Here is a 115,343-nt window from a genome sequence, read left to right as displayed (position 1 = left end):
CCGTCAACACCGAGCGGACCTTTCAGGCGCGCAACGCCGGGGCCTATGAGGTCGAGATACTGGTCGCGCCTTCGCGCCTCGCGAGCATGGCGCCCACCGATCGCCCCCGCCCGGTCGCGCTGCCCGAGCAGGAATGGTTGCTGATGGGAAGGCCGATCGACCAGGTCCTGATCTGTCGCGACGGCAGCCCGGTGCGCATCGTCGCGCCCGATCCGCGCTGGTTCGCGCTGCAGAAACTGTGGATGGCCGAGCAGGCGAAGCGCAATCCGCTGAAGCGTGCCAAGGATCGCAAACAGGGCATGCTGCTGCTCGACGCGGTCGATGAGGCGATGCCGCATTATCCGCTCGATGCGGCGTTCGCCGCGACGCTTCCGGGTGAACTTACCGCGCATTATCTGCTGTGGTCCGAACAGCGCGGCGCGCCTGCGCCGGTCGCGTGGTAACGAGGCGACGTGAGGGTGCGCCTCAACGCAATCTTCCGCCGCGAAATGCTGGCAGCGATCGAGAAACATCGCGGCGCGTAAATCGCCATCGATTGGGACGACAAGCAATCATCGGTGGTGCGACGAAACCACCTCGCCCTGCGCAAGTGACGGCGCGACCGTCATGCCCCTTCTCATCGATTGGCCGCTCGCGCTAGCACCGCCGATAGATCAATGAAGGATCGACGACGCAGGCGGCAAACTAAATCCGAAATGGATATAACTTACACTCGCGTCATTTATTACAAAAGCCGCCACCAGATTGACTCATATACTTAACTATGGCCACTTGCCGGCATCAGGAAAGCGCCGGAGAAGACGATGCCCGACCCCGCCAGCGACGACACGCCGATCGCCAACCCGACCTGGTACGGCAACATCAGCGGCTTTTTCGACGATGGCGAAATCCAGTGCATGGCGGCGCAGGGCATCGACCTCGCCAGCTATGACGGGGTGCGCAAGCACGCCACCGACATTTACGAACAGACCCGCGTCGGCAACATGCCGATGGGGGGCACGGCGTGGACGGCAGGGCGGGTGCGAACCTTCCTCAACTGGATCGCCACCGGCTTTCCGATCGGCGTTGCGCCGCCCCCGCCACCGACGCCGGTCCCCACCCCGACGCCCGCGCCCGACCCGATCGTCGCGCACCCGACCTACAGCGCCGACATCAGCCATTTCTTCCGCCCGCAGGATATCGCCTGCATGAGCGGCTTCGGCGTCGATCTCGCTTCCTATGCCGGGGTCAAGGCAATGGCCGCGCAGATCTACGCCCGCACCAAAAGCGGCAACATGCCGCAGGGCGGGCCGCCGTGGAGCGCCAACCGCGTGCAGACCTTCGCCAACTGGATGACCGATGGTTACCCGCTCGGTGCGGCGGCGCCGCAGGCGATGACGGAGGAGATGCTCACCGCCGCCGCCGCACCCGGCGTCCGCCTGCGCAAGAACGTCAACGCGCTCAGCCCGGCCGAGATCGCGCTGCTCAAGACGGCGTTTCGCGGCATCATGGCGCTCGACCCGACCAGCCCGCAAAGCCCGCTCGACCCCAACAGCTATTTCGTGCTGGCGGCGCTGCACGGCGTGCCCAATGCCTACTGCATGCACCATGTCGACGGTTATAATCCGTGGCACCGCGTCTATATGAAGGCGTTCGAGGACGCGCTGCGCTCGGTCGATGGCTGCGCCGAGGTGACGCTGCCCTATTGGGACATCACCGAGCCCGTCCCGGCGTTGCTCTATGAGGCGCCGTTCGACAGCTACACCCTACCGATCGAGATCGCCGCCGCGAGCAACAGCTATCCGCAAGGCTATCAGACGCAGCGTTTCGACGCGGCGACGATCCGCACCAACCTGCTGAAGCTGCCGAGCGTCCCGTCGGACATCGCCGATGCCCTGCCCGCCGAGAAATGGGGCGCGTACAAGAATGGCGGGGGTTTCCAGCAATATATCATCGAGGGCCATGACGACGGCCACAATTCGTGCGGCCCGACCATGGCCAATCAGGATGTCGCCGCCTACGACCCGATCTTCTGGTTCTTCCACTGCAACTGGGACCGGCTGTGGCAAAGCTGGCAGGTGCTCGCCGGCGCGACCACGCTGCCCGGCTTCGTCGCCACGCTCGACGGCAATACCGACTGGCTGCCGCTCGCGCTCGATCCCTATCCGACGCCGGGCAGCGATACGATCGTGTGGCCCGACATCGCCTATGACAAGCTCGCCGGCGGCGAGGTCGTCGCGATGGAGCGCAAGGCCGGCAGCACCGACGCCGCCATGGCGTTCACCGTCGAGCCATCGCGTGTGTCGCTGCGCGTCAAGGATATCGACCGGATGAACATTCCCGGCACCTTCGTGGTGAACCTGCTCGCCGATGGCGAACCGATCGCACGCCGCGCCTTCTTCCAGCCGACCGTGCCGCGCGGGTGCGCCACGTGCCGTAAACAGGCGCTGATCAGCCTCGACTTCCGGCTCGATCAATCGCTGATCGTCGGCCGCAAGCTGTCGATCGCGATCGAGGTGCCGTCGCTGGGCGAGGGCGCGGCGAGCAATTTCCCGCTCGCCGAAGCGGGCAACCCGACGATCAACGTGCGGATGCTGCTGTCGCCCGAATAGCGGACCGGGGCGCGGGAGCGCAGCTTGTCAGCCTCCCCCCACGGCGATCGCGTCCCTTGCAATTTATCCCGCATTTTCGAAAAATGTGTCCGTCGCGGGATAAGGGCGGGGCGCGCGCCCCTCAAATCCACCCGGGCGCGTACACCAGTTCCAGCTTCATCCCGTCCGGGTCCTCGAAGAACACCGCATAATAATCGCCCGAATATTGCGGATAATGCGCCGGGGCGTCGAGCACCGTGATGCCCTGCGCGACCAGCAACGCATGCAGCGCGTCGACATCCGCCCGGCTTTCCGCGCGCCACGCCAGATGATGCAGGCCGGGCGCGTAACGTTCGTGCCGCTGGCCGGCATGCGCCGCGTCGCATTGCCGCAGGCCTAGCGAGGCACCGTGCCCGTCCGGCCCGAGATCCCATTCGCACCCGCGCGCATCCTCGCGCACCTGGCGATAGCCGAGGAACGCCAGCACCGGGCCATAGACAGCCCTGGCCGCCGCCAGATCGCTGACGTTCAGGTCGATATGATGAAATCCGCCCCGCATCGCGACCTCGCCTGTTGCCGCCACGATAGTGGCGAGCGCGACGCGCTGATTCAATTGCCCGCGCATTGGCGCCATCACGCGTTACGGCGCGCGGCGCACCGCCCGCCTGTTTCGCATCGTCGATCGCTTCGCCCCGGTTGCGAGGCTCCCATGGCACCGCCCGCAAGGCGTGGCGGCAAGCGCGGCCCGCCGCCCGCTCAGCGGCAGAGCAGACGCCGCAACTTGTCCGCCGACTTGCCCGGCAGGATCGGCGCATCGCGCCACAGTGCCGCGGGCGGCAATTCGGTGCGGCGCCCTTGCGCGTCGGTCGAGACGGTCTTGGTCTCGGTGAAGGTCACCGTCCGGCAATTCAGCTCGATCGACGACAGCGTCACGCTCTTCGCCGGCTTGCCGAGAATACGGATCGTCACCGCCACCTTCTCGTCCGACGAGATCACGCCCGGCTTGTCGTAATAATAATCGTATGTCTGCCCGCCCGAACTGACGGTCTGGAACAATTGCCAGCGCGCGGCGGCGGCGGGTGGCTGGGGTGGCGCCGCCACGAGCAGCAGGGCGATGAGAGCGGGGATCATCGGCCCATGCTTGCAGAAAAGCCGGAGATCGGCAACGCGGCCTTTCCCCTACCATCGGTCATCGGGCCGGCGCCCGCCAACCCATTCCTGCGGCGCACGATGTCATCGGCCAGCCTGCCGGCACAGCGACATCGGGGGGCGTCGCGCGAGACCAGGCGGCGACATCGATATTCATCGTTTCATGGGGCTCGAAGGGCGCGAATGCCGATGTCCGACCCAGCCGGTGAGCGGCACTGTCGACGCTTGCGACAAGGACGTTGTTCACGACATCCATTGGTCATAGGTCAGGTTCGATCGGTATGACTTCTCGCGGATTGCCCATGGCCCTGAAGATCTCTGTCTTTATCGCCTGCCTGGCGATCGCCGCCTTCGGGGTTAGCACGATGCTGACCTCGCGGGCGAACGCCGCACGCCCCGCGCAAGCCGCGTCGCCGCAAACCTTCGAGGAGCGCTATCCCGATCTGCCACCCGATTCCGTCGCGCGGCGTGCCCGCTCCAACGCCGTCATGCGTGCGCAACATGTGCCGGTGAATGCGTGGCTGCCGGTCATCGAGTCCGAACGCGCGGTGAAACTGCCGTCGACCGAGGAGGTCGCGGTGCGCGCCGCCGCGACGCTGGTGGTGGCGCTCAAGGGCGAGGGCCTCGAACAGGTTCATGTCGACGCCATCGTCCGCGACTACCAATTGGCGCCGTGGCTTTCGCCGAAAGAGGCGGCATTCATCGCCGACCCCGCGCCGAGTCAGGCCGATCGCGACGTGAACGTCTGGCGATATGAGGCCGCCAACACGTTGCTCTGGGCGCTTGGTCTGGTCGATCGGCTCGACGCCCCGAAGACGCCCTGCGACCCGGCAGCGCTCGCCGCCCTGCTGAAGCACAATTCGCGCGCGCAGTTTCTCGCCAGGGCGAAGCTGCGACCATTGCCCGACATCCTCGATCAGGCCGACCTGATCTTTCGTTACCGCTGGGCACTGGTCGATGCGCGGATCAACAATCGCCCCGCGCCGGCGGGGCTGAGTGACGATGTCGCGATGGAGCGGCATCAGGCATTGAACTGGCTGGTGCAGCATGCGGACACCGGATGGGATGACATCTCGCTGGACACCTGAGCCCACCATACGACACGCAGCGGCGATCCACGGCCGGAGCCAGTAGTGATACAACAGAAGACGCGCTTTATGGTTCGTTCGGCGCGCGCTCTTCGCCTTGACCCGCCTCGAGCTCGCGCACTGACTCCAGCAACCTTTTCGCATTCGCCGGTGAGCGCAACAGATAGAGCGTTTCCTCGATCGACGCCCATTCGCGCGCCGCGATCAACACCACCCCTTCTTTGCGCGGGCGCGTAATTGCAACCGGCGCCCGGTCGGCGACGACCCGCTCCATAACTGCCTTGAGATTGGCGCGCGCGGCGCTGAGGCTGAGCGATTCCATCGCGCGATCTGTCCTCAGATCCTCGTCATGATCAAGCTGCTCCGCGCCGCCTTGATTCACCCCGCACGCAACCGCGCGCACGATGCTCCGGCCACCGCGCCGCACCGCCATGATGTTGGATCCGAGCGCGCGGTGGCGAACGGAGATCGCAGATGTCGCACAGTAATTCTCCAGGCTATTCGCATAATGCGCACCGAACAGCGCCTGTCATCGCGCCGGCGCCCTGCCCGGGTCCGCCCGAACAGTGGCCGCAGCGGGATAGACATGAAGTTGGAGTCGCGCCCCTGTTCGCTGCGCCATCTTCGCGCGGGCGGTGCCAACGCCCCACGCAAACCGACCCCCATCCCCTCGCAAAATACCCCTTTTACTTGCGGGCCTGCGACTCGACGACTTGCGCGATACTGGCCACGCCCGCCCTTCCCGCTCCGGCTTTACTGCGCCAGCAAGCGGAAGCTCCACGGCGCCAGTGTCATTGTCGCGCCCTCGGCCAGCGTCACGCCGCCGCCATCGCGTTCGTCATGCCAGATGCCGGTGATCGGGCCGTCGCTGAAGCTCACCTTCTGCGCCTCGCCCGAGAAGTTGAACACCGCGAACACCCGGTCGCCCCCCTTGACCCGCACGAACGACAACACCTTTTCCGGATGGTCGTTGACGACGCGGATCATCGGCGCGCCCCATGGCGCATTGTCGAGCGCGGGGTGGCTTTTGCGGAACGCGATCAGCCGGCGGTACAAGGCGGCATTGGGGTGGTCGCGCCACGCGATCGGGTCGCGCTCGAAGAACTCCAGCCGCTTGGGGTTGCCCGCTTCCTGGCCGTTATAGATCAACGGCAGGCCGTCGCCGACGAAACTCAACGCGGTCGCCGCGGCGAAGCTCTTGCCGAACAGCTCCTCGTCGCTGCCGTCCCAGCTGTTCTTGTCGTGGTTGGTGGTGAACAGCATGCGCATCGCGCCGCGCGGCCAGGCGCCGTCGTTCCAGCTGTAATAGCCGAACAGCCCGGAGGCATCGCCCTTGCCCGTGCCGATCGCATGCATCGCGTCCCACCAGTCCCAGGCATAGGTCGCGTCGAAGGCGCGCGCGTGATAATCGGGCCAGTTCCACTCGGCGAGCATGAAAACCGGTTTGATCGCCGACAGTTCGGCCCGCGCATTGTTCCAGAAATCCATCGGCACCATCCCGGCGACGTCGCAGCGAAAGCCGTCGAAGCCGACATCGCGCACCCAATATTTCATCGCGGCCGTCATATATTGGCGCAGGCCCGGCTTGTCGTAGTTGAGGTCGATGATGTCCGACCAGTCGAACCACGGCGTCGGGCGGAAGCGCCCCTTCCAGTCATGCTCGTACCAGTCGGGATGTTCGGTTACGAGCCTGTTGTCCCATGCGGTATGGTTGGCGACCCAGTCGAGAATGACGTGCAGGCCGAGCCCATGCGCGGTGGCGATGAACGCCTTGAGATCGGCCACGCTGCCGAATTCGGGGTTCACGCCATAATAGTCGCGCACCGCATAGGGGCTACCCAGCGTCCCCTTGCGGTTCTTCACCCCGATCGGGTTGACCGGCATCAGCCAGATGACGTCGACGCCCAGCGCCTTCAACCGCGGCAACTGCGTCTCGGCGGCGCGGAAAGTGCCCTCTGGCGTGAACTGGCGCGTGTTGAGCTGGTAGAGCACCGCCTGCCGGCTCCATGCCGGGTGCTGGACCTTCACATAGGGCTGCGGCGTGTAGCGCGCCGGAATCGGTGCGGCGGCAGCCGGCAGCGCGAATGCGGTGAGCAACAGGGCAATGATGCAGCGCATCGGCGGGTCCTTCAGGTCAGCTCGGCCAGCACGGCCTTGTGGTCGCGGAAATTGAGCGCGGCGCGGCGCAGCAGCTCGTCGATCGCGCCCATGTCGTGGCGCAGCGCGGCGGGTTCGGGCGCATGAAGCCGCGCATCGTCGGGGAACTGGCCATAGCCCGCCAGCAGGCACTGCCACGAGGTTGCCGGATAATAGCCGGCGATGCCCTGCTCGGCGATCTCGCGCTCGATATCCTGCCCGGTGAACCAGCAGGTGATGATCGCCTTGAGCGAATCCGACAGCCGGTCGTTCGCCGCATTGTCGCGCCAATAGGCCGTGTCGCTGCGCCGGTTCATGCGGTAATGGCACACGATATAGTCGCGGATGCCGTCATAGCGCGCGGCGATGCGCTGGTTGAACGCGTCGCGGTTGGCCGGGGTGTAGCCGCCCGCTTCCCACGCCGCGATGAACCCCTCGACCGTCGCCTGGACGATGTGCAGCGCGGTCGCCTCGAGCGGCTCGATAAAACCCTGTGCCAGCCCGATCGCCAGGCTGTTGCCCGACCATGTCGCCTCGACCCGCCCGACCTTCATGCTGAGATGCCGCGCCGCGACCTCCTCGCCCAGCCCCAGATGCGCGCGCAGCTCCCCCTCGGCCTCCTCGGGCGTGGTGTAGCGCGAGGCATAGACATAGCCGTTGCCAGTGCGGCTGGTCAGCGGAATGTCCCATGCCCAGCCATGTTTCAGCGCGGTGGACCGGGTCGCGCTGGCGGTGCCGGTCGGATCGGCCGGCGTCGGCATCACCACGGCACGGTCGTTGAACAGATTGTCGGCGAAGGAGCGGAACGGCACGCCGAGCGCGGCCTGGTGGATCACCGAACGGAAGCCGCTCGAATCGACGAACAGGTCGGCGGCGATCGTCTCGCCATCCTCGCCGACGAGCTGCGCAACCGCGCCATTGTCGACCGCCACCTCGACGATGCGGCGCTGGAGATGCGTGACGCCGCGCGCCACCGCATGCTGACGCAGGAACGCGCCGACGAGATGCGCGTCGAAATGATAGCCATAGCTCGGTTCGAGCGGGAAACTCTCCGCGGCGATCGGGGCGAGCCGTGCGGCGGCGAGGCGCGGCGGGAGGAAGAAGCGGTCGGGGTGCGCCCACACGTCGTTGCCGAAGCGCCGCGCCTGGCCGTTGAAGAAAAAGGTCGGCGCGGTGTGCAGGTCGAGCGGGCTCGGGAATGGGTGGAAATAGCTTTCATGGCCGGGCCGATCCGACCAGCCATGGAAGGAGATGCCGTTCTTGTAGGTCGCGTTGCACGCCGGCATCCATTCGGCTTCGGTTATGCCGAGCGTGTCGAAGAACGCCTTCAGCTGCGGAGTCGACCCCTCGCCGACGCCGATGATGCTGATCTCGGGGCTTTCGATCACCGTCACCTGCGCGGTGCCGGGCCAGCGCTGCGCGAAGAGATTGGCCGCCATCCAGCCGGCGGTGCCGCCGCCGAGGATGACGATGCGGCCCGGCGCGCTCACCGCAGCAGCCAGCCGAAGATAGCGTCGAGCCGCGCCGCCCAGGCATTTTCCTCATGCGCCGCGCCGGCATAGCTGTGGCTGGCGAAGTCGCGGCCCCGGCGCCAGCCGAGTCCGCTGAGGTCGGCGTCGATCGCGCGCTGATAAGGTTCGTACGCCGCGTCGAGCGTTGCGGTGCCATGGTCCATCCACAGCCGCCGCCCGCCCGGCTTGCCGAGCCGGTGCGCCAGATAGTCGTGCCACAGCGCGGTAACCTCGGCATTGAACGGCCCGACATCCGACGGATCGGCCAGCGGCCAGTGCGTCGAGACGCACGCCGCACGGCCGAAGACGCGCGGATATTGCACAAAGGCATAGCAGGAGATCAGCCCGCCCATGCTCGACCCGATGATCGTCGTGTGCGCCGGGTCGCGCCGCGTGCGATAGTCGCGGTCGATCATCGGCTTGAGATCGGTCACGATGAAGCGGAGATAGGCGTCGCCGGTGATCGGCCCTTTGGCGAGCCGGTCGAACCCGGCGCGCAATGTCGGCGAGGCCGGTCCGTAGAGGAATTGCGGGAAATATTGCCGGTAGCGCGCGGCGCCGGGCTGATCGATCCCGACGATGATGAACGGCGCGACCTTGCCGGCGCGGATCAGCCGCAGCGCCGCCTTGTCCGCCGCCCACACCTTGTTGAAGTTGGAGCGCGCCGGGAAGAACAGATTCTGCCCGTCATGCATATAGACGACGCCGTAACGCCGCCGCGACGCGTCGTAACCGGGCGGCAACCACACCACAACATGCGGCGCGGCGATTTCAGGCTGGGTCGAGGGCGCGGCCGCGATCTCGACGAAGCGGCCCGCGTCCCGGGCCTGGGCTTTATTTGGCAGGAAAAAGGTCGCCAAAACCAAAACCACCCCGGCGAAGGCCGGGGCCCAGTTGCGAGCCGCCCGTAACTGGGCCCCGGCCTTCGCCGGGGTGGGGAGTTGGAAGGAGTTCACCGCCCCGCCACGAAGCGGATCGCCTCGCCGCCGCCCGGCGCGAGCGGCAGGCTGAGCTTGTCGCCCTTGCGCACCCTGATCTTCTCGATGGTAATCGCGTGACGCGCGGCGGTGCGATAGTCGGCGCCCGGTCCGTCGCGGTAGATCTCGGCGCGATAGGTCTTGCCGGCGTCGAGAAAGTCGAACGTCACGTCGAGCGTGCGGGCATTCTCGTCGGTCACCGCGCCGAGATACCAGTCGTTCGAGCGCCGGTCCTTGCGTGCGATCGTGACATAGTCGCCGACCGCGCCATTTAGCACGCGCGTGTCGGACCAGTCGGTCGGCACGTCCTTGATGAACTGGAAGGCGCCGGGATATTTCGCGTAATTTTCCGGCAGATCGGCGGCCATCTGGATCGGCGAATAGATCACGACGTACAGCGCGAGCTGCTTGGCGATGGTCGAGAGGATGTCGCTGTCGCCGCGCCCCTTCAGGCTGAGCACGCCGGGCGTGAAGTCCATCGGCCCGCCGAGCATGCGCGTGAAGACGAGATTGGCCTCATGCTCGGGCGGGTTCTTGGGCACCCCCCAGGCATTATACTCCATGCCGCGCTGCCCCTCGCGCGACACCCAGTTGGGATAGGTGCGGCGCAGGCCGGTGTCCTTGATCGGCTCGTGCGTGTCGATCGCGACATGGCGCTTCGCCGCTTCGGTGACGACGAGCAGATGGTGGACCGAGGCGGCCTGCCCCTCATGCCATTCGTAACGGATCGCGCCGTCCGGCCCGGTCTTCGCCTTGAAGCCGCCGGCGTCGGAGACATAGCCGGTCTTGACCGCATCCACGCCGAGCCGCTGGTCGAGGTCGAACGCGGCGCGCATTTGCTCCTCATAATGCGCGGCATTGGCCGAGGTCTCGTGATGGCCGATCAACACCACGCTTTTGCTCTTGCCATAGGCGGCGAGCCCGGGAAGGTCGAAATCGGCATAGGGCTGGGTGAAGCTGAAATCCTCGCCATTGGCGAACCAGTCGCCGTCCCAACCCTTGTTCCAGCCTTCGACCAGCACGCCGCCGAAACCGTTCTTCGCCGCGAAGTCGATCATCGCGCGGGTGTTTGCCGTCGTCGCGCCATGCTTCGGCCCCGACGCCCAGCTCTGCGTGTCGAGGTGCATGCCCCACCAGATGCCGACATATTTGCGCGGGTGCACCCACGACACGTCGCCCAGCTTGTTGGGCTCGTTGAGGTCGAGAATCAGCGGGTTGGCCATATAGAGGCCGGCTGCGTCGGGCGCGATCAGCATCACGCGCCACGGCGTCGGGAAGGGCGCCGCGCGGCTGACCTTGGCGGCGGTCGCCGCCGGGGTCAGCACCGCCTTGAGGTCGCCGCCGACCACCTTGACGATGTTCATGCCGGCATAATCGACCAGCGCCGCTTCGTGAAAGGCGATGTGCGTGCCGTCGGCGAGCTTCACCGTCAGCGGCGTCTGCGCGGTGCCGATCTCCGCCACCGGCGTGTGGTGGTAGAGATATTCCTCGCGGTTGGATTCGAACGCCTCGCACCACCATGCCTCGGCCGGTTGCGCGAGGTTGAACTGGGTCAGCTCCTCGGCGATGTTGGCCTGGTGGAGGTTCGGCTGGTCGGGAAATTCGTAGCGGAAGCCGACGCCGTTATCGAACACGCGGAACACGACATCGAGCGCGCGGTGCAGCGCGCTCGTCTCGCGCAGGCGGATGCGCAGCTCGCGATAATGGTCGCGGACTTTGCTCCATTCGCCCCAGGGCTGGGTCCAGCTCTCGTCATGCTCGCTGCTCGTCCGGCTTTCGAGCGCGAAGTTGCGCAGCAGCTGCGGCGCGTCGGTGAACAGGAAGCCGAGATGCGATTCGGCGATGATCGGCTTGCCGAGCCGGCTGACCTGATAACCGGCGCGCCCCTCGCCGTTGAGCGTCACCTCGACCTTGAGGCTGTTGTCGGGCGAGGCGACGCTGGCGACGACTTGCGCGGTGGCGGGCGTCGCGCCGAGCGCCAGCAAGGCGAGCAGCGCGGAGAGGATACGCATCAACAGGCTCCTTTAGACGCGACGTTCGGCAACCAGCGCGGCGAACGGCCCGAACTGCCAGTCGGCGACGTCGCCGACCTGTTCGACCACCTGCCACTGATCGGGTTGCTCGGGCCCCCACTCGCGGGGCGGGGCGCCGATGTTGAAGACGCACAGCAGCCGCTGCCCGGGCGCGCCGCGCTCGAAGGCGAGCAAGGTGTCGGACGCCTCGACGATCGTGATGTCGCCGGTCAGCAGCGCGGCGCTGGCGTTGCGCAAGGCGAGCAGCCGCCGCGTCAGCGCGAGGAGCGAATGCGGGTCGGCCTCCTGCCGGTCGACCGCCAGCGCGTCATGGTCGGCGCCGGTCGGCAGCCACGGCTCGACGACAGAAAAGCCGAGATGCGGCGCGTCGGCGTGCCACGGCATCGGCGTGCGCGCGCCGTCGCGGCTCAGCGTCAGCGGCCAGTTGGCGATCGCCTCGGGGTCCTGCAGCCGGTCGAACGGGATATCGACCTGAGTCAGGCCGAGCTCCTCGCCCTGATAGAGGAAGATATTGCCGCGCAGGCACACCAGCAGCAGCATCTTGAGCGCGGCGAAGGCATCGCGGTGTTCGGCTGTCGCCCAGCGCGAGAGCGCGCGCGGCGCGTCATGATTCTCGAACGCCCAGCTCGGCCAGCCCATGCCCGGCGCATCGGGCCATTGCTCGACCGCCTCACGCACCAGCGCCGGGGAAAGGCGATCGGCATAGAGGAAGTTGAAACCATAGGCCGAGTTGAGCCGTCGCCCGTCGGCGGTGAAGGCGTGCATCTCGCGCTCGGGCGACGGGCCGCCGACCTCGGCGACGGTAAAGCGCGCGCCATAGGCGTCGGTCAGCGCGCGCAGCCGCTCGAGGAAGCCCGGAATGTCGGGATGGCTCTGATTGTGGATATGCTGCTGGAAGTCGAACGGCCGGGTACGCACGCCATTGGTCTCGGGCGCGGGCGGATTGTCGCGCAGCGCCGGATCATGCATCGCGAAGTTGATCGCATCGACGCGGAAGCCGTCGACGCCGCGATCGAGCCAGAAACGCGCTACGTCGAGCAGGGCCTCCTGCACCTCGGGCAAATGCACATGCAGCTGTGGCTGGGCGCTGAGGAAATTGTGCATGTAATATTGCCGGCGCCGCGCATCCCAGGTCCAGGCCGGGCCGCCGAACACCGACTGCCAGTTATTGGGCGGGCTGCCATCGGCCCTGGCATCGGCCCAGACATACCAGTCGGTCCGGGCGTTGCCGCGATCGGCGCGGCTCTCGCGAAACCAGTCATGCTGGTCGGAGGTGTGCGAATAGACCTGGTCGATGATCACGCGCAGCCCCAGCGCATGGGCGCGCGCGACCAGCGCATCGAAATCGGCGAGCGTGCCGAAGATAGGATCGACGCCGCAATAATCCGCCACGTCATAGCCGAAATCGGCCATCGGCGAGGTGAAGAAGGGCGACAGCCAGATGCCGTCGACGCCAAGCGAGGCGACATGGTCGAGATGCGCGGTGATCCCGGCCAGGTCGCCGATGCCGTCGTCGTTCGAATCGGCAAAGCTGCGCGGATAGATCTGGTAGATCGCCGCGCCGCGCCACCAGGGGCGTTCGCATGATGCGCCCGCCGCGATGGCGGTCGGGCGCAGGGCCGGGTCGTTCATTTGTGCGCCTCGCAGATCGCATAACCAAAGGCCGGCAGCGTGACCGTCACGCTGCCCGGCGCGCTCGCCGTCGCGGCGCAGCTGCCGGCAAGGGTGGTGAAGGCGGTCGAAGCGACCTCGACCTGCACTTGCCGCGTCACCGCGTCGCCCGATGTGTTGAAGGCAAGCAACATCTCCGCGCCGGTAGTCGGGTCGAAGCGCGATACCGCTACCAGACCGGGCTTGTCATCACGCGCGCGCAACAACAGGCGCCCCCGTGTCAGTGCCGGATGCGACAGCCGCAGCCGCGCGAGTTGGGCGATCTGCCTGAACAGCGGATGGTCCTCGCCGAAACGCGCCGTGGCGGTGGTCGTGTTGCTGCCGATCAGCTTGTTGTCGTTGTAGGTCGCGACGCGGCTGGCGAACATGTCCTCGCGCGCATCCTGGTCGCCGCCGTCGCCGGCAAAGCCCTGTTCGTCGCCGGCGTAGATGGTCGGCACCCCGCGCCAGGTCAGCAGCATCGCATTGGCGAGCATCTCGCGCTTGAGCTGCTCGTCGTCCGAGGCGTTGGGCTGCTCCTTGCGGATATAGAAGCCGAGCCGGCCGGCATCATGGTTGGAAACGAAGGTCGGCAAGATGCTCGCGGTGTCGAAGCCATGCGCATAGAGCGCGTCGCCGAGCACGAGCTTATCCCATGCGCCGGGCTCCGGCTTGCCCGTTACCGCCTCGAGCACCGCCTGGCGGAAGGCGAAATCGAGCGCGGCGGGCAGCTTGTCGGCGACGGTGTGGCGCGCGAGCAGCCCGACATCGAGCGTCTCATAGGCGACCTCGCCGAAGATGTGGAAGTTCGGGATGCCCCTGGCCCTGGCCCGATCGAGCATCGCGGGGACGAACTGCGCCCAGAATTCCGGATTAACGTGGCGCGCGGTGTCGATGCGGAAACCGTCCACGCCGTAGCGGTCGATCCAGTCGCCGAAAATGTCGATCATGCCCTGCACGACGCGCGGATTCTCGGTGTCGAGATCGTCGAGGCCAGAGAAATCGCCGAGCGTGGCGCTCTCATTGTAATAGGTCGTGTTGCCGCGATTGTGATACCAGCGCACGTCGTTGAGCCACGCCGGCACCTTCACCGTCGCCTCCGCCGCCGGGACATAGGGCGTATAGGCAAAGGTCGGGTCGGTCAGCTTCGCGAAATTGTCCGCCGTCTGCACGCCCTCACCGAGAAACCCCGGATTGATCGCCGGGCCTGCCGCGCCGCCGCGGCGCTGGAACGGATAGTCGGCAATCGAGCGATAGGGACATTCGCTGCCCGTGCCGCATTCGCGATACTGGATCACATCGGCGGTGTGGTTGGCGATGATGTCCATATAGACCTTCATGCCGCGCGCATGCGCCGCGTCGACCAGCGCCTTGAAATCGGCGTTACTGCCGAGATGCGGGTCGACCCGGGTGAAGTCGGTGATCCAATAGCCGTGGTAACCGGCGGATTCCTGTCCCGCCGGCCCCTGTACCGGCTTGTTCTTGAAGATCGGCCCGACCCAGATCGCGGTCGCGCCGAGATCCTGGATATAACCGAGCCGCCTGATCAGCCCCTTGAGGTCGCCGCCATGGTAGAACCCCTTGGCGGTCGGGTCATAGCCGGTGGTGAGCCGGTCGCCGCTGAGCCCGGCGCGATCGTTCGACGGATCGCCATTGTCGAAACGGTCGGGCAGCAGGAAATAGATCACCTCGTCCTGGGGCAGGCGGTCGCGGAAGCTGGCCGGTGCGGGCGCGGTCTGCGCGGCGAGCGGGGCGGGCAGCGCGACCGCCGCCAGCGCGACGAGAGCGCCAAGGCGCAACCTTCTGCTCATCCCACCCACTCCCGGCGCGCGTGACATGGCGCAGACATCACGTGCTCTTCCGTCTCTTGCGGGCCGCACGGGTTGAAGCCAACCCCCCGGCATACGTATTCAGCCGCGGCGGTCATCGCGGCGCAGCGCAATGCCGGGCGATGAAGTCGGCATGGCTCGGCATGCGGCTCGCCTCACGGGCGTAGAGCAGCTCGATCGTCTCCATATATTCGCCGAGCTCGGCCGGCGCGATCTGGTCGGCGAGCGGGTGATAGCCGTGCGGGATGATGCCCTGGCCGACCAGCACCTGCAGCCAGCCGACCTCGGTGAACAACTCCTCATGCTCGCGCACGATGTTGCCGTTGGCCGCGAACAGCGCGATCTTGCGCTCCAGCGTTTCCGGCAGCGCCATCGCGCGGCGCGCTTGCCAGAACGGCTCGTCGCGCTGGTTGGCGGCATAATGCAGGATCAGGAAATCGCGGATCCGCTCGATCTCGAAATCGGTCTGGCGGTTATATTCGTCGCGGTCGGCGGCAGCGACATGGCGACCCGGGAGCAGCTTGAGCAGCCGCGAGATCGCCGACTGAATCATATGGATGCGGGTCGATTCGAGCGGTTCGAGAAAGCCGCTCGACAGGCCGATCGCGATGACGTTGCGCTCCCAGGCGCGCTTGCGCTTGCCGGCGGTGAAGCGCAGCGGGCGGGGGTCGGCGAGCGGCGCGCCGTCGAGATTGGCGAGCAGCAGCGCGGTCGCTTCGTCGTCGCTGAGATAGTCGCTGCAATAGACATGGCCGTTGCCGACGCGGTGCTGCAGCGGGATGCGCCATTGCCACCCGGCCGTAAGCGCGCGGGCGCGGGTATAGGGCGTAAGCGCGCCTTCGCTGGCGCTGGGCACGGCAAGTGCGCGGTCGCACGGCAGCCAGTGCGACCAGTCCTCGAACCCGCTCGCCAGCGTCTGCTCGATCAACAGACCGCGAAAGCCGGTGCAGTCGATGAAGATGTCGCCGGCGACGCGCTCGCCCGATTGAAGCAGCAGCGCGGCGACGTCGCCGCTTTCGCCGTCGCGGATCACCTCGACGACCTTGCCCTCGGTGCGCTGGACGCCGCGCAATTCGGCGAAGCGGCGCAACCACGCCGCGTACAGCCCGGCATCGAACTGGAAGGCATAGGGCATGTCGGGAATCGCCGCGCCGCCGAGCGGCTGGCCGCGATGCATCCTGTGGCCGCGCGCGGCGAGCTCGTTGAGCGCATAGGCGTCGAGTCCCTTGGCGATGCCGAGCTGACGCGCACGCAGCCAGTAATGCTGGAAGGCGATCAGCCCGACGTCGCGGCCGACGGCGCCGAAGGCGTGCATGTAGCGTTCGCCGGGGCGCGACCAGCCATCGAACTCGATGCCGAGCTTGAAGGTCGCCTGCGTCGCACGGACGAACGCGTCCTCGTCGAGACCCAGCGCCTCGTTGAACAGGCGGATTTGCGGGATGGTCGATTCACCGACCCCGACCGTGCCGATCTCCTCGGACTCGATCAGGCGGATGCGGTAGCCGGTCTCGAGGAATCGGCCGAGCGCGGCGGCGGTCATCCAGCCGGCACTGCCGCCGCCGGCGATCACGATGGTGACCGGATCAGGCTGTTCGGTCACGAAACGCTCCCTGTAGCATGCCGGATGCTATCGCTTCCGGTTTGTCGGGAAAAGAACGGGGCCGCCGGGCGCTTGCGTGCACCGGCGACCCCGAGTCCAACGGGGAGGGGGCCGTCAGAACTTGTAGGTCAGGCCGAGATAATAATCGCGGCCATAGCGCTGATAGTCGATGACCTGGCGGCGATCGTCGTTCTGATAGGTGATGAACGGGCGATCGGTCAGGTTCTTTGCCTGGGCGAGGATGGCGAGGCCCTTGAGCGGACCGGCCTGGAACTCATAGCCGATCTGCGCATCGAGAATGCCTTCCGACACGACCTGGCGATAGGTCGGGGCTGCCGACAGGCCGGCGACTTCGCCGAGGAAGGACGAGCGGTAGCGGTAGCTGGCCCGCACCTGGATGCCGTGCTTCTCGTAATAGAGTTCACCGCTGGCGACATATTTCGACAGGCCCGGCAGCGTGATCGCCTGCGCCGGATTGCTCTTCAGCTTGATCGAGCTCTCGCTGTAGCTGCCGCTGCCGAAGAAACCGAAGCCGTCGAGCGCCGAGGAGATGGTCTTGAACGGCAGCGACAGCGTCGCTTCCATGCCGACCAGGTAACCGCGGCCGGTATTGTCCGGCGAGGTCGAGATGCCCGTCGTCCAACCATTGGCGACGACGATCGCACGTTGCGCCGGGCTCAGCTGACCGAGCGCGGCCGTGAAGTCGAACGGCAGGCCGTTGCTGGGATCGACGAATTTGGTCAGATGCTTGAAATAACCCGCCAGCGCGATGTAGCCGCCACCCGTGAAATATTTCTCGAACGATGCGTCGATATTCGTCGACTGATAGGGCCGCAGATTGATGTTGCCGCCGCTCGAACTGAACGGGCTGTTGAGGTTGGCGGGGTTGCCGATATTGCCCGGCGACACGCTGAATTCCTGGTTGATCCGCTCCTGGTCGAGACGCGGGCGAACCATCGTCTGCGACGCACCGAGCTTGACGTAACCGGCCGGGATCAGCTCGACCGACATCGACGCGCTGGGCAGGAAGTTGGTGTAGGTCGACGAACCGCTCGCCGGCAGGACCGTGACGGTGAAGGTCGCGGGGTCGAAGTTGGAAATCGTACCGGTCGATGCCTGGCGCGTGCGAATGACCTGCAGGCCGAGCGAGCCCTTGAGCTTCTTGCCACCCAGCTCGCCGTCGATGATCAGCTTGGCATAACCGGTATAGACGTCTTCGGTGACATTGTTGTCGCGCACCAGCGAACCGGGGCGGTTGTCGTACACCGCGTTATAGGCGTTGTTGTAGAGGTACATCGGATCGAGCGCGAGCACCGCCGGCACGCCGAGATAACCAAGCGGGATGTTGCGGCCGAGGATCGCCGCGGCCGGAATCGCCGCCGAGGTCGGCGTGCCGCTCGCCACGGTGCAGTTGGTGCCGGCGCCCTTGGGGCACAGAAAGTAGGAGGTGTAGGCGCTGTCCTTGGAACGGCGGCTGTAATTGGCGCCGATTTCCCAGCCCTTGAGCACACCCGCATCGAGTTCGCCGTTGAGCGTCGCGCGCAGCGACTTGAGGTCGTCCTTGAAGCTCGGGCGGTTGAGGAAGCCGGCCTGCACCACCGGGGTGGTGCCGTTATAGCCCCAGCCCTGCGGATCGGTCAGTTTGAAGATCGAGGTGTCGGTGTAATTGAGCGTCGGCACGATCTTGTAGATGCCGTTGGGCTGCTGCGTCACCGTCACCGTGTCGCCCGGGCCGCTGCCGCCATAACCGACGCCGGTATAGGTCTCGAGCAGGAAGTCGGTGCGCGTCGCGCGCGACCAGCTGGCATCGACGTTGAGCTTGATCCGGTCGTTCAGACGAATGTCGTTGTTCCAGCCGAACGAGAAATTCTCGGCCTTGCGATCGTTGAGATCGTTGCGCTGGATCGCATGGACGTTGCTGAACGTCGTCGTGGTGGCAAAACCGTTCGAGACGCTGATGCCGCTCTGCGCCGGGCCGGAGAAGCCGAGCGGGAACTCGATGCCGCGCAGATGCTGCGTTTCACGGAAATGCGAATAGAGCGCGTCGAAGGTCGAGTGGAAATTGTCGCTCGGCTGCCATTCGATCGTTGCCACCGCGCCATAGCGCTTGAGCAGGTTCGACTGGACATAGGGCTTGGCGCCGCCGAGCACGAAAGGGCTCGCGGCGGTGCCGCCTCCGGCATAACCCCAGGCGTTATAGCGCTCGTCCTGCGACGGATTTTGCGACGCCGACACGCCGATCGCGATGCCGAGCGTGTCGTTGGCGAACTTGTCGACATAGGTCGCCGAGGCGCGATAGCCGTAGCGCGACGAATCCGGGTTCAACGCCTTGATGCCGTTCATCTCGCCGCGCGCCGCGACGGACAACACGCGGTGCGCCTGATCGAGCGGGCGCAGCATGCGCAGGTCGACGGTGCCCGAAACGCCCGAGGCGATCAGCGAGGCGTCGGCGGTCTTGTAGACGTTGACGTTCTTGAAGAATTCCGAGGGATACTGGTCATATTCGACGCCGCGATTGTCGCCGACGGTGACCTGCTCGCGGCCGTTGAGCAGCGTGGTACCGAAGTCGGGGCCGAGGCCGCGGATCGACAGGCGCTGGTCGCGGCCCTCGAGGCGCTGCGCGGTCACGCCGGGCAGGCGGGCGAGCGAATCCGCGATCGAGACGTCGGGCAGCTTGCCGATATCCTCGGCCGACACCGAGTCGACGATCAGCGTCGATTCGCGCTTGATCCGCGCCGACGAGGCGAGCGACGCGCGGATGCCGCTGACGACGATGTCCTGCTGTTCGGGCACATCGGCGGCCGGAGCGGCTGGCGGCGGCGACGCGGCATCCTGGGCCAGGGCGGCGTCGGCGCCGATCAGCGATACCACGCCGCCGAGCGCGATCGCACTGGCGCGCAGTGCCAGCCGGGTGCGCGTCGAAAACCGACGATTGCTCTGAGAAACGTTCATTCAGGACCTCCCCTTGCGCCCTTGCGCAGCCGCCGCTCGCTTGTCGCGATCGATCTGTCGCTCGATTAGGCGCCGGGGCGGCAAGGTGGGAAGCAACGCACATACGTATTCACATGGCGCTCAGGCGACGCCCCCGGCGCCGTGACAATTATGCGACAGTCGTCAGCAGGCGCCGAGAAAGGTGTTCACCGTCAGTCGTCCGATCGCCGGATCACTGCTCAGCGTCATGTCCTCGGGAATGTCGGCGCAGTGCAGCGTATTGCTGCGATAAAGCACGGCACGATTGAAGTGACCATCGAAGCGCGCGACTTGTTCGAACAGCGCGGTGTCGCCGGCGATATAAGCTGGATCGGGCAGCCCCGTGCGTCGCAGATCGGCGTCGAGCGCGGCGCGATACGCGCCGAGCCGCGCCGCATCGACGCTTTCGAAGCCGGTCGTACGGTGGCGGTAGAACGCCGTGCCGCTGCGTGTGTCAGTCGAAAGATAGTGGAGCAGCGCGAGCCGCCCGTCCTCGACCCCGTCGAAATGCGGCAGACGCTGGATCGGTGCCAGCGCCGCCGACGGTGTGGTCACCAGCGAGTAGAAGGCGTCGATCACCGCGACGGCGGCGATGTCGAAAATCTCGGTGACGACCGGCGCGAGCGCATCGAGCAGGTCGCGCAGCATCACGGGCGCGACGGTGGCGCGCACGCCGGGATAATGTTCGCCGATCGGCCGGAACGACAGGAACGCCGCGTCGTCGGTGAAGCGTCGCGGATCGGGCGCGAAATGGTCGATGACGACGACCGGCTGGCGCTCTGCGCCGATATGCTCGACGCGCAACTGCCAGTTCGTCATTACCAGCCCGGTCATCGTAGCGGCTTCCCTTCGTCCGATCGCTGCGGGTCTAGCGCGGCGCAGACATCGCGCAATGCCGCTGCCCAAAGGGGCAGCAACCACGCCATGCTTCCCCCGACGATGCAACAGGTCTAGGCAGGCAAGAGATGGGCCGCCAAGGCTCGACCGTCTCAGGAGGGTGATCGCCCGGCATGTCGGTGCAGGACAAACCGACCAGTTTCGACATCGCGGCGCTGGCGGGCGTGTCGCAGCCGACGGTCAGCCGTGCGTTGCGCGGCGACCGGACGGTGAGCGAAGCGACGCGGCTCCGGATCGAGGCGATCGCGCGGCAGCTCAACTACACCGTCGACAAGAACGCCTCGTCGCTGCGGCGCGGGCAATCGAAAACGCTGGCGTTGCTGTTCTTCGAGGATCCGACGCCCGACGATTCGCTGATCAATCCCTTCTTCCTGTCGATGCTCGGGTCGATCACGCGCACCTGCGGCCTGCGCGGTTACGACCTGCTGACCTCGTTCCAGCAGCTCTCCAACGACTGGCATGTCGATTACGAGGACAGCCGCAAGGCCGACGGCATCATCCTGCTCGGTTATGGCGATTACGAAAATTACCGCGCGCGGCTCGACCATCTGGCCAAGCAGGGGACGCATTTCGTGCGCTGGGGCTCTGTGCGCGCCGGCCAGTCCGACTCGACGATCGGCTGCGACAATCTGCGCGGCGGCCAGGATGCCGGGGAGCATCTGCTCGGCCTGGGCCGGCGCAGCATCGCCTTTCTCGGCGAGGCATCGAGCCATTATCCCGAATTCGAGGATCGCTATCGTGGCCTCACCGCGGCGTTGAAGGCGGCGGGGCTCCGCCCCGATCCGGGGCTGCAGGTCGATGCGATCACCACCGAGGCGGCGGGATACGATGCGGCGATCCGGCTGATCGGGCGCGGCATCGCGTTCGACGCGATTTTTGCGGCGAGCGACCTGATCGCGATCGGCGCGATGCGCGCGCTGGAGGAGCGCGGGTTGAACGTGCCGCGCGACGTGGCGGTGGTCGGTTTCGACGACCTGCCGGCGGCGAGCCTCGCGCATCCGCCGCTGACGACGGTGGCGCAGGATTATCGCCGTGCCGGCGAAGTGCTGGTCGATACATTGCTCGCCCGCATCCGCGGCGAAGACACCCAAACGGCGTTGCTGCCGCCGCGGCTGGTGGTGCGCGGAACGACGTGATCGGACGGGTTGCGGGACCCGAAATGCGCTGCCACCCTCGCGCGTGAGAACAAAACCCAGAGGGGATCGATGAACGAACGGCCGCGCCAGTCCTTTGCCGGATTGTGGAATATCTCGTTCGGATTCTTCGGAATCCAGGTCGGCTTCGCGCTGCAGAACGCCAATATGAGCCGCATCTTCCAGACGCTCGGCAGCAGCCTCGACGACCTGCCCGCTTTGTGGGTCGCGGCGCCGCTGACCGGCCTGCTGGTGCAGCCGATCATCGGGCATCTTTCGGACCGCACCTGGTTCGGCCGGCTCGGGCGGCGGCGACCCTATTTCCTGACCGGTGCGATCCTCGCAACGCTCGCGCTGCTGGTCATGCCGCTGGCGCCGCAGCTGCTGTTTGCGGCGGTGATGCTGTGGCTGCTCGACGCCTCGCTCAACATCTCGATGGAGCCGTTCCGCGCGTTTGTCGGCGACATGCTGCGCAAGGACCAGCACAGCGTGGGTTATGCCGTGCAGACCGCCTTTATCGGCGCCGGCGCGGTGGTCGGGTCGATCTTTCCCAAGCTGCTCGATCATATGGGCGTGGCCAATACCGCGCCGCCGGGCGTGGTGCCCGACACGGTTCGTTTCGCCTTCTGGTTCGGCGGCGCGGCGCTGTTGCTGTCGGTGCTGTGGACCGTGCTGACGACGCGCGAATATTCGCCGGCGCAGATGGCCGGCTTCGACGGCGTCGACAATGACGGCGACCATGACGAAACGCTGCGCCTGCTCGCCGAACGCAACGTGATGAGCAGTCTCGCCTGGATCGGCGCAGGCGCACTCGTCCTGCTCGCGGTCGAGGCGCTGGGACTCAAGCAGGAAGTCTATCTGCTTGGCGCGCTGCTGATCGCCTATGGCGGGGCTAGTATCGTCGCGATCACCGCAGCCAAGCGCGGCGGCAAGGCATCGATCCTAGGGCACATCGTGGGCGACTTCTCGGGGATGCCGACGCTGATGAAGCGGCTGGCGCTGGTGCAGTTCTTCAGCTGGTCGGCGCTGTTCATCATGTGGATCAACACCACGCCGGTGGTCGCGCAATATGCCTATGGCACGACCGACGCGGCGAGCGCGACCTATCAGGCGGCGGGCAACCATGTCGACGAGCTGTTCGCGATCTACAATGGCGTCGCGGCGATCGCCGCGCTGACGCTGCTACCCTGGCTGTCGGCGCGGATCGGCAAGGGCCGTACGCATATCGTCGGGCTGCTGTGCGGCGCCGCCGGCTTTGCCAGTTTCTTCATGATCCGCGACCCCGCGCTGCTACGCTTCAGCGAGATCGGCATCGGCATCGCCTGGGCGTCGATCCTCGCCATGCCCTATGCCATCCTCGCCTCGAGCCTGCCCCAGCGCAAGCTCGGTATCTATATGGGACTGTTCAATGTTTTCGTCGTCGTCCCGCAGCTGCTCGTGGCGACGGTGATGGGATCGATCATGAAGGCATGGTTCCCGCATGAGCCGATCTGGACGATGGCGTTTGCCGCCGCGGTGATGGTGCTGGCCGCGCTGGCGATGATGCGCGTGAAGGCGGTCGACTGACGCGCTTTCGGTGCCGACGGGTCGCCGGAAAAGGATGCAACACATACAAAAATGGGCGCTCGACCCTGTGCAGCGGCGTGAAGTGTCGGTAGAGGCGCCACAAGCATCGTCGGCGCGCCTGAAACCCGGCACGTCGCGCGCAGCGGGGAAGAGGGAACGACATGGCCATCGCGACATTGCCGGGCGCGGCGGCGCGGCTGCTCGCCGACCGGCCGATGCACCCGGCGCAGATCTTCGCGGTCGCGCTGTCGGTCGCGCTCAACGCGCTCGACGGGTTCGATGTGCTGGCAGTGACGTTCGCCGCGCCCGGCATCGCCAAGGCGTGGCATATCGGCCCGGCGCAACTCGGCGCCGCCTTGTCTTCCGGGCTGGTTGGCATGGTGCTGGGTTCGCTGTTTCTCGCGCCGCTCGGCGACCGCTTCGGCCGCAGGCCGCTGATCCTCGGCTGCCTCATCCTGATGGCGGCCGGCATGGCGTTGACCGCAACCGCGCCCGACCTCGTCTGGCTGTGCGCCTGGCGGGTCTTCACCGGCCTCGGCATCGGCGCGATGGTCGCGGCGATCAACGCGGTCGCTGCCGAATTCGCCAATGAACGGCGCCGCGATTTCTGCGTCGCGGCGATGACGGTCGGTTACCCGATCGGCGGGCTGGTCGGCGGTTTCGCCGTCGCTGAAGTAATCGGCACCCATGGCTGGCAATCGGTGTTCGTCATCGGTGGCGTCGTCACCGCTGTCTTCGTGCCGCTGGTATGGGTCGGTCTCCCCGAATCGATCGACTTCCTCGCCCGGCAGGACACGCCGGCGTCACGCGCGCGGATCGTGACGATGCTGGCACGCTTTGGTCACCCGCCCGCAACGATTGCGCCCGATCCCGTGCCGGAGCGTGTGCCCGTGGTGGCGTCAGGCAGCTACGCGGCGTTGCTCGGGCCGCTGTATCGCCGGATGACGGTGATCCTGGTGATCGTCTATTTCCTGCACATCCTGACCTTCTATTTCTTCTCCGGCTGGCTGCCCAAGCTGATGAGCGATCTCGGCTACACCACGCCCGATGCGATCCGCACCTCGTCGCTGATGAGCCTCGGCGGGATCCTCGGCGGCGCCGCGCTGGGCTGGGCCGCGCCGCGCGTCGGGCTGGTGCGCATGCTGATCATCGCCATGATCGGGACATCGATCACCTTCATATTGTTCGGGCTGGCCGTCGGTCTGGTCGCGATGCAGGTCGCGGCGTTCGTCGCCGGCATCTGCATCTTCGGCGGCATTGTCGGGCTTTACGCGCTGCTCGCGCGCTCCTTTCCGCCCGAATTGCGCGTCACCGGTACCGGGCTGACGATCGGAGTCGGACGCGGTGGCGCGGTGCTCGGGCCGCTGCTCGGCGGCTTTCTGATCGCGGCGGGCATGAATATTCCCGTTGCGATTGCGATCGTCGGTGCCGGCGCGCTGGTCGCGGCGATCATCCTGATGATCTGGGGAAGGTATCTTTCACCGACCGCTGCCGGGTAGCGCGAGGGGACTCGACGGACGATGCGCGCGGTGTATCTGCGGAAGGATCGGCCGGAGGGGGCCGCCGCAGGGTTGATCGTTGAAGTGATTCTGGGGGGAACAAACAAATGACCACGGTGCGCGAGGCCGCCTTCGCCGTCTTCCGCCATTTCCGCGTCGACGCGCTGTTCGGCAATCCGGGATCGACGGAATTGCCGATGTTGCGCGGCCTGCCCGACGATATGCCCTATCTGCTCGGGCTGAACGAGGCGATCGTGCTCGGCATGGCCGATGGCTATGCTCAGGCGACGCGCCGCCCCGCGCTGGTCAATTTGCATTCCTCGGCCGGCACCGGGCATGCGCTGGGCAATCTGTTCACCGCCTTTCGCAACGGCACGCCGCTGGTCGTGACCGCCGGCCAGCAGGCGCGCTCGATCCTGCCGTTCGACCCCTTTCTCGGCGCCGAGCGCGCGACCGAATTCCCGCGCCCGTTCGTCAAATGGGCGGTCGAGCCGGCGCGCGCCGAAGACGTGCCCGCGGCGCTGGCGCGCGCCTTCCACATCGCGCTGACGCCACCGATGGGGCCATGCTTCGTCTCGATTCCGGTCGATGACTGGGACCGTGATTGCGCCATGCCGGTGCTGCCCGAACTGGCGCTGACGACGTTGCCCGACCCCGCCGCCATCGCCCGGCTCGCCGCGCTGCTCGACCGGGCGGAACGGCCCGCGCTGATCCTCGGCACCGGCGTTGCGCGGTGCGGCGGCTGGGACGCGGTGACGTCGCTGGTCGACGCATGCGGCGCCGATGTCTGGGCCGCGCCCTTCGCCGCGCGCGAAACCATCGCCGAGGATCATCCGCGCTTCACCGGCTTTCTTCCCGCCTTTCGCGAGGAGATCGTGCGGCTGCTGGCGCCCTATGACGTGATCCTCGTCGCGGGCGCGCCGGCGTTCACCTACCATGCCGAAGGACTGGGGCCGCACTGGCCCGACCACGCCGCGCTCGCCGTGCTGAGCGAGGACCCGCAGCATCTCGCGGCGCTTCCCGGAGGCTTTGGCGTGCTGGGCGACGTCGCGGCGGGGCTGGCCGCGCTTTCAACGCAGGTGCGTGGCCGCGCTGCCACGGCACCGGCTCCGCGCGCCGCCACCCCAATGCCGGCGATGGACGCACGCCATGTCCTGTCGCGTATCGCCGCGCTGCGTCCCGCCGAGGCAGTTGTGGTCGAGGAAGCACCGACGGCACGCGGACCGATGCACGATCACTTGCCGATCATCAGCGAGCGCGGCTTCTTCACCTGCGCCAGCGGCGGGCTCGGTTACGGCCTTCCGGCGGCGATCGGCGTGGCGCGTGGGTCGCCCGGCCGCAAGGTCATCGCGCTGCTCGGCGATGGCGCCGCCATGTATGCGATCCAGGGCCTGTGGAGCGCGGCGGACCAGCAAGCCGATGTGAGTTTCGTCATCCTCAACAACCAGCGCTACGCCGCGCTCGAACATTTCGCGAAAATCTTCGGCATGAACGGCGTGCCGGGGACCACGCTCACGGGCATCGACTTTGTCGGCATGGCGACGGCGATGGGCATTGCGGCGCGACGCGTCGATGATCACGCGTTGCTCGACGATGCGCTGCGCTGGTCCTTTGCCGCGACCGGGCCGACCTTGCTCGATCTCGCGATAACGTGACAGCGGGACGCTGCCCACCCCATCGCCAAGTGCGTCATAGGTTGCTATACGCAACCTAACACAGCCCATCAGGGGGGAGCAGGATGCCGATCGAAGCGACCATCAACGGCAGGCCGGTGTCGATCACCGCCGAGCCCGATACGCCGCTGCTGTGGGTGATCCGCGAAGAGCTGGGCATGACCGGGACCAAGTTCGGCTGCGGCATCGCGGCGTGCGGCGCGTGCAGCGTGCACATCGATGGCGCCGTGACGCGTTCGTGCAGCGTGCCGGTCAGCGACATCGCCGGCAAGGCGATCACCACGATCGAGGGCCTCGCACCACACGGCACACTGCACGCGCTGCAGGCGGCATGGATCGCGCACCAGGTGCCGCAATGCGGCTATTGCCAGTCGGGCCAGTTGATGGCCGCCGCCGCACTGCTCGCCACCTCGCCCAGGCCGACCGATGAGCAGATCGACGCGGCGATGACCAATATCTGTCGCTGCGGCACCTATCCGCGGATCCGCGCGGCGATCCACGCCGCCGCCGGCCAGGCTTGAGGAGCAGCACGATGGGCATCAAGCGCAGGGCGTTCCTGATCGGCAGCGCGGCGATTGTCGGCGGTGGTGTTTTCGCGATCGGCTGGGCCGACCATGCCGCCAACCGCAACGCGGCGGCGCTGACCGAGGGCAAAGGCGGGCACAATTTCGCGACCTGGCTGCGCATCGGCGAGGACGACCGCATTACGCTGTTTTCGCCGCATGCCGATATCGGCCAGGGCTCGAACACCGGCCTCGCGCAGATGCTCGCCGACGAACTCGATGCCGACTGGTCGCATATCGAGGTCGTGTCGGCCCCGGCCGAATCCGCCTTCGCCAATGTCCCGCTCGGGCGCGGCTTCCTCGCCGACATGTCGGGCTATCCGGGCCTCGTCTCCGCGCTGCCGCAATCGCTGCTGTCGCTTGTGGCACGCTCGATGAACCTCCAGATCACCGGCGGCTCGTCCGCACTCCGTTTCACCGGGCAAAAGGGCATGCGCGTTGTCGGTGCGGCCACGCGGCTCGCGCTGATCGAGACCGCGGCGAAACGCCTCGGCGTCCCCGCGACCGAGCTGACCACCGCCGACAGCAAGGTGATCCACGCTGCATCGCGCCGCACGCTGCGCTATGGCGAGCTCGCCGCCGAAGCCGCCGGGCGCTCGCTCGACAGCGCGCCGAAGCTCAAGGACCCCAAGGCGTTCCGTTATATCGGCCAATCGGTGCCACGGCTCGACATTCCCGCCAAGGTCGACGGCTCGGCGCATTACGGCATGGACGTCGCCATGCCGGGCATGCGCGTCGCCACAGTGATGGCGGCACCGGTACGCGGCGGCACCTTGCTGTCGGTCGATCCCGCGCCGGCGATGTCGGTGACGGGCGTCGAAAAGGTGATCAAGCTCGACAATGCCGTTATCGTCGTTGCCAAAGGCTATTGGCAGGCGCTCAAGGGGCTGCGCGCGCTGTCGCCCAAATTCAGCCACGCTGGCCATGGCGGCCTATCGACCGCGAGCATCTTCGCCGATCAGGACAGACTCCGCCAAGCCAACAAGCCCGACGGCACCGCCGGCAGCGGCGATATGGATGCCGCGTTCAACGCGGCGGGCGCAAAGATCGTCACGGCCGATTACCGCCTGCCCTTCCTCCACCATGCGATGATGGAACCGTTCGCGCTCACCGCGCAGCACAAGGACGGCCGGCTGGAGCTGTGGGGCGGCATGCAGGACCCGCTCGCCACCAAGATGGCGGCAGCCAAGGCATCCGGCCTCGCCCCCGACAAGGTGACCTTTCACCCGATGCTGATCGGGGGCAGCTTCGGCCGGCGCCTGCCGATGTACATGGAAATCGTCGACCAGGTGACGAAGGTCGCGATGCAGCTGCCCTATCCGGTCAAGCTGATCTGGGCGCGCGAGGAAGAAGTAACGCAGGGCGCCTATCGACCGCAAAGCTCGGCGCTGCTCAAGGCGGCGCTCGGCAGCGACGGCAGGATCACGGCGTGGCAAAGCGACTATGCCCAGCCCGAGGACGCTTCAAAGGAAGTGCCCTTCTTCTACGATCTGCCGGCGGTGGCGCGACGCCATTTCAAGCAGGTATCGAACCAGACCGTCGGCGCGTGGCGCTCGGTCAATGCGACGCAGCACGGCTTCTACACCGAAAGCTTCATCGACGAGCTGGCGCATGCCGCCGGCGTAGATCCGTTCGAATTCCGCCGCCGCCATCTGAAAGCGGGCTCGCGCCACCGCGCGGTGCTCGAACAAGCGGCGAAGCTCGGCGGCTGGGGATCGCCGCTGCCCGCCGGGACCGGACGCGGTATCGCCATCGTCGAATCGTTCAACACCATCGCGGCGCACGTCACCGAGGCGACGCTCAAGGCCGACGGCACGCCCAAGGTGCTGAAGGTCACCGCGGTGGTCGATTGCGGCAGCGTGGTGAACCCACGCAACGCCGAGGCGCAGGTGATGGGCGGCATCGTGATGGGCCTGTCGACCGCGATCGGCGAGGCGATCACGCTCGACAAGGGCGCGGTGATGCAGAGCAATTTCAGCGACTATGAGGTGCTCAAGCTGGCCGATGCGCCGGTGATCGCGGTGCATTTTCTCGCCAGCGGTGCCGAGATGGGCGGGCTGGGCGAACCCGGCCTGCCGCCTGCCGCGCCGGCGCTCGCCAATGCTCTGTTCGCGGCGACCGGCAAGCGCGTCCGCCAGCTCCCGATCCGCGATCAGGCCAAGGCGTGACGCGCCGACACCGCGATCAGCGGGGGCTGACCACCCGATAGATGGCATCGTCGCCATCGGACCAGACAACGACGAGATCCGGCGCGCGGGCGCGGCCGGGCGGGAAGCCGATCGTCCAGACATAGCCGAAGGTGCCGCGATCGAAGCGGGCGATCGCGGTATCGAAATCGGTGCCATCCTTCAAGCTCGCCGGATAGACCAGTTGCGACGGGTCGCGGTCATAGGGCGCCGCAGCGGGATGTAGCGGTACGACCAGCTGTTGCCCGGCCAGCGCCCATTGCTCGTTGGTAAACACCCGCCGCCGCGCGGTGGCCAGGCCGGCGATATGGCTGAGGCGCGGGTTGGGCCAGGCGTCGGCGGCGGGTTCGTCGACCAGCACCAGCACGGCGGCGCCCTGCGGCAGCGTGTCGATGCCGGCCAGCGCCGCGCGCTGCCCTTGTGCGAACAACAGGAAGGCGAGGGTCGAGCCCGCGAGGCGAAGGACGAAGAACGACGCCCCGATCGCTGCGAGATGCCCGGCGAACCGCTCCTGTCCCGGCGCGACGCGGATTGCGAGCAGGCCGAGCATCAGCGTCGCCGGCAGGACGCGCATGTCGACATAGGACGCACCGGCATAAAAGGCCGGCAGCAGCAGGAAGGCGACCGCGCCGAACAAGGCGGGCACCGCCAGCAGTGGCGCAAACGACAGGCGCGGCGAACGCCACGCGACGATGACGAGCAGGAACAGGCCGAGCGCCGACAAGACGTCATAGAGCTGCCAGCGCTCGCGCAGCAGCGAGGTCGCCCAGTAGAGCTTGAGCGGGAAGTCGAACCAGCGCCCGGTCGCCCCGACCGCCGCGCCGCCGCCACTGGCCATGATCGCCAGCACCGGCAGCGCCATCGGCGCACACATCGCGGCCGCCCCAAGGGCGGCGCGCCACCAGCCCTGCCCTCGCTCGCGCCGCAGCGCGACCTCGACACCCGCCACGAACAAACCAAGCAACGCCCAGCCAAAGGCATGGCACAGCCAGATCACCCCGGCGATCGGCACGAACGCCGCGACCCGCACCCAGGCCGGCGACCGCCGCGCCAGCCGCAACCACAAGGCGAGCGCCGCGATGACCAGCGCGACCGCAAGCGAGAAGTTGACGAAACCGAACTGAAACGGCGCGGCATAAGCGAGCGGCAAGGCGAAGAGTGTGGTCGGTGGGATCCTGCCATGCACCGCGCGCGCCAACCACAGCATCGCGGCAACGCCGAACATCGGGATCGCCAGCACGATCAACTTGGTCGCCGGCTCGAGCCCGACCAGCGGCGCGAGCAGCAACACCAGCCCATCGACGCCGAGATTGCCGATCAGTTTCCAAGCGACATGATAATGCTGCGCCAGCGGCCCCTGCCCGGCCTCGGCCATGATCCTGAAACGCCCGACATGGCCGGGCAGATCGGTCAGCGGCGGATTTGCCGGCCACAGCAAGGGCACCGCGGCGAGCGCCACCAACAGCAGCGCTACCGAGCGGCGCTGCCACCATCGCGGCCGAACGCCGTCACCGGCGCGCGAGGCCTCAAGCATCTGTCGTGGCTTGCGCCGGCATGATTCCCCCGGGCCCGGCATCATCGCGCGATCGCAACCGGGGCACGATGCGCGACATGCCCGGCGACAACGGCACTGGCAACCGTCGTGCGGCCCCGCGCGACGGTTGCCGCCCGCCGTTATCGGACGACGATGACGTCCGGCAACGGCGACGCCTCAGTCCCGGTCGGGTGCGCCGAGCGGGAAGTAGGCGCGATAGGGGCGCGCCTGGTCGACCGCGCGGGCGACCGACGGGCGGGCGAGCAGCCGCGCGCGATAAGCCCGGAGCGTGGCGAAGCGCGGGTCGATCGGATAGACCCAGTCGGCGTAGAAGAGCGACGGTGCCGCCGCGCAATCAGCCATGGTGAAGTCGCTGCCGATCGCCCATTCGCGCCCGACCAGCTTCTTGTCGAGCCAGGCATAGATCCGGTCGAGACCGGCGCGCGCCTGGGCCATGCCATAAGGATCGCTGTTGCCGGGCGGGCGAAGCGCGTCGGCCACCGCGACGGTCATGGCGTTCATGACATAATTGTCGAACACCCGGTCGAGCATCCGTACCTCGACCGCCGCGATCGGATCGGCGGGGATCAAGGCGACCGGCCCCGGATGAAAGGCGGCGAGATATTCGATGATGCTGCTCGCCTCGAACACGCGGGTCTCGCCATCGATCAACAAAGGGAACTTGCCCATCGGCGAAGATGCGGCAAGCTCAGCGCCATTTTCGGGGTGGTCGCCATCGATCATCCGGAAGGTGAACGGCGTGGCGTTCTCGTACAACGGGATCAGCGCCTTCCACGTATAGGACGAGAAGGGATGACCGAACAGCTGCAGACTCACGCGACCGGCTCCCCGGCAAAGGCGGCTTCGAGCGTGGCGATGTCGATCTTCTTCATCTGCATCATCGCCCCCATGGCGCGCTGGCTCGCCGCAGCGTCGCTGCTGGTCATCATCTCCATCAGCCGACGCGGCGTGATCTGCCATGACAGGCCGAACTTGTCCTTGCACCAGCCGCACATCGATTCCGCGCCGCCATCCGCGGTGATCGCGTTCCACAGCCGGTCGGTCTCGGCCTGGTCGTCGGTATAGACCTGGAACGAGACCGCTTCGCTGAACTGGTACATCGGGCCGCCGTTCAGGCCGAGAAAATCCTGACCGAGCACGGTGAATGTCACCGTGATGACGTCGCCGGCCTTGCCGCTGGGATAATCGAGCGGCGAGCGGTTGATCGTCCCGACGGACGAATCGGGGAAGGTCGCGGCATAGAAATTTGCCGCTTCCTCGGCCCTGCCATCGAACCACAGGCAGGTGGCAATGCGCTTGCCCGACATCTTCACTCTCCTCTTGTTGTTGTTATTTTCCCGGGCCGACGACCCCGAACATCACACCATGCGGGTCGCTGGCGATGATGATGCGGTCGCCCCCGGGCACCTCGGTCGGGCCGTGATGAACGGTGCCGCCCGCCTCGCCCACCTTCGCGGCGGCGACTTCGATATCGGGCGCGCGGAAATAGAATTGCCATGAGGGTGGCGGGCCGCCCGGCGGACGCGTCATGTTTGCGCCGATCGTCGAATCGCCGACCGCGACGAAGATATAATCGCCCATTTCGCCCATCGACAGCTTGTCGGGATAGGACCAGCCGAACACGCTGGCGTAGAAGGCGTTGGCCGCAGCCTGGTCGGTCGTCGCAAGCTCGTTCCAGTTGCACTTGCCCATGCCGGTCCGGTCGTAGGCGGTGCTGCTCTCGTTGCTCGCGCCGCGCATCACATAGAAGGGCGCGCCTTGCGGATCGGCGACGAACGCCAGGCGCCCGATATCAGGGATGTCGAACGCGGGCATCAGCACCGATCCACCCGCCGCGGTGATCTTGCCGACCGTCGCGTCGACATCAACGACGCCGATATAGAACAGCCAGGTCGGCTTCGCGCCGCCGGCCTGCATTTCGGCTGTCAGCCGCATCACGCCGCCGACGCGATCATTGCCCGCCGTGCCGATCATGCGATAGTCCATCGGACCCGATGGCTGGGCCTCGATCGTCCAGCCGATGACATGGTCGTAAAATGCCTTCGACGCGTCAGGGTCAGCCGTCAGCAGCTCGTACCAGATCGGCATGCCTTCTCTATTGGTCATCACATCCTCTCCTTCTCGAACCCCAGGTCAGGCGTCGACGATGACAGCGAAACCACCGAAGATCATGCGCTTGCCGTCGAACGGCATCGGATCGGCCAGAGGTTGCATGCGCGGATCCTCCATCACCTTTTTCATGCCCGCGTCGCGCGTCGCCTTGTCGGGCCATTCGATCCACGAGAACACCACCGTCTCGCCTTCGGTCGCCAGCACCGCCCGGCGAAAATCGGTCAGCGTGCCGTCCGGAACGTCGTCGCCCCAGCCCTCCACCACGCGCGTGGCACCATGCTCGCGGAAGATGGGCGCCGCCTTTTCGGCATAGACGCCATAGGCCTCACGCGTCGTGTCGGCGCGAACGGGCGCCAGGAATCCATCGATATAGGTCATCGGTCTTCTCCCGCCTTTTCTCGCTCAGGCCATCGCCGCGACGCGATAGACCGCCAGATGATCGGCCATCGCCTTGACATGCGCCGGTCGCGCCTCGCCGCGTGCGACATAGGCGGCGAGATTGGGATAGCCCGCCAGCAGGTCGGTGTTGCGCAGCCCGCCCAGCACCGACACCATCATCAGATCGCCGACGGTGAAGTCGTCGCCGTCGAGCCAGCTCTTGTCGCCAAGCGCAGCGGCAAGATCGCCGAGACGGCCCTGGAGATCCTCGATCACCTTCGGCCGCCGCGCCGCCGACCATGGCCGATCAGCCTCGAAGACGTCGACCACCGCAACCTGCATCACCCAGGGTTCGACCGAGTTGAGCGCCGCGATCAGCCACTGGACCGCGCGGATGCGCGCCGCTGGATCGTCTGGCAGCAAACCCTTGCCCTGCTCGGCGATCCGCAGCGCGATCGCGCCGGATTCGAAAATCTCCACTTCGCCGTCGCTATAGGTCGGCACCTGGCCGAATGGCTGGAAGTGGCGGTGGGCCGGGCTTTTGGCATAGGGGCCATCGATAAGGTCGACGGCATAGGCCTGTCCGGTTTCCTCGAACGCCCAGCGCGCGCGGATATCGCGGACGAAACCCCGGGCGAATTCGGGTACCCAGCTGAATGTGGTGATCCTCGCCATCGTCATGTCGTTTCTCCTCCTTGCTTGTCGGTTACGCCGCGACCGTCTCGCCCTGCCCGCTCATCGCGGCGACGGCCGCATCGACGTCCATCCACATCGGCTCGAAGGTGTGGCCGTCGAGATCCTCGAAGGCGCGGCCATACATGAAGCCCATGTCCTGCGCCGCGCGCGGCTCGGTGCCGCCGGCGGCAAGTGCGGCCGCCATGATCGCATCGACGTCCGCGCGGCTGTCGCGCGACAGGGCCAGCAGCACGCCGCTGGTCGTCCTGGCGTCGACGATCTGCTTGGTCGTGAAGGTCTGATAGAAAGCGCGATCGAGGATCATGAAGCTGATCGTGTCCGACCACACCATCATTGCCGCCTCGGGGCCCTTGCAGATGGTGGTGTCCTTCACGCAGCCGATCGCCTCGTAAAAGGCGGTCGAGGCCGCGACGTCGGCGACGGGCAGGTTGACGAAGATCATCTTGGGCATGGCGCAACGATCCTTTGCGACTCGGTGTTTGCGTTCGATGCCCTTCCGAGTTACAAAACACAACGATGAAGTTAGTAAAAATAACCAACGGCCCCGAAAGCGCGACGAAGCGTTGGTATGACGATGCCTGCGGCACGGCGCTCGGCATGGAGCTGGTGGGCGAGCGCTGGTCGCTGCTGATCGTGCGCGAGCTCTTGCTCGGGCCGCGACGCTTCGGCGCGCTGCGCGCCGGCTTGCCGGGAATCAGCGCCAACGTGCTGACCCAGCGGCTCGAGGGGCTGGAGGCAAGCGGCATCATCGAGCGCCGCACCCTGCCGCCGCCCGCCAATGTGCAGGTCTATGCGCTCACGCCCTGGGGCGAAGAATGCGAGCCCGTGGTGCTCGGCCTGGCGCGCTGGGCGCTGCGCTCGCCCATGCACGACCCGCGCCTGTCCTTCTCGCCGACCGCGCTGATGCTGTCGCTGAAGATGCTGTTGGTGCCCGAGCGGCTCGGCGATATGCAAACCGTGATCGGCCTGCGCCTCGATGGTGAGGATTATGTCGCGCGGGTCGGCGATGGTGCAATCACCGTGGCGCGCGGCGCGGCCATCGACGCCGACGCCATGCTGGCCGGCGCGCCGGGAGCGATGCTGCCGCTGTTTTTCGGCGGGAAATCGCTGGCCGAAGCGGAGGCCGCGGGCTTGGTGTCGATATCCGGCGACCGCAGCCGCGCGGCTTTGTTCGCAACGCTCTTTTCTCTGCCGCAAAAAGCTCGTTGACCGCGACACGGCGAGGTTGCGCTTGACGAAGCGCCATTCCGTTCGCACTGAGCTTGTCGAAGTGCCGCTCTTCCTATGCAGCCGATGGGAACAGGATCAGGGCTTCGATTAGCGCAGCCCGACCGGCCTTTTTGGATGGCATGATGACCGACATCCCCAATACCCAGCCCGACAGTCGCGAGACGACGATCCTCGACGCGCCCGACCAGATGAAGAAGGTGCGCGACCTGTTCGGCATCGATTCCGACATGCAGGTGCCCGCCTTCAGCGAGGCCGACGAACGCGTCCCCGATCTCGACCCCGCTTATGTGTTCGATCCCGACACCACGCTCGCGATCTGCGCCGGCTTTGCCTATAATCGCCGCGTGATGGTCCAGGGCTATCACGGCACCGGCAAGTCGACGCATATCGAGCAGGTCGCGGCGCGGCTCAACTGGCCATGCATCCGCATCAATCTCGACGCGCATATCAGCCGTATCGACCTGGTCGGGCGCGACGCGATCGTGCTGCGCGACGGCCAGCAGGTCACCGAGTTTCGCGAGGGGCTGTTGCCCTGGGCGCTGCAGACGCCGACCGCTTTGGTGTTCGACGAATATGACGCCGGCCGCCCCGACGTGATGTTCGTCATCCAGCGCGTGCTGGAGACCGAGGGCAAGCTGACGCTGCTCGACCAGAACCGCGTGATCCGCCCGAACAAGTTCTTTCGGCTGTTCGCTACCGCCAATACCGTCGGCCTCGGCGACACGAGCGGGCTCTATCACGGCACGCAGCAGATCAACCAGGGCCAGATGGACCGCTGGAACATCGTCATCACGCTTAACTACCTGCCCGCCGCGGTCGAGGCGCAGATCGTGCTCGCCAAGTCGGGTGAATATGACAAGCCCGAGGGCAAGAAGACGGTCGACAACATGGTACGCGTCGCCGACCTGACGCGCCGCGGCTTCATCAACGGCGACATCTCGACCGTGATGAGCCCGCGCACCGTGATCACCTGGGCACAGAATGCGCTGATCTTCGGCGATATCGGCTTCGCCTTCCGCCTGTCGTTCCTCAACAAGTGCGACGAGGCCGAGCGCCCGCTGGTCGCGGAATATTATCAGCGCGTGTTCGGGCAGGACCTGCCGGAGAGCGTCGTCGGCAAGTCTTGAGGCGCACGCCAAAGTGGACTAAGCGGACTTAGTCCATAGGAGACTGCCGATGGCCGAGGCCGATCCCGGAAAGATGGTCAACGTCCATGAGGCGAAGACGCATTTCTCCAAGCTGCTCGAACGCGCCCATGCCGGCGAGGAGATCATCCTCGCCAAGGCCGGACGACCCTATGCCAAGCTCGTGCCGATCGACGCGCCGCTCAGGGCGCGGCGCATCCCGGGCGGCTTGACCGTGACCGGGGAAATTCCGGATTCGCTATGGTTCGACCCCATGCCCGAAGATGAGCTTCCCTTATGGGAGGGCAAGGGACTCGAGAAATTCGGGCTGTGACCGGCTATCTGCTCGATACCCACGCATTGCTCTGGTGGTTCACCGATGCGCCCAGACTCGGCGCGCGGGCGCGCGCCGCGATCGAAGAGGGTGACAAGCCGGTGCATGTCAGTGCCGCCGTAGTCTGGGAAATCGCGATCAAGTCGGCGCTCGGCAAACTGCCGATGATCGTTGATTTCAAGGGTCAATATCCGCATCTGATGGATAACAATGGCTTCAACCGTCTCGACATCACCGACGGACATGCATTGCGCGCCGCCTATCTGTCGGGCGCGCACCGCGACCCGTTCGATCGGTTGATCGCCGCCCAGGCGCTGGCCGAAGAGCTGGTGGTGATTACACGTGATCCTGAAATTGCCGGTTTCGGCTGCGAGGTACTGTGGTGAAAACCCCCCTGCGTCTCGCCATCGCCCTCGGTGCCGTGCTGCTGATTGCTGCCAAGGACGGCGGCCAGGTCGGCGCGCCGCCGCTGCGGCTGATCGAGACGATTTCGCCGCAGGGGCCGCAAAAGGTGATGCCCGGTGCGATCATCTCGCGCGCGCTGATCGGCCGCCCCGATTCGGCGGTGCTCGGCGACGACATCACGCTCGACTGGAAGGGCGAGAAGCGCAGTTTCGCGCATGGCGATATCCTTCACGCCGAAAGCGTCAGCGGGGTTACCGGCATTCCCGATGCGGTGTTCTGCGAGGAAGAGCAGAAGGCCTCGATGGGCAAGGTCATGACCGGCCAGATGTTGTTCGGCCTGGTCGGCGCACTGCGCGGCACGCATCTCAACACCCGCTACTGCGTGTTCGACGCAGATGGCGACAAGAGCTTCGACCACGCCTTTCTGATCGGCGCCAAGGGTGACCAAGGTCGCGCCCCGTTCGTTATCCCGCCCGCGCGCTACGGGCTGATCGAGGGCATAGAGCTGGGCGGGGAGAGCGTCGCCCGGCTGCGCTATGTCGGCCCCGCCGGCAACAGCAACAGCATCTCGATCGACCTCGAAGTATCGGGCTTCGGCATGATGCGCGACCTCGCCGAACCACGCACCGTCATCCCGATCACCCGGCTGCCCGCCTACAAGGTGATCAACGGCGCGGTCGTCACCGTGCTTGCATACGATGCCAAAACCATGGAAGCGACGATCCGCATGGATCATGATCTGGCACCGGGCCATATCGTGCTGCCGGAATTGAGCCATGGCTACTGACACACCCCTCGATCGTTTCAAGAATGTGCTCGGCGGCACGGCACGCGCCATTGCCGGCGAGCCCGAGATCGAGCTCGCCTTCACCGCCGACGCGCCCGCGCAATCGGGCAAGCATATCAAGGTGCCGATGCCGGCGCGCACCCTGCCCGCGGACCAGGTCGCCGAGGCGCGCGGCTTTGCCGACGGCTTCGCGCTGCGGCTGAAATATCACGACACTGGGCTGCACAATCGCGGTGCGCCGGCCGAGGCGGTGGCCCGATCGGTGTTCGATGCGGTCGAGACCGCACGCGTCGAGGCGCTCGGCGCGCGCGGCTATGCCGGGATCACCGCCAATCTCGCCACCGCGCTCGACGTCAGGCTGCGCGCCGACCCGATCACGCGCGCGCGCAACCGGGATGAGGTGCCGCTGTCGACCGCACTGGGGCTGATGGTGCGCGAGCGGCTGACCGGGCAGGAATCGCCCGCGCTTGCCGCACCGGGTCTCGCGCTGGTGCGCGACTGGATCGAGGACAACGCCGGCGGCGATCTCGACGCGCTCGGCCTCGCCATCGACGATCAGCGGACCTTTGCCGGCCTCGTCAACCGCCTGCTCGAGGATCTCGAACTGATCGAGGGTGACCTGCTCCCCGACGAATCGGACGAGGGCGGCGCCGAGGACGAGGGCACCGACGAGCAGCAGGACGACAGCGAGGAGGGCGACGAGCCCGGCGAGCAGGGCCAGGGCGAGATGGAGGCGCGCGGAGAACCGCGCGATGCCGAGGGCGAGGAAGGCGAGAATAGCGAGCAGGGCGAGGACGATCTCGACAACCAGGACGGCGAACCCGGTGACGAAGGCGACGAGGGCATGTTGCCGGTCCGCCCCAACCGCCCCTTCTCCGACCTGTCGCCGCATTTCGACTACAAGCCATGGACGACGCAGTTCGACGAGGTCATCGCCGCGACCGAATTGTGCGATGCCGAGGAACTGACGCGGCTGCGCTCTTATCTCGACCAGCAGCTCGTCCATCTGCAGGGCGCGGTGACCAAGCTCGCCGACCGGCTGCAGCGCCGGCTGATGGCGCAGCAGAACCGCAGCTGGGATTTCGACCAGGAGGAAGGACTGCTCGACGCCGCGCGGCTCGCCCGCGTCGTCGTCAACCCGACCCAGTCGCTGAGCTACAAGATCGAGCGCGAGACCGAATTCCGCGACACCGTCGTCACGCTGCTGATCGACAATTCGGGCTCGATGCGCGGCCGCCCGATCTCGATCGCCGCGATCAGCGCCGATATCCTCGCGCGCACGCTGGAGCGCTGCGGCGTCAAGACCGAGATTCTCGGCTTTACCACCCGCGCGTGGAAGGGCGGCCAGTCGCGCGAGACCTGGCTCGCCGCCGGGCGCCCGCCCCAGCCGGGCCGGCTCAACGACGTCCGCCACATCGTCTACAAGAAAGCCGACGAGCCGTGGCGCCGCGCCAAGACCTCGCTCGGCCTGATGATGCGCGAGGGGCTGCTCAAGGAGAATATCGACGGCGAGGCGCTGCTCTGGGCACACAGCCGGCTGATCGCGCGGCCCGAGGAACGCAAGATCATGATGGTCATTTCCGACGGCGCGCCGGTCGACGACTCGACGCTCAGCGTCAATTCGGGCAGCTATCTCGAACGCCATCTGCGCCAGGTGATCGGCTGGATCGAAGGGCGCTCGCCGGTCGAGCTCGTCGCGATCGGCATCGGCCATGACGTGACGCGCTATTATGCTCGCGCGGTGACGATCATGGACGCCGAGCAACTCGGCGGCACGATCATCGAACAACTCGCCGCGCTGTTCGATACGCCGTGATCGCCGCCCCGCCGGGCGGTTTTCGCGGGCCGGTGAAGCGATCGGTCACCATTGCCGGGCACCAGACCTCGATCAGCCTCGAACCGCTGTTCTGGCAGGCGCTCGAAACAGCGGCGGCCGCACGCGCGCTCCCGCTAAACGCGCTGATCGCCGAGATCGACGCGATCCGCATCACCGAAGCCGCGCCCCCCAACCTCGCCAGCGCGCTGCGCAGCTGGCTGCTGGCGGATAATCTCGACCGCAGCGACGCCTGAAGAAGATATTTGTTCGCGCGGAGGCGCGGAGGCGCGGAGGAGTAGCGTCCGTGGCCCCTACCGCGCGTGAGCAAGATTTGTCTGACACTGGTCTGACGGGAGCTGCGGGGTTGCGCGCACGGTAGTCCGGCGCGCGACTTCTCCGCGCCTCCGCGCGAAAAATCATCTTACTGAATCCGAAGCGTTTGCGGTGAACAGGCGCGTCACGCCGATCCGTACTTTTCGTGCAGTGCGCTTCTTCCGTCTCAGGCAAAGGTGATTTTGATGCGAATTATTCGCAATAGCGTTGACACTGCGACTGACTCGCAATAGCCGAAATCCATCAAAGGGAGACCGATCTTGCGAACCGCCGTTCAACGCCATCCGATTGCCCGACCTGCCTTTCTCGCACTGTCGTGCGTCGGCGCCTTCGCGACCGCGCCGGCCTTTGCGGAGGGCTGGAATGACGTGGTGCCGGCGAACGACGAGGATCCCGATCAGCGCAACGACGTGATCGTCACCGGCGCGCGCGAGCAGAAGCCGGCCGACCCCAAGCAGGTCGCGCCGCTGGTCGACACGCCCAAGTCGATCGTCGTGCTGTCGCGCGACGTGATCGACCAGACCGGCTCGGCCAGCCTGCAGGATGCGCTGCGCACCGTGCCGGGCATCACCTTCGGCGCGGCCGAGGGTGGCAATCCGATCGGCGACCGCCCGTTCATCCGCGGCTTCGACAGCCAGGGCAGCATCTATGTCGACGGCGTGCGCGACCTCGCCTCGCAGACGCGCGAGGTGTTCGCGATCGACTCGGTGCAGATCGTGCGCGGCTCGGATTCGACGCTCGGCGGACGCGGCAGCGCCGGCGGCACGATCAACATCCTGTCGCGGGTACCGCAACGTTCGAACTTCGCGGCGGCCAGCGCCAGCTACGGCAATGGCGACTACAAGCGCGTCACCGGCGACCTCAATCTCAAGATCAGCGACACCGTTGCCTTCCGCGTCGCGGGGCTATGGCACGACCAGAATGTCGTCGATCGCGACGCCATCTATGCCCGCCGCTGGGGCTTCGCGCCGAGCGTCACGATCGGCCTCGGCACCGCCACCCGGCTGACCGCAAGCTATTATTATCTCGAAAGCCACGAACTGCCCGACAGCGGCATCCCCTATCTCTATGCCTGCAGCGCGACGCTGTGCAACGCGCCCGCCGGCGACGTCTTCACCACCCCGGCGGTCGGCACGATCACGACCAAGACCGGCCAGACCGGCTATGTCGCGCGCTCGACCTTTTACGGCCTGACCGACCGAGACTTCCGCGATTCGACGACCAACCAGGCGACGCTGCGGATCGAGCATGATTTCGGCCGCGGCATCACGCTGCGCAACACCGCGCGCTACAATCAGAGCGACCAGTCTTATATCTACCTGCTGCCCGACGACAGTACCGGCAATGTCTACAACAGCGGCAATGTCTGGCGCCGCGCCAACACGCGCTACGGCTATACCAAGAGCATCGTCGACCAGCTCGATCTCAGCGGCAAGTTCGATACCGGCGGGATCGCGCACAGCTTTGCGATCGGCGCGGAGGTATCGTGGGAAAAGACCCGCCGCGGCAGTTTCGTACTGGCGACCGGCTCGACGATCAGCCCGCGCTGCAACAGCACGACGATCGCGCGCTATTATTGCACCAGCCTGTTCACGGCCAATGCCAATGATCCGTGGGTCAACTACACCAGCGACACGTCGAGCGCGGCCACCGCGATCGTGAAGGGCGCGGCCAACACCGAAACGCAGAACGACGCGCAGACCCAGGCGATCTACGCCTTCGATTCGATCACGATCGTGCCGTCGCTGATCCTCAACCTCGGCGCGCGCTACGATCGCTTCGCCTCGACCGTCACCCTGCCCTTCGCCGCCGGCAGCACAGCGGTACGGCTGTCGCGCACCGACAATCTGTTCAACTGGCAGGCAGGTCTCGTCTTCAAGCCGACCCCCGAGACCAGCATCTACGCCAGCTACGCCACCGCCGCGACGCCGCCCAACAGCCTGCTCGGCGAGGGACGCGAGGACAATGCGCTGCCCACCACCAACAGTGCGACCAACCTGTCGATCCTCGACCAGCTCAAGGTGCAGAAGACCAAATCCTATGAAGTCGGCGCCAAGGCCAGCCTGTTCCACGAGAAGCTCGCGCTCGGCCTTGCGCTGTTCCAGACCGACATCAGCAACGCCCGCGTCCAGATCGACGCCAACACCGTCGGATTTCTCGGGCGGACGCGGATCCGCGGCGTCGAGCTGACCGCCAATGGCACGATCCTGCCGGGCTGGACGGTGTTCGGCGGCTATACGCATCTCGACCCGAAGATCCTCGACGCCGGCTACACCGCGCTGACCGCAGCGGCGGTCGGCAGCCAGGCCGCGCAGGTCGTTTATGTGCCGTCGGTCAACACCGGCAAGCAGACCCCGCAGACCGCCACCGACAGCTTCACGCTGTCCACCAATATCGAGGCGACGAAGCGCTTTTCGTTCGGCGGCGGCGCCTATTATTCGAGCCGCCAGATCGGTGGCTATGGCGACAACCGCACCGCCACCCAGACCAGCGCCGGCGTCGTCACGATCAGCCCTGCGACGACGGTGCTGACGCGCGGCACCCCGGCCTATTGGCGCTTCGACGCACAGGCGCGCTACAAGCTCACCGACCATGTCGAGCTCAGCGTCAACGCGCAGAACCTGACCAACAAGGTCTATTTCACCAACACCTATACCAGCCATTACGCGACGATCGCGCCGGGCCGCACCGTGTTCGGCACCGTCGGGGTGAAGTTCTGATGCGCGAGGCGACAAACACCTCCCCGGAACGGGGAGGGGGACCGCGACGCGAAGCGGCGGGGTGGAGGGGGCGTGCCACAGGCGGTGCGCTCGCGGCAATCCCCCTCCACCCCTCGCCTTCGGCGAGCGGTCCCCCTCCCCGTACCGGGGAGGTATTGCCTGAGGTCTCCCCCGACGCCATCGCCGCCGGCCTGTCCGGAACGCCCGAGCAGCGCGCCACTACCCTCCGCGCGCTCGCCGAAGCCGGCGTGCCAGAAGCCCAGGCGCTGTTCGGCCAGCTGCTGCTCGACGGCAACGGCATCGCGCGGGACGAACCCGCCGCGCTGGGCTGGTTCACCCGCGCCGCCGCGCAGCATCATGTAATGGCGATCAACATGGTCGGGCGCTGCTACGATCTCGGCTGGGGCACTGCGCCCGACAAGGCGCGCGCCGCCGCCTGCTACCGCATCGCCGCCGAGCGCGGGCTCGACTGGGGCATGTACAATTACGCCACCCTGCTCGCGCTGGGTGACGGCGTGGCGGAGGACAAGCCCGCCGCGCTCGCCTGGTTCCGCAAGGCCGCCGCGCGCGGCAACGCCAAGGCGATCAATTTCGTCGGCAGCTTCCACGAGGATGGCTGGGTCGTCGCGCGCGACCTGAAGGCCGCGGCCTATTGCTATGCCCGCGCCGCGCAGGGCGGCGATTTCCGCGGCGCCTTCAACCATGCCCGCATGCTCGGCGCGGCGGGCAAGATCGAGGAGGCGATCCACTGGCTGCGCCGCGCGGGCGAAACGGCGACCCCAGCCTTCGTCGCCAAGGCCAGCGCCTGGCTCGCCGCCGCCGATCTCCCCGCCTTCCGCCGACGCGGCGTACAGGCATTGCAGCAGGGCGCCGGCCTATGCTGATCGCCATCCCCGACCTCGTCACCCCGGCGCAACTGACCGATATCCGCACGCTGATCGATGCCGCCGCGTGGACCGACGGCAACGCCACCTCAGGCGCGCAATCCGCGCTCGCCAAGCGCAACGAACAATTGCCCGAGGACAGCGATGCGGCGCGCCGCGCCGGCGCGATCGTGCTCGACGCGCTCGCCGCCTCGCCCTTGTTCGTCGCCGCCGCGCTGCCGCTCAAGGTCTTCCCGCCGCTGTTCAATCGCTATGGCGACGGCCAGGGCTTTGGCACGCATGTCGACAACGCCGTGCGTATCCGCCGCGGCAGCGATTTCCGCATCCGCAGCGATCTGTCGGCGACGCTCTTCCTCGCCGATCCCGACAGCTATGACGGCGGCGAACTGGTGATCGAGGGCAATTTCGGCGAACAGCGCGTCAAGCTGCCCGCCGGCCATCTCATCCTCTACCCCGCCTCGAGCCTGCACCATGTCACACCGGTGACACACGGCCTGCGTATCGCGAGCTTCTTCTGGATCCAGTCGATGGTCCGCGACACCGAGGCCCGCCGTATTCTGTTCGACCTCGACTCCGCCGTGCAGGCGGTCGCCGGCACGAACGGGCAAGGCGACCCCGCCGCGATCAAACTCACCGGCATCTACCACAATCTGCTCCGCCGCTGGGCGGATGCCTGAAGGACGACATCGTGACGAAGATCGGCCTGCGCCGCGCCTGGTTCCAGCTGCACAAATGGATCGGCCTGATCCTCGCGATCCTGATCATCCCGCTGTCGCTGACCGGCGCGGCGCTGGTGTGGGACGAGGCACTCGACCATGGCCTCAACCCGCAGCGTTATGCCGTGACCGGCGGCAACGCGATCGACGCCCATGCCTATGTCGATGCCGCACGCGCCGTGCTCGCGCCGGGCGAACGGATTTCAACGATAAGCCGTGACGATACCGGCCCGGTCGTCATAACCGCCAACCAGGCAACCAAGCGCGCCGCCGGCCCGCCGGCCCGCACGACGCTGTGGCTCGATCCACCGAGCGCACGCCTGCTCGATCGCAGCACCGGCAATAACGGCCTCGTCCGCACCATGCACATGATCCATGGCAGCCTGATGATCCCGGGCGTCGGACGCCAGATCGTCGGCTGGATCGGCGTCGCAATGGCCTTGTCGTGCCTTTCCGGCCTGTGGCTGTGGTGGCCGACGGTCGGCAAATGGGTGCGCGGTCTGCGCTGGCGCCGGCATCGCAATCTCGACACCAACCTGCATCACCTAACCGGCTTCTGGATCGCGCTGCCGCTGTTCGCGCTCTCGCTCACCGGCATATGGATATCCTTCCCCGGCATTTTCGGCGGCGGCGCACCACGCGGCGAGCGCGGCGCGGCCCGCCCGCAGCCGCTTGCCGCGCCACGGCTGGGCGTCGACACCGTCGTTGCCGGTGCCCAGGCCTTCGTGCCCGGCGACTGGCGGCAAATCTCCTGGCCGACCGATCGCAAGCCCGCCTGGTCGGTGACCTTCGCCGACACGGCGGACACGGTGACGATCGACGACACCACCGGCGCCGCCGGCATTGCGACCGCGCCGCCAGAGACCACCTCGCGGCTGATGCGCCGCATCCACGACGGCACGCGCATGGGCATGGTGTGGCAGACGATCATCTTCCTCGCCGGCCTGATCCCCGCCTTGCTCGCCGTGACGGGGATCATCATGTGGTGGCGCGCGCGGCGCTGGAAGGCGGAGCTCAGGGCACGGACCGCGCGCGCCGCCGCTGCCGCGTAACGAAGATCAGCGGGGCGTGACGATCGGGAAATTGCCCGTCGCCGGCGCCATCAGCGCGACGAAGCGCTGGAACGCGCTGGCATCGCCGGTGATCTTCGCCTCGCCGCTCGCCAGTTTGGGCAATAGCGACGCGCCGCCCATGATGCTGGCGAGGAAGTCGCTGCGCTTGACCGTCAGCGTGGCATCGACCGGCCCCGGCGCGGCGATCGGGCGATGCACCAGCACGCCATTGGCGACCGTGACATAGGTCTTCTCGTCGCGGTCGGGAAAGACGAACGCCAGCCTCAGCCTGGTGTCGCCGACCGCGTCGCCGCGCAGCCGCACCGCCAGCAGGTCGAAAATCTCCGTCGTCGACAGTGCCGACACCAGCGCGCGTGACGGAGTAGGGCCACCCTTGGGCGGGCCGTCGATCAGCTCGCTGGCACCAGTCAGGTACATGTTGCGCCACAGCGCGTTTTCGGACTGGTAGCCGAGCTGCTCGTAACAGCGCGCGAGCAAAGCCCGCGCCTCGGTGTCGGCGCCATCGGCGAACACCGCGCGGTTGAGCAGCTCCGCCGCCCAGCCATAATCGCCACCATCATAGGCCGCCTGCGCCAGCGCGCGCACCTTGGCCGCGCCGCCCATCGCCGCGACATAGCGCCGCCCTGCCTCGACTGGCGGCAGTGCCGCGAGATGCGCCGGATTGGCGTCGTACCAGCCCATATAGAATTGATAGACCGCGCGGGCATTGAAGCTCAGCGAGCCATAATAAGGCCGGTCGAACCACTCTTTGGCCAGCGCCGGCGGCAGCTTGAGCGTTGCGGCGATCTCGTCGCCGGTGAGGCCCTGGTTCATCAGCCGCACCGTCTGGTCATGAACGAAGGCGTAATAATCGCGCTGCTTGCCGAGATAATCGACGATCACCTCACGCCCGAAACGCGGCCAGCCATGGCTGGTGATCAGAATGTCGCTGTCGCCGAAACGATCCAGCGCCGCGGTGAGCCCGTCGGCCCAGGCCTTGGCGTCGCGCACCACCGCGCCGCGCGGCGTCAGGATATTGTGCTGCGTGGCGTTGGCGTTCTCCGCCATGTCGACGATGCGCCAGTCGGGAAAGGCGATGTTGAGCTCGACCGGCGCCTCGGTGCCATGGGTTAGGTGGAAGCGCAGCTTCACCCCGTCGAGCGTCAGCGTTTCGCCATCCGCGCCGATCTCGCGATTGGGCAGGATCAGCGAACTGGTGCCCGTGGCGATCCCGGCGCCGATCCCCGAATTGACCGTGCCGGTCGCCGATTTGGGCAGGCCGATGCCGAACTGGAAGATCGCGCGGCGCTGCATCGCCAGCCCGGCGATGACATTCTCGCCCACGGCGGCGGCGGCGAAACCCCTGGGCGCGATCACGGCGACCTTGCCCGATTGCGCCTCCTCGTCCGACACCAGCCCGGCCGCGCCACCAAAATGATCGACATGGGGATGGGTGTAGATCACCGCGACGACCGGCAGCTTCGCGACCGAGTCATTCACCAGCCGCAACGCCGCCTGCGCCGTCTCGATCGAGCCGAGCGCGTCGATCACGATCCAGCCCTTGTCGCCCCTGACGAAGGTGATGTTGGCCAGGTCGAAACCGCGCACCTGCCAGATCCGCTCGCTGACCTTGAACAGCCCCGACAGTGCCATCAGCCGGGCATGACGCCACAGGCTGGGATTGACCGTGTCGGGCGCCTGACCCTTGAGAAAGTCGAACGCGGTGGGGTCCCAGATCGTTCGCCCGTCCGCGGCGCGGATCACCGGATCGGCCAGCGTGCCGACATAACCGCGCCGCGCGAAATCCTCGTCGCGCACGTCGGAGAAGGGCGCCTCGCCCAGCGCGACTGCCTGCGCAGCCTTCGTCGCCGGGGTCACCGGGTCGGACGCCGCCACACCACCCGACCACGCCATGGCGGCCATCGCCGTCGCCAACCACCGCCAACGCTTCATCGCATTCTCCACCCCGGATTTTTATCCTTGCCCAAGTCTTCCACCTTCCGCCCGGCGCGGCAAGGCGGCGCCATGCCCCACAAGGCTCGCTCGATCAGTATGAACGGATTAAGTGATTGGACAGATCAATGGCGGGGTGCGACCACCGCCTTTGAGTTCTGCCAACGATAAACCCGATAGGAGAAGCCGATGAACGCCGAGAGCCAATGCCCCGTGAGTGGCGGCAAGGTGGACGGGAACGCCGTCCTTTTCGATATGACCAACCGACTGTGGTGGCCTAACCAGCTCGACCTCGGCGTGCTGCATCAAAATCCCCCTGCCGGCGACCCGATGGGCGCGGCGTTCGACTATGCCGAAGAATTCAAAAGCCTCGATCTCGCCGCGCTCAAGCGCGACATCTTCGCGCTGATGACCGAGTCGCAGGAGTGGTGGCCGGCCGATTTCGGCCATTACGGCCCGCTGTTCATCCGCATGGCATGGCACAGCGCCGGCACCTATCGCATCGGTGACGGTCGCGGCGGCGCCGGCTCGGGCACGCAGCGCTTCGCCCCGCTCAACAGCTGGCCCGACAATGCCAATCTCGACAAGGCGCGCCACCTGCTCTGGCCGATCAAGCAGAAATATGGCCGCAAGATCTCCTGGGCCGACCTGCTGATCCTCGCCGGCAATTGCGCGCTCGAATCGATGGGCTTCAAGACCGCCGGCTTCGCCGGGGGCCGTGAGGATGTCTGGCAGCCCGAGGCCGACATCTATTGGGGTCCCGAGCGCGAATGGCTCGGCGACAAGCGCTACAGCGGCGAACGCGACCTGGCGAACCCGCTCGCCGCGGTCCAGATGGGGCTGATCTACGTCAATCCCGAAGGCCCCAACGGCAACCCCGATCCGCTTGCCGCCGCGATCGACATCCGCGAAACCTTCGCGCGTATGGCGATGAACGACGAGGAGACCGTCGCGCTGATCGCCGGTGGCCACACCTTCGGCAAGACGCACGGCGCCGCCGATCCGTCGCAACATGTCGGCCCCGAACCCGAAGGCGCACCGATCGAGAATCAGGGGCTTGGCTGGAAGAACAGCTATGGCAAGGGCCATGGCGACGACACCATCACCAGCGGGCTCGAGGTCACCTGGACGCAGAAGCCGACCGAATGGAGCAACCTGTTCTTCAAGAACCTGTTCGAGCATGAGTGGGAGCTGACCAAGAGCCCCGCCGGCGCGCAGCAATGGGTCGCGAAGGACGCGGCCGAGGACGTCCCCGACGCGCATGATCCGTCGAAAAAGCGTCGCCCCACAATGCTCACCACCGATCTCGCGCTGCGTTTCGACCCGATCTACGGGCCGATCTCGCGCCGCTTCCACGAGAATCCCGAGCAGTTCGCCCATGCCTTTGCCGAGGCGTGGTACAAGCTGACCCACCGCGACATGGGCCCGCACACGCGCCTGCTCGGCGCCGAAGTCCCGGCCGAGCCACGCCTGTGGCAGGACCCGGTGCCGGCCGCTACCGAACCGTTGATCGACGCGGCCGACATCGCCGCGCTCAAGACACAGATCCTCGCTTCGGGCCTGTCGATCGCGCAGCTGGTCAAGGCGGCCTGGGCCTCAGCGTCGACCTTCCGCGGCTCGGACATGCGCGGCGGTGCCAATGGCGCGCGCATTCGCCTCGCGCCGCAAAAGGACTGGGCGGTCAACGAGCCCGCCGAACTTGCGGCGACGCTGGCGCGGCTCGAGGAAATCCTCAGCGGCTTCGCCAAACCCGTCTCGCTTGCCGACCTGATCGTGCTCGGCGGCACCGCCGCTGTCGAGCAGGCGGCGCGCGACGCCGGGCAGAGCGTGGAAATTCCCTTCGCGCCAGGCCGCACCGACGCCACCCAGGAGCAGACCGATGCGCATTCCTTCGCCCCGCTCGAACCCCGGGTCGATGGCTTCCGCAACTACACCAGCGGCGAGCAACATTTCTCGGCCGAGGAACTGCTGGTCGATCGCGCCCAGCTGCTCACGCTGACCGCGCCGGAGATGACCGTGCTGGTCGGCGGGCTGCGCGTGCTCGGCGCCAATGTCGGCGGGTCGCGCCACGGCGTGTTCACCGATCGACCGGGCACACTGAGCAACGACTTCTTCGTCAACCTGCTTGCGGCGAGCATGTCGATGACGTGGGAGGCGGTCGGCGACGGCAGCTTCGTGGCGAAGGACCGCAAGACCGGCGAGGCCAAATGGACCGGCACGCGGGTCGATCTGATCTTCGGTTCCAACTCGCAGCTCCGCGCGCTGGCCGAGGCCTATGCCAGCGACGACGCGCATGGCGCCTTCGTCCAGGCCTTTGCCAAGGCATGGACCAAGGTGATGAACCTCGATCGGTTCGATCTGGCCTGAGCTGAACGAACGGTTCTCCGGCGCCGGGCGCCGGGGAACCGTTCACCGTTGCGGCGACGGGAGCGTTGCCGCCTGGCCGGCGACGATGGCCGCGAACCCCGAGGCCAGCGCATCGAACACTGCGCGGTAACGCGGGCTGGTACGCAAATCCTCATGCATCGTGACCCACACCCCGAGATCGAGATCGAAGGCGTCGGCAAGCACCCGGACGAGATCAGGGTCGCGTGCCGCGAGGATCGTCTGGCAGATGCCGATCCCGAATCCGGCGCGGATCGCGGCAAGTTGCGCGACGTCGCTGTCGGTGCGCAGCGCCAAGGACGAGCGGCCGAGCGCGGGAAAACGCGCGGCGATGGCGCGGATCGCGGGGGTCTCGACATCATAGCCGATCAGGTCGTGCGCGCTCAGCGACGCCATGGTCTGCGGCACGCCGCGCCGATCGAGATAATCGCGGTGCGCGTGCAGGCCGATCTTAAGGCTGCCGACCTTGCGCGTCACCAACGCCTGCTGGGTCGGCTGCACCATGCGGATCGCGATATCGGCCTCGCGCAGCAACAGGTCGTCGAGCGTATTCGACAATACCAGTTCGACCGACAGCTTCGGATAGTGCCGGCGTAGTTGCGCGAGGATCGGCGGCAGATGTTCGACACCCACCACCTCGCTCGCGCTGACCCGCACCGTGCCGGCGATCTCCCCTGCGGCGCCACTCGCCGTGCGCAGCAGGGCGGCGGTGGTCGTGGCAAGTGAATCGGCGAACGGCTTCAGCGCGAGCGCCGCTTCGGTCGGCGAAAGGCCGCGCTGCGAGCGGACGAACAGATCGGCCCCGATTGACTGCTCCAGTGCTTCGATATGCCGCGCGACGCTGGGTTGCGTCAGGCCGAGCACGCGTGCCGCGCCCGACAGCGACCCCTCGCGCAGCACCGCGCCGAAGGTGCGATACAGGTCCCAATCCGGCTCTTTGTTCATCTATTTTCGTATAGCGATTGCACAACAATGCGCAATTTCGTATATCGATGAAAGCCGCGATCCCGCCTTCACCAACCAGGGAAGGCGAATCATGGAAAACGGCAACAAGACGGCATTGGTATTGGGCGCGACCGGCGGCATCGGCGGCGAGGTTGCGCGGCGGCTGGCGGCGTCGGGGTGGCGCGTTCGCGCGCTGTACCGCAACCGGTCGGCGACGGCGCAGGACGATGGTTTTTCCTGGATTCGCGGCGATGCGATGGTCGCTGCGGATGTCGCTGCGGCGGCGGACGGCGCCTCGCTGGTCGTGCACGCCGTCAACCCGCCGGGCTATCGCGACTGGGGCCGGCTGGTGCTGCCGATGCTCGACAACAGCATCGCCGCGGCACGCGCCAACGGCGCGCGCATCCTCCTGCCGGGCACGGTCTACAATTACGGCCCCGATGCCTTCCCCGACCTCACCGAGGACCAGCCGCAACATGCCGGCACGGTCAAGGGGCGGATCCGGGTCGAGATGGAACGCCGTCTCGCCGCGGTCGCGGCCAGCGGCGAGGCCCGCGTCCTGATCGTCCGCGCCGGTGACTTCTTCGGTCCGCGCGGCGACAATAACTGGTTCAGCCAGGGCTTGGTCGCGCCGGGGAAGCGTCCGCGAGCCATCACCTATCCGGGCAAGCGCGGGGTCGGGCATCAATGGGCCTATCTGCCCGACGTGGCCGAGACGATGGTGCGGCTGGTCGAGCAGGTCGGGCTCGACGATTTCGCGACCTTTCACATGGCCGGGCATTGGGATGCCGATGGCACCGCGATGACCGGCGCGATCCGGCGCGCGCTGGGCGATCCGGCGGTGCGCGTTGCGCGGATGCCCTGGGGCCTGATGCGGCTCGCCGCACCTTTCGTCCCGCTGCTGCGCGAACTACGCGAAATGAAATATCTCTGGGATCAGCCGGTCAGGCTGCGCAACGATCGGCTGTTGGCATTACTCGGAAGCGAGCGGCACACGCCACTCGATCACGCCGTGCGGCAGACGCTGGCGGGCATGGGGTGCCTGTGAGCATCGCGACAAGTGCGGCCGGACAGCGCGATCGGCACCGCGAACGGACGCCTCCATCGGCGCCCGAAAAGGCGGCTCGATAGGCCCGCCGCCATGACAGCGTCGCGTCACACCAGCCCGGGCGCCCGGCGGCGCGCCGGCAATGCCGAAAAATCGCTGGGGTAACAGCCGCCTACCGCGATCGCGGTATGTTGCGGGTAGCCCCGCTCGACTAACCGGCGGCAATACGGGCGATCTCGTCGCAGGTCTGGATCGATCAGTCGCCGAACGGCGCTGCCGCCGCCCTCGAGAGATCGTTCCGGCCACCGGATGGGAGAAGATGCCATGACACTGCGTAAAATGCGCAAACGGATGTTGATCGTCGCCGCCTTGCTGGGCGATGCCGGGGCCGCCACGGCAGCCGCCGCGCAGGACACGGTCGTGACCGCCAAGCCGCATGTCGAAATGGCGACGGCGGCGGGCAATCTTCCCATTGTCAACGCCCGCAGCGCAGGCTCGGTCGAGCAGATCTTTATCCGCTTCATCGGTTCCGACGGGTTGGCCACGCTCGACGTGCCGCTGTCGGTGAAGACGAGCAGCACCGCCCTGCTCACCGTCACGCCGACGGCGCAGCCGGGGGTCTATACGCTCGCCGTCCCGGCCAACACGACCGGCGGCAACGCGACGCTGATCGCGACGGCGGTCGTCGGCGGCGTCACCTATATGGGCGGCCGCAACTTCAGCATCTCCGCCGCTGCGACGGGCACGACCCCCAGCCCCACACCCACACCCACACCGACGGTGCCCGTCACCACCGGCTCCTCCACGATGATTCGCGCAGCGACGCCGACGCTCGCTGCGGATCAGTCGGGTTGCCCGACCGTCTCCACCTATGATGTCGGGCCGGGCAAGACCTACACCGCGCTCGCGCAATTGCCGTGGAGCAAGCTCAAGGGCTGCGACACCGTGCGCATCTACCCCAAGGTCAACAATGTTCCCTATTACGAGATGATGCTGATCTCGGCCGGGACCGATCTGGCACCCGCCGCGCCGAACCGCTTCCTGCGCATCCTCGGCATGCCCGATCCGGTGACGGGCATCCTGCCGATCATCGACGGCACTGGCGCGACGCAGCTCGAGACGCTGCCGGGCCAGGCGCCGCGCATGCTGCAATATCACGACAATGCCAGCCTCAGCCCGATCCTGCACCGGCTCGGCCTGGTGATGGTCGGGCCGCAACAGGGCTATAGCTATCACGGCGGCCCGGCGGGCTATATCAGCATCGAGAATCTCGAGCTGCGCAACGCGCGGTACGACCAACCCTATAATGACGCGCTAACCGGTTTGCCGGGCAAATTTCACAGCTTCGCCACCTGCCTCTTCGTCGAGGCGGCGGCGCATCTCGTGATCAGGGGCAATATCCTCCACGACTGCAGCAACGGGCTGTTCATCAATTCGAAGAACGCCGCGCCCGAGGAACTCTCCCAGGATGTGCTGGTCGACGGCAATTTCTTCTACAACAATGGCAATGCGCCGACCCCCGGGGTAACCAACGGGTTCAGCGAGCATCACAGCTACACCGAAGCGCGCGACATCACCTTTCAATATAATTATTTCGGCCCCGTCGCGCCGGGCTCCTATGGCGATTGCGTCAAGGATCGCTCGTCCGGGCTGGTGGTGCGCTACAATACGTTCGCATCGAATTGCGGCATCAAGTTCAATCTCGAGGATTCGACCGGCGGCCAGGCGCTGATCAGCGGCGACAGCGGCTACGCGACCACCTATATCTACGGCAATCTGATCGATATTCCCGCCAGCTACAGCGGCACGCAACTCGTCACCTATGGCGGCGACAGCGGGCAGACGAGCACCTATCGCCAGGGCACGCTCTATTTCTACAACAACAGCATGATCGTCGCCGGCGACAGCAACAGCGCCTATCCCGATGCGTTGCTGTTTTTCCTCGTGCAACCCAGCGCGCGGGCCGAGGTGTGGAACAACATTTTCTATGCCGCACCCGCCACGCCCGGTCATCAGCCCAAGGCGATGGCGATGGTCTCGGCCGGGGCGGGGACGGTCAATCTGTCGAACAACTGGATGTCCGCCCGGGTCGCGCCGACATGGCTCGGACATCCTTCAGCGGCAAAGGTCACGGGCTGGGCAGCGAACATCGTCTCGAGCGGGTCTCCCGGCTTTCAAAACCAGGGACCATTCCCCTACACGCCCGCGGCCGGATCGGCGCTGGTCAATGGCGGCGTGTCGCTTGCATCGCTGAAGCCCGGCAGCGCGCCATTGTCGCTGCCGCAAACGCAAGCGCTCGGGCCGCACGTCGCGCGCAAGCAGGACGGTCAGATCGACATCGGCGCGTTCGAATATTGAACCCGTGAGCGAGATGCGCTTCCGCTGAAGCGCATCTCGCTCCGAAGCCCCGAAAACGGGTACACCGTTCGCGGTCATTGAACGTCATCGCGCCGGTCCCGCCGCATCACCGACCCGCGCGACCGCCCGCCTGATTCACATCTTGTGCAACCGGTGCTTGGTTGGCGGCATGTTCGCTACCGCCTTTTACCATGGCCGTGTACCTACGCCGCGGCCCGGCGCATCCGCGCGACCGGCGCTGCACATTGTCGCGCCGGCCGTTGGGAATTCCCTGCCGGCCACGACAAAAAATACAAAAATTCCCTGCCAATCGCCGCATGGCAGGGAATTTCGGTCGTCCGCCGTAAGCGGCGAAGGTTCAGCGCCCGAGCAGCACCCGTGCCTGCCCGGCAATCTGCGCCAGCATCGCGGCGTTGGGCGAGGGCGCCGTCCGCGCGCGATCGACCAGCGATTTGAACTGCGCGACGCGCCCGGCATTCTCGCCCAGCCAGACGTCGACCTGCGCCTGCGGGTCGCCAGCGCCGCGCGCGAGGAATTCGAGCCGCAACTGCTGGAAATCGCGCGCCAGCCCGGCGATCAACAGCCGCTCCCACGGGTCGCTCGAATCGATCCGCGCGGCATTGGCCTGTGCCCAGTCGAGCCCCAGCGCCTGGCCCAGCCGCGTGAAGGCACGCGTCAGCACCACCTCGTCGAGGCCGCGCTGCGCGCCGAGATCGGCGAGGCCGATCGCGCCGTCGAGCTCGAACAGCCGCACCACGCGCTGCACCAGCTTGGGTGGCGCGCCGGTCGCCTCGAGCGTCGCGGCGATGCGCGCCGATTGTGCGCTCGCTGCCTCGAGCAGCAGCGCCTTGGTCTGGCGGTCGAGCTGGCGCACGCCCTTGACGAGCCGGGCATAGGTCGGCCCCGGACTGCTACCGGCGCGCGTCACGCGCAGCAGATCGGCGATCTGCGAGCGCGTTGCCACCGCGACCTCGTCGAACAGCGCGAGCCGCGCCGCCTCGGGCATGACCGCGCTTTCGATCTCGGCCCACAGCGCCGGCAGGTCGAACAGCCGCTCGACCACGACGAACATCGCGGCGATGTCGGCCATCGCCACGCCTTCCTCCTCGGCGAGCTCGAACGGGTGGAGCACGCCGAGCCGGTTGATCACGCGGTTGGCGAGCTTGGTCGCGACGATCTCGCCGCGCAGCCGGTGTTCGTCGATCGCGGTGGCGAACTTCTTGCGCATCGCCTTGGGGAAGGCGGCGTGCAGGTCGGGCGCGAGATCAGGGTCGAGGCCGAGTTGGCCATGCTCGATCGCCGCCTGCAGCGCGAGCTTGGCGGTCGCCAGCAGCACGGCGAGCTCGGGCCGGGTCAGCCCCCTGCCTTCCTGCGCACGGCGCAGCAGATCGTCATTGCCGGCCAGCCCCTCGACCGCGCGGTCGAGCTGCCCGCTGCTCTCGAAGATCTCGATCGCGCGGACATAGCTCGGCACGGCGCGCGCGCCGTCCTTCTCCATGATCGACAGCGCCAGCGTCTGCAGCCGGTTGTCCTCCAGCACGATGTGCGCGACGTCGTCGGTCATCTCGACCAGCAGCTTGTTGCGCTTGTCGTAGGCGAGGCGACCCTCGATCATCTCGCGATTGAGCGCGATCTTGATGTTGACCTCGTTATCCGAGCAGTCGACCCCGGCCGAATTGTCGATGAAGTCGGTATTGATGCGCCCGCCATGCGCGGCAAAGGCGATGCGCCCGGCCTGCGTCACGCCGAGATTGGCACCCTCGCCGATCGCCGTCGCGCGCAGATCCTCGGCGTCGACGCGCAGCCGGTCGTTGGCCGGATCGCCGACCGCGACATTGTTCTCGGCGCGCGCCTTCACATAGGTGCCGATACCGCCGAACCAGATCAGGTCGACCGGGCTGTGCAGGATCGCGGAAATAAGCGCGGTCGGCTCCATCTCGGCGACCTCGATGCCGAGCACGGCACGGATCTGCTTGGACAGCTTGATCACCTTGTCGGTGCGCGGGAACACCCCACCGCCCTTCGAGATCAGCGCCGGATTGTAATCCGCCCAGGACGAGCGCGGCAGCGCGAACATCCGTGCGCGCTCCTCCCAGCTAGCCGCCGGATCGGGATCGGGGTCGAGGAAGATGTGGCGATGGTCGAACACCGCGACGATCTTCAACGTCTTCGACAGCAGCATGCCGTTGCCGAACACGTCGCCCGACATGTCGCCGCAGCCGACGACGCGGATCGACTGGGTCTGCACGTCGACGCCGCGCTCGGCGAAGTGGCGCTGTACGCTGATCCACGCGCCCTTGGCGGTGATCGCCATCGCCTTGTGGTCGTAGCCGACCGAGCCGCCGCTGGCGAAGGCGTCGCCGAGCCAGTAATTACGTTCGAGCGCGATGGCGTTGGCGACGTCGGAGAAGGTCGCGGTGCCCTTGTCGGCGGCGACGACGAAATAGGGGTCTTCGCCGTCATGCACGACGACGCCTTGCGGATGCTCGACCTTGCCCGCGACGATATTGTCGGTGATCGACAGCAGCGTGCGAATGAAGATGCGGTAGCTCTCGGTGCCCTCGGCCAGCCACGCATCGCGGTTCGACGCCGGCGGCAGCTGCTTGGGATAGAAACCGCCCTTGGCGCCGGTCGGCACGATGACCGCGTTCTTGACGCGCTGCGCCTTCATCAGCCCGAGAATCTCGGTGCGGAAATCGTCGCGCCGGTCGGACCAGCGCAACCCGCCGCGCGCGACCGGGCCGGCGCGCAGATGGATGCCCTCGACGCGCGGGCTGTACACCCAGATCTCGCGCCACGGCACCGGCGCGGGCAGGCCGGGAATCAGGCTCGAATCGAGCTTGAAGGCGAGCGCAGTCTCGCCGGCGGGGGCGAAGGCGTTAGTGCGCAGCGTGGCGGCGATGACGTTGCGGATCGCACGCAGGATGCGGTCGTCGTCGATCGCCGAGACGTCGTCGAGCCCGGCATCGATCGCCGCGTCGGCGGCGGTGATGCCGACCGTCGCCTTGCCCTTCTTCGCCGGATCATGCGCCGCACCGAAGCGCGCGATCAGCGCGGCGGCAACCTTGGGCGCGCGGCGCAGTGCGTCGACCACGGTGACGAGGCCGTAGGGCATGCCCGCCTGGCGCAGATAGCGGAACCAGGCGCGGAACAGTACGACACCGGCGGGCGCCATGTTGACGTCGAGGATCAGCCGGTTGAACGCGTCGTTCTCGGCACTGCCTTCGAGCACTGCGGCGATCGCCGCCTCAAGCACATGCGTGTCGCCGTCGAAGATGTTGACGACCCCGCCGGTCGCCTCGATCAGGAATTCGTGGATGAAGCCTTGCGCTTCGTCGGTCAGCGCGGTCGGCACCTCCTCGATCACGCGGAAACCGAAATTCTCCAGCACCGGCACGGCGTCGGACAACGCCAGCGCGCCGCCGAGGCGATAGATCTTCAACCGCGCCGAGCCTTGTCCGTCGCGGTAGAGCCGCACCGTCCGGCTGCCGGGATCGTCGAGCCGCGCGAGGCAGACGATGTCGCGTGCCGCCTCGTCGGCGGCGTTGGCGGCGCGGTAGGTGTTGGGAAAGGTCGCCGCATGGCGCAGCGCAAGCCGGGTGGCGCGTGCGGTTTCGCCGAGTTCACCCAGCGCGGCCTCGACCGCCGGGACCCAGCCGCGCACCATCCGCGCGATGCGCGCGTCGAGCGGGGCAGTGTCGGGCAGCACGCCGGCACCGCGCAGGTCGAGCGTGAAGCGCATCATCGCCAGCACGCCGTCTTCCAGCGCCAGCGACCAGCTGAGCAGGCTGGCATTGGCCGCCTCGGCGAGCAATTCGCCGATCGCGACGCGGCGCGCGGTCGAGAGATCGTCGCGCGGCAGCCAGACGAAGGCGAACAGGTGCCGCCCGAGGATCGAGCGCACCAGCACCAGCTTGGGCCGCGGCCGATCGGCCAACGACATCGCGGTCAGCGCGACTTCCTCGAGCGCCTCGGGCGTGAAGCCGGTGACGAGGTCGTGCGGCAGCGCGGCCAGCGCGTGGGTCAGCGCCTTGCCGGCATGGCCGCGCGGATCGAAGTCGAACTTTTCCTCGAGCGCGGCGAGCCGGGTGCGCAGCAACGGCACGTCCTCGGGCGCCGCGGTCAGCGCAGCGCTGGTCCACAGACCGGCATGGATCGACAGGCCGACGACCTTCTTGCCGGCGAACAGTGGCACCAGCACGAGGTCGAGCGGGACGTGGCGATGGACCGTCGCGATCTGGTTGGACTTGAGCAGCAGCGGTGCCTCGCCGCCCTTTTCGAACCACGCCATCGCCAGCGCGCGCGACGCCTCGGCGAGGATCGGCACGGCGTGCGGGTGACGCGCGATGCCCAGCGTCACCGCGCAGCGATCGCCCTCCCAGCGCTCATGGCCGAGCAGGGTGAGGTTGCCGTCGAGGAACCAGCGCAGCAGCACGGCGCCCTCGCCATCACCGAGCGTCGCGATATCGGCGGCGAGCACCTCCTGCAGCTTCGGCCAATCACGCACCGCGGCGCGGACGTCGGCGAGATTGCTCTCCAGCGCGGCGGCGAGGTCGCGGCGCTCGCGCGCGTCGGCGCGGTCCATCTCGATATAGATCATCGATTCGGTGACGCCGCCGGCGCCGACCTGGGTCAGCCCGCCGGCGGCGTCGCGCGCGACATCGATGACCGGGTGGATGATGCGGTCGATACCCAGGCCGTGCGCGCCGATCGTCCCGGCGATCGAATCGACCAGGAAGGGCATGTCGTCATTGACGATCGCGAGGCGCATCCGGCGGTGCGGATCGGTACCGCTCATCGCCTCGATCGCCAGCACGGCGGTGTCGGCGGCGCGGCGTTCGCCGGTCGCGGCGAGGAAGCGTGCGGCCTCGGCCCGCTCGGCCTTGCCGAACCCCTGCAACTCGCCCGGAAGCGCACCTTTGGTCAGCCGGGCGGCGAGCGCATCCGACAGCGAAGCGATGGTGTTTTTGGCCATGCGCCATCCTATGCGCCCGCCAATCGCGCGGCTCAAGGCTTGTGGCAGTTGCGAAATAATGCTGCGTCGCAGCGCCGATATCGCGGAAAATCTGCCGGCCCGGCGGTACCGGGCCGGCAGCTTTGTTACATCGCTGCCTCGCGCATCACGCGTCGGGTCAGGGCCGAATCACCGCCAAGCGCGGCAACGATGTCCAATGTGCCGGCAGTACCGGCGCGCGCCAGCAGCACGACGAAATCGCCGGCGGTGCTGTGTGTATCGAGCGTCAGCGTCGCCAGTGCGGGGGATTGGTCGAAGTGCGTCGCGGCGTCGGGCTGCGGCGTTGCGGCGGGCGCGCGGGCGGCGCGCTCGGCCTTGACCACGCCCTTGATCCCGCCCTCGGTACGATCGAGAAATTCGCCCAGGCCGCCTGGCGGCACGCCCTGGCGGCGCGCATGAGCCAGCACGGCGGCGTATTCGGTGAGGCGCGTCTTGTCGTAATCGGCGCCGAACACGAGTTTGACCACCGGGGTCATCGGCGCGCGCAGCTGGACGGCGATGCCGGCCCGATCGAGCAGCGCCTCGTAACCGGCGGGGTCGCTGTCGGCGGCGGCGGCGAAATCGTGCGCGCGTTCGAGCGCGCGGTACAGCGTGGCGCGGGTGCGGGTATCGGCGGCGCGCACCGCGGCGGCGGTCTGCTGCGCGAGCATCAGCCGGTCGGTCAGGCTGGTCAGCGCGGTGGACGGCGCGGTAACGGGCGCGACCTCGACGGCATCGTCCTCGGTCGGCGCATCGAAACCCGCACTGGGGCCATCGGCCCAGACGGGCGCGGTCGCGCTCGGCTTGGGCGCGGTGCGGACGGCGGCGTCGAGCTCGGCGTTGAGCCGCGCCTGCGTCTCGGCGTCGACCAGTTCCTTCCAGTTGATCACGCCGTAGATGAAGTCGATCGAATCATCGTCCGACGAGAAGGGCATCAGGATGCCGCGATACATGGTGTTGTGGCCACGCGTGCTGACGAACTCGGCCTCGAAGCCAATCGGCGCGCGGTTGGCGATGATCTGGAGATAATGGTCGGTCAGCCGCGACAGCAACGAGCGCGCCGGCACGTCGGCGATATGCGTGACGCCCGTTTCGAGCGCGCATTCCTCGCGCAGCGCGCGACCGAGAAAGGCGATCGCCGGATTCTCGATGCCGCGCGAAAAGTCGAGCAGCACGCTGTGCGGGCCGAAATCGGCGATATTCTCGGGGTCGAGATCCTCGATCAGCGGATAGGCACGGCCGCGCAGCAGCGAGACCCAGTGATTATAGGCGCGAACGTGCATCCGACGCTCGTCGCCGCCGATCTCGATCTGCGGCGAGTCGACGCTGTCGACGGCATCGTCGTGATAGCCGGTCTCGGTCCGATCCTCGTCGTCGAAGCCGCGAACATTATCCATGAGTCGGTTTGCCCCTGATGGCCGTGGCGCCGTGGTTACCGGGTCCTTGTGCACCCCCCATGGTAAACGATGCGTAAAGCGCGGGTTGCGGAGTTGTCGCCGGCTTGTCAGCCCGCGAGCGACCTGATAAGCGCCCGCCCTCGTCACCACCGTCAGGCCGGGACGCACGCCGCTTTAGCTCAGTTGGTAGAGCATCGCATTCGTAATGCGGGGGTCACAGGTTCGAGTCCTGTAAGCGGCACCATTCCACCTGTGCGATGAATCGGTCGCATTGCGGCGATGGCGTCGCAGGCGCGTGAATTTTTCGACCATGAGAAGGAGCTGTAGCCGCGCCGCGAGGACGTGAAATTTTGTGGTGACGTTAGCGCGGCCACGCGTCAGTTGAATCAATGTGTGGAATGCGGCGTGCCGCCTCTCAGGCGGCGCGGCCGCGTGCCCTTTGCAGGATGTCGGCGGCCATCCGATCGGCGACGATGGCCGGCGACACCGCCTCGCGCGCGGCCTGATCGAGGATGGCGTGGACGCGCGGGCCGATCGCGGCGACGCGGCTGGCCACCGCGTCGCGCGATTCGCCGAGATATTCCGCCGAGACGTTGATGATGCCGCCGGCATTGGCGACATAATCGGGGACATAGGCGATGCCGCGACCCCGCAGTTGCTCGGCAACCTCGGGCGCAGCGAGCTGATTGTTGGCGCCGCCGCACACCAGCCGGGCGTGGAGTCGAGCGACCGCTGCGGCATCGAGCACGCCGCCCAGCGCGCAGGGTGCGAAGACGTCGGCCCGGGCGGCGACGATGTCCTCCACCGCGACGACGCGCGCATCGTGCACGCGGGCGAGCACGTCGCGGCGGGCGGGATCGATATCGGCGATGACCAGCCGGGCGCCGGCATCGGCGAGCAGGCGGCACAGGCCGGCGCCGACATTGCCGGTGCCCTGCACCGCGACGGTGAGATCGGTGAGCTCCGCGCCGAGGGCATGGCGGGCGGCGACGCGCATCGCCTCGAAGATGCCGCGCGCCGTCCAGGGCGAAGGATCGCCGCCGGCGACGCCCGGCCGCGCGGTGAGGCCCGCAACATGGCGGGTCTGTTCGGCGACGACGGCCATGTCGGCGACGCGGGTGCCGACATCCTCCGCCGTGACATAACGCCCGCCAAGCGCGGCGACGGCGCGCCCGAAGGCGGCGAACAGGACGCGGCGATCCCAAGTGCCGTCGGGCACGCGCAGCACGGCCTTGGCACCGCCCAAGGGCAGGCCGGCCAGGGCGTTCTTGTAGCTCATGCCCTGGGCGAGGCGCAGCGCGTCGCGATGGGCGGCGGCATCGCTATCGTAGCGCCACAGGCGGCAACCGCCGGCGCCGGGGCCGAGCGCGGTGGAGTGGATGGCGATGACGCCCGACAGGCCCGATGCCGGATCGTTCAGGGGCACGAACTGCTCGGGCAGCGCGTGGTACAGGCTATGGGTCATGTTGGGTTCCTCCGGTGATGGGGCGGTGTAACCCGGGGGGTGGGAGATTGCTGACCTCTTTGCGGGCTGCATGCACCGATTTTCGGTTAAATTAACCGCTCTCTGTGATATAATCGGTGAACATGACTGATCTTGATAACTATGAGCGTAAAATTCTCCGCTTGCTGCAAGCCGATGCCAGCCTGACCACCGCGCAGGTCGCGGAGCAGGTCGGGCTGTCGCCCTCGCCGTGCTGGCGACGGATCGACCGGCTGGAGCGCGACGGATTCATCAAATATCGCGCGGCGATCGTCGACCGGCGCAAGGTCGGGCTGAACGCGCAGATTTTCGCGCAGGTGAAGCTCAACGCGCATGGCCGCGCCAATCTCGACGAGTTCAGCGCGGCGGTACGCGAGGTGCCGGAGGTGCTCGACGCCTATGTGCTGATGGGCTCGACCGACTTCATGCTGCGCATCGTTGCGAAGGACATCGAGGCCTATGAACGGCTGTTCTTCGATCGGCTAAGCAAGCTGCCCGGGGTGCAGGAGATCAACTCGACGGTGGCATTGTCGGAAATCAAGTCGACGACGGTCTTGCCGATTTAGATCGAGATGCGTGAAATCTGGATCGTCCTGCTATTTCCGTTCGCCCTGGTGAATCAGGTCGCCGAATCCCCCGGATTTGGCTGGAAACATCCGGGGGATTTTTCCACCTGATCACTGCCGAAGGGCTGTTCTTCTTTTCAACCGTAAAGAGAAGAACAGTGCTTCGACAGGCTCAGCACTAACGGTTCAGATTAATCGCACCCTGCTCGAGCGGTAGTCCTTACGCCTCTCCCCCTGCAGCAGATCGGCCTGATGGGGCGCCTGCCCGCCCCTTACCCGCCGCAAAAATGTCGCAAGACAACGCCGGCACGTGTGGCGGTCATGCGACCCTCGTCGAGCGTCAGCTTGCCGTTGACGATGACGTCGTCGATGCCGGTCGCGACCAGCACCGGCTGCGCATAGGTGGCGTTGTCCTGCACCTTGGCCGGATCGAACACCAGAACGTCGGCGCGCATGCCCTCGCGGATCAGGCCGCGGTCGCTGAGGCCCATGCGCTGGGCGGGCCAGCTGGTCATCTTGCGCACCGCATCCTCCAGCGTCAGCACCCCGCGCTTGCGCCAATATTCGGCAAGGACGCGCGCGAGATTGCCATAAGCGCGCGGGTGCGGAAGGCCGAGGCCGTCGACCTGGCCGAGCCGTTCCGCCGCGCCGGCATCGCTGCCGATGCTCAGCCAGGGCTGGCGCAGCGCGGTCTCGATGTCGCGCTCGTCGATCATGAAATACAGCGCATAGGCGCGGTGCGGCAGTGCCCCGAGCATGATGTCCCAGGCGGCGTCGGCCGGATCCTGACCCAGCGCCCTTCCGATCGCCGCGAAGCTTTGCCCGGCAAAGCGGTCGTATTTCGGGTTGAAGGCGTTGGCGAGCGTGACATGGTCCCAGCCGCCCGATGCCTCGACCAGGTTGGACCAGCCCGGCATCGAACCGGCGGCAACCTCATGCTTCAGGCGAGCGCGGACTGCCGGATCCTTGAGGCGCTCGATCCCCTTCGCCTCGCCATCGGCCCAGACCCATGTCGGCACCGTGATGTCGATGCCGGTGCCGCCGGCGGTGTAGACATACATGTCGGCGGCGACATCCACGCCGCGGGCGCGGGCGGCGGCGATGGCCTGCACCGCCTGGGGCATCAGCTTGCCCCAGCCAGGGCGATAGGCCGCCTTCATGTGGAAGATCTCGACCTTGGCGCCGCTTTCCTCGCCAATGCGGACGGCCTCGGCGATGGCGCTGAGCAGGTTTTGCGATTCATCGCGCATATGGGTGGCGTAGAAGCCACCGCAGCGCGCCGCGACCTTGCCGAGTGCAATAAGATCCTCGGTCGACTGAAAGGTCTGCGGGGAATAGATCAGCGCGGTGCTGATACCGAAGGCCCCGGCCTTCATCGCGGTGTCGACCTCGGCGCCCATCTCAGCGAGTTGCCCCGGAGTGGGCGTGCCGGCACCATCGCCCATCACCTTCATGCGCGCCTGCATCGCGGCATAATAGGTGCCGAAATTGACGGCGATGCCCTGTTGCTCGAGTTGGTCGAAATAGGCACGGATGCCGGCCGCCGGAACCGGCGTGCCACCCTCCCCGGCAATGACCGTGGTGACACCCTCGCGCAGCTTGTTCTCGGCCGCGCCGTTCCGGAGCAGGACCGCGCCGGACTGGTCCATCATGTCGATGAAGCCGGGGGTGACGTAACGATCATGCGCGTCGATCTCGCGCGCGCCGCGCCCGGCGACGCGACCGACCTTGACGATGCGGCCGTCCTTGATCGCCACATCGGCGCGGACCCAGGGATTGCCAGCGCCGTCGAGCACGCGGCCGCCGCGGATGACGATGTCATAGTCCGGCGCCGGGCTGTTCGAGACCAGCAGCGCCGCCAGCGCGCCAAGGAGGATACTGCGCTTCATCGTCTGACTCCTGTGGTTTGCGTCGCCGCCCGATCGGCACGCACGGTCGCGATCACCTCGCCGACCGCAGCGACCACCAGGTCGGGCCGGTCGAACTGGATATAATGGGTCGCGTCGGGCACGATCTGCTGGCGGCCGCGGCTAGAAAAGCGTGCCTGCTCGGCGTGAAGCTGCTGCCATTCCCGTTTGAAGCGCGCGCCCGCCGCCGGGGTTATGCCGAGCGTTTTTAGCTGCGCCGGGGTGAACGGCGCCATCGCGGTCAGCACGATCAACGGTCGGTCGCCGAAGCTGCGTACCGCACGGGCATCGGCCATCGACCGGTCGAAGCCGTCGAGTTCGGCCGCGGCACCGCTGATCGAGGTGCTGGCATAGGCGGCCATGGCGGCGGCGGCTTCGGGCGGCAGATGCCTGTCACCGGCGCCGGACGCCATGAGGCGGACGATGCCGGTCCGCGACAGCGCAGCGGCGAGGTGGAACAGGGTAGAGGCGCGGTTCGGATCGACGTCGGCGCCGGTCGCCTTGCCGAGCCTGGCGACCTGGTCGGGGGTCGTGGGATCGACCATCACCAGCCCGGCGACCTGATTGCCATAGCGCCCGACATAGCTGCGGACATAGGGCCCGCCGACCGAGTGGCCGACCAGCACGAGCGGGCCGGCAATGCCGGCGGCGTGCAGCAAGGCGTGGAGATCGTCGGCGACGGCGACGGCATGCTGTGCCGTGTCCTTGGGGTCGCTCCACATGATGCCGGCACGATCATAGGCGCATATCCGGGTGATGCGCGCGATCCGGTCATGAACCAGCGTCCAGTCGACCGTGCCGCCGGTGCCCAGGCCAGCTTCGAGGATCACCGTGGGCGCGCCTGTACCACGACAATCGATATGCAGGCGGCGTCCGCCGATATCGACCATCTGCCCGCGTGGCGGGTATCGGGTCGCGGCGCTGCGCCGGCCGAGCGCCTCGTAGATCACGCCGACGACGAGGAGCAGGACAAGCAGCGCGAGCAGGCCAACCGCGATGCGTCTGGTCCAGCGCCAAAGCCACCGCTTTGCCCCCTGCTCCCTCATGCCGCCCCCTTGCTGGTATGAACGGCTGACGGCGCTCTACTTCACCTCGGTGTAGACATAGGCGTGCTGGCTGTCGCGCACCGTGATCATGCGCTTGCCGGCGGCATCGGTGCCGATCAGACCGTCGAAGGCGATACTGCCCGGGGCGATCGAGACCAGCGACACGCTGCCGTCGGGGTTCTTGCGCGTGGCGAGCGGACCCTCGATCGAGCCGGCCTTGATCCATTTGGCGCCACTATGATCGGTGATGGTGATCGAACTGCCTTCAGGCCCGTCGTAATGCGCGGCGAGATTGGCGAGCATGGCGGGGTCACCGGGCAGCGTCAGGCGCGCCCGGCGCGCGCCGGCCTGGGCCTTGATGCGGGCGGCGGCGGCAGCGACTTCCTGCGCGGCCTCAGGCGTGCCGTCGTACATCACCTCGAACAGGCGGCGCAGGAACGGCTCGAACAGTGCCGGACCGGAATCGGCGTTGGTCAGGATGACCGCGCCGACGCCCTGTTCGGGCAGCGCCCACCAGTCGCTGTGGAAGCCTTCCAGCGTGCCGCCATGGGTGACGACCGGCACGCCCCAGGCGATGCGGTAGAACAGGCCCATGCCATACCAGTTATTCTCGCCGACGGGCACGCCGCGTTCACGACGCTTGAGGATGTTCGCCGCGCTGACGATGCGCTTGCCCTCGGGCGTGACGCCCTGGCCCAATTCGAGCTGGACGTAACGCGCCATGTCGGCCGCGCTGGAAAAGGCGCCGCCGGCCGGGCGATAGGGATAGACGGTGTAGTTGAACTGGTTCGACATGACCGTCTGGCGCCCGTCGATATCGAAGCCGTGCGGGCGCGCGGCGTCGCCGCTTTCGCCCTTGGCATAGTCGAACGTGGTATCGTGCATGCCGAGCGGGTCGAAGATCTTGACCTGCATCGCCTTGTCATAGGCGGCACCGACTTCCATCCCGGGGTAAAGCAGATTGCCGCCGAGGAACCCTGAGGCCGAGGCCATCAGGTTGTTATACTGGAAGAGTTCACCGAACTTGCTGGTCGGTTGCGTCTCGGCGAGCTGGCGGAAGGTGTCGGCGGCGGGCTTGCCCTGATCGGCGAGGATGAAGGCGAAGTCCTTGCGCGGCAGGCCGGTGCAGGCACAGACGAGATGCCGCACCTCGACCGAACGGGTGGTCGCATCGCTGCCGAGGCGGAAGCTGGGGTAGAGATCGGTGACGTGCTGGTCCCAGCGCAGCTTGCCCTCGTCGGCGAGGATCGACAGCAGCAGGGTGGACATGCCCTTGGTGTTGGACGCAATCATGAACTTGGTGTGGGCATCGACCGGTTCGGGCGAACCGAGCGCGCGCACGCCGACGCCGCCGACCCAGATGACCTTGCCGTGGTCAATCAGTGCCATGCCGACGCCGGGCACTTCGAGCTGGGCCGCCGATTCGGTGACGAAATCGCGCAGCAGCTTGATGCGCTCGGGGGTGAGCGGATGCGCGGTCTTGCCGGCGAAGGTCTCGCGGGCATAGCCGGCGGGATGCAGGCTGCCCTGCACGATCGCCGCCGCCGCGGAGCGCTTGTTGAAGGTGGATTCGGCGCCGTCGACGATCAGCACGGTCCAGCCCTGGCCCTGCTTGAGGGCAAGCGCGCTGCGCACGGCGCGTTCGTTGGGCGAGGTGTCATAGGCGATGCCGGCACGCTCGCTCCAGCCCTCGGCGGGTGGCGCTGCGGTGACGAGCCGCGGGGTCGGTACCGCATCCGGCTTGTAGAGCGACCAGGCCTTGGCGGCCGCGGCCTTAGCGTCGGCGACGGTGCCGACATCGACCACGACAAGGCGCAGATCGGATTCGGGCGCCACGAAGATGGTGACCGCGTCCTTGGCCTGGACGGTCCAATCCTTGGGCTGGGTATATTGTACGCCAGCAGCGGTCTTGCCCGGCGTGTCCGCCGCGGCAGCCGTCTGGGCGAGCGCGGGCAGTGGCATGCTCATCAGGGCGAGCGCGAGCATCAGCTTCATGGCGACGTTTTCCTCTTGTCGGTGCGGGGCTATGAGGTCCCCCGCTGCCTTGCGCCGGTCGAGGGCGGGGTGATGCCACCGCCCTCGACCGTCCCCCTCAGAAGTTGAAGCCGAGCGTGGCCCCGAAGGTGCGCGGACGAATGCTAACCGCCCGTGCCAGTGGTGTATTGGTGCCACCGATCGCCGTCGGCACCGTGGTCGCGTAGGTCACGTTCGACAGGGCGTACTCGTTGGTCAGATTCTTGACGTAAAGCCCAAGCGAGAAGCGGTCGAAATTGACGCCAGCGCGGAGATCGACCGTCTGGTAGCCGTCGAGCGTCAGGCGACGCCCGTACGCCGCACGATAGGCTGTGTTGAACGTGGCAGCCTGATCGGCAATCAGGTGGATATTGCCGCCGATATAGGCCCGTGCGTTCGGCCCGACCGACCACTCATAGTCCGCCGAGACATTGGCGTTCCATACCGGGCTGTAGGGCAATTGATCACCGGCAAGGCCACCGGTGAGGTTGAGGCCGCCCACTGCGGGCACGGTATCGTCGAGCAGCTTGGCCTTGGTGTAGGTGAGGTTGCCCACCACGTTCAGGCCGCGCGTCGGGCGCAGCGTGACGGTACCCTCGACGCCATAGCTGCGCGCGCGCTGGCCGTTGCCGTTGATGCCGACCGGCGTGCCGTTGACCGTCGTGCTGGTGGTGATGAGGATATTCTTCCAGTCGATGTAGAAGGCCGCAACGTCGACGCTGAAGGCGTGGTTGGCGGTCTCGCCGCGATAACCCGCCTCATAGCTTATCAGCGTGTCGGAATTGAACTGGGTCGGAAAGGTCGCGGGCGCGCCAGGCGGCACGAAGTTGGGGCCGCCCGGGCGATAACCCTTGGCGACGCGGCCATAGATCGCGTTGTTGCGGTCGATCTCGAAGCGCGGTGCGACCGACCAGGTGAACACGCCTTCCGACGAGCCGCCCTTGATGGGCGTGCCGCCGCCAAGCTGGATAACGGCCTGGGTCGAGCTTTGGTTGTTATGGCTGTAGCGGCCGCCGGCGGTGATATCGAACTTCGGCCCGAGGTGCAGCGTGCCACTGGCGAAGCCGGCATATTCCTCATAGCTGGCGTCGATCATGGCATAGACGAACTTCGAGAAGGTCAGGCCGGAGAAGGTCGTGGCCGGCGGAATCAGCGCACGGGTCGCGATCGTGAACGGCAGATATTCCTGGTAGAGCCGGGTCTTCTCGTGCGTGTAGTAGCCGCCGATCAACCATTCGAAGCTATCCGAATCGGCCGAGGCCAGGCGGACTTCCTGGGTGAACTTGTTGAGCGAGATGTCGTTCTGATAGGCCAGACCGATGGTGTTGGTCGTACCGGCAGCACCATAGACCACCTGCGCCGTGCCGCGCGCGGAGTTGGTGCTGATGTCGCTGATCTGCTTCTGCTTCTGCGTCGCATAGCTGGTGACCGAGGTCAGCGTACCGAAGCCGAGGTTGTAATTGATCGTGCCGTTATAGAGTTGGTAGTGAACCGTGTTGAGTTCGGGATAGAGCTCGAAACGGGTGCGCCTGGTGCCCTGCGTCGCGCCGGTCAGCGCGTTGACGGGCTTCAGCGTGACGGGATCGACCTCGAAATTGGCCGGTGAGCCGACATTGATATTCTGGATCAGGCCGGTCAGACGGATCGACAATTGGTCCGTCGGCTTGAACAGCAGCGAGGCGCGGCCGCCGAAGCTGTCGGCATGGTTGATGTTGCTGCCGGCACGGCCGATGGCGTTAACATAGCCGCCGATCCGGTGGTAAAATCCGCTGGCGCGCAACGCGAGTGTGTCGCCGAGCGGCACGTTGATCAGCGCGTTGCCATTATAGCTTGCCTCGCCGCTCTGCGTGGTCTCGATGCCGGCCAGGCCGCGCACTTCGAGTTTCTGGGTGGACGGCGTGCCGGTGACGAATTTGAGCACGCCGCCGAGCGAGTTCGAGCCATAGAGCGTACCCTGCGGGCCCTTGAGCACTTCGACGCGCGCGACGTCGAAGGTGTCGAAATCGCCGGCGAGAATGCCGCCATTGGACAGGCTGCCGCTGGAACCGAACGGCACGTCATCGACATAGACCGCGACGGTCGAACCGACCGAGCCGGTGTTGACACCGCGCAGCACGAGCCGCGTCTCACCGGGATTTTCCTGCGTGAGGGTCAGACTGGGGACGAGCTGCGCATAATCCTGAAAGCTGATCGCCGCCTGTCGCTCAAGCGTGGCACCGCTGATCACCGAGATCGATTGCGGCACGTCGATGAGGTTCTGGATGCGATGCTGCGCGGTGACGACGATATCGCCGTTGGGTGTCTGCTCCTGAGCGGGGTCGGCCGCCGGCGCGGGCGCGGCAGGGGCCGTCGTCTTGGCGACGGCCGGCATGGCCATCATCGCCAGCGCCATCGCGGTGCTCGTGCCCAATATCGAACGACCAGTGATCATCTTGATACCCCTTTGCTCAACTGGGACGCTCCCCGCGCCGCCAGGTCGGTGTGACATAAGAGCGGCCAACGGTCTGAGTGCCGCCGATCCGCTGGTGGGAACTGAAACAGGATAAAATCACGCTTGGAAGAGAATTACAATCCTGTTCAGGACAATGAACCGACGAATGTGACATTTATGTGCCAACCGGGTCCATGCGCCGCACCGCCGGGTCGAGCGAGCGCAGCAGCGCCGCCGCTATCCCGGCGAGCGCTGCGAGCAGCAGGAAGTAGGCGGCGGGTGTCATCGTGCTCCACAGCGTGCCGACAAAGCCCGCCGACAGGCTGCCGGCAAAGATGGTGAGATACCAGGCGGCGACGGTGGTCGCGCCGAGCCGGGGCGGCGCGAGCCGGGCGAACAGGCCGAGGCCGCTGGGCAGGATATGCAGTTCACCGACCGTGTAGATCAGAAAGAACAGGACCAGCCAGATCCACCCCGCATGCCCGGCACCCGCGGCCGATGCCACGCCGGCCAACATCACGAAGGCGATGGCGACGATTGCCGAACCGAGCGCCATGCGGCGCGCGGGCGACTGATCATGCCCGGCCGCCGCGCGGCGTTTCCACCACGCCAGCAGGGCCGGGGTGAACAGGATGACGATCACGGGATTGAGCGACTGGAACCACGTCATCGGGATGACGAAATGCCCGACCGAGCGATCGACACCCTGATCGACCCACAAGGCCAGCGTATTGCCGGCCTGTTCGTACGCCCCACGGAAAATGACGACGCACAGTGCAACGGCAGCGAGCGTGAGCGCTGTCGCTCGCCCGTTTATCGCACTGGCGGGCCGCTCGCCGGCGACAATGACAGGCGTCGCGGGCGCGGGCAGATATTGTTGCCCGGCAAGATAGATGACCAGACCGGCCAACATGCCGATGCCGGCCAGGCCGAAGCCATAATGCCAGCCATAGATCTCGCCGATCGTGCCGCACAGCAGGGGCGCGAGAAAGCCGCCGATATTGATGCCGACATAATAGACATTATACGCCCAGCCACGGCGCGGATCGCCCGAGGCATAGAGATCGTTGATCTGGCTCGGCAGGCTGGGCAGGAACAGGCCATTGCCCAGCGCGATGGTCGCAAGCGCCACATAGAGCAGCGGCTCGAACGTCATCATGAAATGGCCCGCGGCCATGATCGACGCGCCGATGATCACCGCGCGCCGTTTGCCGAGCAGCCGATCGGCCACGACACCGCCGATGATCGGCGTGAAATAGGCACAGGCCGTATAGGCGCCATAGACGAGCGAGGCATGGCCCTGCCCGAGCAACAACTCCTTGGTCATGTAATACATGAGCAGGGCGCGCATGCCGAAGTAGGAGAATTGCTCCCACATGTTGGTCAGAAACAGGATGGTGAGGCCGCGCGGTTGACCGAACCAGGTCTTTTCCGGCGGCATCACCGCGTCGGCCATCACGCCGCGATCATCGCGTCCGCGCCCCAGACCCGGTCGTCGCACCATACCATGCCGTCGCGATAGGCGACGCCGGGCACGCGATCCTGCTTGAGGAAGGTCGGGCCGTCGAGATCGACGAGGTCGCACAACTGGCCGAGCACGAAGCCCGGCGCCATGGCAAGGCTGGTGCCGACCATGTTGCCGACCATCACGCCGAGCCCCACCTCGCGCGCTGCGGCAGCGATCATCAGCGCCTCGGTCAGGCCCCCGCATTTATCGAGCTTGATGTTGAACACGTCGAACCGCGCAGCAACGGCCTCGACATCGCCGAGCGACAGTGCGCTTTCGTCGGCGGCAAGCGGGATCGGCGATTTATAGCCGTCGAGATCGGCCTCGCGGCCGCGCGCCAGCGGCTGTTCGATCAGCGAGACGCCGGCCTCCTGCATCGCCGCGACCAGCGCGTCGAGATCGGCGATGCCGAAGCCCTGATTGCCGTCGACGCCTAGCCACACATCAGGCCGCGCCGCGCGGATCGCATTGACCCGAGCAATGTCGAGATCGAGTTCGCCGGTCAGCTTGATCTTGATCGAACGGGCATCGGCATAACGGCGTGCACCTGCCGCCATCACCTCGGGCGTGTCGGCGCCGAGCGTGAAGGTGGTGACCAGCCCGTGCGGCTCGTCCATTCCGGCCAGCGCCCACACCGGCTTGCCGGCACGCTGCGCCTCGAGCTCCCACAAGGCGGCGTCGACCGCGTTGCGCGCGCCACCGGGCGGCAGGATCGAGCGCAGCTCGTCACGCGACGGGCCGGCCTCGATCGCGGCACGCGCCCCTTCGATCGCGGCGAGCATGTGCGGCACGTCGTCGTGCAGGTAGAACACCCCCGAGCCCTCGCCGCGCCCGCGATGCGCGCCGTCGTCGAGCGTCACGACGACGACATCCGAGGTTTCGAACACATAACCCGAGATGCGGAACGGCGCGGAGAGGGTCAGCGTCTCAACCGCGACGTGGATCGACAGGCGCGCCATCAGTAGTTCACCGTCATGTCGAGCAGGCCGAAGGTGAAGGCGACGTAGAATATCATCAGCGCGGCGAGCAGGATGAGCACCGAGCCGACCTTGCTCGGCCAGCGCCGCCCGGTCTTCCAGGCGAGCAGTACGTTCCACGCCGCCAGGGCGACGGCGCCGAGGAACACGACCAGTCCGACGATCTGCATGAACCACAGCTTGGCATCGGAGTCGCTGGTCAGGTTGGAGAGATCGGCGAACATGCTGGTCACCACCAGCATCCAGCCGATCAGCACGACCAGCACCAGGCCGGCGAACAGGCGGGTGAGGCGATAGGCCTGGCGCGCTTTGCCCTCGACCGGAAGCGCGACCTTGTAGTGGCGGCGGACCAGCGCGGCGACCGGCCAGTGCAGGAACGCCAGCAGCAGGATGGCAAGGCTGGCATAGGTGAGCGGCAGGATCCAGCCCGGGGCGAGCCGCGCCGGCGTGCGGTCGAACACGGTGAACGGCGACTCCATGTCCATGCTCCAGCGCACGACCTTGCCGTCGACCAGCTTGGCGGCGAGGCGATCATGGCCGTGCACATCGCGCCACACGAACGGGGCGATCTCGACCCACTCGGTCGGCGCGCCACCGGCACCCTTGAGCGCAGGAATGAGCAACTCGCCCTTGGCGTTGGCGGTCACCTCGGTCTGGCCGACCAGCTGCAGCGCGCGGACGAAGCCGGTTTCCATGCGGCGGCTGGCCTGCCAGCTGCCGGCCATCAGCTTGACATGCTGCGCCGAGGTCGCGGCATCGACGCGGCCGTCCTTCTCGGTCATGGGGAAATAACGATCGGCGAAATCGGCGAACAGCGAACCGCGGATGATATGCGCGCCAGTCGCGCTCCCGGCGCTGTTCATCGAGATGTACAGCCCGACATGGTCGGCGAGGAACAGATGCAGCGAGGTATGGAAATTGGTCGTGTCGCCGAGATGGGCGATGACCTCGCGACCGTTGATGTTGGTCTCGAAGAAGCCCAGTTCCATGCGGTTGAGCGGCGGCAGGAAGGTGGTCGGGGTGTTGTGCATCATCTCGGCCGTTTCAGGCTTGAAGATGCGTCCGCTAGCGGTCGCGCCGCCGCCGAGATGCGCTAGCATGAACTGCGCCATGTCGGCGCCCGTCGACGACATGCTGCCGGCAGGCGCGGGGTCGACGATCTCGAACTTGTGGGGTTTGGCCGAAGCGCGCGGATAGCCGGTCGCCATGTTCGGGACGAGGCGCGCCGGCAGCGGCTGACGGAAGGTCGAGTTCGTCATGCCGATCGGCGCGAACACGTTCTTCTCGACATAGTCGTCGAACGGCATCTTCGACACGCGCTCGACGACATAACCGGCGAGCGTGGCGCCATAGTTGGAATAGGCCGGTGTCGTGCCCGGCGCGAAGATGCGCTTCGGCACGTACATCTTGAGATAGTCGCCGATGCTCTGGAGATGCTTCGGATCGAAGAACATCAGGTTCTTGGCATGATCCTCGAAGCCGGCGGTATGCGTCAGGATCTGGCGCATGGTGATCGGCTTGCCGTCATAAGCGGGGATAGTGAAGTCGATATAGCCGTTGATGTCGGCATCGAGGTTGATCTTGCCCTGTTCGACCAGCTGCATCACCGCGGTCCAGGTGACCAGCTTGGACACCGAGCCGGGGCGGAACAGCGTGCTGTCGGGATCGACCGGCTTGTGCGCGGCGATGTCAGCGTAACCGAAGCCGCGCTTGGTCACGACCTGGCCATCCTTGACCACGACGACGACGGCGCCGGCTACGTCGCCGGCGCGCAAGGCATAGGGCATGAACCCGTCGAGCCAGGCATCGACATCGCTTTTGTTGAGGACGGGCTGCGCGGCCGGCGTCGCCGGCGGCGCGGTCGTCGCGGCGGCGGTGGCCGCAACGGGTTTGGCTGGCGGTGCCAGCTGGCTCGCCTGTTGCGCAATGGCGGCGCCGGCCGTCAGCACCAGCAGACCCGCGGCAATCTTGTTGAACAAACGCATCGCAGCCCCTCTTCGCCCGATTTTGTACGTGCGGGCCTAGTTGTTTCTATTCAGGCATCATTCGTCCTGAATGGAGAAATGTCAAATGCCGACGCGAGTTCTCATTTGCGTGGCGGCACCGGCGTGAACAGCAGGTCGTGATAATCCCAGCTGAAATCGGCGATCGGCGATACGGCGCGCATCGTCATGCGCTCGACGCCGCCCTCTGGCGTCAGCGCGAAGGTCGCGTAGGCCGGCTCGATCTGCTTGTCGTCCCAGCGCACGCGGAAGCTGTCATACTGGAAATGCTCCAGCGTGCCGGTCATGCGCGGGGTCTGCTTGAAGTCGATGCGCAGTTTGCCGCCTTCGTCGCGGATGCTGATCGGGCCGTACCAGGGATCGTTATAGTCGCCGGCATAGCGCGCGGGTGCCAGCGATGGCCCGACCTGGGCCGGCGCGGCGTTGGTCGCGGCCAGGAAGGCGACGGCTTTCGCCTGGCGGTCCTTCTTGTAGTCGCGCCAGATCTTCGGCCAATCGGTGCCCGACACACCGAGATAATGGTCGAGCAGCTGGTAGGTCAGGCCCTTGATCACCTCGCCGTCCTCGGAATTGACGGTGATGAAGAAGCCGATGTTCTTGCTCGGGATCATCACCACGGTGGCACCGAAGCCGAACACCGCGCCGTCATGCATGACGATGCGCGTGCCGCGATATTCGGTGACGTCCCAGCCCAGTGCATAGGTGTTGAAGCCGGGCTCCGGCGCGTCGGGGCCGGGCAGGCGCCCGCTGGGCAGGATCACGGTCGGCCGCCACATCTCGGTCGACGCCGCCTCGCTGAACAAGCGACCATTGCCCTCGGGCAGCTTGCCATGGCCAAGCTGGATCTGGATCCAACGCGCCATGTCGTTGGCGCTGACCGACATGCCCCCGGCCGGCGCCGCGGTGCGGCCGAGCGCGTCGCGCTCGTCGAGCACGACCTGTGTGCCGAGGCCACGGAACGGCCCGTCGAGCCGGGCGTGCGGCCAGGCGCGATCGGGGATGGTGAAGCGTACCGTATCCTCGGTCGTCGAATGCGCCATGCCGGCCGGCTTGAGCACATTATCGCGCACGAATTTTTCCCAGGTGTCGCCGGTGACCTCCTCGATCAGCTGGCCGGCAACCATGTAGAGGACGTTGTCATAGGCATAACCGCTGCGGAAGCTGGTTGCCGGCTTGAGGTAACGCAGGCGGCGCACGCTCTCGCGCCGGTCGAGGTTGGTGCGCGGCACGAACAACAGGTCGCCTTCGCCGAGGCCGAGGCCGCTGCGATGGACCAGCAGGTCGCGGATCGTCATCTCGCGCGTGACCCAGCTATCGTACATGGCGAACCACGGCATGTGATCGACGACCTTGTCGTCCCACTTGATCTTGCCCTGATCGACAAGAACCCCGAGCGCGGCCGACGTGAAGGCCTTGCCGGTCGAGCCGTTGGGGAAGAGCGTGTCGGCATCGACCCGATCGGCCGCGCCGAGCTTGCGGACGCCATAACCCCTGGCGAGCGTTACCTTGCCATTCTCGACGACGGTGATGGCGACGCCGGGCGCACCGACCGACTGGCGCAGCGCCTCGACCTGCGCATCGAAGCCGGCCGGCACATCGGCCAGCGCGAGCGACGGGATTGCGGCCAGCCCGGCGCCGAGCGCGAGGCGAGCGAGGCGGGATCGAAGGAAAGATACCATTTTGAGGTTCCTCATTCGGGCTTCACATAATGATAGGTTTCGTACGGCTCCGAGCCGAGCGACAGGCGGGGATCCTGCGGCGTGCCGTAGAATTGGAGGCGATTGAACGGCCCGCCGGCGCGCGCGCCGGTGACCTGTTCGTAGAGGTGCGGGCCGATCTGGTCCCAGGCGATCTTCACCCCCTCGACCTCGGTCGTGATACTGTTCGGCCCGGTCGCCGTGACGACCATGTCATGCTTGGGATCGGCCGGGTGGCTATAGTCGCGCCGGTTGGCGCGATAATGGCCGGCCTCGGTCACGCCCGACGCGCCGGTCCAGCGCGCCGCCGGCGTCTGCGGGAAGACGCGGCCGACAATCGCCTGGCTCAGTTCGGTGCGGGCGAGATAACTGCCCTGCCCGCCGCTGGTCGACACGAAGAAACCGAAGCCGGTTTCGGGCGAGATGATCAGGTCGGAGTGGAAATCGATCGTGTTGCCGGCATGGCCGACCAGCCGTGGGCCAGCCCGGCGATAGACGAGATAGCCATGCGCCATCGGCTGAAGGTCGGGCGCGTTGCCGAAGGAGTCGCTTTCGAGCAGCCTGACCGTTTCCGGGCGCAGGATGACATGGCCGCCGAGCCGGCCATTGCCCAGCATCGCCAGCATGAAGTTCGCCATGTCCGGTGCCGTCGCCGAGAGCGAGCCGGCGGGCATCACCGAGGCGAGATATTCCGGCGTCTTGGCGACCAGCCGACCGTCGACCACTTTGTAGCCGGTCGCCATGTTGGCGCGCATCGCGCCGGTCAGCGGCTCGCGGAAGGTGCTCGAAGTCATGCCGAGCGGGCCGAAAATGTGATGGTCGACATAGTCGGGAAAGGCTTCGCCCGAGACGCGCTCGACGATGTAGCCGGCAAGTGCCGCGCCGTAATTGGAATAGGCTATCTCGGTGCCAGCCGGCCACAACCGCGCCGGAACGCGGGTCTTGAGCCAGGTCTGGTACGGCACGGTCTTTTCAAAGCTGTCGAAGATGATGCCGCCGACATCGCTGAAGCCGGGGCTGTGCGACAGCAGGTCGCGCACGCGCACCGGCTTGCCCTCGAACGGCGGAATGGTGAAATCGATATAGCGGTTCACATCGGCGTCGAGATCGACCTTGCCCGCCTCGACCTGCTGCATCAGCGCGGTCCAGGTGAACAGCTTCGACACCGAACCCGGATGGAACAGCGTGCGCTGGCCATCGACGGGCGCGCCGCGCGCGACATCCGACCGGCCATAGCCGCGGGTGAACAGCACATGGCCCTGATAGACCACGGTGACGATCGCACCGGCGACCTCGCGCGTGGCGATCTGCTGCGCCACCACGCCATCGACGAACTCGGCAAGGCCCGCGACATGCGGGACGATGGCGGGCGCCGCCCGTCGGACCGGGTGCGCGGGGCGCGCGGATGCCGCGACCGGCAGCACGGCGAGCGCCAACGCCATCGCGGTCAGGGTACGACCGAGGATCATGACAATTCTCCGGGGGTATGCGGGCCTGCGCGCAGCAGGCGGAACAGGCCGATGGTCAGCAGCGGGACGACGTAGACCGCGAGCAGGGTGTAAGCGAGCACGCGGTAGCCACGCCCGATCAGCGCGACGAGGCCGACGCGGTCGGCGACGAAGATGCAACCGATGAGCAGCACCGCCGCGACGCCGGCACGCGCGCGGTGCGACAGGTCCGCGCCCGTGCGGCGGCGCCAGACGGTGGCGACGCGTTCGTTGATGGCATGGACCGAGCCGGTGCCGCTTTCGAGCAGCGCGGCGAAGATCATCAGCTGGAACAGCAGGTGGAACAGCGGAAAATGCAGCTGTTGCAGGATGAAGTCCGACGGCAGGGTCTGTGCGGCGATCGCGGGATAGAAGGCGATCATGCAGATGAAGAACAGCAGCGCCGGCAACATCGCCAGCGGCCCGGCGACGAGGCCGGCGATCACCGCGTCGCGGCGACTGGTCAAATGCCGCAGCACCGGCAGGATCACCACCGCGCCGACGATATTGTAGCTGGCATAGGTCAGGCCACCGAGCGCCCATCCGTCGCTCGGCGCCGGCCGCGAGAAACTCTCGGCGATCTGGCCGCCGAAGCTGTTCACCGACAGCAGCACGAACAGGATGTACACTCCGTAGAGCAGGAACGAGACATATTTGAACAGCCGCTCGACCGAGGCGTTGCCGAAACTCACGAACAGCGCGATCGCCGCGGCCAGCGCCAGCGTGCCGACGATCGGCGGCAGACCCAGCGTCGCAGCGCCGATGGCGCCCGCCGCCGCGCCGAACACCGACAGGATCAGCATAACGAACAGCAGATAGGCGAGCTCGAACACGATCCAGAACGGCCCGAGCAGCCGCGCGAAGAAGCTGCGATATTCATAGGTGCCGAAGCGGTGGGCGAAGGCGAAGGTCACCGCGCACACCGCGCTCCACACCAGCATCGCCAGCACCATACCGGCGAGGCCGCCCCGTGGGCCGCTCGGCAGGAAAAACTCGGCCAGTTCACGGCCCGTCGCATAGCCGCCGCCAATCACCACCGCCTTGAACGCGAAGCCCGGCAGCAGGAAGCGCTGAAACCAGGTTGAACTCGTCGGCGTGGCGGCGGCGGTCACGTGGTAGCGGCCAGACAGCTATCGATGAGCCGGTCGAACGCCGAGCCGCCGCGGATCGGGTCGGCGACCGGCAAACCCAGCCGTTCGCTCTCCGCCGCCATCAGGGCGTCCGCCTCGGCCTCGCCCAGCGCACTGGTATTGAAGGACAGGCCGCCGCAGCGAATCGCCGCATTGGTGCGCCGGCCGAGCAGCACGGTCGTTTCGATCACCTCGTCGACGCTCGGCAGCTTGTAGCCGGAAGTGCCAAGCATATCAGTGCGGCCGGGCTCGTGGCACACCACGAACACATCGGGCTGGCTGCCATGAAGCAGGCCGAGCGACACCGCGGCATAGGCCGGGTGCATCAGCGACCCCTGTCCCTCGATCACGTCCCAATGGTCGGTTGCGGCGTCCGGCGACAGGATCTCCGCCGCGCCCGCCTCGAAATCGGAAATGATTGCGTCCATCGGTATGCCGCCGCCGGCGATCATGATGCCGGTCTGTCCCGTGGCGCGGAAGTCGCAGTCTATGCCGCGCTCGGCGAGCGCGCTGGCCAGCGCGAGCGCGGTATATTTCTTGCCCAGCGCGCAATCGGTGCCAACGGTAAGGATGCGCCTCCCGCTGCGCTTGCGGCCAGTAGCGACCGCAATATCGGCCGGCGGCGTACGCACGTCGATCAGACGGCGGCCGAGGCGATGCGCTGTTTCGGCCAGACCCGGAACCTCGGCGAGGCGGACATGCATGCCGCTGACGATGTCGAGCCCGGCCTCGAGCGCATCGATCAACGACGCGCGCCAGCTCGGCGGGATGAAGCCACCGCCATTGGCCACCGCGATGACCATCGACCGCGCGCCGCGCGCGGCCGCCTCGGCCGGCGTCATGCGTTCCAGGCCAGTGGTCACAGTGGCACCGGCGCAGACGCTCTCGCCGATGCATTTGTCGCCCGCCCAGTCGCGAAGGCCGAAGGCGGTCTTGGCGTAGCCAGGCTCGGTCGTGTCGCCGAGGAACAGCAGATAGGGCTGAGGCAGGACAGTCGCGCCAGCCTGGGGAAAGGGAAAGTTCATTATAAACCGCCGGTCGCGCGGCCCGGCGCAACCTGCGCGACCGCCTGGAAACAATGACGCATGGCCCGACCGTTCTGCGCGCAGCCAGATATGCTGACGGCGAATTGCTGCTGAACCACGATTATACCCCGATTTTTCTAAATGGGACTATGTTGGCTCAATTGGAGAACGTCAACACGATTCGTCCGAAAACCGCGGCGAACGCCCGTCCTAAGGATCATTTCCCCGTGCGCGGTGCCGGCTGCAAATAGCGGCCGAGATAGTCGTCCGTGGCATGGAACAGCGTCAGCCACGAGGCGTAGCGCGTAAGATCATGCACCTCGTTGGGGATGATCAGCGTTTCATGCTCCACGCCGTGCGCGCGCAGATCCTGGATCAGCTCGGTCGATTGGGTCGCCGGCACGTTGCGATCGTCATCGGCCTGGATCACCAGCACGGGCGAATGCCAGTCGCCGATCGTTGCCACCGGCGATGATGCGATGGCGCGCTTGTAATCCGCCGGATCCTCGACTGGCGCGCCAAGCGTCGCGAGCATCGACGCCCAATTATAGACGCCGGCATAATCGACGCCGACCGCCACCGAGTCCGAGGCGCGGGCCAGCGCCAGCGCGGTCATCAAGCCGCCATAGCTGCCGCCCCATACGCCGATGCGCTTGCGGTCGACATCGGGGCGCGCCTGAAGATAGCTGATCGCGCCGAGCAGATCCTGCGTCTCGCTGCCGCCGCCGAGGCCGAAGTCCTTCGCCTCGCGATATTCCATGCCATAGCCGATGCCGCCGCGATAATTGACCGACAGCACGACATAGCCCTTGGACGCAAGATACTCGTTGAAGCCAAAGGCCCCGGCGTAGAACCCCATATAGTGGAAGCCGAGCAGCATCTGGCGCGGCGGGCCGCCATGGAAGAACATCACCGTCGGATGCGGCCCCTTCATGCCGGCGGGCGGCAGGAACAGCTGGCCGTGCACGTCGAGCCCGTCCTTGGCCTTGAACACGACCGATTGCGGCATGACCATATGGGCGGTCGGGAAGGATGGCGCGGTCGTCTCGGCGGCGAGGCGCTGCCATTTGCCGCCGCGCAGCACGGCGGGGCTCAATTGCTGCACCGCGCTGCTCTGCAGGGCGAAAATGGTCCCGTCGGCGCTGACCTGCGGGAACGCCTCGATGCTGGTGCCGGGCGCGGCGACGGGCACCGGTGCCCGCGTCGAGAGATCGCTGGTCCAGAAATGCAGCCGGTCGATATCATTCTGGTTGCTGGCGAAAACCAGTTTCCGGCGCGTCGGATCGAGCGTCATATAGGGTATTTCGAACGCGCCCGAGGCGAGGGCATGCGCGGTGCCCCCGGTGGCGGATACGGCCCAGGGCTGCATCCAGCCGCTTTTCTCCCATGGGAAGACGAGTTGTCCGTCGGCCGCCCATAACAGATTTTCCGCCGCGAGCGTCGGGCGATAGACGCTGCCCGGCCCGGTGTCGGCGGTCCACACGCGCTTGCCCGTGCCGGTTGCGGCATCGGCGGTCCATATCTGCCAGGGCAGGCCCGAACGACGGCTGATGAAGGGCGAGCTCTTCGCCGCCAGCACCCGAATGAAGGCGAGTTGCCTGCCGTCGGGCGAAAAGGTCGGCGAGGAATCGATGTCGAAGCTCGGCGCCGCCCAGGTCAGCGTGCGCGCGGCAGTGTCGAACACGCCGATCAGCGCGTGCAGGCGGCGCTGGCTGACAAAGGCGAAGCGGTGGCCGTCGGACGACCAGATCAACGAATGCACTGCGCCGAAATCGGTCAGCAGCGGAGCCGGCTTGGCGCCCGGCGTCGCGAGATCGACCGCCAGCACCTGGCGCTTGTCGAGAAACACCACCTGCTTGCCGTCGGGCGAGAAGCTCGGCTCATGCCCGTTGCCGACCTTGCGTGCCTCGCCGCCGCCCACCGGCACGACCCAGATCTCGCGCGGCGTCGGTCCGTCGGGCGTGCTGGCGACATTGGCGGGCGCGTCATCCTCGAGCGTCTGGCCGCGGGTGAAGGCGATCGTCTTGCCATCGGAGGACCAGGCGACGTCGCCGATATCGTTGCCGTCATCCTTGTCGAAGGTGGTGACCTGGCGCGACCGCGTCGTGGCGCCCGCCTCACCGATCCATATGTTGCGCACGCCCTTGATGCTGAACACCCAGGCTGCCGCGCCGCCCTTGGGCGCGGCGGCGAGGCTGGTGGGATAAGGGGCCTCGAGCACCTGCTCGATGGTGAACGGTGCGGGGTCGGCGAGAGCGGCGGAAGTGAACCCGGCGACGGCGAGCGCGCCCACGGAAGCCATGCCAAGCAACAGACGATTCATTGCGCCCTCCTGAGCGAGCTTCCTCGCTTATGTCCCAATTAAGACATTATGACCTGAATGGAAAATAGATCAACTGCAAACGCGCGGTATGTTCACATCGCTTTGGTTTCCGGCAACTGACCGGCCATCGACGCTGCCACGGCTTCCGCGCGCGCCATGACGCGCAGCACATTCTCGCCGGCGACCTTGCGGATATCCTCGTCGCTCCAGCCGCGCCGCATCAGTTCGGCGAGCAAGGCGGGATAGGTGCTGACATCCGCCATCCCCTCGGGCAGCTGCTCGCCGACACCATCATAGTCCGAGCCGAGCCCGACATTGTCGACCCCCGCCACCTTGGCGATATGCTCGATATGGTCGGCGACCTCGGACATCGCGACCTGCGGCATGGGGTGGGCCTTGCGCCACTCGGCCATCGCCGCGGCGGCCTTGTCGGGCTGGCCGATATAGAGGCCGCCATAAGGCGGCGCGTTGAACCGCATCTTCTCCGCCGCCTCATCGGCCTGCCAGCGACGATAGGCATCCGAGATATAGGGTGTGGCGTAATTGACCATCACGACGCCGCCATTGGCGGCGACCAGCTTGAACACCTCGTCCGACACGTCGCGCGGATGGTCGTCGAGCGCGCGGGCGCTCGAATGCGAAAAGATCACCGGCGCCTTCGACACGCGCAGCGCGTCGCGCATCGTGTCCTCGCTGACATGGGCGAGGTCGACCAGCATGCCGAGCCGGTTGAGCTCGCGCACCACGCTTTCGCCGAACGGCGTCAGCCCGTGATGCTGGGGATTGTCGGTGGCCGAATCCGCCCATTCGAGCGTCCTGCTGTGGGTCAGCGTGAGATAGCCCGCGCCGAGCGCGGCATAGGCGCGCAGCACCGACAGGCGATGGTCGATCTGGCCGCCGCCCTCGACGCCGATCAGCGCCGCCATGCGACCCGACCGGTGGATGCGGCGCACATCCTCGGCGGTGCGCGCCATGGCGAAGTCGCCCGAATAGCGTGCGACGATATCGCGTACCAGGTCGATCTGCTCCAGCGTCTGCTCGACCTGCTCCTGGCCCGGCAGATCGGGCGACACCCAGACCGACCAGAACTGCCCGCCGACCCGCCCCTTGCGCAGCCGCGCAATGTCCGTGTCGTAATGCGCCGGGCCATGATCGAGATGCGTCAGGTCAATCGTCCAGCGCTTCTCCCCCTCGCGGCTGCGCAATGTCTCGGGCCAGTCGTTATGACCGTCGATCAGCGGCGTGCTCTTCAGAATGCGATCGACCCGGGCAAGGTAATCGACCGGCACGGGGGCGGCAGCGGTCAGCGACAGTGCCAGACAAGCGAAGGGAATGACTATCCTGGGGTTCGGCATGGTATCTCCTGATCTCTGTCGCGTTGGGCGTGATCGGCGGTACCGGGCGCAGGCGATGGCCGTATCCCTGTACCGATTGATCGCGCTTCGTGTTTTGCTTTGCCGCCTGCGGCGCGATGTTGTTGCGCTGCGGCGGCAAGCGATGGTAGTCGAGGTGTCGAAGGGCAGTTTTCGTGCGATAATTTCCTGATTGGGACGCTATTGTCCTAATCGGAAAACGTCAAGCGAGGCGAACAGGAGATGAATTTTTGGCGCAGCTGACTCTTGGTGCCGTGATGCGCGGCCTGCGCAGCCGCAATGGCTGGACGCTCAAGGAGATGAGCCAGAAGAGCGGTATCCCGGTTTCGACACTGTCCAAGGTCGAGCATGACCGGCTGACCCTGACCTATGACAAGCTGCAGCAGCTCAGCGGGCGGCTCAACATCCCGATGTCCGAGCTGTTCGCGGAAGGGGAAGCGGCGCCCTCCGCCAGCCCGGTCATGGGCCGGCGCAGCATCGGTACGCTCGATCGCGCGGTGCGGGTCAACACACCGAACTACGATTATTATTACCTCTGCACCGAGTTGCGCCAGAAGCGCATGATCCCCAACCTGACGAGGATCCGCAACAAGTCGCTCGCCGAATTCGGCGACCTTGTGCGGCATGATGGCGAGGAATTCATCTATGTCGTCGCCGGCCAGCTGGTCGTGCATACCGAATTCTACGACCCGGTCGTGTTGAACGCGGGCGAGTCGATCTATATCGATTCCGCCATGGGTCACGCCTATCTCGCCGGAGAGGATTGTGACGAGGCGGTCGCCTTGGCGGTTATGTCGAGCGCCGAAGACGATCTGATGTCGTCGCTGATCACCCTGCACGGCGAGCGCACCCAGGAAGAGGAAAATGCCGCGGCGTAAGGGCTTGCATTGTCTGCCACCGGCGGATGCCCATAAGCGCGCCACGGGCCCGTAGGCGACGATAGGGAAGCGCTCACGCAGCTAAAGGCGGTTTGCTGGGCAATGTGAACCGCCATTTCTGGGCGTGCGGCGAACCGAACGATTTGCCGATCGCTGGCCCCAACCGAAATCGGCCGCGAAGGCGCCGGCTCATCTTCCGATGGCCGACGCCTGCTTAGTGCTGCATCAATGCCGGGTCGCGCTCTTAGGCGAGGCGCTCAGCCCGATTATTGCTTTTCGTAAACGTACCGGTCGCGCGCAAGCGCAGGGTCGGGGTCGGATGCCTTCGACAGATAACGGAAGGTCATCTGCCTGCCGTCGGGGGAGAGATCAACCTCGAGCTTCGCGACCGTCTGTCCTTTCAGCTGCGCGACCCAGAACATCGTATGGTCGTCGGTCTTGTAGACCGAAAAGGCGTCCATGCCGGGGTCCGGCTGTGGGACGAACTTGCCATAGGCAAAAGGAAGGTGCGCGACCTGCTTTTCGCCATTTCCCGTGGTCGTCTCGACCGTCTCCGTGATCATCCCACCATCGGGGGTCAGCGCAATGACGATTTCCTTGCTCTTGACGCCTGGATCCTTGCCGATGATCGATTTCGCCTTGTTGAGGTGCCACACGCCCAGGAAAGGATCGTCTGCGGCATGCGCCGCAACCGGCATCAGCAAAACCGCGGCGGCTCCGACGATCAAACGCATCATTGTCTTCATAACGTCCTCCTAAAGTCGGCGGCGACCTCACAAGCCGGCCCCGGTCGGTCGCTAGCTTAGCGTGTCATTTGAAGCTCACAATGTCCTAAATGGGCTAAAGCGACCCGATTGGAAAATAAATCTAAGTTGTTGCCCGACCGCGGGCGGGCGGCACAAGCATATGTCGGGCTCGAACCGCGGTCGCGACGGCGCAAGGTAGAACCAGCCTCTTCGCCAAAGCAGGTCTGGCCGACGAACACGGCGCACGGCAGCCGGTGCGTTTCGCGCAGCGGCTGCTCGGCAAGATGACGCCTCAAACGCGAGATTGGACGTTGACCGGTTGCGCCGCCGCCATATAGTCGGAGTTATTACGACGTCGCGACCCGCTCCGGCGAACCTATATCGAAGGAGAGGTTGATGCCGGTTTCCGCGGCTTCCGAAGGCGCGACGATCACGCCCGGCGCGACGCAGCCGACGTCCTACACGGCGGCGCTGACGCTGCTCGCCAGCCTGTTCTTCATGTGGGGGTTCATCACCGTCATCAACAACACGCTGCTGCCGCACCTGCGCAGCGTGTTCGACCTCGACTATACCAAGACCACGCTGATCGAGAGCGTGTGGTTCATCGCCTATTTCTTCGCCTCGATCCCCTCGGCCAAGCTGATCGAGCGTATCGGCTATCAAAAATCGCTCGTCACCGGGCTGCTGATCATGGCGGCGGGCGCGCTGGGCATGACGCTGGCGGCGAGCATCCCGTCCTATGGCGTCACGCTCGCCATGTTGTTCGTCATCGCCAGCGGCATCACTCTGCTGCAGGTCGCTGCCAACCCCTATGTCGCGGTGGTCGGCCCGCCCGAAACAGCGTCGTCGCGACTCAACCTGGTGCAGGCGCTCAACTCGGCGGGGACAGTGCTGGCGCCCTCGTTCGGCGCCTATCTCATCCTCGGCCGCTCGGTCGGTGGAACGGTCAAGAGCGGGACGGTGCTGACGCCGGCGCAACGGTTGGCCGATGCCCATTCAGTGGTGCTGCCCTATGTCATCGTCGCGGTTGTGCTGGTGATACTGGCGGTGGTGATCGCGCGCTTCCCGCTGCCGGCCATGGGCAGCGCGACCAGTCGCGTCGCCAAGGCCGAGCGCAAGAACCATTCGCTTTTGCGGCACCGCAACCTGATGTTCGGCATCCCGGCGATCTTCATCTATCTGATCGCCGAGATCGGCGTCGCCAATCTGTTCGTCAATTTCGTGTCGCAGCCCAGCATCGCCGACCTGACGCACGAACAGGCGAGCAATTACCTCACCTTCCTGTGGCTTGGCATGTTGGCCGGCCGTTTCGCCGGAGCGGCGATCATGCAGAAGGTGCGCGCCGAGACCGTTCTCGCCGCCTTTTCGATCGGCGCGTTCGTGGTGATGCTGGTGACGGTGTTCAGCAGCGGCCCGGCCGCGATGTGGGCGCTGATCGTCGTCGGATTGTTCCACTCGATCATGTTCCCGACGATCTTCACGCTGGGCATCAAGGGGCTCGGGCCGCTGACCGAAGAGGGATCGGGGCTGCTGATCATGGCGATCGCCGGCGGCGCGCTGGTCGTGGTGCAGGGCAAGCTGGCCGACGCCTATGGCCTGCAGAACTCGTTCCTGCTGACCGCAGCGTGCGAGCTCTACATCCTGTTCTATGCCTTGTGGGGCGCCAAGGTGACCGAGCCGCTGGGCGCGCCGCCGATCGATGGCTGAATGGTGGCGCCGAACGCTCGCGCCCCGGCGCGTCGGAGAGATTTTCGCATGACCCATGTCCGGCTGCTCCAGCATTGCGATGCGCACGGCGCGCGACGCCTGATCCTGGCCGAAGACGACCAGGCGGCGTTTCTGTCGGACCCGGGCACGACGCGCGAACTCGCTGCGCTGGCGATCGCCGAGCGCACCAGCCTCGCCGATGCTGCGCGGCAACGCCTGACGGCGGAACCGGTCGACATCGTCGCCGAGCTGGCGGCCGGCCGGCTTTTGGCGGCGATCGACCACCCCGACAGCGCGCGGCTGATGCTGACCGGCACGGGGCTGACGCATCTCGGCTCGGCCGAGGGGCGCGACGCGATGCACAAGGCGGCGGCCGAAAACCGGCAGACAGATTCGATGCGCATCTTCCTCGAAGGCGTTGCGGGCGGGAAACCGGCCGAGGGCCAGACCGGCGCGCAACCCGAATGGTTCTACAAGGGCGACGGGCAGTCGCTGGTCGGGCCCGAACAGCCGCTTGCGTCGCCCGATTTCGCGCTCGATGGCGGCGAGGAACCCGAACTCGCCGGCATCTACCTGATCGGCGATGACGGGACGCCGTGGCGGCTGGGTTTTGCGCTCGCCAACGAATTCAGCGACCATGTCACCGAACGCCACAATTATCTGTGGCTCGCACATTCCAAGCTGCGCCAGGCAGCACTTGGCGCCGAATTGTTGCTGGGCGAGGCACCGGCCGATCTGCGCGGTGTCAGCCGTATCGAGCGCAACGGTGCGACCTTGTGGGAAAAGCCGTTTCTGACCGGCGACGCCAACATGTCGCACAGCCTGTGCAACCTCGAGGCGCATCATTTCAAATATGCCGGCTTTCGGCGCCCGGGCGACGTCCATGTCCATTTCTTCGGCACCGCGACGCTGTCCTTCGCCGATGATGTGTGCACGCAGGAGGGCGATCTGTTCGAGATCGCCGCCGCGCCGTTCGCCCTGCCGCTACGCAACCGGCTGACTCGGGCGGCCCCCGCCGCGACGACGGTGAGGATGCTGTAGCGCCGCCGATCGCGCCCCTGTGCGGGACCTTTCTGTCGCAAAGGGCTTGGGCGGCTTTCAGAACCGGTCGTTCGTTTATCTCAGCGCCCGATCGGGTTTGAAGTGTCGCGCCATGCCGTTGGGCCGCCAGTCATCACCACGCGGCTGAAGATCTGCATCAACGCGCCCAGCCCTCCGCCGCCGGCTGAAGGCTGTCAAGGAATCTGGCAGCGCTCGCGCGATAGGCATCGCGTAGCTCGGGCTGCATCCGGTCCCAATTGGCGTACATCTGCACCATGCGCCGATTACGCCGGAAGCGTCGCTCATGCCGCGCTAGGAAATCCCAATAGAGCGCGTTGAACGGACATGCCTCGGGTCCGGTCTTCTGCTTCACATCGTATCGGCATCGCCCGCAATGGTCGGACATGCGATTGATATAGGCGCCGCCGCCGGCATAAGGTTTCGTCGCGAGCCTGCCACCATCGGCATGCTGGCTCATGCCGATCACGTTGGGCAATTCGACCCATTCATAGGCATCGGCATAGACGACCAGGAACCAGTCGGCGACCTGCTGCGGTCGCACGCCCGCGAGCATGGCGAAATTGCCGAGCACCATCAGCCGCTGAATGTGATGCGCATAGCCATGGTCGCGCGTATTGCGCACCGCCTCGGCCATGCACAGCATCTCAGTCTGCCCGGTCCAGTAGAATTCGGGCAACGGCCGCGTCGCCTCGAGCGCGTTGGCGTCGGCGACCTCGGGCATCTCCATCCAGTAATAGCCGCGGACATATTCGCGCCAGCCGATGATCTGGCGGATAAAGCCTTCCGCCGCGTTGAGCGGTACGTAACCCGCGGCATGGGCGTCCGCAGCGGCCCGCGCCACCTCGATCGGGGTTAGCAGGCCGATGTTCAATGCCGGGCTCAGCCAGCTATGGTAGAGCCAATCCTGACCCGTAACCATCGCATCCTGATAAGTGCCGAAATCGGGCAGCGCGGTGACGATGAAATGCTGCAGCGCCTGGCGCGCCTGGTCGGCGGTGACCGGTAACGCGAACTTTTCGAGCCGCCCGAAGTGACCGGCGAAGCGCTCCGCGACCATAGCGAGCACGTTGCCGGTAATCGCGTCGGGCGCGAACTGCATCGGCTCGGGATAGTTGAGCCCGCGCTTGGGCGGTGCCCGGTTTTCCTTGTCGAGGTTCCATTGCCCGCCTTCGGGCTTGCCATCGGCAGTCATCAACAGGCCGGTCTTGCGACGCATCTCACGATAGAAGAATTCCATCGTCAGATCGGTGCGCGCCTGTGCCCAGCTCTGGAATTCGAGGATACCGCAGACGAAGCGATCGTCGGGCAGGACCTGGACCGGCACGTCGAAGCGCTGCGACCAGTCGCCGATCATCGTCTTCACGCGCCATTCGCCGCATTCAACGATGCGGATCAAGCTCGGTCGATGCCGCCCGACCGCACGCGCGATCTCTCCCGTGAAGCTGCCGCTGTTGGCGGGATCGTCGAGCCTGACATGGTCGACGCTCCATCCGGCGCAACGCAATTCCTCGGCGAAATGCCGCATGGCTGACAGGATCAGCGCAATCTTGCGCTTGTGGTGGCGGACATAGGTCGTCTCCTCCGCCACCTCCATCAACAACACGACCGCGTCCGCCTTCGCGACGCCCCGCAAAGAGGCAAGGCTGTGCGAGAGCTGATCGCCCAGAACGGGGATGAGGATGGTCATTGGTGCGTTTCAACGTCCGGCGCGACCTGCGGATGCGGCGCTGCTGACCCCTATCCTCGATCGAGCGTCCGCTCCAGTTCCGTCAAGCCTGCAGCGCGGGTTTCAGGGCGCGACCCACCACAATATCTCATAGGGTCGCAGCGTAACGGGACCCGTCGGCACGTCGCGCCCCGTCAGCAAATCCATGCCTGGTCGATCCCACGTTGCGGGGCGATCGACGGTTTGCGCAATCGTTGCGAGATTGACGAGGCAGAGGAAGCCCCGGCCCTGATCACGGACAAAGGCCAGAACCGCGTCGTTCGATAACGCGATCGGGGTTGCTCGTCCCGTGACATTCAGCTCGTTCAGCGCGCGTGCCGCATGCCCGAAGCGGCGCATGCTCTCCAACATCTTTCCCGCGGGTCCGTGCGACGCGCGGCGCCAATCCATGCTCGGGCGTTGCAGCCAGCGGCCTTCGTCGCGCCGCGCCGGATCCGACCCGTAATCCTGATCGTTGCCGAGCGCGATCTCGTCACCCATATAGATCATCGGCCAGCCGTCGAGCGCGTGGATCGTGCCATAGAGCGCGGTCAGCCGCGCGAGCGCCATGTCCTGATCGATATCGGATCGGCCCAGGCCGACCAGCGCTGCTGCCATGCCGTTGGTCGAGGGCACGCCGCCCGCTGCGGTCTGAAACCTGCGACCGGCGGAAAATCCTTCGCCGTCATAGAAGGACGACCAGCGCTTGAGATCCTCGACCGGGGCATATTCGGCAAGCGCATTCCAGATGAGATCGTCGTGGCAGCGAACATAGTTCAGCCACGCCGCATGATCCGGACGCGCCGCCGCGGCGGTCAGCATGGTGCGGACGATCCCGGCATGCTGATCGGCAAGCCCAGCCCACAGCGCCGTCATCACGCCGTTATTATACGCCAGATCGCACCCCTTCAGATCGTCGCCGAAGAAGGGGATGACATGCGCCGGGCTTTCGATTGCCTCGGTAAGCAAGACGACGCTGGGTGCGGCGATATCGAGCGCGGCGCGGAAGGCGGCGACGATCGCATAAGCCTCCGGCTGGTTGCGGCACGTCGTGCCCTGGCGCTTCCAGAGGAACGGCGCGCTGTCGAGGCGAAAGCCCTGCACCCCCTTGTCGGCAAGGAACAGCAACACCTCGAGCATTTCGAGAAAGACGTCGGGATTGGCGTAGTTGAGATCCCATTGGAAAGGGTAGAAGGTCGTCCAGACCCAGCCGCCCATCGCCGCGTCATAGGTGAAGTTGCCCGGCGCAGTGTCGGGAAAGACCTCGATCAACGACGCATCCCACGCATCGACCTCGGCCTGGCTGTCGACCACGTGATAATAAGCGCGATATTTCGGGTCGCCCTGTCGCGCGCACTCGGCCCAGTCGTGTTCGCGCGCGGTGTGATTGCAGACGACATCGAGCATCAGCCCCATGCCGCGCGTGCGCAACTCCGTGGCGAGCCGCGCCAGGCCGCTCATGTCGCCGAGCGCAGGCTCGACCGCGCGGTAGTCGACCACGGCAAAGCCGCCATCGCTTTCGACAGGCCGCGCCGCAAGCAGCGGAAGCGGGTGCAGCCAGCGTATGCCGAGGTCCTGAAGATAGTCGAGCTTGCCGGTCATGCCGTCGAGCGTGCCCGCGAAGCGATCGACATAGCAGGCATAGATCGTCTCGCCCGACCGCGCGGCCCAGCTCGGATCGGCGCGTCGCGCATGGTCGAGCGCCTTCAGCGCCTCGTCGCGCTGCGCGTTGGCGCGATCGAGTGATGCGCAGACCCGCGCAAACAGCGCCGGCGCGGCGTCGTGATAGATCCGTTCGAGGCTGGCCGCGAGGCGATGACGGGCGCGGTCGGATTCAAGGTTCATGGCCTCGGGGAAGTCCTCGATCATATTCATGGATGGCGCAACCCGCGATGCAATCGGTTGCAAGTAAACTCAAGCCTCGTCGCTGTCGGTCTCGTGTCGACCTTGCCCGCGCCGTTCTGCCCCGTTCCGGACGTCAAGTCATCGACCCGCGCTCGGCATTGTCGAGGTCGCGCTCGAGCCGCGGCTGATCAGCGAAGATCATCGTCGGTGCCGTGGTTGCAGTCACCGCGCTCCACGCCGGAAGCCCCGGATGGCCGGGGTTGCCGGTCCGGGCGAAGGCCAGCAACGCATCGGTCATCCGCCGGCTGAGGACTGCCGCACGCGCCCCGCCGCCGGTCATGCTCGCGCAGCGATCGGTGTTGGCGAACAGGAAGGGTATGTCGAGGCAGTGGAAGGCGCGGGGGCGTCCGTCGAGCACCGGCGTCTGCCAGGTAAACCAGTAGAGATAGGCCGGTGCGCGGCTGTGCCGGGCCTTTGCCATCGCCTGATCGACGGCGCTCTGGCGAATCGGCGCGGTGGCGATGCGCGACCAGAGATCGAAGGGGGAGGCGCCGGGCGCGCGCCGGCGAAAGGCGGCTATGACGGCGCGTGACCGGCCGGGGACGAAGGCCTCGACCCGCGCGACGAGCTCGTCTTCCCGCATCATCTCATATTCGGGATGATTGATTCCCGAGACGAACTCGTTGAGCGTCGTACCGATCACCATCGGCACGTGGACCGAAAGGTCGGGCAGGTCGGCCCGCTCAGGGGACGCGATCACCGTCTGCGCGTCGAGCACCGGCGCGAAACCAAGCGCGTCGCCGATGCGTCGTACGTCGAAGAACCGGCCGGGCGCGGGGTTGACGCGTGCCAGCACAGCCTCGCTCGCGCGGCGCAGATCGGCATAGGGCATCGTCTGGAGCCGATCGACCTCGCCTGGCGCAACCCCAAGCTCCGCCAGCATCAGCTCGGACAATCTTCTGGCCTTGGCCGGGGTCGCGCAGGGGGCGAAGGAACCGCTCATCACGACCGCGCGGTGGAACAGCCCTCGCGCGGCGGGCATGCCCATCAGCGTGCTGACCTTGGCCCCGCCGCCCGACTGGCCGAATACCAGGACGCATGACGGATCGCCGCCGAACGCGGCGATATTGGCGCGAATCCATTGTAACGCCGCGACGATGTCGAGCATGCCGACATTGCCGGACTGCGTGTAGCGCGGCCCGCAGTGCGACAGGTCGAGAAAGCCGAGCAGGTTGAGCCGGTGATTCAGCGTGATCACCACGGCGTCGCCGCGCAGCGCGAGCGCATGGCCGTCAAATGCCGGCAGATCGTGTCCCGAGCCAGCGGCAAAGCCGCCACCGTGCAGCCATACGAGCACCGGGCGCCGCCGCCCGTCGTTGATCCCCGGCGTCCAGAGATTGATGCGCAGGCAGTCTTCGCCCTCGACGCTGTCGTTCCACTGGAAGATGAACGCCTCTTCGTCGTTCAGCCGACCGGTTCCCTTGTCCTGCGGCGCGACCGGGCCATAGGCGCGCGCGCTGCGCACGCCGCTCCATGCCTTGGGTGGCTGCGGCGGGCGGAAGCGATTGGCCCCGCCGGTGTCGGCGCCATAAGGGATGCCCTTGAAGACGAAGATGTCATCCTGGACATAGCCGGCGACACGACCGGCCGTGGTGGTGGCAATGGCCGTGTCGGCGCCGGCCTTGAGCTCGCTTGGGCGCGGGTCGGTATGGGCCCCGCCGCGACGATGGCCGACGTCGCGCGATGCGGAGGCTGGCACCGCCGCCACCGATGCACCCACACCGGCAGCGACGGCGCCGCTTAACCAGGTCCGTCGATCCACACCGTCATTTCCGGGGGCCGAAACGCCCGATCGTCGCGCCACCAGCGTCTCCCTTGGCTATCCGTTCCGCGCACGCCGGCGCGAAGCGATGACGGTGCGCCGATCGGCTCGGTGCACCGTCATCCGTGCCTCACTTGCTGTTGAGGCGCAGCGTGATGCCGATTGTGCGTGGGCGTGGCCCGGCGAGCAGGGTCGGGCCGTTCGCAGCCGTCGGGCCGCGATAATCGGACACATTGTCGGCAAACAGCCGTACTTCGTACCGATCGAAACGCACCCCCGCGCTCATATTGTAGAGCTGATAGGGGTTGATCGTGTTGACGGTGGCGTCGCCGTTTCGCGCGCGGCCGATCGCGGTCATCGAGCCGGTGGCGAAGAAGTCATAACCGCCGAAATCATGATCGTAGCTGACATCGCCACGCCAGTTGAACGTGGGCGTGTTGAGCAGGCGCTGACCATTGCCGATGCGCGGATTGGCCGTACCGAACGCTTTGAGGACGTTGGTGAACTTCGAGTCGTTGACGTTGCCGACGACCGACAGCACCAGGCCCTTTGCCGGGGTGCGCCAAGTCGCCTCTATATCCACCCCGCGCGACCTGCCGTCGCCGAGATTGGCAAAGGCGGCCAGGCCGATCGACGTGTTGAAGGCGCTTTGAATGTTGGTGTATTTGATGTCGTAGAGGCTGACCGCCAGTCGCAAGGCGCCATCGAACAATGTGCCCTTCGCGCCGATTTCGAGATTGCGCAATTTGTCGGGCGTGAGCGAGAGCGCGCTGGGAACGCCATCGGCGATCACGGCGTCGGCCTGCGCCTTGGATTGCAGGATGCCGCTGCGGAAGCCCGTGCCGGCGTTGAAGAAGAGCAGCCAGTCCTTGCTCGGATAATAAGCGAGGTTGGCGCGCCAGGTCAGCGCATCGGGGTTGGCATTGCTCAACACGTGCGTGCCGTTCGACAGCGAATCCGACTTTCGCGTGTCGTTGAAGTAGCGCAGGCCGACCAGCGGCACGAGCTTGCCGCCGAACAGCGAATAGCTGACTTCCGAGAAGACCGCGACATTCTCGGTCTTGGTGATGGTGTTGCCGCTGAGTGCGAGGGTCGGAAAGTTGATGTCGAAGGTATAGAGCCCCTTGGCATTCTGATAGAAGACACCGGCCACGCCGTGGAACGGCCCCGTCCCCGACGTGGCGATGCGGAACTCGTTGACGAAGTTCTGCGCATTGCCGCCATTGTTAAGAATGCCGATGCCCAGTGGCGCGCCGAGATTAAGGCCGACCTGGAATCCGCCGGGCAAGGACTTCTGGTAGGAGGTTGCGTTGGTCAGCGTGAAATTGCCCATCGCGCGGGTGATCGTGCCCGAGAAATATTCGGCGCGGCGACGGTCATAGCCGATCACGCTGCCCTGATAGGCGGCATAAGGCGGGTTCACCGAATTGATGACGTTCAGATAATGCTGGTCGGTGCTGAAATACCATGCACGCAGCCGCACCGTCGTGAGCGCGTCGGGCTTCCACAGCAACACCGCCTGGATATCCTTGGCGACGACGTCGTTGGCGTCCTTCTCGCGCGGGGTGCCGGTCGGGGCGCCGGCATAGATGTCGGCGGTGCCAGCACGATAATCATAGCCGCCGCTGATGCGCAGCGCGAGCGTATCGGTGACGAGCGGGATCGAGAGCGCCGCGGCGGCGCGGTAGTTGATCTTGCTGGCGTCGCGCGTGGTCGAGATCTCCGCCTCGCCCGCTTCGGTGATGCTCTGCAGATCGGGGTTCTTGGTGTGGTAGATGATCGTGCCGGCGGCTGACCCCTGACCGTAGAGCGTGCCCTGCGGCCCGCGCAGCACCTCGACGCGGTCGAGGTCGAAATAGTTGATCGGCGGCGCGCTCTGGTTGTTGGGGACGCCAAACGGCGTGTCATCGAGATAATAGCCGACCAGGCCATCGCCGATCGGCCCGCCGGCGCCCGAGCCGCGGAACGAATAGATGCGGTAGCCGGCGCCGATCTCCTGCGCCTGCGAGGCGCCGGGGATGAGCTGGATCAGGTCGGCACCATCGCGGATGTTGCGCTCCTTGAGCGTCGCGCCGGTGAATGCCTGGATCGCCTGCGGCACGCGGTTGAGCCGCTCGGCGCCGATCTTCGAGGCGGTCACGACGATGTCCTCGCCCATGTCGGCGGGCGCGTCGCTGGCTGGTTGGGATGCCGGGCCGGGCTTTGCCGGCGCTGTCTGCTGCGCGAGCGCCGGTACCGCCGTCATCGCGGCGACACAGGCGGCCAGCGAGACGCCGGCGCGGATCAGGGCGATGCTGCCGCCGTTCCGGTCGCGTGATTCCTGATGGTGATCGAATGCATCGCAGCCTGCGACGCGCTTGTCCGTGATCATGCTTTCCCTCTCCTGTCGTCGACTGTTCTCTGCAATCGGTTGCATAGTGCTAACATGGCGTAACGATCCCCGCAAGATGCGATGTGCGGGTAGGATTCGGTGGGCCTGGCGCGGCGGATGCGGTCAGGGCGCGGTGGTGAAAACCGCGCGCAACGCGCTCTTCCATGCCGCGGTAAATTCGCCCGCGACGCGCGACAGCGGCGCGATGAAATCGAAGCCGTGATAGGCGCCCGGCGTCACGTGCAGTTGCGTCGGCACGCCAGCCGCGACGAGTCGCGCGGCATAGGCGATGTCCTCATCGACGAAGAGATCGATCGCTCCCACGCCGATAAAGGCCGGGGGGAGTCCCGCGAGATTCGCAACACGTGCCGGTATCGCGCCATAGGGGACGGTCGGCGACCCCGCCGGGCCCCCGAGAAAGCTGCTCCAGCCGAATCTATTGCCCGCTTCATTCCAGCCGATCGTGCCGACAAAGGGTGGAACGTGCCGCGTGCTGCCGGTGCGATCGTCGAGCATCGGATAGATCAACACCTGGTAACATAGGGGAATAGCCCGCCGATCGCGCGCCGCGATCGCCAACATGGCGGCCAGCCCGCCGCCGGCGCTCTCGCCCATCACCGCGACGCGCGACCGATCGACGCCCAGCGCATCGGCATTGGCGTGCAGCCATGCCAGCGCGGCATAACAATCCTCAACCGGGCCGGGGAACGGCGTTTCAGGGGAAAGTCGGTAGTCCGCCTCCACCACCACGCAATCGAGTTCGGCGGCAAGCCGTTGCGACGCGACGATGGTGTCCGCGACGCGCCCGAGGATCATGCCGCCGCCATGGATGTGCAGCACCGCAGGGCGGCGCGCACCGCCGGCTTTGGCACCGATCACCGTCACGGCAACGGGCGGAGCTCCCCTGGGCCCAGGCACGACGCGCCGCTCGACCGTCGCTGCGGGCGGGGGTAGCGGCGCCGGCGCGGCCGGGGCGTTTTGCCGCATCGCGCGGACCGCCGCCAGCGTCAGCGGTGAGGGCAGCGGGTGCGACATGATAGCCTTGGCACCCGCGCGCAATTCGGGATCGACGCGGTGCAGGAGCGCGTCGCCACCAGCGTCAGCAGGAGGCCGCCCGACGCGCTCGTCGGCCGCATTTCCCGACGCGGGCAGCACCGCGCCGGCGGCGAGCAGGCCCAGCTGAAAACCCCTGCGCGTCATGTCCATCTTCGCTGTCCTCTCCTGCGATCGGCGCTGACGCGCTCTCATACAAACCTCGCCGATGAAGCAATCGATTGCAAGGCCTCGCCAGATGTTCTTGCAAACGATTGCGGAGTGTTGCTTATCTGGCGCAGCGCGGGGTTGAGCCACGGTCCGGAACAGGGTGATGGCTACGAACGCGGTTATCGGCAGGAGAGGAAACGAGATGACGATCGGGATTTTCGCGCGTGCCCGCCGCGCGCTTCTGACGGGATTGGTGATCGCATCGCCCATCGTCGCGGCGCCGCTCGCCGCGCAGGTCGCCGCGCCCGTGATCAAGGTCGATGATAATGGCACCGTGCAGGTGCCCGCGATGACCGTACCGGTGTCGAGCATGCTCAGCCCCGAGGCCAAGGCCTATGTCGCCGACCATCTGCGCCAGATGCAGCAACCCGAGCTGCTGCAGCAGAAGAACGGCGTGCCGGTGTTCATGGAGCCCTATCTGGCGCGGCAGAAGACACTGTTCGCGCATCGCCGGGTCGAGGCGCAGATCGGTGGCGTGCATGTGTTCGATTATGCACCGACTGCCGGGATCGCGCCGGGCAACCGGAATCGCGTGCTCATCAACCTGCATGGTGGCGGCTTTTCGGGATGTTTTCCGGGCTGTGCCGAACTCGAATCGATCCCGCTTGCCACGCTGGCGCGGGTCAGGGTGGTGTCGGTCGATTACCGCGAAGGGCCCGACCATCGCTTTCCGTCCGCGAGCGAAGACGTCGCCGCCGTCTATCGTGCGCTGCTCAAGCGCTATCCGGCGAAGAATATCGGCATTTATGGCTGTTCGGCCGGCGGCATGCTGACGGGCATGGCGACCGCCTGGTTCCAGGTTCACGGCCTGCCGCGCCCCGGCGCGATCGGCATCTTCTGCGCCGGCACGACGATGTCGGGGTTCGGCTTCGGCGGTGATGCCGATTTCACCACCGCACCGCTGGGCGAGGCGCGGCCCGCGCCGGCCTGGCCGCCGGCCGACCCAAGCACCGCGACCAAGCTACCCTATTTCGCAGGAACCGACCCCAGGGACCCGCTGGTCGCGCCGGGATCGTCGGACGCGGTGATCCGCCAGTTCCCGCCGACGCTGATCATCACGGCGTCGCGCGGCTTCGAATTCAGCGCCGCTGTACACGCCCATAGCCAGATGGTGCGGCTCGGGGTCGATGCCGACCTGCATGTCTGGGAAGGGCTGTTCCACGGCTTCTTCTACAATGCCGACGTCCCCGAATCGCGCGAAGCCTATGACGTGATGGTCCGCTTCTTCGATCGCCACCTTGGTCGTTAGCAGCGCGAGGGCCATCGCATGAACATGCCGACGGATGCCGCGCTGGCCGATTTCGCGCCGCTGACGCCCCCGTCGGGGCGCGGCAGCCTGTTCGTCCGGCGTGCCGTTGCCGGGCAGGGCTTGCTTCCCCGGGACCTGTTCGTCTGGGTTCCCGATCACCCCGCCCCGCCAGCCGGTTTCCCGGTGCTATACATGCAGGACGGCCAGAATCTGTTCGATGCCCGGCTGGTGCCCTTCGGCACGGCATGGGAGATCGACCGCAGCGTCTCACGGCTCGCCGATGCCGGTGTGATCGAGCCGACGATCGTCGTCGGGGTGGCGAGCACGGCGGCGCGCTTCACCGAATATGCGCCGGCATTGGTTCTCGAACGCCTGAACCCGGACGCGCGCGATGCGGTCGAGGCCGCCTGGGGTGGTCCCGCACAATCGGCTGCCTATGCGAGGTTCGTCGTCGAGGTGGTGAAGCCGCTGATCGATGCGCATTTCCCGACCCGCGCGGCCGCTGGTGCGACCTTTGTCGGTGGATCGTCGCTCGGCGCGGTGGCGGCGCTCGATATCCTCGCCCGTTACCCGGACCGCGTTGCCGGCGCGGCCTGTCTTTCTGCACATTTCAGCCTGCTTCCGGTGACCGAAACCGAACCGCTGCCGAAGGGTTTTGCCGAAGACGTCACCGCCGCCGTGACCGATTTCGCCGATAATTGCCTGCCGCGCGCCGGGCAACATGCCGTCTGGATCGACCGCAGCGCGCAGGGGATCGACCGCTTTTATGGTCCGACGCACGCCGCGATCATCACCGCGCTCTCACGCCGCGGCTTTGTCGATGGCGTCGATCTCGCGGCGCGCTGCTATCCCGGCGTCGGACATGACGAGGCGGCGTGGCGTGCGCGGATCGATGATGCGCTGACCTTCCTGCTCGGGCACGCCGAACGCGCGCGGCGCAACGCCTAGGATCCGGCGACCACGACCTCGCCGTCCGTCGCCGTTCGCGGTTCGCGCGCCCACAGCACGCACAGCGCCGCCACCCCCATCAATACGCCGCACAATGTCAGCACGTTGCGCGCGTCGCTGCCGAGCCAGCTGTCGAAATAGAGCGGCATCGTCGCGGCGTTGAGCAGCATCGGCGCGACGATCATCATGTTGAAGATGCCCATATAGACGCCGGTGCGCTCGGGCGGGATGGTTCGCGAGAGGATGATATAGGGGTTGCCCATGATGCTTCCCCAGCCCAGCCCGATGCCGATCGCGGGCAGAAACAGCCACGTCGTGTCGGCGATGTGCGGGATCGCGAGCATGCCGATGCCCGCCGCGACGAGGCAGATCGCATGCATTGTCGCCGCGCCCCAGCGCCGGGTGAGCGGCACCATCGCCAAGGCCGCGACAAACGCCACGCCGTTATAGAAGCCGCCGAGCACGCCATTATCGAGCACCGCGCGGCGAAACCCCTCCGACAGCGGATTGGCCTCGCCGTAAACCGAGCGGCTGATCGAGTAGATCACGTAATTCCAGTAGGCGAACATCGCATACCATTGGAACAGGCTCATCAGCGCCAGCTTGCGCATCGTCGGTGGCATCGTCACGATCGCATCCCAGATCTCGCCGAGCGTCGCACCGATCGTCCGCGACTTGGCGGCGATCGCCGCCCGCGCCGGCGCGCTCAACGGCAGTTCGGGAACGCGCAGAATCGACCAGATGATCGTCGTGAAGGACAGCACCGCGCCGATGGTGAAGGCGGCGCGGGTGATGACAGGGATGTTGTGGGCATCGACCGCGTTGACGTTGAAGCCGAGCACATTGACCATGAAGGTCGGCGCCAGATAGGCCAGCATCTGCCCCAGCCCGGTGAACGCGCTTTGCGACAGGAAGCCGAAATTGCGCTGATCGTCCGACAGCCGGTCGCTGACATAGGCGCGATAGGGCTCCATCGTGATATTGTTGCCGGCATCGAGGATCCACAAGGTGCAGACCGCGGCGAGGATCGTCGGACTGAGCGGCATGACGAACAGCCCGATCGAGCAGAGCACCGCGCCAAACAGGAAATAGGGCGTCCGTCGCCCCCAGCGCGACGCGGTCCGGTCGCTCATCGCGCCGATCAGCGGCTGGACCAGCAGCCCGGTCAGCGGTCCGGCCAGCTGCAGCAGCGGCAGGCTCGCTTCATTGGCACCGAGATAGGAATAGATCGGCGACATGTTCGACTGCTGCAGCCCGAAGCTGAATTGCAGGCCGAGAAAGCCGAGATTCATCTCGATGATGCGCAGCAGCGAGAGGTGCGGCTTGGTGGCAAGGGTCATCGATGCTCTCCAGGCGCCGCGCGCCGTCTCACTTTGCCGTCATGTGCTGGCCCAGCCACGCATCGAACAGCGCGAGCCACTGCGCATTGGGCGCGCCCGGCGTGCCAAGGCCAAAACCATGGCCGCCATGTTCGAAGAAATGCGCCTCGGCCGGTATCTTCGCCGCGCGCAACGCCGATAGCATGCGGAAGCTGTTTTCGGGCGGCACCGCGCTATCGTCGAGCGCATGCGCAACGAAGATGGGGGGCGTCGTGGCATCGACATGGCGGTCCGGTGAGCGCCGCGCGATCAACGCGTCGTCGGGCGCAGGCCCGAGCAGCGACGCAGCACTTTGCGCGTTGGTCAATTCGGGCAGCAGCGTGATCACGGGATAGATCAGCCCGGCTGCCGACGGGCGCGGGTCCCGCGCGTCGATCGCATCGCGAGCCGCATAGGTTTGCTCTGCAAAGCCTGTGGCGAGCGACGCCGCGAGATGTCCGCCCGCCGAATAACCCAGCACCGCGACCCTGGCGGGGTCGAGCCGAAAGCGCGCCGCATGGGCGCGGATGACGCGCATGGCGCGCTGCGCGTCTTGCAGCGGGACGATCGAGCGGTGGCTCCAGCCTTCGCCGGGCAGCCGGTGAATCAGCACGAACACGGTATAGCCGTGCGCGGCCAGCGCCTCGGCGGTGTCTCCTCCCTCATGCGTGCCGACGATGAAGGTATAGGCGCCGCCCGGAATGAGCAGCACCGCCCAACCATTGCCCGCGCGCGGACGGAAGACATGCAGCGTGGGGCTGGCGACGTTGCGGAAGAAGCCAGGCGGCGCACCCGGTGGGAGCGGTTGCGGCCGGAATCCCGTTTCGGGCGACGCGCCTTGCCACAGCGGCAGCGTCTCCGCGGCGCGCCACGCTGTTGAGAGCGGGCCGAGCGGACCGGCTGCCTTGGGTACGGGCGGCGCTGTTCGCGCGGCAACGGCCGGCGCCAGGATCAGCCCGAGCCCGGCCGCGGCCAGCAGCGTGCGGCGCTCGAGCGGTGCCGCATCCGGGCCGGTCGCCGGCGTTTGCGAGGTGGTGACCCGGCGCATCAGCCGCGCACCGCGAAAGCCGCCTTCAGCGCACTTTTCCACGCGGCGGTAAATTCGCGCGAGACACGCGCCTGCGGGACGACGAAATCGAAGGCGTGGAATGCGCCGGGCGTGACCTGAAGCTGGGTCGGCACATCGGCGGCGATCAGCCGCCGGGCGTAGGTCATGCTTTCGTCGGCGAACAGGTCGATCGCGCCGACGCCGATCCAGCATGGCGGCAGGCCGGCGAGATTCGCGACACGCGCTGGCACCGCGCCCGCCGGGACCCGGGCCGAGCCGGCGGCAACGCCGAGAAAGGCGCTCCAGCCAAACGCATTTGCCTCGGGCGACCAGCCGATCGGCCTGGCGGCCCGCTTCGGGGTGGGCGTGCTCCCGGTGCGATCGTCGAGCATCGGGTAGATCAACAGCTGGTAGCACAGCGGCACGTCGCCGCGGTCGCGCGCCGCGATCGCCAGCAGTGCGGCCAGCCCGCCGCCCGCGCTCTCGCCCATCACTGCGATCCGTGTGCGATCGACGCCGAGCGCGGACGCGTTGCGATACAGCCAGAGCAGCGCGGCATAATTGTCCTCGACCGGCCCGGGGAAAGGGGTTTCGGGCGCGAGGCGATAGTCGACATTGACGACGACGCAGTCGAATTCGGCGGCCAGGCCCTGGCAGAAGGCGGTCATGTTCTGCGCGCGGCCCGAGATCATGCCGCCGCCATGGATATGCAGGATCGCCGGGCGCGGTGATGACGCCCCGCCGGTTGCACCGATCAGCTGAACCGCGACATCGGGGTCGCCGCGACGACCGGTTATGGTCCGCAGCTCGACTGCCGGTGCGGGGGGCGGGAGCGTCGGCGGGGCGACCCACGACGCGCGCATGGCGGGCAAGGCGGCGCGCGTCATCGGCGGGAAATGCTGCGCGAGCATGCCTCGGGCCGCCGCGCGGAGTTCGGGATCGACCAGTTTGAGCGCGCCGTCCTCGCCCGGCATCGCGGCTAGCACCCGGGCCGTCGGCGAGAGCATCAGCGCCGCAACCGACGCGAACAAGCCCCGATGCAGATCCCGTCGCGTCAACGTCATTCGGCCTCTCCCGTCGCAGTGCATCTGCAATCGATTGCGTAATACAGGTCCTATCGCGCTCGCACCCAAACCGCAATCGGCCTTGTCGCCCACCATCCTACCCCGGACCGCGCGCTTCGTCTCGCGTTGCACCGCCGGGGCGATGCGGTATGAAAGGCCATGCGACCGCCCAAGGCCACTATCCCCAACGGCAAACCCAGCGGCCCGCTGAAAATGACCGATATCGCAAAACTGGCGGGGGTTTCTACATCGACGGTGTCGCGCGCGCTTGCCGAGAGCCCGCTGATCCCGGCCACGACGCGCCGCCAGATCCAGCAGATCGCGATCGACAACGGCTATGTCATCGATCAGCGCGGGCAGCGGCTGCGATCGAACCGGACGCGGACGATCTGCGTCGCGATCCCACTCGGGCACGAGGCCGATCAGCTTATCTCGGATCCCTTTTTCCTCCAGCTCTTCGGTCACCTCGCCGACGAGATTTCGGCGCGCCATTATGATGTGCTGCTGTCGCGTATCCCGTCGCCCGCACCGGGCTGGCTCACCCGCCATGTCCAGTCGCAAAAGGCGGACGGCTATATCGTCGTCGGGCAGAGCAACCAGCATGACGAGATCAACGCGGCCGCGCGGGCATTCCTGCCGCTCGTCGTGTGGGGCGCGCATCTGCCGGAGCAAGCCTATTGCTCGGTCGGGTCGGACAATGTCGGCGGCGCGCGCGCGGCGGTCGATGCGCTTCTCCAGGCCGGGCGTCGGCGGATCGTGTTTCTCGGGGCGACGGCGTTGCCCGAAATCGAGATGCGGCTGCGCGGCTACATCACCGCGCTCGAGCGGGCAGGTATCGCCATCGACGAGACACTGATCCAGCCCGCGCATTTTACCGGCGATACCGCGCTGGCCGCGGTCCAGAGCCTGCTTGCACGGGGGGTCGCGTTCGACGGCATCTTCGCTGCCTCCGACGTTATCGCGCTCGGCGCGTTGCGTGCCTTGCAGACCGCCGGAATCAGCGTTCCTGGGCAAGTGTCGGTCATCGGCTTCGACGATCTCGAGCTCGCCGAACATTCGCATCCGCGACTGACGACGGTGCGGCAGGATCTCGCGCACGGCGCGGCGGCGCTGGTGGAATTCCTGTTCCGCCGCCTCGACGGTGAAGAAACGCCATCGGCAACCTTGCCGGTGCGGATCGTCGAGCGCGATTCAGTTTGATCGAGCGCCGACGAACGCAGGATAGACCGTCTGGCTGGAATGCGGCGGCACTGATGATCGCCATGAAGGCCGTCTTGGCTGGATGAAATAGCGGGGACATTCGCGAAAATCAGCAAGCCGTGGTGCCGCCCTAGATGGCGCTATTCGAAAAGCTGACGACGCTGAGCGGGTAAGCGCAGCATTTCTCTGTCGCGTGAGCGGAATGGACTGCGCGACGAGCCTTCCAGCGCAGCACCCGCTCCGTCAGCTCAGCCCGATGCTGGCGCAGCCCGCGTCGCCGACCATTTCCGCCGGGCTTGCGCGGGGACGCCATGGATCTGCCGGCGCGCCATATACGCCTGACAAAGACGCCGGTCAGGGTCACGCCGCCGGACCTGGCCGCTCAAACCATCGACCCTCGCCGCATGTCATGAAGGAAGTCGCGTCGTCACCAGCGGGATCGTCAAGGGGAGGACACCGCCAGCGCTGCCGCCGCGGCTCTTTCGAGGGTCCACCGACACTGCCGCAGATCGGGATACTCAGGCCGAAATCGATCGCCCCAAATGCCCGGCGAGCAGGGGAAGAGGCACATGATCCAGGAGGGCACGAAGCTCGCTCTCCAGCAATGCCTTCGAGAACAGAAAGCCTTGAAGTTCATTGCAGCCTGCGATCTGGAGCAGGCATCCCTGTTCTTCGGTCTCCACGCCCTCCGCAGTGACGGAAAGTGCCATTGCATGCCCGAGCGCAATCACCGCCTGAACGATGGCAATCGCCTCGGGATCCTGGCCGAGCCGCTTCACAAAACTCTTGTCGATCTTGATGCTGTCGACCTTGAATTTCTTCAGGTAGTTCAGGCTGGAATATCCCGTGCCGAAATCGTCGAGCGCGATGCGGAAACCGGCCGAGCGCAGCTCTGCCAGCGCGGTTCTCACAAGGCCATTGTCTTCCAGGAGGATGCTTTCGGTCACCTCCAGTTCGATCTGCTGCGGCGCGATACCGGCGCCGCGTACGATGGACTTTATCGATCGTACCACATTTGCTGACCGAAACTGGGCCGGTGAAATATTCACGGCCACCGAAAGTCCCGGCCAATTTCCCGCCACCCGGCAGGCTTCGGCGAGGACCCAATCGCCAAGTGAATCGATGAGGCCGCAGTCTTCGGCGACCTGGATGAAGGCGTCGGGCGCCAGCTCGCCGCGGGTGGGGTGCCGCCACCTGACGAGCGCCTCGAGCCCGACGATCCTGCTGCCGGAAGCGTCGAGCTTGGGCTGATAGGCCACGAACAGTTCGTCGCCGGCGCGCAACGCTGTCCGCAGTTCTTCTTCGATGACCCGCCGGCACGCGATGCTCTCGTCCATCTCCGGGCTGAAGAAGCGGTAGTCGTCGCGCCCTGCCTCCTTGGCCTGGTACATGGCGATGTCGGCCTTTCGAAGCAGTTCGGTCTTGTCGGCCCCTGGTGCGGGACAGACGGCAATGCCGATGCTACCGCCGACATGGACATCTGATCCCATGATGTCGAAGGGCCGACGCAGTTCGGCAAGCGCCACCTCGGCGAAGTCGGCCAATTGTTCCGCGTGACTCAAACCCTTGAGACAGACCGCGAATTCATCGCCGCCCAGGCGCGCGACGACGTTGTTGACGCCGACACGGCCCACAAGCCTCGCTGCCACCGCCTGGATCAGCCTGTCGCCCGCGAGGTGGCCGAGCGTGTCATTGACGTTCTTGAAGCGATCGAGATCGATCAGCATTACGCCGAGCAGGCGCCCTGCCCCGAGCTCGGCGATGGCCTCTTCGACGAACTTGTTGAACGCTGTCCGGTTCGGAAGCGCGGTAAGCGAGTCGTGATTTGCCAGATACTGTGCCTGCGCCTCCTTGGCCTGAAGCTCCAGGCGCGCTTCGTTGAGCACCCCGATCGAGCGCGCATCCCTGGACATGAGCCTGCCGATGTTCGCGACCAGGGCCGCCAGAAGGACGAGCAGGGCGCCGAGCGCGACTCCGCTGGTCGGCAGCACCGATCCCAGAATGGCGCCGCCGGACATCTGCGGACGCCATGTGAAATAGCCGACGCGTTGCCCGCGGGAAGATAAGAGCGGGACGCTATATTCGCCGGAGGCGCCGTCGACGGGTGCCGCGGTGATGCGCGCGCCGTCGATGCCACGCTCACGTCGCAAGGCATGCATCAGACTCGTATCGAGGTAGCGAATGCTGACGAGCAGCGGTGCAGAACCGCCCGCGATATCGGATCTGGTATGCGGTACCATGCGCATGACACTGGCGACCGCGACCTTGCCGCGAAAGTAGATCAGATCGGTGGCGTGCACCGCGCGGGGCGATGTTCGCACGGTGCTATCCGGGCTTGGTCTTTGATTGGGCAGCCGCTCATGCGGATTCGCGGGCCCGGTATCCAGGCCGCGTGCCGCAGCGATGAGCGGGCGCAAGCCCGCGTCGACACGGGTGAAGGTTTCCGGCCTCACCCGGGTGCCATTCTCCATGGCGTAGACAGGACGGCCCCTGCCGTCGATGATCAGGTCGAGCTCGTGATTGAAGACATAGTTCAACCACGCGCCGACATTCTCATCGAGCCAATCCAGATTGGGCTTCTGCTTGTCGACCTCCGCGACGGCCGGGTCCCAGATCGCGACGCCGGCCTGGCTTTGCGCCAGTTCGTCGAGCGTCGCACCGATTGCGAGGCGAACTTCGTGAATCTGTCTTGCGCGTGCCGCCTGGTCGCTCCTTTCTGCCGTAATCCACAGACTCCACAGGCCAAACAAGACAAGCGCCGCGGCGAAGCCGACAGCCGGCAACGCGACGAATGCGATGAAGCGCCGGCTCGGCCCGCCCCTTCTGGAAATTGGAAAACGAAACATCGAAGCACGACCCATGGGGAGAAAAGCGGGGAGCACCGAACGCGACAACGCCTTCGCCGGTAAAGGAAGTGCACCACAAGGTGTCTGCATCCATCATAGGTCAGCTGGCGTTGCCAACGCGATTCATTGCAGCATAGCTGGTGCTGGTGCTCACGCCGCTGACACGGTCGTACGACGAAGCTCGTCGAAGCGCAGGGACCGTACGTGTGCGCTCCCCGGGACGGTGGATCGGCGCCTGGCATCCCCACGAAGCGGCCGGCTCCGCCCCGTCGCGTCCCGTTCAGCGTCGCAGGCAGCGATGACGCGCTTACCGCGCAAGCCCATCTATTCTATCCGACGCAGCTACCTCGACGCCATATCGGGAACCGACAGACCGACAACCCGGATCCGAGCGATGGCACCCGCAATATGGCGCGGGAGCGTGGCACCACCAGCAGCGAAGATAGCTGGCGCCGCCTCTTGATTAGGCAGCGGTGCGGCGACCCGGCGCATAACCGTGCCTGGCGACGGTAACCAGTTTTCGACAAGACTTTCACGATACAGTCGTTATGAATGCATTCTGCGAACACAACAGGTCGCACAACACCCCCCCCGAATATTGAACGATCAGGACCAGACATGACCGACGATACCGCATTCAACGCTGTTGAACTGGCGACCGAACTGACCATCGCCTGGCTGTCCAATCCGAACACCCGCGCCAATGCCGACGAGGTGCCGTCCTTCCTCGCCAAGATGCATCAGGCGGTGAACCAGCTCGCAACGCCGCCGGCGCCCGCCATCGAGGAAGCGACGAGCGAATATACCCCGGCCGTCTCGGTCAAGAAATCGCTCGCCTCGAAGGATCACATCATCTCGATGATCGACGGCAAGCCGTACAAGACGCTCAAGCGCCATCTGGCAGGTCACGGCCTGACGCCCGCGCAATATCGCGAACGCTACAACCTCAAAGCCGATTACCCGATGGTGTCGGAGAACTATTCGGAAGCGCGCCGCGCCATGGCGCACAAGATCGGCCTTGGCCAGAAGGGCCGCGCCGCGCGGGCCATAAGTGCGACAGCGGCGAAGTCGGCGCGCGTGCCGCGCAAGCCCAAGACCGCCTGATACGGCGGCGCGCCGACGTCCCCGCGATGCGGTCGGCGTGCTTGCCGCCGCTGCTATTGGCAAGCTCGCGGCGGTATCCGGTGGCAACCCGCCTGGCTTTTTCGGCGCGCCGTGTAACATGGGCGCTTGCCGGCCTGAGCCAGCGACACCTTCGCTGCGCTGCCAAGCCCGATATCTCGCCGGCGACCATTTTTCTGGACGCGACAAACCCGGCATTTGGCCCCGGAGCCGCTCACCATCAGAAACAGGCCATCCCCGTCACCTTGCCTGCCGGGCCGTTTCTCGGCTTTTGCAGCCGTTGCCGAGAGCCTTCCCATCGCCAAATACGCCCACATCTCTTCCCACAGGCCAAATCGGCACCTGCGAAAAGCAGCGGATGAGCGTGGACGCGAATCATCGCAAAGCCCCGGAAAACCTTGGTTTTCTTGGGCGCCCGCGGATGGGTGAGAATGTAGAGTTGGTGGACAGGGCTGGATTCGAACCAGCGTACGCTTGCACGGGCAGATTTACAGTCTGCTGATTTGTGGCGGAAAACCGCCGCTTTTTGGCGCCGTGTACGGTTTATGTACCCTTGGCGACATTAGTGAGCTCCTGATTACCATCCAAGAGCAAGGGCCGGCGCCTCAAGATCGACCACCTCGGCGTGAAACATTCCTCCTTCCGGCACATGATGACTTGTCCGAGCGGCGCAGATCGCGTGCTCGACATGCAGCCCCCTCGCCCGGAGAGCTCGAGCGCATGCGATCAAATGGCCGCCGGAGGTCGCTACATCGTCGATTAGAACCACCTGTTGCTGCGGAAGAATCGCGCGAACGCTCAAATTTGGCAGGAGCGCGTCAGGGTCGCGCTCGCCGCCTTCCGCGGCCTTTGGCCAATGTTCGCGCCAACAAAGCACTGGCGCGAGGCTCATCCCCGCAGCATGAGCTCTCACTGCAGCCGCAAGCGCGTTCCCCTTTGCGTCCGCTCCATGAGCAAGGCAATCAGAAGAGGGCACGGGCACAAGTGATGCTGCGGTGATTGGGATCTCCGCGAGACGAAGCGCAGCCCACTCGCCGAACACCGTGAATGCACCCACGCCGCTGGCCTCGTTGATCTTCACTTGGATGCCGTTCGGGCGGCGAAGGTACGCATACCCGGAGATCGGCCTCCCCTTGAGCGCCTGTACGAATTTGTACGCCGCCCAAATGGATTGATCGCTCGCCCAGTCGACCCCGGTGTCTTTCAAGCTCGGGTAAAGGGCCTGTGTATGCAGCCAGAGCGTCACGCTCCGTAGACATCGCCCAGGAGTTGCTCAGTTGAATCGAGCACCACCGTCCTTGGATGGCCGAGGAATTTTGCCGGCCATGTCAGTGAACGGTCCTCCGCCACGCTGCGAGCGATCACGAGCCACCGTCCCAATCGCTGGCACTCTGCTGCCTGGTGCAGAGTCCCTGAGGTGTCAGACGCCTCAATGACTACGCTTGCATCCGACAACGCCGCCATCGTCCGATTACGCGCCGGGAAGTTCGACGGGAAGACGCGTTCACCGGCAGAGAATTGCGAGACGAGCAGGTGGTCCGCGTAAATGCGCTCCTGCAGATCCTTGTTCTTGGCCGGGTACGCCTGATCGAGCGGCGTACCGATTACCGCGATAACGCGCCCGCCAGCTTCCATCGCACCGGTCAGAGCTTCGGTGTCAATGCCTTCTGCCAAGCCGGACACCACCACCACCCCGGCAGATGCAAGCCGCCGGCCAAGCTGATGCGCCCTGCGCCGGCCCATCTCCGAGGCTTTCCGCGCGCCGATGATCGCGATGCAACGTTGCTTCAATAGCTGGACGTCACCGGCCACGAACACACGCCCGGTACCACTAGCATCGCTTTTCGTGACATTGCGGAGGAAGTCCATCTGCTTGGGCTCAAGGGCATCGCGCCCTCGTTCCGCCAGCAAGTCCGCGAACCGTACGGCGTGCACATCGGCCGGCGGATGGTACCGACTGGTCCATCGAGCGGGCGACTGGTGGCGCTGATCTTCCATTGCTGCCGTCGCCATGCCCTGCCTTTCGCGTGGTGCGAAAAGCATGCACTGCCCGGGATATTTCCGCAATAGCCGCAGATCCGCGTCTATTACCCAAGCCTACCCGAGCAATGCCCGCTCGGCGCTATCCGCCAGCGCGGCGTCCGCCTCGGCATCGACGATCAAATGGCCGTAGGTATCGAGCGTCAGCTGGATCGTGGCGTGCCCCATCCAGACCTGCAGTCGCTTCAGATCGACCCGCTGGTTGATCCACGCCGAAGCCGCGGCGTGGCGCAGGTCGTGGAAGCCATAGCGCGGCTTCCAGATCACGTTGCCATCTTCGTCTTTCTTGCCGCTGTCGATCGCGAGCCCGGCGGCAATCTGCACCTTGAGGAAGAGTAGGCCGATGCCCTTCTGATCCAGGACGCCGCCCCGCTCGTTCGGAAACACTAGATCCTGTTTGCTCGGCGGGCATTGCAGCTTCCATTTGCGAAGCGCGGCGATGAGGCTCTTGCCGATCGGAATAGAGCGTCGCGCCGCTGCCGACTTGGGCGCGCCGATATCGTTCCAACGGTCGGCGCTCTGACCTACCTCGACCTTTTCGCCGACCAGTTCAACCGACGGCCAGGCGAGCGCGCGCAGCTCGCCCTGGCGTAGCCCGGTGAACGTCGGCACCCTCACGAGGATAGGGAGGCGCGGATCTTCGTTCCCGAGACGATCCGCCGCTTCGATGATCGCGCGGAGATGCTCTTTCGGCGGGATCGTCACGCGCTCGACGTCGCGGTCGGTTCGCTTGACCTTCACGCCGGCCGCCACGTTCTGCGCGACCAGTCCGCGCCGCTGGGCTTCGTTCAGGATCATCGACAGGTGACGAACCGCCTTGCGCGTCATGGCCATCGAGCGGGTCGCCTTCATCGCGTCGACGAACTGGACGACCTTGGGCGCCGTGAGCCGTGCGAGCTTTTCCTTGCCGAGCAGCGGGGCAATATGAAGGTCGACCATCTCGCGATAGGCCTTGAGCGTTCCACGCCCGAGGCCGTTCGTCTCGCTGTTGGTGATCCAGATCGATGCGGCCTCGGCCACCGTCACACTGGTGCTGTCCGGTGTGTGGACGCCGGCGGCGACCTCGCCCTCGGCCTTGACCCGAAACGCGTCGGCGTCGCGCTTGAGCGCGAATTGCCGGGTCAGCGTCTTGCTGTGCTGGTCCACATAACGGACGCGCCATGCCTCCTTCTGCTCGCCGCTGGCGGTGCGCCATGCGCGCTTTTTAACTGTCGCCATTATGCATCTCCGGGGTTTCTTCGTCTTCCGCCATCCAGCGCAGTTCGCTCGCCACCGACATGCCGATGGGCGTGAGCAGCGGGTTATGGCTCGTGCTACCGTTGGCGATAAGCCCGAGCTGGGCGAGCCTCTTGCTTTGGGCGATCGTCATCGCTGGAGCCGAAGCGATCATCGCTGCCACTATATCTCGCTGATCTGAGTCGAGCCGCGCGATGATGGCTGCGGCCTGGGCCTTCTCCTCGACGGTCAGAGGGAAGACCTTGCGGAGGTCCATCATCTCTATCGCGCGCTCGACTTCGACAGCGCTACCAACGCCATTCGCGAAGATGCCCATAGCGTCATTAAGGGCCGTCTGCTCCCGCTGGATTTCATCGACAATGTCCGCGCGCAGTTCCTCGGCGGTCCCGCATTCAAGTTCATACACCGCTTTTTTCAGTATCTCGCGCACGACTTCGGTGCCGTTCAGGATCACCCGCCGACGACTTTCCCCGACCACGCCAACACGATCGTAGCTGACTATCTTCTCTGAGAGTTCGGAGGCGGCGACCGTCTGAACGGATAGATAATTATCGATGTCGGTTACTCCCGAGGTCGCAAGCTCGCGCATCACCTCCGGCGTAAGCATCCAGAACCACGGCTCAATGGACTCAGGAGGATCCATCGTCCGCAGTTCCAAGGTATTGTAGGTGGCGAGCAGAGCGGTGACTCGCATTTCTGGCCAGTTGCCCAGCACCGTATCCGCTGCCAACTTCGGCGGAAAGCCGATCTGAATCAGCTCCAAGCCTATCCCCATCTGTGTCAACTGCGAGAAATTGTAGCTTCCCGCCTTGCCTCTGCCCGGCAGTGCCCGTCGCGGAAGCCCCTGCTTTTGCATGTGCTTTAGACGCGATGTGAACGCGCCCCGCTTCTGCCAGTCCATATTGTGGACTCGCGCCAGCGTTTCCTCGACCTGTGCGAAGGAGAGATCAACCATCTCGCGTACCTAGCAACGATTTTGCGGGGGTTCGCCGGATGTTCCCGCTTTTTGCTTGCTTCATGGTCGCTCCTGGCTTACTTGGCCAATATTGGTCTTCATGATTGACGACCAGTGATAACGATCATGAATGTAAGAGAATGGAGGCGGCTTTGCAATCCCTATCTGATGATCTCCTCGACGGCGCTGCTGCGGCGGCTCGGCACATGGGGCTTTCACGTAGCGCGGTCTACCGAATGACCGACGCCGGGCACCTCCCGGTAGTGCGAAAGGGGCGTAAGCTCTTCTATCGGAAGAGCGACCTTGAGGCCGCGTTCAAGACCGTAGCCTGATGCCCGCCGAAATCATCGACTTCGCCGCCTTCCGAGCGGCGGTCGCCTCGACCGGCAGCGACGCGCACGCCAAGACCAAGGCGCTCGGCGCCTATCTCGGCGCGCTCGCGATCAACGAAGCGTATGACGATGGCCCGGCGTTTTCCGGCGTGATCGCCGCCCTTGACGAGGCGCGCCGTTACGTCGGCCAGGTCAAGCTTCGCGACATGGCTTCGCGGCTGCTGGATAAATTCCCTCTCGATGGACCGGGTGCAGCATGAGTCAGACCACGAAAACCGAACGCTGCGGCGGCTGCCGCTTCTGGGACGAAGATACGCATTACCGCAGTGCCGACGGCTTCGGACTCGGCGATTGCCGCAGACATCCGCCAGTCGTCGTTGACTGTCTCGTCAAGGCGAGAACCAACGACGACGTCGACACTACTCCCACTTCGGGCGCTGTGGTCGGCGCAAGCCTGTGGCCGGTGACCGGGAGGACCGACTGGTGCGGCGAGTTCGAGTCCTCGGAGCCGGAGATGCCGATATGATGAGCGGGTTCATTCGCACCTATTCTCCGGACGGCACCGCCATCGCCGTCGACCAAATCCTTCGCATCGGGCCGGAGAAAGCCACCTCTGAGCGGCGCCATGCGGTCTGCAGCACCACCACGCGCGACGGCAAGGGCTATGGCTTGCACCCTACCGAGGTCGATGAACTGATGCGCCGCCCGTTGCAGCTGATCCCGGCGCTACCTGGCATCAACTTGGTGAATATCGACACCCACCCCACGGATGGCGTTTACGGCGCCACCTACCGCTATCCGGTGATCGCATGGGCGCTCTGCATGGACGGCGAAATTCGTGTCGTCACCCCGAATGGCGTCAATGACGGGGCTTCAGACGACCGGGAAAATGGCTTCCACGTCGAGATGCCCGACGGCTCGATTCACAGCGTTGGCTCTTACTCCGAACCCAGTTTCGCCACAGATATCGCCGAGCTTGAGCGTGAATTGCGCAAGCCTCGGTGGGCGGATGGGTCGGAGGCATGATCGCGCCCGTCGCTGAAACATCGCCGCTTGAACTGGCGTGGGCCGAATACGACGCTGCGGTCCTCCGGCTGCACGCGGCCTATGGAGCCGCGGGCGACCGCGACACACTCGCCGGGCGACGTGCGCGCATGGAGCTCGGCCTGGAAGCCGTGCGCCTTTGGACGGCGTTCATGGCCCTTGCCGAGGTGGACCTCACGAGGTCTGCGGCATGATGGCTCAGGTGCTGCCAGAGGCCTGCGCCGACATCAGCCGCACGGAGCCCTCGCCCGCGCCGGTCGAGGGCTGACGCCGTGGCGGGGGCGCACCGGGGCGCCTGTGGCGGGGGCCGCATGTCGGACACTGACTTTCGTCGGCTGGTCGATAAGCTGAAAAGCGAAATCCCTATCTCAGGGGTCATCGGCAAGGCCGTGAAGTTGAAGAAGGCGGGAAGCGAATATTCGGGCTTGTGCCCATTCCATCACGAGAAATCGCCCAGCTTCTATGTCAACGATGCGAAGGAGTTCGGGCACTGCTTTGGCTGCGGCTGGCACGGCGACGTGATCCGGTTCGTCATGGACAAGGAAGGCTGCGGCTTTCGCGAAGCATATCACCGGCTCGCGAACGACGATCTCCCGAAATGGACGCAACAGGAGCGGACCGAGGCGCAGGCCGAAGCCCGGCTCGAGGATCTCGAGAGGGAGCATTGGGCGCGACAGTTCTTCGCCGCGTCCCGGCCGATCGCCGGCACGCCTGCGGAGACCTATCTCCGCGCGCGCGGCATCACGATCGCCCTGCCCGACTTCGTGCGCTTCGGGATGATCCCGTCATGGCGTGACAAGGAAACCGGGGAATGGGGGCGCAACCGTCCCGCGTTGGTCTGTGGCGCGCAGGGCGGCACCGATGCCGTCGTCGGCATCCAGCGCATATTCTTCTCGGGCGATGATCCTCGCCTCGGCAAGGCCGATTGCAAGCTGAGCCTCGGCACGATCAAGGGTTCGGCGCTGCGCCTGGCGCCGGCCGAGACGACCATCACCATGTCGGAAGGCCCGGAAGACGGCTTCTCGATTATGCAAGAAGGGCCCGGCCTGCCGGTGTGGGTGCCGTTCGGCACCAGCATGATGCCGGCGGTGCAATTTCCCCCGGTCGTGCGCCGGGTGATCATCGCCGGGCAGAACAACACCGCCGGTCGCATCGCGTCCGGAAAAGCAGTGGCCGCGATCCTCGAACGCGGCATCGAAGCGACGCAGGCTTGGCCCGGTGAGGAGTTCGACGATTGGAACGATCAGTTGCGGGGCATACGTCGATGAACGGATTCGACGGCCATGTCGCCGAGCTGCACGATCAGCCTAGCAGCCTACGCAACTTCGACGCCGAGATCGGGCTGCTCGGCGATCTGCTCGCCAATAACCAGCTAATCGACCCGGCCGCGGATCTATGCCGGCCACTCGACTTCTCGGTACCGCTCCACGGTAAGGTGTTCGGCCAGATGGTGATCGAGATCGCGGCAGGCCGAAAGGTCGACGCGATCACGCTCGCCCCGTATTTCCAGGACGACCCTGACTGGTCACGCACGTATTCTATATTGGCGGCGGCCAGTCTCAACGCCGGTACGCGGGCGCGCACCAAGGCGCTGCTCCAACAGGTCACAATCCTGTCCAGCCGGCGGCGACTCGTCGCCGGGCTGCAAGACGTAATACACGCCGCTCGCGATCTCACGATCGAGCCAGCACAGTTGATTTCCGATGCCGACGAGGTGGTCGCGGAGATCGCCGGGGGTGACGACGAGGTCACGCAAGCGCCCGTCGGCGACTATGCGCAGCTGGTAATCGACAGCTTCGGTAAGCCGGTGATCGGTGTGCGAAGCGGGGTTATCGGTTCACTCGACGATCTGATGGGTGTGCTGCGTCCGACTAATTTCGTCGTGACTGGCGGGCGGCCGGGCATGGGAAAGACGCTCGCCGTCACGAACTATGCGCGCGGCGCCGCCGAACGCGGCCACGGCGTTATGCTGTTCAGCCTGGAAATGAGCGCCGACGAGCTGACGCGCCGCATCCTCGCCGAAATGTGCCATTCGATCGAAGGCGGCATTCTGTACGAGCACGTCCGCGACGGTACCGTATCGGCCAACGAGATCGAACGCGTGCGGCAGGCGAAGGAACGGCTGGACGCGCTGCCCTTTGAGATATGCGATCGATCGGGTCTGACCCTCGCGTCGCTCGTTCGCCGCGTGCGGTCGCACAAGCGCCGCCTCGCCGCCCGCAACCAGAAGCTCGAACTGGTCATCGTCGACTATCTCCAGCTGATGGCACCGAGCCGCCCCGG

90 protein-coding genes and 1 tRNA gene (2 of these 91 running past the window's edge) are annotated in these 115,343 nt (G+C 66.2%); 39 read left to right on the top strand and 52 right to left on the bottom strand.

From position 1 onward, the window contains the following. A protein-coding gene (locus U1839_RS06650) for a GSU2403 family nucleotidyltransferase fold protein (protein WP_332802875.1) crosses the window boundary here: on the top strand, nucleotides 1–443 show its final stretch. 562 nt of this gene lie to the left of the window's left edge; the window shows 443 of its 1,005 coding nt (coding positions 563–1,005); its start codon lies off the left edge, out of view; it ends in the stop codon at nucleotides 441–443. A gap of 360 nt (nucleotides 444–803) precedes the next feature. Beyond that, the gene (locus tag U1839_RS06645; protein ID WP_332802874.1) at nucleotides 804–2,591 is read left to right on the top strand and encodes a tyrosinase family protein; all 1,788 of its coding nucleotides are present in this window, start codon (nucleotides 804–806) and stop codon (nucleotides 2,589–2,591) included. Nucleotides 2,592–2,712: 121 nt separating this feature from the next. Here the strand turns inward: U1839_RS06645 and U1839_RS06640 are convergent, their stop codons facing one another. Together U1839_RS06640 and U1839_RS06635 are read right to left on the bottom strand one after the other, a co-directional pair. Next, nucleotides 2,713–3,195, bottom strand: coding sequence for a VOC family protein (locus tag U1839_RS06640; RefSeq protein WP_332802873.1), 483 nt, complete (start codon nucleotides 3,193–3,195; stop codon nucleotides 2,713–2,715). Nucleotides 3,196–3,326: 131 nt separating this feature from the next. Continuing rightward, nucleotides 3,327–3,701, bottom strand: coding sequence for a hypothetical protein (locus U1839_RS06635; RefSeq protein WP_332802872.1), 375 nt, complete (start codon nucleotides 3,699–3,701; stop codon nucleotides 3,327–3,329). A 320-nt stretch (nucleotides 3,702–4,021) separates the two neighbouring features. Here U1839_RS06635 and U1839_RS06630 point away from each other — a divergent pair, with 320 nt between their 5' ends. Continuing rightward, nucleotides 4,022–4,807: a DUF4272 domain-containing protein gene (locus U1839_RS06630; protein ID WP_332802871.1), complete on the top strand. Its 786-nt coding sequence runs from the start codon at nucleotides 4,022–4,024 to the stop codon at nucleotides 4,805–4,807. 67 nt (nucleotides 4,808–4,874) lie between these two features. Here the strand turns inward: U1839_RS06630 and U1839_RS06625 are convergent, their stop codons facing one another. From U1839_RS06625 to U1839_RS06580, 10 genes are all read right to left on the bottom strand, one after another. Continuing rightward, nucleotides 4,875–5,240 (bottom strand): type II toxin-antitoxin system Phd/YefM family antitoxin, encoded by a 366-nt coding sequence (locus tag U1839_RS06625; RefSeq protein WP_332802870.1) that lies wholly within the window; start codon nucleotides 5,238–5,240, stop codon nucleotides 4,875–4,877. Nucleotides 5,241–5,560: 320 nt separating this feature from the next. Further along, nucleotides 5,561–6,925: an alpha-amylase family glycosyl hydrolase gene (locus U1839_RS06620; RefSeq protein ID WP_332802869.1), complete on the bottom strand. Its 1,365-nt coding sequence runs from the start codon at nucleotides 6,923–6,925 to the stop codon at nucleotides 5,561–5,563. Between the two features lie 11 nt (nucleotides 6,926–6,936). Beyond that, nucleotides 6,937–8,433, bottom strand: coding sequence for a tryptophan halogenase family protein (locus U1839_RS06615; protein ID WP_332802868.1), 1,497 nt, complete (start codon nucleotides 8,431–8,433; stop codon nucleotides 6,937–6,939). Next, complete coding sequence (locus U1839_RS06610) at nucleotides 8,430–9,326, bottom strand: alpha/beta hydrolase (protein ID WP_332802867.1); 897 nt, start codon at nucleotides 9,324–9,326, stop codon at nucleotides 8,430–8,432. Before U1839_RS06610 ends, U1839_RS06615 begins: the two co-directional genes overlap by 4 nt. 80 nt (nucleotides 9,327–9,406) lie before the next feature. Then, nucleotides 9,407–11,443: a glycoside hydrolase family 97 protein gene (locus U1839_RS06605; protein ID WP_332802866.1), complete on the bottom strand. Its 2,037-nt coding sequence runs from the start codon at nucleotides 11,441–11,443 to the stop codon at nucleotides 9,407–9,409. A 12-nt stretch (nucleotides 11,444–11,455) separates the two neighbouring features. Then, complete coding sequence (locus tag U1839_RS06600; RefSeq protein ID WP_332802865.1) at nucleotides 11,456–13,096, bottom strand: alpha-glucosidase; 1,641 nt, start codon at nucleotides 13,094–13,096, stop codon at nucleotides 11,456–11,458. Then, the gene (locus U1839_RS06595; RefSeq protein WP_332802864.1) at nucleotides 13,093–14,925 is read right to left on the bottom strand and encodes an alpha-amylase family glycosyl hydrolase; all 1,833 of its coding nucleotides are present in this window, start codon (nucleotides 14,923–14,925) and stop codon (nucleotides 13,093–13,095) included. The genes U1839_RS06600 and U1839_RS06595 overlap by 4 nt, the downstream gene beginning before the upstream one ends. A 112-nt stretch (nucleotides 14,926–15,037) precedes the next feature. Further along, a complete protein-coding gene (locus U1839_RS06590) occupies nucleotides 15,038–16,543 on the bottom strand; it encodes a tryptophan halogenase family protein (protein WP_332802863.1) in 1,506 nt (501 codons plus the stop codon). Between the two features lie 114 nt (nucleotides 16,544–16,657). Continuing rightward, complete coding sequence (locus tag U1839_RS06585) at nucleotides 16,658–19,495, bottom strand: TonB-dependent receptor (protein WP_332802862.1); 2,838 nt, start codon at nucleotides 19,493–19,495, stop codon at nucleotides 16,658–16,660. A gap of 162 nt (nucleotides 19,496–19,657) precedes the next feature. Continuing rightward, entirely contained in the window at nucleotides 19,658–20,347 is a 690-nt protein-coding gene (locus U1839_RS06580) for a DUF6445 family protein (RefSeq protein ID WP_332802861.1), read from the bottom strand. Nucleotides 20,348–20,523: 176 nt separating this feature from the next. Here U1839_RS06580 and U1839_RS06575 point away from each other — a divergent pair, with 176 nt between their 5' ends. From U1839_RS06575 to U1839_RS06550, 6 genes are all read left to right on the top strand, one after another. After that, on the top strand, nucleotides 20,524–21,546 hold the full coding sequence (locus tag U1839_RS06575) for a LacI family DNA-binding transcriptional regulator (RefSeq protein WP_332802860.1): 1,023 nt from the start codon (nucleotides 20,524–20,526) through the stop codon (nucleotides 21,544–21,546). Nucleotides 21,547–21,615: 69 nt separating this feature from the next. Further along, on the top strand, nucleotides 21,616–23,109 hold the full coding sequence (locus tag U1839_RS06570; protein ID WP_332802859.1) for an MFS transporter: 1,494 nt from the start codon (nucleotides 21,616–21,618) through the stop codon (nucleotides 23,107–23,109). A gap of 161 nt (nucleotides 23,110–23,270) precedes the next feature. Beyond that, nucleotides 23,271–24,608 (top strand): MFS transporter, encoded by a 1,338-nt coding sequence (locus U1839_RS06565; protein ID WP_332802858.1) that lies wholly within the window; start codon nucleotides 23,271–23,273, stop codon nucleotides 24,606–24,608. Between the two features lie 107 nt (nucleotides 24,609–24,715). Continuing rightward, a complete protein-coding gene (gene mdlC / locus U1839_RS06560) occupies nucleotides 24,716–26,263 on the top strand; it encodes a benzoylformate decarboxylase (protein WP_332802857.1) in 1,548 nt (515 codons plus the stop codon). Nucleotides 26,264–26,346: 83 nt separating this feature from the next. Then, entirely contained in the window at nucleotides 26,347–26,802 is a 456-nt protein-coding gene (locus U1839_RS06555; protein WP_332802856.1) for a (2Fe-2S)-binding protein, read from the top strand. An 11-nt stretch (nucleotides 26,803–26,813) separates the two neighbouring features. After that, the gene (locus U1839_RS06550) at nucleotides 26,814–29,012 is read left to right on the top strand and encodes a xanthine dehydrogenase family protein molybdopterin-binding subunit (protein WP_332802855.1); all 2,199 of its coding nucleotides are present in this window, start codon (nucleotides 26,814–26,816) and stop codon (nucleotides 29,010–29,012) included. Between the two features lie 16 nt (nucleotides 29,013–29,028). Here U1839_RS06550 and U1839_RS06545 read toward each other — a convergent pair whose 3' ends face one another. From U1839_RS06545 to U1839_RS06515, 7 genes are all read right to left on the bottom strand, one after another. Then, entirely contained in the window at nucleotides 29,029–30,564 is a 1,536-nt protein-coding gene (locus U1839_RS06545; RefSeq protein WP_332802854.1) for a hypothetical protein, read from the bottom strand. A gap of 177 nt (nucleotides 30,565–30,741) precedes the next feature. Then, nucleotides 30,742–31,401, bottom strand: a complete 660-nt coding sequence (locus U1839_RS06540) for a glutathione S-transferase family protein (protein ID WP_332802853.1) — start codon at nucleotides 31,399–31,401, stop codon at nucleotides 30,742–30,744. Next, nucleotides 31,398–31,892, bottom strand: coding sequence for a VOC family protein (locus U1839_RS06535; protein WP_332802852.1), 495 nt, complete (start codon nucleotides 31,890–31,892; stop codon nucleotides 31,398–31,400). Before U1839_RS06535 ends, U1839_RS06540 begins: the two co-directional genes overlap by 4 nt. Nucleotides 31,893–31,914: 22 nt before the next feature. Further along, on the bottom strand, nucleotides 31,915–32,691 hold the full coding sequence (locus tag U1839_RS06530; protein ID WP_332802851.1) for a VOC family protein: 777 nt from the start codon (nucleotides 32,689–32,691) through the stop codon (nucleotides 31,915–31,917). Nucleotides 32,692–32,718: 27 nt separating this feature from the next. Next, entirely contained in the window at nucleotides 32,719–33,075 is a 357-nt protein-coding gene (locus U1839_RS06525; RefSeq protein ID WP_332802850.1) for a DUF1428 domain-containing protein, read from the bottom strand. 24 nt (nucleotides 33,076–33,099) lie between these two features. Then, a complete protein-coding gene (locus tag U1839_RS06520) occupies nucleotides 33,100–33,756 on the bottom strand; it encodes a glutathione S-transferase family protein (protein ID WP_332802849.1) in 657 nt (218 codons plus the stop codon). A 25-nt stretch (nucleotides 33,757–33,781) separates the two neighbouring features. Further along, on the bottom strand, nucleotides 33,782–34,222 hold the full coding sequence (locus U1839_RS06515; protein WP_332802848.1) for a VOC family protein: 441 nt from the start codon (nucleotides 34,220–34,222) through the stop codon (nucleotides 33,782–33,784). A 146-nt stretch (nucleotides 34,223–34,368) separates the two neighbouring features. On the opposite strand from U1839_RS06515, the gene U1839_RS06510 reads away from it, so the two are divergent. The 11 genes from U1839_RS06510 to U1839_RS06460 all read left to right on the top strand — a co-directional run bounded on the left by U1839_RS06510 (nucleotide 34,369) and on the right by U1839_RS06460 (nucleotide 45,172). Further along, nucleotides 34,369–34,980 carry a winged helix-turn-helix transcriptional regulator gene (locus U1839_RS06510; RefSeq protein ID WP_332802847.1) on the top strand — a complete coding sequence of 204 codons (612 nt, stop codon included), beginning with the start codon at nucleotides 34,369–34,371 and terminating at the stop codon, nucleotides 34,978–34,980. A gap of 143 nt (nucleotides 34,981–35,123) precedes the next feature. Next, the gene (gene cobS, locus U1839_RS06505) at nucleotides 35,124–36,128 is read left to right on the top strand and encodes a cobaltochelatase subunit CobS (protein WP_332802846.1); all 1,005 of its coding nucleotides are present in this window, start codon (nucleotides 35,124–35,126) and stop codon (nucleotides 36,126–36,128) included. Between the two features lie 49 nt (nucleotides 36,129–36,177). Then, nucleotides 36,178–36,459 (top strand): type II toxin-antitoxin system Phd/YefM family antitoxin, encoded by a 282-nt coding sequence (locus tag U1839_RS06500; RefSeq protein WP_332802845.1) that lies wholly within the window; start codon nucleotides 36,178–36,180, stop codon nucleotides 36,457–36,459. Beyond that, nucleotides 36,456–36,845 carry a type II toxin-antitoxin system VapC family toxin gene (locus U1839_RS06495; RefSeq protein ID WP_332802844.1) on the top strand — a complete coding sequence of 130 codons (390 nt, stop codon included), beginning with the start codon at nucleotides 36,456–36,458 and terminating at the stop codon, nucleotides 36,843–36,845. Before U1839_RS06500 ends, U1839_RS06495 begins: the two co-directional genes overlap by 4 nt. Continuing rightward, nucleotides 36,842–37,651, top strand: coding sequence for a hypothetical protein (locus U1839_RS06490; RefSeq protein ID WP_332802843.1), 810 nt, complete (start codon nucleotides 36,842–36,844; stop codon nucleotides 37,649–37,651). Before U1839_RS06495 ends, U1839_RS06490 begins: the two co-directional genes overlap by 4 nt. Then, nucleotides 37,641–39,467, top strand: a complete 1,827-nt coding sequence (gene cobT / locus U1839_RS06485; RefSeq protein WP_332802842.1) for a cobaltochelatase subunit CobT — start codon at nucleotides 37,641–37,643, stop codon at nucleotides 39,465–39,467. Before U1839_RS06490 ends, cobT begins: the two co-directional genes overlap by 11 nt. Further along, nucleotides 39,464–39,721, top strand: coding sequence for a ribbon-helix-helix domain-containing protein (locus tag U1839_RS06480; protein WP_332802841.1), 258 nt, complete (start codon nucleotides 39,464–39,466; stop codon nucleotides 39,719–39,721). The genes cobT and U1839_RS06480 overlap by 4 nt, the downstream gene beginning before the upstream one ends. A gap of 339 nt (nucleotides 39,722–40,060) precedes the next feature. After that, nucleotides 40,061–42,520: a TonB-dependent receptor gene (locus U1839_RS06475; protein ID WP_332802840.1), complete on the top strand. Its 2,460-nt coding sequence runs from the start codon at nucleotides 40,061–40,063 to the stop codon at nucleotides 42,518–42,520. Between the two features lie 155 nt (nucleotides 42,521–42,675). Continuing rightward, entirely contained in the window at nucleotides 42,676–43,404 is a 729-nt protein-coding gene (locus tag U1839_RS06470) for a tetratricopeptide repeat protein (RefSeq protein ID WP_332802839.1), read from the top strand. Next, nucleotides 43,398–44,081: a Fe2+-dependent dioxygenase gene (locus U1839_RS06465; RefSeq protein WP_332802838.1), complete on the top strand. Its 684-nt coding sequence runs from the start codon at nucleotides 43,398–43,400 to the stop codon at nucleotides 44,079–44,081. The genes U1839_RS06470 and U1839_RS06465 overlap by 7 nt, the downstream gene beginning before the upstream one ends. Before the next feature lie 11 nt (nucleotides 44,082–44,092). Continuing rightward, nucleotides 44,093–45,172, top strand: coding sequence for a PepSY-associated TM helix domain-containing protein (locus U1839_RS06460; RefSeq protein ID WP_332802837.1), 1,080 nt, complete (start codon nucleotides 44,093–44,095; stop codon nucleotides 45,170–45,172). A gap of 6 nt (nucleotides 45,173–45,178) precedes the next feature. Here the strand turns inward: U1839_RS06460 and U1839_RS06455 are convergent, their stop codons facing one another. Then, nucleotides 45,179–47,125, bottom strand: coding sequence for an alkyl/aryl-sulfatase (locus U1839_RS06455; protein ID WP_332802836.1), 1,947 nt, complete (start codon nucleotides 47,123–47,125; stop codon nucleotides 45,179–45,181). A gap of 189 nt (nucleotides 47,126–47,314) precedes the next feature. Between U1839_RS06455 and katG the strand changes: the two genes are divergently transcribed. Next, nucleotides 47,315–49,492 carry a catalase/peroxidase HPI gene (katG, locus tag U1839_RS06450; RefSeq protein ID WP_332802835.1) on the top strand — a complete coding sequence of 726 codons (2,178 nt, stop codon included), beginning with the start codon at nucleotides 47,315–47,317 and terminating at the stop codon, nucleotides 49,490–49,492. Between the two features lie 42 nt (nucleotides 49,493–49,534). Here katG and U1839_RS06445 read toward each other — a convergent pair whose 3' ends face one another. Further along, nucleotides 49,535–50,455, bottom strand: coding sequence for a LysR family transcriptional regulator (locus U1839_RS06445; protein ID WP_332802834.1), 921 nt, complete (start codon nucleotides 50,453–50,455; stop codon nucleotides 49,535–49,537). 91 nt (nucleotides 50,456–50,546) lie between these two features. Between U1839_RS06445 and U1839_RS06440 the strand changes: the two genes are divergently transcribed. Continuing rightward, nucleotides 50,547–51,503 carry an NAD-dependent epimerase/dehydratase family protein gene (locus U1839_RS06440; protein WP_332802833.1) on the top strand — a complete coding sequence of 319 codons (957 nt, stop codon included), beginning with the start codon at nucleotides 50,547–50,549 and terminating at the stop codon, nucleotides 51,501–51,503. Nucleotides 51,504–51,827: 324 nt separating this feature from the next. After that, nucleotides 51,828–53,861 carry a right-handed parallel beta-helix repeat-containing protein gene (locus tag U1839_RS06435; protein ID WP_332802832.1) on the top strand — a complete coding sequence of 678 codons (2,034 nt, stop codon included), beginning with the start codon at nucleotides 51,828–51,830 and terminating at the stop codon, nucleotides 53,859–53,861. A 358-nt stretch (nucleotides 53,862–54,219) separates the two neighbouring features. On the opposite strand, the gene U1839_RS06430 is transcribed toward U1839_RS06435, so the two are convergent. Then, complete coding sequence (locus U1839_RS06430) at nucleotides 54,220–58,836, bottom strand: NAD-glutamate dehydrogenase (RefSeq protein WP_332802831.1); 4,617 nt, start codon at nucleotides 58,834–58,836, stop codon at nucleotides 54,220–54,222. Nucleotides 58,837–58,961: 125 nt separating this feature from the next. Beyond that, on the bottom strand, nucleotides 58,962–60,251 hold the full coding sequence (locus U1839_RS06425) for a PAS domain-containing protein (RefSeq protein WP_332802830.1): 1,290 nt from the start codon (nucleotides 60,249–60,251) through the stop codon (nucleotides 58,962–58,964). Between the two features lie 168 nt (nucleotides 60,252–60,419). On the opposite strand from U1839_RS06425, the gene U1839_RS06420 reads away from it, so the two are divergent. After that, a tRNA-Thr gene (locus U1839_RS06420) sits at nucleotides 60,420–60,495 on the top strand. 171 nt (nucleotides 60,496–60,666) lie between these two features. On the opposite strand, the gene U1839_RS06415 is transcribed toward U1839_RS06420, so the two are convergent. Continuing rightward, the gene (locus tag U1839_RS06415; protein ID WP_332802829.1) at nucleotides 60,667–61,716 is read right to left on the bottom strand and encodes a Glu/Leu/Phe/Val family dehydrogenase; all 1,050 of its coding nucleotides are present in this window, start codon (nucleotides 61,714–61,716) and stop codon (nucleotides 60,667–60,669) included. A 122-nt stretch (nucleotides 61,717–61,838) separates the two neighbouring features. Here U1839_RS06415 and U1839_RS06410 point away from each other — a divergent pair, with 122 nt between their 5' ends. Continuing rightward, nucleotides 61,839–62,300: an Lrp/AsnC family transcriptional regulator gene (locus U1839_RS06410; protein ID WP_332802828.1), complete on the top strand. Its 462-nt coding sequence runs from the start codon at nucleotides 61,839–61,841 to the stop codon at nucleotides 62,298–62,300. Between the two features lie 272 nt (nucleotides 62,301–62,572). Here the strand turns inward: U1839_RS06410 and U1839_RS06405 are convergent, their stop codons facing one another. The 13 genes from U1839_RS06405 to U1839_RS06345 all read right to left on the bottom strand — a co-directional run bounded on the left by U1839_RS06405 (nucleotide 62,573) and on the right by U1839_RS06345 (nucleotide 83,201). Continuing rightward, complete coding sequence (locus U1839_RS06405) at nucleotides 62,573–64,189, bottom strand: N-acyl-D-amino-acid deacylase family protein (RefSeq protein ID WP_332802827.1); 1,617 nt, start codon at nucleotides 64,187–64,189, stop codon at nucleotides 62,573–62,575. Continuing rightward, nucleotides 64,186–65,253, bottom strand: coding sequence for an alpha/beta fold hydrolase (locus tag U1839_RS06400; protein ID WP_332802826.1), 1,068 nt, complete (start codon nucleotides 65,251–65,253; stop codon nucleotides 64,186–64,188). The genes U1839_RS06405 and U1839_RS06400 overlap by 4 nt, the downstream gene beginning before the upstream one ends. A 36-nt stretch (nucleotides 65,254–65,289) precedes the next feature. Further along, nucleotides 65,290–67,248, bottom strand: coding sequence for a serine hydrolase domain-containing protein (locus tag U1839_RS06395; protein WP_332802825.1), 1,959 nt, complete (start codon nucleotides 67,246–67,248; stop codon nucleotides 65,290–65,292). 97 nt (nucleotides 67,249–67,345) lie between these two features. Then, nucleotides 67,346–69,697: a TonB-dependent receptor gene (locus U1839_RS06390; RefSeq protein WP_332802824.1), complete on the bottom strand. Its 2,352-nt coding sequence runs from the start codon at nucleotides 69,695–69,697 to the stop codon at nucleotides 67,346–67,348. Nucleotides 69,698–69,872: 175 nt separating this feature from the next. Beyond that, complete coding sequence (locus tag U1839_RS06385) at nucleotides 69,873–71,201, bottom strand: peptide MFS transporter (protein ID WP_332802823.1); 1,329 nt, start codon at nucleotides 71,199–71,201, stop codon at nucleotides 69,873–69,875. Further along, entirely contained in the window at nucleotides 71,153–72,163 is a 1,011-nt protein-coding gene (locus U1839_RS06380) for a dipeptide epimerase (RefSeq protein WP_332802822.1), read from the bottom strand. The genes U1839_RS06385 and U1839_RS06380 overlap by 49 nt, the downstream gene beginning before the upstream one ends. Further along, the gene (locus U1839_RS06375; protein WP_332802821.1) at nucleotides 72,163–74,166 is read right to left on the bottom strand and encodes a serine hydrolase domain-containing protein; all 2,004 of its coding nucleotides are present in this window, start codon (nucleotides 74,164–74,166) and stop codon (nucleotides 72,163–72,165) included. The genes U1839_RS06380 and U1839_RS06375 overlap by 1 nt, the downstream gene beginning before the upstream one ends. 101 nt (nucleotides 74,167–74,267) lie before the next feature. After that, nucleotides 74,268–75,863, bottom strand: coding sequence for a serine hydrolase (locus U1839_RS06370; RefSeq protein ID WP_332802820.1), 1,596 nt, complete (start codon nucleotides 75,861–75,863; stop codon nucleotides 74,268–74,270). Nucleotides 75,864–75,874: 11 nt separating this feature from the next. Next, the gene (locus tag U1839_RS06365) at nucleotides 75,875–77,350 is read right to left on the bottom strand and encodes a serine hydrolase domain-containing protein (protein ID WP_332802819.1); all 1,476 of its coding nucleotides are present in this window, start codon (nucleotides 77,348–77,350) and stop codon (nucleotides 75,875–75,877) included. Continuing rightward, nucleotides 77,347–78,480: a YkvI family membrane protein gene (locus tag U1839_RS06360; RefSeq protein WP_332802818.1), complete on the bottom strand. Its 1,134-nt coding sequence runs from the start codon at nucleotides 78,478–78,480 to the stop codon at nucleotides 77,347–77,349. The genes U1839_RS06365 and U1839_RS06360 overlap by 4 nt, the downstream gene beginning before the upstream one ends. Beyond that, entirely contained in the window at nucleotides 78,477–79,523 is a 1,047-nt protein-coding gene (locus U1839_RS06355; protein ID WP_332802817.1) for an N-acetyltransferase DgcN family protein, read from the bottom strand. Before U1839_RS06355 ends, U1839_RS06360 begins: the two co-directional genes overlap by 4 nt. A gap of 217 nt (nucleotides 79,524–79,740) precedes the next feature. Then, complete coding sequence (locus U1839_RS06350) at nucleotides 79,741–81,846, bottom strand: S9 family peptidase (RefSeq protein ID WP_332802816.1); 2,106 nt, start codon at nucleotides 81,844–81,846, stop codon at nucleotides 79,741–79,743. Between the two features lie 92 nt (nucleotides 81,847–81,938). Next, complete coding sequence (locus tag U1839_RS06345) at nucleotides 81,939–83,201, bottom strand: dipeptidase (protein WP_332802815.1); 1,263 nt, start codon at nucleotides 83,199–83,201, stop codon at nucleotides 81,939–81,941. Between the two features lie 275 nt (nucleotides 83,202–83,476). Between U1839_RS06345 and U1839_RS06340 the strand changes: the two genes are divergently transcribed. Then, a complete protein-coding gene (locus U1839_RS06340) occupies nucleotides 83,477–84,097 on the top strand; it encodes a helix-turn-helix domain-containing protein (protein WP_443030579.1) in 621 nt (206 codons plus the stop codon). A gap of 266 nt (nucleotides 84,098–84,363) precedes the next feature. On the opposite strand, the gene U1839_RS06335 is transcribed toward U1839_RS06340, so the two are convergent. Next, nucleotides 84,364–84,843: a hypothetical protein gene (locus U1839_RS06335; RefSeq protein ID WP_332802813.1), complete on the bottom strand. Its 480-nt coding sequence runs from the start codon at nucleotides 84,841–84,843 to the stop codon at nucleotides 84,364–84,366. A 396-nt stretch (nucleotides 84,844–85,239) separates the two neighbouring features. Between U1839_RS06335 and U1839_RS06330 the strand changes: the two genes are divergently transcribed. Next, entirely contained in the window at nucleotides 85,240–86,550 is a 1,311-nt protein-coding gene (locus tag U1839_RS06330) for a sugar MFS transporter (protein ID WP_332802812.1), read from the top strand. Between the two features lie 48 nt (nucleotides 86,551–86,598). Then, nucleotides 86,599–87,591 carry an AraD1 family protein gene (araD1, locus tag U1839_RS06325; protein ID WP_332802811.1) on the top strand — a complete coding sequence of 331 codons (993 nt, stop codon included), beginning with the start codon at nucleotides 86,599–86,601 and terminating at the stop codon, nucleotides 87,589–87,591. A gap of 157 nt (nucleotides 87,592–87,748) precedes the next feature. Here the strand turns inward: araD1 and U1839_RS06320 are convergent, their stop codons facing one another. The 5 genes from U1839_RS06320 to U1839_RS06300 form a co-directional block, all read right to left on the bottom strand. Then, complete coding sequence (locus U1839_RS06320) at nucleotides 87,749–89,299, bottom strand: cryptochrome/photolyase family protein (RefSeq protein WP_332802810.1); 1,551 nt, start codon at nucleotides 89,297–89,299, stop codon at nucleotides 87,749–87,751. 102 nt (nucleotides 89,300–89,401) lie between these two features. Continuing rightward, complete coding sequence (locus U1839_RS06315) at nucleotides 89,402–91,192, bottom strand: alpha-amylase family glycosyl hydrolase (RefSeq protein WP_332802809.1); 1,791 nt, start codon at nucleotides 91,190–91,192, stop codon at nucleotides 89,402–89,404. Between the two features lie 103 nt (nucleotides 91,193–91,295). Beyond that, nucleotides 91,296–92,984 carry a carboxylesterase/lipase family protein gene (locus U1839_RS06310; protein WP_332802808.1) on the bottom strand — a complete coding sequence of 563 codons (1,689 nt, stop codon included), beginning with the start codon at nucleotides 92,982–92,984 and terminating at the stop codon, nucleotides 91,296–91,298. A 130-nt stretch (nucleotides 92,985–93,114) separates the two neighbouring features. Further along, nucleotides 93,115–95,355, bottom strand: a complete 2,241-nt coding sequence (locus U1839_RS06305; RefSeq protein ID WP_332802807.1) for a TonB-dependent receptor — start codon at nucleotides 95,353–95,355, stop codon at nucleotides 93,115–93,117. Between the two features lie 123 nt (nucleotides 95,356–95,478). Further along, a complete protein-coding gene (locus U1839_RS06300) occupies nucleotides 95,479–96,561 on the bottom strand; it encodes an alpha/beta hydrolase (protein ID WP_332802806.1) in 1,083 nt (360 codons plus the stop codon). A 199-nt stretch (nucleotides 96,562–96,760) separates the two neighbouring features. On the opposite strand from U1839_RS06300, the gene U1839_RS06295 reads away from it, so the two are divergent. After that, complete coding sequence (locus tag U1839_RS06295; protein ID WP_332802805.1) at nucleotides 96,761–97,867, top strand: alpha/beta hydrolase; 1,107 nt, start codon at nucleotides 96,761–96,763, stop codon at nucleotides 97,865–97,867. Nucleotides 97,868–97,885: 18 nt separating this feature from the next. Continuing rightward, a complete protein-coding gene (locus U1839_RS06290; protein ID WP_332802804.1) occupies nucleotides 97,886–98,815 on the top strand; it encodes an alpha/beta hydrolase in 930 nt (309 codons plus the stop codon). Here U1839_RS06290 and U1839_RS06285 read toward each other — a convergent pair. Genes U1839_RS06285 through U1839_RS06275 form a run of 3 tightly spaced genes read right to left on the bottom strand, consistent with a single transcriptional unit; the run spans nucleotide 98,812 to nucleotide 102,285 of the window. Next, nucleotides 98,812–100,155 carry an MFS transporter gene (locus U1839_RS06285; RefSeq protein ID WP_332802803.1) on the bottom strand — a complete coding sequence of 448 codons (1,344 nt, stop codon included), beginning with the start codon at nucleotides 100,153–100,155 and terminating at the stop codon, nucleotides 98,812–98,814. The two genes, U1839_RS06290 and U1839_RS06285, sit on opposite strands and share 4 nt — an antisense overlap. Before the next feature lie 28 nt (nucleotides 100,156–100,183). Next, the gene (locus U1839_RS06280) at nucleotides 100,184–101,221 is read right to left on the bottom strand and encodes an alpha/beta hydrolase (protein WP_332802802.1); all 1,038 of its coding nucleotides are present in this window, start codon (nucleotides 101,219–101,221) and stop codon (nucleotides 100,184–100,186) included. Beyond that, nucleotides 101,221–102,285: an alpha/beta hydrolase gene (locus tag U1839_RS06275; RefSeq protein ID WP_332802801.1), complete on the bottom strand. Its 1,065-nt coding sequence runs from the start codon at nucleotides 102,283–102,285 to the stop codon at nucleotides 101,221–101,223. Before U1839_RS06275 ends, U1839_RS06280 begins: the two co-directional genes overlap by 1 nt. A gap of 213 nt (nucleotides 102,286–102,498) precedes the next feature. Between U1839_RS06275 and U1839_RS06270 the strand changes: the two genes are divergently transcribed. Further along, nucleotides 102,499–103,485, top strand: a complete 987-nt coding sequence (locus U1839_RS06270; RefSeq protein WP_332802800.1) for a LacI family DNA-binding transcriptional regulator — start codon at nucleotides 102,499–102,501, stop codon at nucleotides 103,483–103,485. A 518-nt stretch (nucleotides 103,486–104,003) separates the two neighbouring features. Here U1839_RS06270 and U1839_RS06265 read toward each other — a convergent pair. Then, nucleotides 104,004–106,331, bottom strand: a complete 2,328-nt coding sequence (locus U1839_RS06265; RefSeq protein WP_332802799.1) for a putative bifunctional diguanylate cyclase/phosphodiesterase — start codon at nucleotides 106,329–106,331, stop codon at nucleotides 104,004–104,006. Nucleotides 106,332–106,949: 618 nt separating this feature from the next. Between U1839_RS06265 and U1839_RS06260 the strand changes: the two genes are divergently transcribed. Then, entirely contained in the window at nucleotides 106,950–107,435 is a 486-nt protein-coding gene (locus U1839_RS06260; protein WP_332802798.1) for a Ros/MucR family transcriptional regulator, read from the top strand. A 53-nt stretch (nucleotides 107,436–107,488) separates the two neighbouring features. Here U1839_RS06260 and U1839_RS06255 read toward each other — a convergent pair whose 3' ends face one another. The 5 genes from U1839_RS06255 to U1839_RS06235 form a co-directional block, all read right to left on the bottom strand. Then, nucleotides 107,489–107,752 (bottom strand): Arm DNA-binding domain-containing protein, encoded by a 264-nt coding sequence (locus U1839_RS06255; RefSeq protein WP_332802797.1) that lies wholly within the window; start codon nucleotides 107,750–107,752, stop codon nucleotides 107,489–107,491. 278 nt (nucleotides 107,753–108,030) lie between these two features. After that, nucleotides 108,031–108,699 (bottom strand): hypothetical protein, encoded by a 669-nt coding sequence (locus U1839_RS06250; RefSeq protein WP_332802796.1) that lies wholly within the window; start codon nucleotides 108,697–108,699, stop codon nucleotides 108,031–108,033. Next, nucleotides 108,696–109,466 (bottom strand): DNA-processing protein DprA, encoded by a 771-nt coding sequence (locus U1839_RS06245; protein WP_332802795.1) that lies wholly within the window; start codon nucleotides 109,464–109,466, stop codon nucleotides 108,696–108,698. Before U1839_RS06245 ends, U1839_RS06250 begins: the two co-directional genes overlap by 4 nt. Before the next feature lie 84 nt (nucleotides 109,467–109,550). Then, nucleotides 109,551–110,711: a tyrosine-type recombinase/integrase gene (locus U1839_RS06240; protein WP_332802794.1), complete on the bottom strand. Its 1,161-nt coding sequence runs from the start codon at nucleotides 110,709–110,711 to the stop codon at nucleotides 109,551–109,553. Further along, the gene (locus tag U1839_RS06235) at nucleotides 110,698–111,684 is read right to left on the bottom strand and encodes a hypothetical protein (RefSeq protein ID WP_332802793.1); all 987 of its coding nucleotides are present in this window, start codon (nucleotides 111,682–111,684) and stop codon (nucleotides 110,698–110,700) included. The genes U1839_RS06240 and U1839_RS06235 overlap by 14 nt, the downstream gene beginning before the upstream one ends. Nucleotides 111,685–111,824: 140 nt before the next feature. On the opposite strand from U1839_RS06235, the gene U1839_RS06230 reads away from it, so the two are divergent. From U1839_RS06230 to U1839_RS06200, 7 genes are all read left to right on the top strand, one after another. Next, a complete protein-coding gene (locus U1839_RS06230; protein WP_332802792.1) occupies nucleotides 111,825–112,016 on the top strand; it encodes a helix-turn-helix domain-containing protein in 192 nt (63 codons plus the stop codon). Beyond that, nucleotides 112,016–112,276 (top strand): hypothetical protein, encoded by a 261-nt coding sequence (locus tag U1839_RS06225; RefSeq protein ID WP_332802791.1) that lies wholly within the window; start codon nucleotides 112,016–112,018, stop codon nucleotides 112,274–112,276. Before U1839_RS06230 ends, U1839_RS06225 begins: the two co-directional genes overlap by 1 nt. Continuing rightward, complete coding sequence (locus tag U1839_RS06220) at nucleotides 112,273–112,542, top strand: hypothetical protein (RefSeq protein ID WP_332802790.1); 270 nt, start codon at nucleotides 112,273–112,275, stop codon at nucleotides 112,540–112,542. The genes U1839_RS06225 and U1839_RS06220 overlap by 4 nt, the downstream gene beginning before the upstream one ends. After that, nucleotides 112,539–113,042 (top strand): hypothetical protein, encoded by a 504-nt coding sequence (locus tag U1839_RS06215; RefSeq protein WP_332802789.1) that lies wholly within the window; start codon nucleotides 112,539–112,541, stop codon nucleotides 113,040–113,042. The genes U1839_RS06220 and U1839_RS06215 overlap by 4 nt, the downstream gene beginning before the upstream one ends. Next, nucleotides 113,039–113,254, top strand: coding sequence for a hypothetical protein (locus U1839_RS06210; RefSeq protein ID WP_332802788.1), 216 nt, complete (start codon nucleotides 113,039–113,041; stop codon nucleotides 113,252–113,254). The genes U1839_RS06215 and U1839_RS06210 overlap by 4 nt, the downstream gene beginning before the upstream one ends. A gap of 117 nt (nucleotides 113,255–113,371) precedes the next feature. Continuing rightward, nucleotides 113,372–114,328, top strand: a complete 957-nt coding sequence (locus U1839_RS06205) for a CHC2 zinc finger domain-containing protein (RefSeq protein WP_332802787.1) — start codon at nucleotides 113,372–113,374, stop codon at nucleotides 114,326–114,328. Then, nucleotides 114,325–115,343, top strand: partial view of a replicative DNA helicase gene (locus U1839_RS06200; protein ID WP_332802786.1) — the 5' portion only. The gene runs 421 nt beyond the window's last position; only the first 1,019 of its 1,440 coding nucleotides appear in the window; it begins with the start codon at nucleotides 114,325–114,327; its stop codon lies beyond the right edge, outside the window. The genes U1839_RS06205 and U1839_RS06200 overlap by 4 nt, the downstream gene beginning before the upstream one ends.

Origin of the sequence: Parasphingomonas halimpatiens (assembly GCF_036663795.1) — a bacterium.
In the GTDB taxonomy this organism is placed as follows: domain Bacteria; phylum Pseudomonadota; class Alphaproteobacteria; order Sphingomonadales; family Sphingomonadaceae; genus Sphingomonas.
The sequence above is the reverse complement of the archived record's forward strand: the minus strand, read 5'-3'. Positions and strand labels throughout refer to the sequence as shown.

Coding starts and splice junctions, on each gene's coding strand:
- U1839_RS06280 (WP_332802802.1), bottom strand. CDS start 101,221: ATGCGCCGGGTCACCACCTCGCAAACGCCGGCGACCGGCCCGGATGCG.
- U1839_RS06355 (WP_332802817.1), bottom strand. CDS start 79,523: ATGAACTTTCCCTTTCCCCAGGCTGGCGCGACTGTCCTGCCTCAGCCC.
- U1839_RS06405 (WP_332802827.1), bottom strand. CDS start 64,189: ATGAAGCGCAGTATCCTCCTTGGCGCGCTGGCGGCGCTGCTGGTCTCG.
- U1839_RS06320 (WP_332802810.1), bottom strand. CDS start 89,299: ATGACCATCCTCATCCCCGTTCTGGGCGATCAGCTCTCGCACAGCCTT.
- U1839_RS06525 (WP_332802850.1), bottom strand. CDS start 33,075: ATGACCTATATCGATGGATTCCTGGCGCCCGTTCGCGCCGACACGACG.
- U1839_RS06265 (WP_332802799.1), bottom strand. CDS start 106,331: ATGTTTCGTTTTCCAATTTCCAGAAGGGGCGGGCCGAGCCGGCGCTTC.
- U1839_RS06315 (WP_332802809.1), bottom strand. CDS start 91,192: ATGAATATGATCGAGGACTTCCCCGAGGCCATGAACCTTGAATCCGAC.
- U1839_RS06635 (WP_332802872.1), bottom strand. CDS start 3,701: ATGATCCCCGCTCTCATCGCCCTGCTGCTCGTGGCGGCGCCACCCCAG.
- U1839_RS06595 (WP_332802864.1), bottom strand. CDS start 14,925: ATGAGCAGAAGGTTGCGCCTTGGCGCTCTCGTCGCGCTGGCGGCGGTC.
- U1839_RS06445 (WP_332802834.1), bottom strand. CDS start 50,455: ATGAACAAAGAGCCGGATTGGGACCTGTATCGCACCTTCGGCGCGGTG.
- U1839_RS06605 (WP_332802866.1), bottom strand. CDS start 11,443: ATGCGTATCCTCTCCGCGCTGCTCGCCTTGCTGGCGCTCGGCGCGACG.
- U1839_RS06600 (WP_332802865.1), bottom strand. CDS start 13,096: ATGAACGACCCGGCCCTGCGCCCGACCGCCATCGCGGCGGGCGCATCA.
- U1839_RS06235 (WP_332802793.1), bottom strand. CDS start 111,684: ATGGTTGATCTCTCCTTCGCACAGGTCGAGGAAACGCTGGCGCGAGTC.
- U1839_RS06575 (WP_332802860.1), top strand. CDS start 20,524: ATGTCGGTGCAGGACAAACCGACCAGTTTCGACATCGCGGCGCTGGCG.
- U1839_RS06335 (WP_332802813.1), bottom strand. CDS start 84,843: ATGAAGACAATGATGCGTTTGATCGTCGGAGCCGCCGCGGTTTTGCTG.
- U1839_RS06515 (WP_332802848.1), bottom strand. CDS start 34,222: ATGCCCAAGATGATCTTCGTCAACCTGCCCGTCGCCGACGTCGCGGCC.
- U1839_RS06240 (WP_332802794.1), bottom strand. CDS start 110,711: ATGGCGACAGTTAAAAAGCGCGCATGGCGCACCGCCAGCGGCGAGCAG.
- U1839_RS06225 (WP_332802791.1), top strand. CDS start 112,016: ATGCCCGCCGAAATCATCGACTTCGCCGCCTTCCGAGCGGCGGTCGCC.
- U1839_RS06550 (WP_332802855.1), top strand. CDS start 26,814: ATGGGCATCAAGCGCAGGGCGTTCCTGATCGGCAGCGCGGCGATTGTC.
- U1839_RS06340 (WP_443030579.1), top strand. CDS start 83,477: ATGCGCGGCCTGCGCAGCCGCAATGGCTGGACGCTCAAGGAGATGAGC.
- U1839_RS06530 (WP_332802851.1), bottom strand. CDS start 32,691: ATGACCAATAGAGAAGGCATGCCGATCTGGTACGAGCTGCTGACGGCT.
- U1839_RS06630 (WP_332802871.1), top strand. CDS start 4,022: ATGGCCCTGAAGATCTCTGTCTTTATCGCCTGCCTGGCGATCGCCGCC.
- U1839_RS06455 (WP_332802836.1), bottom strand. CDS start 47,125: ATGAAGCGTTGGCGGTGGTTGGCGACGGCGATGGCCGCCATGGCGTGG.
- U1839_RS06205 (WP_332802787.1), top strand. CDS start 113,372: ATGTCGGACACTGACTTTCGTCGGCTGGTCGATAAGCTGAAAAGCGAA.
- U1839_RS06370 (WP_332802820.1), bottom strand. CDS start 75,863: ATGGTATCTTTCCTTCGATCCCGCCTCGCTCGCCTCGCGCTCGGCGCC.
- U1839_RS06375 (WP_332802821.1), bottom strand. CDS start 74,166: ATGCGTTTGTTCAACAAGATTGCCGCGGGTCTGCTGGTGCTGACGGCC.
- U1839_RS06295 (WP_332802805.1), top strand. CDS start 96,761: ATGACGATCGGGATTTTCGCGCGTGCCCGCCGCGCGCTTCTGACGGGA.
- U1839_RS06300 (WP_332802806.1), bottom strand. CDS start 96,561: ATGGACATGACGCGCAGGGGTTTTCAGCTGGGCCTGCTCGCCGCCGGC.
- mdlC (WP_332802857.1), top strand. CDS start 24,716: ATGACCACGGTGCGCGAGGCCGCCTTCGCCGTCTTCCGCCATTTCCGC.
- U1839_RS06230 (WP_332802792.1), top strand. CDS start 111,825: ATGGAGGCGGCTTTGCAATCCCTATCTGATGATCTCCTCGACGGCGCT.
- U1839_RS06220 (WP_332802790.1), top strand. CDS start 112,273: ATGAGTCAGACCACGAAAACCGAACGCTGCGGCGGCTGCCGCTTCTGG.
- U1839_RS06400 (WP_332802826.1), bottom strand. CDS start 65,253: ATGAGGGAGCAGGGGGCAAAGCGGTGGCTTTGGCGCTGGACCAGACGC.
- U1839_RS06465 (WP_332802838.1), top strand. CDS start 43,398: ATGCTGATCGCCATCCCCGACCTCGTCACCCCGGCGCAACTGACCGAT.
- U1839_RS06395 (WP_332802825.1), bottom strand. CDS start 67,248: ATGAAGCTGATGCTCGCGCTCGCCCTGATGAGCATGCCACTGCCCGCG.
- U1839_RS06570 (WP_332802859.1), top strand. CDS start 21,616: ATGAACGAACGGCCGCGCCAGTCCTTTGCCGGATTGTGGAATATCTCG.
- U1839_RS06440 (WP_332802833.1), top strand. CDS start 50,547: ATGGAAAACGGCAACAAGACGGCATTGGTATTGGGCGCGACCGGCGGC.
- U1839_RS06415 (WP_332802829.1), bottom strand. CDS start 61,716: ATGACCCATAGCCTGTACCACGCGCTGCCCGAGCAGTTCGTGCCCCTG.
- U1839_RS06270 (WP_332802800.1), top strand. CDS start 102,499: ATGACCGATATCGCAAAACTGGCGGGGGTTTCTACATCGACGGTGTCG.
- U1839_RS06555 (WP_332802856.1), top strand. CDS start 26,347: ATGCCGATCGAAGCGACCATCAACGGCAGGCCGGTGTCGATCACCGCC.
- U1839_RS06510 (WP_332802847.1), top strand. CDS start 34,369: ATGGAGCTGGTGGGCGAGCGCTGGTCGCTGCTGATCGTGCGCGAGCTC.
- cobT (WP_332802842.1), top strand. CDS start 37,641: ATGGCTACTGACACACCCCTCGATCGTTTCAAGAATGTGCTCGGCGGC.
- U1839_RS06285 (WP_332802803.1), bottom strand. CDS start 100,155: ATGACCCTTGCCACCAAGCCGCACCTCTCGCTGCTGCGCATCATCGAG.
- U1839_RS06390 (WP_332802824.1), bottom strand. CDS start 69,697: ATGATCACTGGTCGTTCGATATTGGGCACGAGCACCGCGATGGCGCTG.
- U1839_RS06345 (WP_332802815.1), bottom strand. CDS start 83,201: ATGCCGAACCCCAGGATAGTCATTCCCTTCGCTTGTCTGGCACTGTCG.
- U1839_RS06545 (WP_332802854.1), bottom strand. CDS start 30,564: ATGCTTGAGGCCTCGCGCGCCGGTGACGGCGTTCGGCCGCGATGGTGG.
- U1839_RS06260 (WP_332802798.1), top strand. CDS start 106,950: ATGACCGACGATACCGCATTCAACGCTGTTGAACTGGCGACCGAACTG.
- U1839_RS06425 (WP_332802830.1), bottom strand. CDS start 60,251: ATGGATAATGTTCGCGGCTTCGACGACGAGGATCGGACCGAGACCGGC.
- U1839_RS06535 (WP_332802852.1), bottom strand. CDS start 31,892: ATGTCGGGCAAGCGCATTGCCACCTGCCTGTGGTTCGATGGCAGGGCC.
- U1839_RS06215 (WP_332802789.1), top strand. CDS start 112,539: ATGATGAGCGGGTTCATTCGCACCTATTCTCCGGACGGCACCGCCATC.
- U1839_RS06620 (WP_332802869.1), bottom strand. CDS start 6,925: ATGCGCTGCATCATTGCCCTGTTGCTCACCGCATTCGCGCTGCCGGCT.
- U1839_RS06435 (WP_332802832.1), top strand. CDS start 51,828: ATGACACTGCGTAAAATGCGCAAACGGATGTTGATCGTCGCCGCCTTG.
- U1839_RS06275 (WP_332802801.1), bottom strand. CDS start 102,285: ATGACGTTGACGCGACGGGATCTGCATCGGGGCTTGTTCGCGTCGGTT.
- U1839_RS06330 (WP_332802812.1), top strand. CDS start 85,240: ATGCCGGTTTCCGCGGCTTCCGAAGGCGCGACGATCACGCCCGGCGCG.
- U1839_RS06255 (WP_332802797.1), bottom strand. CDS start 107,752: ATGGGAAGGCTCTCGGCAACGGCTGCAAAAGCCGAGAAACGGCCCGGC.
- cobS (WP_332802846.1), top strand. CDS start 35,124: ATGACCGACATCCCCAATACCCAGCCCGACAGTCGCGAGACGACGATC.
- U1839_RS06410 (WP_332802828.1), top strand. CDS start 61,839: ATGACTGATCTTGATAACTATGAGCGTAAAATTCTCCGCTTGCTGCAA.
- U1839_RS06385 (WP_332802823.1), bottom strand. CDS start 71,201: ATGGTGCGACGACCGGGTCTGGGGCGCGGACGCGATGATCGCGGCGTG.
- U1839_RS06585 (WP_332802862.1), bottom strand. CDS start 19,495: ATGAACGTTTCTCAGAGCAATCGTCGGTTTTCGACGCGCACCCGGCTG.
- U1839_RS06625 (WP_332802870.1), bottom strand. CDS start 5,240: ATGGCGGTGCGGCGCGGTGGCCGGAGCATCGTGCGCGCGGTTGCGTGC.
- U1839_RS06365 (WP_332802819.1), bottom strand. CDS start 77,350: ATGATCCTCGGTCGTACCCTGACCGCGATGGCGTTGGCGCTCGCCGTG.
- araD1 (WP_332802811.1), top strand. CDS start 86,599: ATGACCCATGTCCGGCTGCTCCAGCATTGCGATGCGCACGGCGCGCGA.
- U1839_RS06380 (WP_332802822.1), bottom strand. CDS start 72,163: ATGGCGCGCCTGTCGATCCACGTCGCGGTTGAGACGCTGACCCTCTCC.
- U1839_RS06640 (WP_332802873.1), bottom strand. CDS start 3,195: ATGCGCGGGCAATTGAATCAGCGCGTCGCGCTCGCCACTATCGTGGCG.
- katG (WP_332802835.1), top strand. CDS start 47,315: ATGAACGCCGAGAGCCAATGCCCCGTGAGTGGCGGCAAGGTGGACGGG.
- U1839_RS06500 (WP_332802845.1), top strand. CDS start 36,178: ATGGCCGAGGCCGATCCCGGAAAGATGGTCAACGTCCATGAGGCGAAG.
- U1839_RS06290 (WP_332802804.1), top strand. CDS start 97,886: ATGAACATGCCGACGGATGCCGCGCTGGCCGATTTCGCGCCGCTGACG.
- U1839_RS06645 (WP_332802874.1), top strand. CDS start 804: ATGCCCGACCCCGCCAGCGACGACACGCCGATCGCCAACCCGACCTGG.
- U1839_RS06580 (WP_332802861.1), bottom strand. CDS start 20,347: ATGACCGGGCTGGTAATGACGAACTGGCAGTTGCGCGTCGAGCATATC.
- U1839_RS06565 (WP_332802858.1), top strand. CDS start 23,271: ATGGCCATCGCGACATTGCCGGGCGCGGCGGCGCGGCTGCTCGCCGAC.
- U1839_RS06245 (WP_332802795.1), bottom strand. CDS start 109,466: ATGGCGACGGCAGCAATGGAAGATCAGCGCCACCAGTCGCCCGCTCGA.
- U1839_RS06350 (WP_332802816.1), bottom strand. CDS start 81,846: ATGAATCGTCTGTTGCTTGGCATGGCTTCCGTGGGCGCGCTCGCCGTC.
- U1839_RS06305 (WP_332802807.1), bottom strand. CDS start 95,355: ATGATCACGGACAAGCGCGTCGCAGGCTGCGATGCATTCGATCACCAT.
- U1839_RS06210 (WP_332802788.1), top strand. CDS start 113,039: ATGATCGCGCCCGTCGCTGAAACATCGCCGCTTGAACTGGCGTGGGCC.
- U1839_RS06430 (WP_332802831.1), bottom strand. CDS start 58,836: ATGGCCAAAAACACCATCGCTTCGCTGTCGGATGCGCTCGCCGCCCGG.
- U1839_RS06520 (WP_332802849.1), bottom strand. CDS start 33,756: ATGACGATGGCGAGGATCACCACATTCAGCTGGGTACCCGAATTCGCC.